The sequence below is a fragment of the Paenibacillus xylanexedens genome, from assembly GCF_017874615.1.
Lineage (GTDB): Bacteria > Bacillota > Bacilli > Paenibacillales > Paenibacillaceae > Paenibacillus > Paenibacillus xylanexedens.
In genome coordinates this window covers 1-115,343 of sequence record NZ_JAGIKV010000004.1, presented here as the reverse complement: position 1 = coordinate 115,343, position 115,343 = coordinate 1, and the positions used below count along the sequence as shown (strand labels likewise).

Below are 115,343 nucleotides of genomic sequence, written 5' to 3'. Positions count from 1 at the left end.
CTGTGTAAGGAAGAATGGGATACATTATATCCGGAATATGGTTTGTCGATACATAAAGGATATGCAACAAAAGTTCATCGGGAGCAAATTATGGCATTGGGGGCAACCCCGATGCATCGGCGCAGTTTTCTGGGCAACCTGCTTGGAGAGCAGCAATCTTTGTTTTAAACACAGGTTTGAAGAAAGGAGGGGGAGAGATTTGAATATCGGTTCCATGATAAAGGGGTTAATGGGAGATAGTAAGCCCGGCAATGCCAAACCGCTTGAATTAAAGGAAGGTCAGGTGGTTCGTGGCTCCGTCGTTAGTGTATCCGATGATGGGGGAGAAGCAGTTCTGCAGATTCAAGGTGTGCAAGTGCGCGCCAAGTTGGAGACTCCACTCCGTCCGGGTGAGACCACGTTGCTTCAAGTACAGCCTCCAGGTGAAAATGGCATAACGGTAATGAAACCTATGTCGGGAACACTCGCAGAGCTGCCACAAGCTTCGCTGAACAACCTGCTTAAGGATGTGGGACTGCCGGATACAAAAGGGAACCGGGAACTGTTACTTGCCATGCAGCGTAGCGGAGTGCCGCTCACGAAGGATAATGTGGCTATGGTCCAGAATATGATGACAGCTAAACCTGCACAGGTCCCTGTGGAAGAATGGGTGCAGGCGACAGGGATTGCTTTTCAGCGTGGCCTTCCGGTTACGGCGGAAACAGTAAAAGGATTACACCAGACGGTGTTTGGCCCCCCTCTGCACCAGTTGTTAAGCGGGTTGGCTGACCAGTTGGAAACGATGCTTACTCAAACAACAGGTAAACCGGTATTGTCTGGAGAACAATCTGCAACGTTGAAACCAGCAGTCGTGGCTGGCGCACCTGTTGTACCGAATGCTTCACAGACGGAAGAAGGATTGGCTGCATCAGGCAATGGTCGTCAGGTGACTGGAACCGGAACGCCTGCTTTGTCAACGCAACAAGGACAAGCGGCATTGGCAGGATCTATATCCATGACGGATGGCGGGGCAGAGGATGCAGGTACTGCGGTGAAAGGAAACGTGCAGACCGGCGGAGGCACAGGAAATGCTGAAGCCGGGGCCAAGGCAGTTGTAAGCAACGTTGAAACGGCTGGCAAAGGAGGGGGTGGGGGTATTCCGTCTGGAACCGGAATACCTGGCGAGAGCCCGCGCGGGGCTGACGCGGGGCAAGCTGGGAGCCGCCCGGGTACACCGGGGGCGGCAGCAGAATCTGTGGCTGGCCGTGCAAGTGCAGGCCAGCCTGAAACAGGCGCGGCCGGGCGGACTGACGGCCGCGCTGAAACGCCTGCTGCTGCGGGGACATCGTCCGCAGCAGGCCAGGCGGCGCCAGCAGCGCCTACGGCAGCGCAGCTGGCGCCCAAGCTGCTGGCGCTGCTGGACGCCCTGCGCAGCGCGTCCACTGCCGCACCGGCACAGCCTGGTGCGGCAGCACAGGCCGCCCCTGCATCGCAGGGCGGCCAGGCGGCTGCGGCTGCCGGAGGCGTGCCGCAGCCGTTGCCAGCCGGCGCTGATGCGCCGCCGGCTGGCGGTAGTGCCACAGCACCTGCGGGAGCTGCGGCAGTGCCCGCGCCTGTCACCCACGAGGGGGACCCGTGGGTGGGGCGCGTGCTGAAGCTGCTCGGTGCGGAGCACGAGCAGCAGGCCGTTCACGGCGCGGCAGTGCAGCCGCGCGTGGGGGATGTGGCGAGTCCGGCAAATGCGGACACGCTGAAGGGCTTGCTGCTTCAGCTTGCCAGCAGCGAAGGTGCACCGGCGGCGCTTAAGGATGCCGCCGGACAGGCGGTGCAATATCTGACAGGTCAGCAGTTATTGCTAACAACAGATCGCAGTGCTACATTTGCACAGATGCACTGGTTTATTCCGATCACTGGACCGGACGGGGAAGAAACGGCGTCTGTTCAGATTCAGTCTCGCAGAGGTCAACGTGGGGAACTGGATGCCTCCAATTGCCGGCTATGGTTTGATCTGGACATGAAAAGTCTTGGGCCCACACTGGTAGATGTCCATGTGGTTAATAACATTGTCAGTCTGCGTGTATTGAATGATCGCGAAGGAATGGGACCGCTCCTGGAGAGTGGACGAGAGGTAATCCATCAGGCATTGGACAAGCTGGGCTATCAACTGCTGACCTTCAAGGCGGAACCGTGGCCTGCGGGCCAGGAGCCGGGCGCGGAACGAAAAACGAGGGCCTCGGACTATAGTCCTGAACGATACAAAGGGGTGGACTTGAAGGTATGAAAGACGAGTCGTCACAACCGGACCTGCTTTCCAAAAAGGCGGTTGCCCTGAAATATGTCCCTGGAGAAAGCGAAGCACCTGTTGTTGTAGCCAAGGGGCGCGGCAAAGTGGCAGAAGCCATTCTGGATAAAGCCAGAGAAAATGGGGTAGCTGTTCAGGAGGATGCAGCACTTGTGGAGGTGCTCTCCAAGTTGGATCTGGATGAACAGATTCCAGCTGAGCTGTATCAACTGGTCGCAGAGGTGCTAACGTATGTCTACCGTGCAGATCGAATGGCCTCAGGACGTGAGGAAAATGAGTCATGGTAGAACGTAGATTGGGTCAGGAGCCAGGATTAAAGCTCACACGACAGCAGAAAGGCCGATTAGGTGAAGAGGCTGCTTGTCAATGGTTGCGAGAGCACGATTATCGGATCATTAGACAGAACTGGCGTTGCCGTAGCGGTGAGATTGACATCATTGCTTCCTGCGAGGGCCTGATTGTCTTTGTGGAAGTAAGAAGCAGAAGTGGAGCCGCTCAGTACGGTACACCTCAGGAATCGGTTGATATGCGTAAAATGCAGCAGGTACGTTCAACCGCATCCGTATATTTGCAAATGACGGGAGAGACGGAACTTCAGATCCGTTTTGATGTAATTGCCGTAATGCTTGATCAAGCAGGAGAGATTGTCTCTGTGAATCATATTGTTAATGCTTTTTAAGCATGATACTCAAAGTTATTACTGTAATGAGTGATACGAAATGTATCTTTATTTAATGTGAGTCGATCAGTTATTTCGAAGTACAAGTTTAATTATGTCTTATCTTTGCATTCGTTTTAGTTTGAAATTAGTTAATATACTAAAGTCGTAGTTCCTATTTATACAGGAGTTGCGGCTTTTTTGATTTAACTATGAAATCACCAAACAGAGGACAGAGCATCAATAATAAAATCATTTTATTTCAGAAATTTATAGATACAAAATGTATCATTTGTAATAAACTAAGAAAGTTGAAATTTAAAGAGAGGTTGGTGGGATTTATGAAAGAGTTTCAGAATACTTCGAACAACACAGTAAAACAAGTATGGGAGTGCCCTCGAATGGAAGTGCTGGATATCAGCGAGACCATGAACGGTGGACAGGGGATTTGGCAATATGTTTGGGACGGAGAATTCTGGAAGCTTGAACTTATGGTCAGTTAATTTAAGAGGCTAAAGAGGAATGTTTGATCAATAAAATAAATGGTGAGGTGTAGTGAGAAGATGCAGACAAGTATCAAATGGATCATTCGACTAAGCACACTATCTTTATGTTTCATTTTGTTTGGAATCATGTATTCCGGAGTTTCTTATGCAGCCGATCCGTCTAACCAGGCAAGTGTATCAGGTAAAGTTATTGATCGTCAGGGATTACCTGTCAAGGACGCTACTGTCAAGTATTGGCTTAATTATCGTGGGGATACGTCAGAGAAAAGCGTGAAGACGGATGGGAATGGACGGTATCGTATTATAGAGTCCGTTGAAGACAATACGGACATTACTTTTGTAATTGAAGCAGAGGGTTATGTGACGTACAGACACTATGGCTCCTACGGATTGTCCGGTGGAGAGCAAATACAGCTTGATTTTCATATTTATGAGCCCATCACGATTGTAGGAACAGTCAAAGATCAGGCAGGCAGACCTGTTCCAGATGCTCGTATAAAAGTAACAAGTGTCTTTGATCGTATAGTGAAAACTGATCAGCAAGGTCGATATGCGGTTACAGGAATTGATTACGCCTATAATCCGAACATTGCAATATGGGTAGATGCCGATGATTATATGTTATATGAACAGGATCGCTTGAGTGTCCGTGAGGGAGGAACCTTGAGAGTGGATGTTGTTTTGGCAGAGGCGGCACACGTGCGGGGAAAAGTTGTAGATGAGTCGGGCAATCCAGTAAGTGGGGCTAAAGTTAATGCTGGAGGTTCGGCAACAACAGACGCTCAAGGCAACTATTTAATAAAGCGCGTACCAACAGGAGCTAGAACGATAACGGGAGAAGCAACAGGATATTTAAAAACGAGCCTGAGCGTTACTCTTGTAAAAGGAGATCATAATACGTTTAATATCGTACTTAAGAAAGATGCAGATATTACACCTCCAGTAACCAAGTACAGATTAGTTCCTATTACAGATACTGTGAACGGGAAAATATACATCAAAGGATTTACATTCAGACTTCAGGCAACAGACGAAGTCAAAGGTTCGGGCGTAAAAACAACGCAATATCGAATCAATGGGGGAGAATGGAAGAACTATGAAGGACCCGTCAAGTTTTATGCCCCTGATGTCAAGGTGGTAGAGTACTATAGTACAGATGTTGCAGGTAACCAGGAGAAGTACAACAAAATGGATTTTGTTAATGGCACATTTGAAGGTAATGGCACGTTTGAAGGGGAGAGTTACGACGATTGATTACTCGTTGATATGATAGGTGAATCAATAACATGAGAATAAAAGACGGTTCTGACTTTATGATCCCTCGTGGTGAATCAAGATTCAGAGTCGTCTTTTCTGTTCGTAATGACCTTAACGGTAATGATCTCTGCCGCCCCTTTGAATCTCGTGATCAGATGGGTGTATAATCAAGAAGGTAAACTGGTATTTTTTTATGTCACAAAGAATTTATATTGAATGTACAAGGCTGCGAATCACTATTGCGGTTGCAAATGATTTTATAAACAGGGAGGTACGGCCGATGAGTAAAGCTACGAAAACAACAAATGAAGTCAGAAATGCGATTCAAAACCGTCGTACGGTGAAAAAATTCAAAAAAGAAGCTGTTCCTACACAGCAGATTATAGAATTGCTGGACACCGCAGTCTGGGCTCCTAACCATAAACTGCGTGAACCTTGGAGATTTTTGTTGTTTACCGGGAATGGACGGAAGAACCTGGCTGAGGCTATTGACGCAGAAATGGGAGAAGACAATAAATTCTCAGCCAATATTATGCAAGTTCCATCCGTTATGCTTGTCGTGCTGGAAGAAGATCCAAGACAGAATATTTGGGACGAAGACTTCGCTGCGGTCAGTGCATTGGTTCAGAACTTTATGCTTGCAGCCTGGAGTGAAGACATTGGAACGTTCTGGGTGACCAAGCCATTCTTGTACGCTCCCAAATTCCGCAAACCGCTGGGAATAGAGGCGGGAGAGAAGATTGTAGGCATGATTTATATGGGATATCCTGATGTTATTCCTTCTGCCAAAGAACGCACACCAGCTAAGGACAAACTCACTCTTTTTGAATAATAAATTATTGTAGACCTTTGCTATGTACGATCCCCTTACGTTTACAGGGAAATCTACGTACAAGTACCTTTCTTCACAGAAGAGAAGGGCTTGTACGTTTTTTGTCATGTTGGTGTATCCGCATTGTAGAATCTGCATAAGGAATCCTTCTCGATTTTCCTTTGATGTCTACAGTTTCATGCCCATTTCACTGCCTTTGGGTAAATCGGCCTGTTCTTCCCTCCATATGCTTCTAAAATAGCTTCAAAATAAATTAAGATCCAATTGACGATACTGGATGGCTTCAGCCACATGAGCTGTCACAATTTCACCTTCATGGTCCAGATCGGCAATTGTCTGTGCCATCTTGATAATTCGATCATGTGCACGCATGCTCAGGTTCAACGTTTGCAGCGTTTGCTCTAACAGTTGCTCTGCCTCTTGGGGGAGATGGATCGTTCGTCGCAAAAGCGTGCCCGAAAGCTGGCTATTCCAACGGACTGAACTTTGGGCATAACGTGTAGCCTGAATTTGATGAGCGTGGATCACTTTTGCCTGCATTTCTTCAGAGGAAGGGGAAGCAGCAGACTTGCGCCACTCGCCTGGTGGAGGAACTTCAACCTGAAGATCAATGCGGTCCAGCAGTGGTCCTGAAATTTTGGCTCGGTACGCGGCAACACGGGCTGGACTACATATGCAGCGTTGCTCCTCCGAATGAGCGGACAAATAACCGCAGGGACAGGGATTCATGGAACATGCAAGCATGAACTGGGCCGGAAAGGTGAATGCAGCGCGAGCCCGACTAATTGTCACTGTGCGATCCTCTAACGGCTGCCTTAATACCTCCAGCACTTGGCGCTGGAATTCAGGTAATTCATCCAGAAACAAAATGCCACGGTGGGCAAGGCTCACTTCACCCGGTTTTGGGATACCACCGCCTCCAATCAGACCAGAGGTTGATATCGTGTGGTGAGGGGAGCGAAAAGGTCTGTCTGCAATCAGGCCTTGAGGCGTTTCTTTCAATTTGCCTGCGGCACTTAATACTTTGGTTACTTCTAACGCTTCATCTTCTGACAAAGGAGGAAGGATGGAAGGCAGACGTTTGATTAACATCGTTTTGCCCGTGCCTGGCGGTCCAACGAGCAATATGTTATGCATGCCTGCTGCAGCAATCATAAGCGCGCGTTTTACATGATGCTGCCCCAGAACATCGCTATAGTCGTCTGCAAATAATGGTGTTTGTCTCGGCTTCCTATCCGCCATCTTATGAGTCTTATCAGTTATAGGAGCAGCGAGGTGTGCATAATTTTTCAACACGACTGGTCCTGCATTCGAATTATTTGGTATTCCCACTGAACTAGCAGGTTGATCTGGGTTTTGAGGAGCAATATCCTGTAAATGACGAATGCCAAACACCTGGATACCTCGAATCAGTGACGCTTCCTCCACGTTATCCAAAGGCAGGAGCACGGAAGTAAAGCCTTGTCGTTTGGCCAAATCCACCATGGATAAAATGCCCGGCACGGACCTGATCGAACCGTCCAACGCCAGTTCGCCAACCACTAGTGTCCGTTCCTGGGGAGGCAGTACAAGCTGGCCGCTTGTCATAAGTAAACCAATAGCAATGGCTAGATCAAAGGAAGATCCTTCCTTGCGTAGATCAGCGGGGGCCAGATTGATTGTGATTCGCTGTAAAGGATACTGATATCCGCAGTTTTTAATCGCTGCACGGACACGTTCAACGGCCTCACGAATGGCTGAATCCGGTAAACCGATGATGGATGTCTGTGGCAGACCATTGGATAAATCGGTTTCCACTTCGATCAGAACACCATCAATTCCGTACAAACACGCACTGTGTAATTTTCCGTACATGACAAAGAAACACCTCACTCGATTCTTGACTCCGCATAACACGGGCCAGTCTACGAATTAAGGTGCTTCCTCAGCTTCTATTAAGCCATTCTATATAAAAGGAATCATGGAGTCAACCTGTCATTATCATTGCTGTAGTCATCTTTCCTGATCCCTGAATTTTATTTCTGGAAGGAAATCATTAAATAGCTTTGGCGAAAATGGTTACGTATAAACTTTCATTATGATTATTAAATTTGACCTGAGAAAGCGTGAATCTGTTCGCTGGACTTATCTATTATTGTTGTTAAATCATGGGGATGAACTGCTGATTATCCATCTGAATTTATATTTTACACAATCTAATTTATCATAATTAAATTGAATAGTAAAATCATTTGTGCTCAATTATTCTGTTTTTTTTCTATTTTGTGATAGTATAGATCTATAGTTCCTGTATTATAAGGAATAGAATGCACAATAGGCAGGTGAGAAAGACATATGCAGACTGACAGTTTGAAGCTGGATAACCAATTATGCTTTGCCATATATGCTTGTTCACGTGAGATTACGAAGATGTACCAGCCTTATCTGGAGGTACTTGGCGTAACGTATTCCCAGTATTTGGTGTTGATGGTTTTGTGGGAACGTGAAGAATGTACGGTTAAGGAGATCGGGGAGGCTCTCTATCTCGATTCGGGAACGTTGACACCACTTCTCAAACGTTTGCAGTCAGCAGGACTTATTAATCGCGAACGCTCAGCTCAGGACGAACGAAAAGTATTAATTACACTAACCGACTCGGGCCGTGAGTTGCGGAACAAGGCATTATCCATACCTGAATCCATTCAGGGAGATGCGTGTTTGAACAGTACAGAGTTTGAAACATTGCTGGGTCAGTTCAAAGGATTGCTGGAGAAAGTTCATGAAACCAACACTAACGCAGCCAAAAAATAAAATGTAGTTTTACATCAAGGAAACCTTAGCTTTTAGCTGGGGTTTTTTCCATATATACCCAAGCATTCACAATATGGGATCATACTCATATCAAAATACTGTCTATTAACCATTAGTTTTTTAAGGAAAGCGTTTTAAAAACGTGTTACAATGAATTGGGCTTGAGTGAAAATAGTCAACATTTGTCTTTTGTTAGTCTACCAACCCGCCTTGTTGCAGTCATGTTGATAGGAGGATTCGAGAATGAATATCCATGAATATCAAGGAAAAGAAGTACTGAAACAGTATGGAGTTACCGTTCCAAACGGAAAGGTTGCTTATACAGTCGATGAAGCGGTCGCGGCCGCTGAGGCATTGGGCAGTCCAGTGACTGTTGTCAAAGCACAGATTCACGCAGGTGGCCGGGGAAAAGCCGGTGGCGTAAAAGTGGCGAAAAGCACGGATGAAGTTCGTGCCTATGCTTCCGAAATTCTGGGCAAAGTACTGGTGACACACCAGACTGGACCTGAAGGCAAAGAAGTGAAGCGTCTTCTGATTGAAGAAGGATGCGATATCCGCAAAGAGTATTATGTGGGTGTTGTTGTGGACCGTGCCACAGGCCGTGTAGTTATGATGGCTTCCGAAGAAGGCGGTACTGAGATTGAAGAAGTAGCTGAAGCTACACCTGAGAAAATTTTCAAAGAAATTATTGACCCAGCTATTGGATTGCAAGTATTCCAGGCGCGTAAATTGGCTTACAGCATCAAGATTCCGAATGAACTGGTGAACAAAGCCGTTAAGTTCATGCTCGCGTTGTACACAGCTTTTGTCGAAAAAGATTGCTCTATTGCCGAGATCAATCCTCTCGTTGTTACCGGAGATGGAAACGTTATCGCGCTAGATGCGAAATTAAACTTTGACTCCAACGCTCTGTTCCGTCACAAAGATATTTTGGAACTGCGTGACCTGGATGAAGAGGATGAAAAAGAAATCGAAGCTTCCAAATACGACCTCAGCTACATAGCACTTGATGGCAACATCGGCTGTATGGTCAATGGTGCGGGACTTGCGATGGCGACGATGGACATTATTAAATACTACGGTGGAGACCCCGCCAACTTCCTTGACGTTGGGGGCGGTGCAACAACAGAGAAGGTGACTGAAGCATTTAAGATCATTTTGTCCGATGCCAAAGTAGCTGGAATCTTTGTTAACATTTTCGGTGGCATCATGCGCTGTGATGTTATCGCCAACGGTGTTGTTGAAGCTGCTAAGCAACTTGGCCTGACCAAACCGCTGGTTGTTCGTCTTGAAGGAACTAACGTGGAGCTTGGCAAACGTATTCTGGGCGAATCTGGCCTGAATATTGTTCCTGCCGATTCCATGGCCGATGGTGCACAGAAAATTGTTGCCCTCGTAAAATAAGTTCATTCCTTAGTACCGGAGCTGTCCGGGAATTGAAAAATAACCGTAAGGATGTGAAGCAACGTGAGTATTTTGATCGATAAAAATACAAAAGTCATTACGCAAGGCATTACGGGTTCAACGGGAATGTTCCACACGAAGGGCGCATTGGACTACGGAACCCAGATGGTAGGCGGAGTTACACCGGGTAAAGGCGGAACTAATGTGGATATCACGTTGGAAGACGGTACAGTAGCTAGTCTGCCGGTGTTCAACACTGTGCAGGAAGCGAAGGAAGCTACAGGCGCAACAGCGAGCGTCATTTACGTTCCTCCTGCATTTGCAGCAGATTCTATTATGGAAGCTGTTGATGCTGAGCTGGACCTCGTAATCTGTATTACAGAAGGTATTCCGGTTCTTGACATGATCAAAGTTGACCGCTTCATGGAGGGTAAAGATACTGTCCTGATCGGACCAAACTGTCCAGGTGTCATTACACCAGGCGAATGTAAAATCGGTATCATGCCTGGTTATATCCATATGGCAGGGCACGTAGGCGTTGTTTCCCGTAGTGGAACACTTACCTATGAAGCCGTTCATCAACTGACGACACGTGGTATTGGACAATCTTCTGCTGTAGGAATCGGGGGAGACCCTGTAAAAGGCTCCGAGTTCATTGATATCCTCAAACGGTTCAATGAAGATCCACAGACTCATGCGGTCATCATGATTGGTGAGATTGGTGGTACAGCTGAAGAGGATGCTGCAGATTGGGTACGTGAAAACATGACCAAACCGGTTGTTGGCTTTATCGGTGGCGTAACAGCGCCTCCAGGCAAACGGATGGGCCATGCTGGCGCTATTATCTCTGGCGGTAAAGGTACAGCCAAAGAGAAAATTGCGAAGCTGGAATCATGTGGAATCAAAGTAGCACCAACTCCTGCTGAGATGGGTTCGACTTTGGTGAGTGTACTTGAGGAACGCGGTATTTTGAATTTGTGCACGACACATTAATTCTTTTTCGTTATAATAGAAGAAACGGTTCTGAAATGATTTATTTCTGGTAGACCGACTATTATGGTTACGGAAAAGGTAAGCAACCTTTTGTCCTTGAACAGGGCGAAGGGTTGCTTTTTTGCGTTTTTTTTACGGGAAAAGAGGGAGGAATTGTCTCTCATCTGCGTAAACGCTTGCATTCCGTGGTCACTTAACACACAATATGAGGGAAGATCTCTTCCCGCTCTGGGAGGTTTATGGTATGGAAGAACGATGGATCTTGTTTGGGTTGCATGAGATGGAGGGCATTGGCAAGAAAACAATCTCGAAACTGATTCTGGGACAACATGAATTACCCGAACTATTGAATTATGGGGAACGCGACTGGGTCGCAGCAGGCTTGCGCAAAGATCAGGCTGCACGTTTGGCTAGCCAATTTACTATCGACTGGATTGAGAGTAAAAGAGAACACGTTTACAATCAGGGGATAGAGGTTATTACTTATCTGGATCAGAATTATCCCATATTAATGAAGGAAACCGTTCAGCCTCCCTGGGTAATGTATGCTCGAGGGGATGTTAGTTTGCTACACAATTCGTCTATTGCCATGGTGGGAACTCGTATGCCGACCGTGTATGGGCGCAAAGTTGGAGAAAAGCTGGCAGAGCAATTATGCAATGCAGGACTGACGATTGTAAGCGGGCTTGCCCGCGGTATTGATAGCGTATGTCATGAGGCAGTACTACGTGCTAAAGGAAAAACGATTGCAGTATTCGGAACAGGGATTGATAATATATACCCACCCGAAAATACAAGTCTCGCTGAGCGAATCGCGGAGACGGGGCTACTTTTGTCAGAATATCCACCAGGTACGCGAGCGCGCCAGGGATTATTTCCAGAACGGAATCGAATCATTGCCGGTCTGACACTGGGAACATTGGTTGTTGAGGCTGACATTCGCAGTGGTTCACTCATTACAGCAGATGCTGCGCTTGAAGCAGGCAGGGATGTATTTGCAGTCCCTGGACCTATTACATCGCCGAAAAGTCGGGGAGCACACAATCTTATCCGTCAAGGGGCCAAATTGGTCACTTGTGCAGCAGATGTATTGGAAGAGTATCGATTGGGCTTGCCAAATGCAGAACAACTTCCTTACAATAGAGGACGTTCGACCGAAACAACCGAGCCTTCCGGGCGAGGGATATTCGCTGAGGTTAAGCTCTCTCCAGATGAACAACGCGTAATTTATCTGTTGGAACAGGGAGAACAATCATTGGATCAACTGGTTGAGCTGCTTGGTTGGGATTTTGGACATTTGCATTCAGTTCTGTTATCTTTAATCATAAAAAAGCAGATTAGCCAATTACCAGGCACTAAATACGCGAGGGTATGACGAAGCTACAACCTACGTAGTGCGTGGAAATATATAATTAGCAGAAGTTATTAACTATGCATAAGCTTACAGAAACAGTTTCATGACAGTTTCATGACTGAGAGGAGGATGAACCTATGGCGGATGCACTCGTAATCGTGGAGTCGCCCTCAAAGGCGAAGACGATAGGCAAATATTTAGGCAGCAAGTTCATCGTAAAAGCTTCGATGGGGCATGTTCGCGATTTGCCAAAGAGTCAGATCGGCGTTGAGGTAGAGAATGATTTTAATCCGAAATATATTACGATCCGCGGCAAAGGTTCAATTTTGAAAGAACTGAAGGATGCACGGAAGAAAGTGAAAAAAGTGTATCTCGCAGCTGACCCGGATCGCGAAGGTGAGGCTATCGCATGGCATTTGGCCCATGCCCTTGAACTGGACGATACGGCAGATTGCCGGGTTGTATTTAATGAGATTACTAAACAGGCGGTCAAAGATGCGTTCAAAACGCCGCGGAAAATCAATATGGATTTGGTTAACGCGCAGCAGGCAAGACGTATTCTGGATCGGCTTGTTGGATATAAAATTAGTCCGTTATTATGGAAGAAAGTGAAAAAAGGTTTGTCTGCAGGCCGGGTTCAGTCCGTGGCTGTTAAAATCATTTTAGATCGTGAAAATGAAATTGATGATTTTGAGCCGGAAGAATACTGGAGCATTACCGCCAAACTGACAGCAGACGGCAATCCGTTTGAAGCCAAGTTTCATAAACTGAACGGGGCCAAAACAGAGCTGGGCAGTGAAGCGGAAGTGCAAGCGATCCTGAAACAGATCGAAGGTGCAGACTTTACGATCAAGGAAGTTAAAGAGAAAGAACGGAGTCGGAACCCTTCCGCCCCGTTTACGACGAGCTCTCTGCAACAGGAAGCGGCGCGTAAATTGAATTTCAGAGCTTCCAAGACGATGTCGGTCGCCCAACAGCTATATGAAGGTGTAGACCTTGGAAAAGAAGGCACAGTAGGTCTCATCACGTATATGCGTACGGACTCCACACGAATTGCGGCATCTGCACAAGAAGAAGCCAAAGAATATATCGTTGGTAAGTATGGTGAGCCATTTGCACCTGAGACTCCACGAAACTATTCCAAAAAAGCAGCTAATGCTCAGGATGCGCATGAAGCGATTCGTCCAACTTCAATTCTGCGTGACCCTGACTCAATCAAGTCATTCATGAGTCGCGATCAGTTCCGGTTGTATAAACTGGTATGGGAACGTTTTGTAGCGAGCCAAATGTCTTCGGCTATTCTGGATACACTCTCTGTAGATATTGCTGCGGGGGACACCATTTTCCGTGCAGCAGGTTCGAAGGTGCGGTTCCAAGGTTTCATGAAGGTATATGTTGAAGGAAACGACGATGGTACTACCGATGAAGATCGTCTGCTGCCTCCGTTGAAAAGTGGAGATGTGCTTGAGAAGCAGGAGATTGAGCCAAAACAGCATTTTACACAACCGCCACCCCGATATACGGAGGCAAGGTTGGTTAAGACGCTTGAGGAATTGGGTATAGGGCGTCCGAGTACATATGCGCCAACACTGGAGACCATTCAGAAGCGCGGATATGTTGCGATAGAGGAAAAGAAATTCATGCCAACGGAGCTTGGTGAACTGGTCATCGAACAGATGGAAGAGTTTTTCCCTGAAATCCTGAATGTAGAGTTTACCGCAAACATGGAAGGTGATCTTGACCATGTGGAGGAAGGTTCCGAGGATTGGGTCAAAGTACTCGCACAATTCTATGAAACGTTTGAGAAACGCCTTGAGTTTGCGGAAGAAGAAATGAAAGAAATCGAGATTGAAGACGAAGTATCGGATGAGATCTGTGAGAAGTGCGGCAAACCGCTGGTTTATAAACTCGGACGTTTTGGCAAGTTTCTTGCGTGCTCTGGCTTCCCTGATTGCCGGAATACCAAACCGATTATCAAGGATATCGGCGTGACTTGTCCGAAGTGTAAGGAAGGTCATGTTGTTGAGCGTCGTAGCAAAAAAGGACGTATTTTCTACGGTTGTGACAAATATCCTGAATGTGATTTTGTCTCATGGGACAGACCTTCAGCCAAACCATGTCCAAGTTGCGGATCGCTAATGATTGAAAAGCGGAACAAAAAGGGAGCACGATTGCAGTGTACTTCATGTGATCATCAGGAGCCGGTGGATGAACCGGATGACGAATCAGCGGATTAATATATACGCGAATCAATTTTAGTGAATTTTGAAATTGTTTTATGGGGGTAAATGATTTTGACATATGAACAACAAGTAACCGTTATTGGTGCCGGGCTGGCAGGAACAGAAGCGGCCTGGCAGATTGCAAGTCGCGGCGTGCGCGTAAAATTATACGAGATGAGACCTGTTGTGAAAACGCCAGCTCATCATACGGATAAATTTGCAGAACTGGTATGTAGCAACTCGCTACGTGCGAATGGATTGACGAATGCGGTGGGTGTGTTAAAAGAAGAAATGAGAATGCTCAATTCTCTTGTATTGTCAGCAGCAGACAAACATGCAGTTCCCGCAGGTGGGGCACTTGCTGTGGACCGGGATGGATTTTCAGGTGAGATTACATCCACGTTGCACCAGCATCCGCTCATCGAAGTGGTGAATGAGGAATTAACTTCTTTGCCGGAAGATGGCATCGTTGTTGTTGCAACGGGGCCACTGACTTCACCTGCATTGTCTGAGCAAATCAAGGCACTTATGGGGGAAGAGTATTTCTACTTCTATGATGCAGCTGCACCGATCATCGAAAAAGATTCAATTGATATGAACAAAGTGTATCTGGCTTCCCGTTATGATAAAGGCGAAGCGGCATATCTGAACTGTCCGATGACAGAAGAAGAGTTTGATGTCTTCTATGAAGCTCTCATTACTGCTGAAGTCGCTCAATTAAAAGAGTTTGAGAAAGAAATCTACTTTGAAGGTTGTATGCCAATCGAAGTGATGATGAAACGCGGAAAACAGACGGCTCTGTTTGGTCCAATGAAACCGGTAGGTCTGGTTAACCCTCATACAGGAGAGTTGCCACATGCGGTTGTTCAGCTTAGACAGGACAATGCAGCTGGAACCCTGTATAACTTGGTGGGCTTCCAGACGCATCTGAAATGGGGAGAACAGAAACGTGTCTTTTCCCTTATTCCTGGACTTGAAAATGCAGAGTTCGTTCGTTATGGCGTAATGCACCGTAATACATTTATTAACTCTCCTAAACTTCTTCTTCCGACGTATCAGTTTAAAGAGCGTCCTAACTTGTTCTTTGCAGGTCAGATGACGGGTGTAGAAGGATATGTGGAATCAGCTGCATCAGGGCTGATTGCCGGCATGAACGCAGCCAAAGCAGCACTTGGGCAGGAACTGGTGGTATTGCCGGTAGAAACAACACTCGGCAGTATGGCTCAGTATATTACAACTGCTGACTTCAAGCACTTCCAACCAATGAACGCAAACTTTGGTTTGTTGCCGAAGCTTGAAACGAAGATTCGTAACAAAAAGGAAAAAAATGAAGCTCTTGCACAGCGTGCACTGGATGGCATTACTAGTTTTGCTGCGGCAGAAGGTCTAACTGTTCCGGAACGCGTATAAATTATTCGTGGGAGGATGCTGATATCATGGATATGTCATTTCATGCTACAACGATCTGTGCTGTTCGTCATAATGGTAAGGCTGCAATCGCAGGAGATGGTCAGGTGACCATGGGCCAAAGTGTTGTGATGAAGAATACAGCCAAGAAGGTGAGACGTTTGTACCGCGGACAGGTTGTTGCTGGCTTTGCTGGTTCTGTGGCGGATGCGATCACCCTGTTTGAGAAATTCGAAGGTAAGCTGGAGGAGCACCATGGTAACTTGCAGCGTGCTGCTGTAGAGCTTGCCAAGGATTGGCGTCAGGATCGGATCTTGCGTAAGCTTGAGGCACTGTTGATTGTGATGGACAAATCAGGGATGCTGCTCATTTCAGGCGGCGGGGAGATTATCGAACCGGATGATGACGTTATTGCTATCGGATCAGGTGGAAACTTTGCCTTATCTGCTGCGCGTGCGTTGAAACGTCATGCAGTAAACCTGGAAGCGAAAGATATTGCGCGTGAATCACTTCAGATTGCCTCGGAGCTATGTGTATATACCAATAATAATATTATTGTAGAAGAGTTATAAGCCAAAGAAATCTCCCGTAGTGGAGCATGATTCTGTAATCTGCTCCAGGACGTCTAGGGGATTCTTTGTCCTTGTTAGGTAAAATAAATTCAACATACTGGTAGGAGGGAAGCAATATGAATACTCAAGCGCTAACACCGAGACAGATTGTTGCAGAGCTTGACAAGTATATTGTAGGTCAAAAGAAAGCTAAAAAATCGGTAGCCGTAGCCCTTCGTAATCGTTATCGGCGTAGCCTTTTGCCTGAGCACACTCAGGACGACATTGTGCCTAAAAATATCTTGATGATTGGACCTACCGGTGTGGGTAAAACGGAAATCGCCCGACGCCTCGCTAAACTGGTAGGTGCGCCATTTGTGAAAGTGGAAGCTACCAAGTTCACTGAAGTAGGTTACGTTGGTCGTGACGTTGAATCGATGGTGCGTGATCTAATTGAGACATCACTGCGGATGGTGAAGCTGGAGCGGACTGAAAAAGTGAAAGACAAAGCTGAAGAAGCTGCCAATGAGCGAATTGTACATATTTTGGCTCCTTCACAGTCTAAGTCCAAGAGTCAGCGTAATCCCTTTGAGATGATCTTTGGTAATAATGGCAACAACGTTCAGGAACAGGATGAGCCAGAACCGGATACTGGGGTTGCCGAACGCCGCCGTAAGATCAAGTTTGATCTGTTGTCCGGCAAGTTGGAGGATGACATCATTGAGATTGATGTCGAAGACACTGCGCCTAACATGATGGACATGTTCGCTGGACAAGGTAATGATCAGATGGGCATGAACATGCAGGAGATGTTTGGCAGCCTCTTACCTCGTCGTACGAAAAAGCGCAAGCTCGCCATCAAAGAAGCTCGCAAAGTGTTGATCCAGGAAGAAGCAGGGAAATTGATTGACATGGATGATGTTACCCAAGAGTCCATTCGCCGGGCGGAACAGACAGGTATCATTTTCATAGATGAAATCGACAAGGTTGCCAGTCAAGGACGCGGTAGTGGTCCTGATGTATCCCGTGAGGGTGTGCAACGTGACATACTGCCTATCGTAGAGGGCTCTACAGTAATGACGAAATATGGCCCTGTCAAAACGGATTATATTCTGTTTATGGCAGCTGGCGCATTCCACGTCGCCAAACCCTCTGATCTGATTCCTGAGCTTCAGGGACGCTTCCCAATTCGTGTGGAACTAAGCAGTCTAACACTGGAGGAGTTTGTATCCATTCTGACTGAACCCCAAAATGCACTGACCAAGCAGTATGTTGATCTGTTGCGGACAGAGAATATTGAGATTGAGTTCTCGGATGAGGCCATTCGCGAGATTGCCAAATTGGCTGAATCCGTCAATCAAAATACAGAAAATATAGGTGCACGTCGATTGCATACGATTCTTGAAAAGCTTTTGGAGGATTTATCCTTTGAGGCACCTGAGCTTACACTGGAACGTATGGTGATCACTCCGGAGTATGTCCGGGAGAAATTAAATGATATTGCGCTTGATCGTGATTTGAGCCAGTATATCCTGTAACATGCGGCTAGCAATGTAGTTGTTAAAATGATGCTAGAAATGAACGGTATGCAAGAGAGTAGAGAACATTTGTGTGATCCACAAAGGCAAGCAATCCTTTAGCGAATCACAAAGGCCCTCTAACTTAACGCATATCGTTTATTTTTGTTTCTATCTAAAGGATTTTGATGTTACAACCGATAAAAGATATGGGGTTGTTATACGGATCGACAAAACCTAGGACTTGTGCCGCATGTATACGGAGTTAAAACCTATCGGAGTGGTAGTTATTCTTCCATTCCATACCCAATGATTCCCATTAAAAGAATTTTCCTTATTCCAAGTCTGGTCATCGGTTTAGTCGACAGATTGGTAAATTTTGCGTAAATGCGCAAAATGATGAATTGTTGAAAAGTTTGAAGTCACTAATTGTTTTCTTAAAATTAAAATATATAGACCCCACTTAATTGTTAAGAAAGTGTTGTGTGGGCAAGACGAGTTTTCTTCATTCTTGAAAGATAACTTGTCAATTGATTAATATACAGCTTTGTATGTATACCTATGATATTGTCCTTAAACCCTTAGTATGACGGCAAAAAATTCTAACATTATCAACGATGAAATATTCGGAAATATACATAATTACGGGCGTTATAAGCTCATGTTGAGACTCGAAATTTTTTTTTTATTTTAAGAATGTTTAAGAACAATCAGGGAGAGTATTAACATACTTTTGTTTTGGGCCCCAACATTTACGAAAAAATTCATAATTTGCAGAAAATACACAAAAAGCCCTGTCTTTCAGAAAAGATAGGGCTTTTTTCTTATTGTAATAAATCCCAAACTCGAAGAAACTTATGTTATACGACAACATCAGAGTTAATTCTACTTAAGTCCTAGAAAACCGTGTAAAGACGAATGTTTTTGTCGAAAAAAACATAAGAATTTTCATGGAAAAAGATTCAATCTTTTTCCATAACTTCTAAAGAGAGGAGGGGGATTGTGAATCTTTTAAACGATATCAGCTTTAAAAGATTGCAAGGTGCACTCGATGCGTCCAATATCAGACAACGAACGATTGCTGACAACATCGCGAACGCCGATACCCCGTATTTCAAGCGCTCGGACGTTTCTTTTGAAGAAATGCTGCAAGGGCAAATGAATGGAGATATGCCTGTTCTTAAGGGTAAAGTAACTGATGCAAGGCATTTTGTCATAGGTCCTTCCTCTTCCGTACCAACGCCAGTAGTTAATATGGACCAGTCAACCTCCATGAATAACAACGAAAACAATGTCGATATAGACAGAGAAATGAGTCTTCTGGCGGAGAATCAGTTGCGTTATAACGCTTATATTCAGCAAGTGAACGAACAAATTAAAATCATGCGTGTTGGCGTGGAAGGGAGATAACCTAAATTGAACATTAGTAATAGTTTTAGTATCAGTAGCTCAGCTCTGACAGCCCAACGGTTGCGGATGGACGTTATATCTTCCAACATTGCCAACGCAGAGACGACGCGCGCGAGCGTATCCAATGGTGAAGCGGTCCCTTACAAACGTAAAATGGTTGTGCTTGAGCCGAATAAAACGTCATTTGGTACGATGCTGCAAAATCAGATGAGAGGTAGCGGTTCAGGAGATGGCGTAAGAGTAACGGAGATTCGCGAGGATCAGTCACCTTTGAAGCCTGTGTATGACCCTTCTCATCCGGATGCCAACGCAGAAGGATATGTATATATGCCTAATGTGGATATTGCGAAAGAAATGGTCGACATGATCTCTGCTTCGCGTTCCTATGAAGCAAACGTAACAGCACTGAATTCAACCAAAGCGATGATCTCCAAAGCTTTGGAGATTGGAAGATAATCTGTTTTGAAATAAAAATACGAAATAAACAAACCAGGGATGAAGGGGAGGGACATTAATGATTCAGAACAACATGTTTAGCACTCAGGGGATACAACCGCTACAGATGAAGAGTGCAACCGAAAGTAAGCCTTCTACACCAGCCGAAACCATTCAGAGCTTCGGTACATACTTACAGAATGCATTAGGGTCCGTCGCAGCACAGGAGGCTCAATCGCATGAAATGTCGAATCAATTTTTGGTCGGCAAAGCGAATGTGGATCAAGTGATGATTGCTTCAGAACAGGCCTTGTTAAGTCTACAACTCACAACTCAAGTCCGAAACAAAGTGGTCGAAGCATACCAGGAAGTTATGCGAACGCAGTTATAAAATAACCTACTTGCGCTTCGATAATAGCGCTGATCATTACAACAAAGCAGCTGCGATGCTGCTCCTGATCGTCAACCTATGAAACGGCCAGGGTTGAGTAAGGACAGACTAAGCAAAGTTTCGGATGGGGTGACAGAGTGAATGAGAGAATCGCCCAGTACAGGGATAAGGCATCCCAGTATTGGAATAGTTTTAGCAAAAAGCAAAAAGTATTATTTATATCCACCTTCCTGTTCCTGATTTTGGCTGCTGTTGTACTCACGATGCAATTGTCCAAAACGGAATATGAAGTTGCTTTTACAGATTTGAATGCAAGTGATTCAGCGGGCGTGATCAGTTATCTCGATTCATCTAGCATTCCATACAAATTAAGTTCAGATGGCAAGACCATATCCGTACCGAGTACAAGTGTTGCAATTGCAAAGGTGAATGTTGGATCTCAAGGGATTATTCAGAATGGTTCATTAGGGTATAAGTCATTCGAGGAGTCATCATCCCCCATCGGGATGACGGATAAAGAGTTTGATGTAAAGTACAACAACGCTATAAACGGAGAAGTTGAACAGTTACTTCAGCGGATGCAAGGGATACAGGATGCTAAAGTACTCGTTAATATGCCGAAAGATAACATTTTTGCTGGTTTGGAAGAACAAGACAAAGCATCAGCATCGGTAGCTCTCCAATTCAAACCGGGTTATCACCCAAATCAGGCAGCGGTAGATGGCTACTTTAACTTGGTTAAGACTGCAATTCCTAATCTGCCTGTTGAGAACATCACAATTACGAACACAGATGAAGCAGAATTGATTCCAACTGCCCGAGGTGGCAGTGGCGGGTTGTCTTCCGAAGTTCAAGAGAACATGGCATTACAGAAAAAGTTTGAAAACGATGTCCGCAATAACGTAAAGCAATTCCTTTCCCAGATTGTAGGCGAAGACAAAGTTAATGTTTTGGTAGCCTCCAAGCTTAATTTTGACAAAGAAACACGTAAGGAAAATCTGGTCACACCTGTTGATGTAGATAATATGAAAGGCATCGAGATCAGTGTGCAGGAGATTCAAAAGAGCTACACTGGCGCAAGCAACCCAACAGGTGGTGTTGCTGGCACAGGACAAGAGGAAGTTCCGGGTTACCCATCATCTGATGCAACCGGTAACTCCACCTCAGAAGAATCATCAAGCACAATAAACTACGATGTTAATCGAATCGCCAAGGATATTATTTCCAGTCCGTATACTGTAAAAGACTTAACCATTAACGTTGCAGTTGAACCACCGAATGGAGAAACAGAATTACAGGGACCGGTTCAGGACGCAATTGAGAACATTTTGGTCAACATTGTTCGTGCTTCACTGGCAGACTCAGGCACTCTAATAAGTGACGCCGATCTGACAAAGAAAGTTTCAGTCATGTCACAAGGATTCCAGACTGCCTCTGCAGACAATACAGGTTTCCAGCTTTCCTCAACGATGATGTGGGGTGGAGGCGCACTCATAGCGGCATTGATCGCAGCGGTAGTTATTTTGTTAGTACGCCGTCGCCGCAAACAAAACGAAGTCGAAGAAGAAGAGATTCCTCTTCCAATAGCAACAGAGTTCCCGTCCATTACGCTGGACAGTGTAACGAACGAAAGTCAGGTGCGCAAACAATTGGAGAGTTTGGCCAAGAAAAAGCCAGACGAATTCGTCAATCTGCTGCGTACATGGCTGGCTGACGAATAGAGGTGAACGCATTGGCGAAGGCAAGCAGTCAAGGTTTGACTGGAAGACAAAAAGCAGCAATATTGTTGATTACATTAGGTCCGGAAGTATCGGCTCAGATCTTCAAACATCTGCGTGATGAGGAGATTGAGCAACTTACGTTGGAGATTGCCAACGTTCGCAAGGTTGACTCTTCCGAAAAGGACATGATCATGGCCGAGTTTCACCAGATCTGTCTGGCGCAGGAATATATCTCTCAAGGCGGTATCAATTATGCGAGAGAAATCCTGGAGAAAGCTCTGGGTTCTTCGAAAGCACTTGAAGTCATTAACCGTTTGACAGCTACGCTGCAAGTCAGACCGTTTGACTTTGCACGCAAAGCGGATCCAAATCAAATCTTGAACTTTATTCAGAATGAAAGTCCGCAAACGATCGCGCTGGTTCTGTCTTATCTTCAGTTCGAACAGGCTGCGGCGATTCTGTCATCCTTGCCCCAAGAGAAACAGGCAGATGTCGCTCGCCGGGTGGCAATTATGGATAGTACTTCGCCAGAAGTTATCTCTCAAGTGGAACGGGTACTGGAACAGAAGTTATCTTCTACCGTAACGCAGGATTACACTAATGCGGGTGGTATCGAATCGATCGTTCAGATTCTGAACGGAGTCGATCGGGGTACAGAACGTACTATTTTGGACTCGCTCGAGATTCAGGATCCAGAGCTTGCAGAGGAAATCAAAAAACGCATGTTTGTATTCGAAGATATCGTCAATGTGGATGATCGTTCGATTCAGCGTATTATCCGGGATATCGACAACGCAGATTTGCAGCTGGCACTCAAAGTGGCAAGCGAAGAGGTTCGGGATGCTGTGTTCCGGAACATGTCGAAGCGGATGTCCGAAACATTCAAAGAAGAGATGGAGTTCATGGGGCCTGTGCGATTGCGTGATGTTGAGGAAGCTCAGACACGTATCGTAGGAACGATACGCAGATTGGAAGAAGCCGGTGAGATCATTATCGCACGCGGTGGAGGAGATGATATCATTGTCTAATTTGATTAAGTCTTTCCAGTATGTACCGGTTGATGACCGTAAAAGACTTGAGAATCATCATCATTATGGTGGTGCCGAAGAGTCTGAAACGGAATTAAATGGTGTGAGTGCTGAAGGTTCTGAAGTTGAAACGCTTCAAGCACGCGTGGACGAAGAAACACAACGTCTCACCGCAGAGATGCTGGAAGATGCCAAGGAGTTTGCAGAAAAGCAAGTACGTGAAGCTTCGGAAGAAGCAGAGCGCATGCTTCAAGAAGCCCGTGAACAGATCGATAGCTGGTGGCAGGAACAACGACAACAGGATGAACATCTGACCGAAGCACTTCGTTCACAAGGTTTCCAACAGGGTTTTGAAGAAGGCAAAGTACAAGCTGAACTGGATCTCCAGGTACAGATCGAAAAGATGATGATTGAAGCCCAGGAAGTGCTCAAGGAAGCTTATGTAGCTAAAGATCAGATCATTCAGGAAGCCGAACCGTTTCTCGTGGAGCTCGCTTGCGGGATCGCTGAGAAAGTCATTGATAAGCAACTTACCATTGAACCCGATCATACATTGGAACTGATTCGTCAGAGTTTGGCACGTAAACGGGAGCAGGGTTTAATTACACTTTGTGTGGCTCCTGATCAGTTTACATTTGTACAGGCAGCTCGTGAAGAATTATCTCTGTCCATTGACTCTCAGGCAGAATTGCAGATTTTGCCTGATTCAACGGTCAAAGATAAGGGATGTGTCATTCGTTCATCGTTCGGAAGTGTAGATGCGAGAATTGATACACAGCTTGCTGAGATTAAAAAAGAACTGGTCCGCATAGCACTTGAGGATGAGGAGCGAAGAAATCAACATGAAGGTTCTTAGTTCACAGCGATATATGGAACATTTGCGCCAATTCGATCCTGTTCGTATTAACGGCAAAGTTACTCAGGTCATTGGTCTTATGGTGGAGTCAGAAGGGCCAGATGCTAGTATCGGTGACGTATGTTATATCTATCCTGGGAAATCGGCCAAGCCTCTTCAGGCCGAAGTTGTTGGGTTTCGAGATAACAAAGTGCTGCTTATGCCACTGGGTGAACTTCAATCCATCGGTCCTGGTTGTGATGTAGTAGGTACGGGTAAACCACTCGGTGTTCAGGTAGGCTCCGAATTGCTCGGTAAAGTATTGGACGGACTTGGACAACCGCTGGACGGTTCCCTCCTTCCATCCAGAATGCCGATGTACTCTACCTCCAATACCCCGGTTAATCCAATGGATCGTCCGCGTGTACTTGAAACGATGGGTGTTGGTGTAAGAGCAATCGACGGATTGCTGACCGTAGGTAAGGGACAGCGTGTAGGTATTTTTGCCGGTTCTGGTGTTGGTAAGAGTACATTGATGGGCATGATTGCTCGCAATACAGCAGCAGATGTCAATGTCATCGCGCTTGTGGGTGAACGTGGACGTGAGGTTCGCGACTTTATCGAACGGGATCTGGGTCCAGAAGGATTGGAACGTTCCGTAGTCATTGTTGCAACTTCAGATCAGCCTGCCCTGATTCGGATTAAGGGAGCGGTTATCGCAACCACTATTGCAGAGTATTTCCGAGATCGTGGAATGAACGTGATGCTCATGATGGATTCGGTAACCCGATATGCGATGGCACAAAGGGAAGTTGGTCTGGCCGTGGGTGAACCTCCGGCAATGAGAGGATATACGCCATCGGTATTTGCAAGTTTGCCCAAACTGCTTGAACGGGCGGGTACAGGACCTACCGGTTCGATTACAGCCTTTTACACCGTTCTGGTCGATGGGGATGACATGAATGAACCGATCGCGGATGCGGTAAGGGGTATTCTGGATGGGCACATTGTGTTAAATCGATCCATTGCAAATAAAGGTCATTTTCCAGCGATTGATGTGTTAGCCAGCATAAGTCGTGTTATGAAGGATATTGCTCCGGAAGAGCAGTTGGAAGCCGTTAATAATATGAAACGTTTGATGGCTGTGTACAAAGAATCGGAAGATTTGATCAATATTGGGGCTTACCAGCGGGGATCAAATGCAGCCATAGATGAATCGATAGACCAGATTGATAGTATATGGAACTTTACCAAGCAGAAAGTCGACGAGAAAGTCACTTTAAGTGAAGTACAGGAACGTTTGATTCTTGAATTTGCAAGGAGATGAATGGGTAAACGATGAAATTTCGATATCATTTCCAGAAAGTTGTTGACCTGAAGAGTAATGAAAAAACACAGGCAGAGTGGATGTTATCCACAGCGATCGGTAAACTTCAGACGGAGGAAGAACATCTGATACAACTTCTGAACGACAGAAGTAATCTGATCGGCATTATCCAATCTGCTACGGAAAATACAGCGTCTGTAAACAGTCTGCAGGAGATGCAGCGTTATGTACATCACCTTGACGAGTGCATTTCACGCAAAAACAGTGATGTTAAACATGCTCAGGTCAATGTGCAGCGGAATCAGACATTTCTAAACGGTAAGATGGTTGACGAAAAAGTATGGCTTGGAGCGAGAGACAAGGCCAAAATCAATTTTCAGCAGGAGATGCTCCTCCGGGAACAGAACGATCTGGACGAGATGGCTACTGTACGCTTCGCTGCCAAAGCCGGACGCGCGAATTGATGTGAGCCGGACGCGAAGTTGTCTCGTGAAGGAGGAATGAACGATGGCTGTTAAAGATGATAGCGACATGGAAAAAGAATCGGGAGGCGGTTGGGAAAAATTTCTCATGATTTCAATCCCGATTGTATTCACCGTAGTACTGCTAGGCGTACTACTTACGCTATTTAATGTAGATATTCGTAATAATTTGTTTGAGTTCGCCAACAAGATACCGGTAGTCAAGGAATGGGTACCTGATCCTGTACTGGATCCGGAGAAGGAGAAGCTGGAGAAGAGTGAGCAGCAGGTTGAAAGTGCTGAAGCCACAATCGAAAAGCTGAAATCCCAAGTAACTGCCAAAGAAACAGAGCTCAAGGCAGCACAGGAAGCGACAACAACCGAAGCAAAGAAGTCTACTGACCTTCAGAAGAAGTTGGATGATGCGGAAAAAGCGGCTGAAACGGCTACAGCAGCAACGCCGGAGACGGAATCTGATTATCAGAAACAAATCAAAGATTTGGCTAAAATGTATGCTGACATGAGCCCAAGCAAAGCTGCACCGATTTTGCAAAATATGACGAATGAGGAAATGGTATTGTTGTTGAATGCCATGCAGTCATCTGCTCGGACCAAGGTGCTTGAAAAGATGGACCCGAAAACAGCAGCCGATGTCACTATGATGATGAAGGATGCCAAACCGTCCGGGGATCTGGCACTGGATGCGCTGCAATCCAGATTGAAGAAAGAAACCGCAGCAACTTCAACTGCATCCACAACCACAAGCAAAAACCTGGATAAAAACCAGCTTAGTCAAACATTTGCTTCGATGTCTGCTTCAAGTGGTGCCAAGCTATTATTGGAAACATACAAGTTAAGTCCTGACAAAACATTGACCATCCTGAATTCAGTAGATGATGCAACACGCTCTCAATTGCTTGAGAACATGTCTTCAGAGGACTCGGTTGAAACTGCAAAAATTTTGAACAGATTAATGGGTAACAAGTAGAGCTGATTACACTGTATAACCGAGAGGAGGTGAAAATAAATGTCGATTGTATATCAAATGGCATCCACAGCATCTGCGAAAGCAACGGGAACAGGTCAGACAACCGGAGCACAATCGAAAGGCTCAGCTACAGGTGCTAGTGGTGAATTTCTCCAAACTCTTGCACAATCGCTATCTGGAGGAAACACAGAAGGTGAAAGTTCAAGCGCTACTGGAAGTTTAACTGCCATTCCGTTGGTGTTTTCCTTTGCTACAAGTGAAGAAGGAGAAGCGGCATCAATCACGGCTGTACTGAATTCGTTGTTCACGGACTTGGATGTGCTTGACGAAGCTTTGGAAAATGACCCAGCTCTACTTGCAGGTTTGCAAACTCTGATTCAACAGATGTATACACAATTAAGTAATCCTTCAGGTGCTAATGCAGAAGGTTCCGACGAGTCTTCGAACGGAGCGGAAAGTGTAAAATCAGTACCCGCAATTGAACTGTCGCAGCATCCGGCAGCCGTACGTTTTGTTCTGCAAGATATGCTTACACAATTAGTAGCTGGAATGAATGATCCTGAGAGTACCGTTGCGAAGAACGCTCCGGAATTCAAACATTTGCTACAATCTCTGCAGAGTCAGCTTCAAGAGGCTGGAGTAGATACTACGAGTAACAAAAGATGGACTGAACTGAAATCCATACTGGATACGTTGACAGCAGTTAAGGATCAGACTGCACAGGTCGCTCCAAATACTTCGCTTCAAACATCCAAACAGGATTCGGTCGTACCACAAGTTCTTGTTGCGGCAGTGGCGAATTCTGGAACCCAGGTGAAAGCTGAGGCTGAGACAACATCTACTTCAAATGCAGGTGGAGAAGTTGAACACTCAACCATCATTACTGCAGGAGAGCTGTCCTTGCGTTCATCAGGTATAACAGCAGGAAAACCGGCTGAACCTGTAATGCAAACATCACAGTTTGCCAAGGAAATGACACAGTTTGTTGTTAACAAGCTGGATATTGTCCAGCAAAAAGGATTTTCCGAGGCGACCATCTCACTTCGGCCTGAGCATCTAGGTAAATTGGATGTTCAAATTACCTTGCAGAACGGGCAGTTGGTTGCACGGTTTATGACTGAGCATACGATGGCCAAAGACATACTTGAACAACAAATGACGCAGCTGCGTTCTTCACTTCAAGCCCAGGGGATTCAGGTGGAACGACTTGAGGTTACTCAGAACAGTTCAATCGGATCACAGATGTATCAGGACGGAGGCCGTCAGCCAGGAAGTAACTCTCAACAACAACGCCGTTCGCGTGAGCGTGAGGAACAATCGGATGATGCTATAGCTACAGCAGGGATTCAAGAAGAATTGCGTAACTGGCGTAGCGAGCAAGTCGAAGGAAACGAATTACAGAGAGATACGTTTAGTGCTGAGGCTTAAACAGAAATGAGGTGAGTAAATGGCTAATGAAAATGTTTCAATGAATAATACCTGGCCGAACTATTCGGCAGCCAATAAAGCAACCACAAGTGCTGCAACAAAAGAATTGGGCAAAGATCAGTTTCTAAAAATCCTGATTACCCAGCTGCAAAATCAAGACCCGATGCAGCCAATGGAGGATAAGGAATTTATCGCTCAAATGGCACAGTTCAGCTCAGTGGAACAACTGGTCAATATTTCTACGCAGCTTAAAACATTGAACCAGTCCCTTGGTGCTGTATCCGGTATGATTGGCATGGAGGTAAGTTGGCTTTCTTCTAATAAAGATGATAACGGAACTCTTCGTAAGGGTATTGTAGATTCCATCATTGTAAGAGATAGCGTTCAATACGCAAAAGTGGGCAACGACGAGATTAAGCTGGATGAGATCATTCAGGTGAATTATCCAAAACAGGCAGAAGAGGGTCAAACTCCGGTACAGAACGTTCAGGATGTAACCCCTGAAACGAACGAGAGCCAGGAAGTTGAATCATCCGCTGAAACGGGTGATACGGAAGATAGCGGGAAAACGATATGAGTGATCGCATAACGGTTGGACAATTATACGCAGGCCCGATTACACCGAATATGCTTCAAAGACCCAAAACGGGAGAAGCTTCGGCTATACCCGAAAAACCTTTTGCAAAATTGCTGGAAGATAATCTTCTGAAATTGAGCAATCATGCTGCCAAACGATTGGAACAGCGTGGTATTGAACTCAAAACCGAGCAAATGGAACAGATTGGTTCTGCTTTGGACAAAGCTGCTGCCAAAGGAGCCAAAGAGTCATTGATTTTAATGCAGGATATGGCTTTTATCGTCAATGTCAAAAATCGTACTGTGGTTACCGCTATGGATAGTGAAAGCATGAAGAATAATGTGTTCACTCAGATTGATAGTGCCGTAATCATTTCTTGACCGGCTGGCCCTTCTCGGGAGCCGGAATGCCGCTGACCGACTGATGCGGTAACCAAATGAAGACTGGGAGGATTTTTAAAAATGTTGAAATCAATGTACTCAGGCGTTTCCGGGATGCGGGGTTTCCAAACAAAACTCGACGTAATTGGTAACAATATTGCGAACGTAAACACGGTTGGCTTCAAAGGCAGTCGGGTTATGTTCAAAGATATTATGAGCCAAACAACGGCAGGGGTAACTGCCCCAACTGATGCTCCATCTGGTGGTGTGAATGCAAAGCAAATCGGTTTGGGTGTATCTGTGGGATCTATAGATACACTGCATCTCGCAGGAAGCCCAATGACTACAAACAATCCGACAGACTTACGTATTAACGGAGATGGCTTTTTTCTTGTCTCCTTGGGTGGAGATCAGGAAATTCCTTACTTGACACGTGCAGGGGATTTCCATGTTGATGCTGCTCGAAATCTTGTAACTTCAGATGGTTTGTTCGTCTTAAGTAGTGAGGGAGAGCCCATTACAATTGGGGATGATGTTGTTTCATTCACAATCGGACAGAACGGTATGATTAATCAGACAATGGCTGATGGAACAATCGAAGGCGATACTCAAATTGGAATAGGGAAGGTAGTTAACCCTGAAGGATTGGAAAAAATAGGGGGTAACCTATACCGTATGACAGCTAACGCAAATCCTGACGGTACTCTTGATCCTTTAACTGCGAACAGTGCTGAGGACGGAACAGGAGCAATCATTGCTGGACAGCTCGAGATGTCTAACGTGGATCTGACAGGAGAGTTTACTGAGATGATCGTAGCTCAACGTGGATTCCAGGCAAACTCCCGGATCATTACAACGTCGGATGAAATACTTCAGGAAGTTGTTAACCTGAAACGTTAATAGCTGATTAATGAATTTTTAAAACGTGGGGGAGCTTGCTCCTCCCACTCTGATTAAGGGGGCTTAGCATGATTTCGGTTACGCGGTTAAATGGTTCTCCCATGTGGTTAAATGCGCTGATGGTTGAAATTGTGGAAGAGACGCCGGATACGTATATTACTCTGGTAACTGGAAAGAGACTGATTGTGCTTGAAAAAGCCGCTGACGTTATTTCCAAGATTAAAGATTACAACCGTGAAATCGGGGTTCAGGCAGCCACTATTAAAGTGCAGCAAACGGAGGAATCCTGATGAAAAAAATGATGCCCTGGCTTGCAACAATGTTGCTGGCGATAACACTCATTGTGGTGGTTGTGTTTGTATTTATGCAAGGACAGAACGGGAATAAGGACGACACACATACGGCGGCAGCTTCAGAAGCCAAGAAGATGACTGCGGATGAGATTGTAGAGGTTTCCTCTGAACTTGGAGAAATTAAAACCAATTTAGCTGATACGGATCATGTTGTAGTTGTCAGCTTCTCGTTCAAGTTGACTGACAAAACTGCAAAAGAAGATTTTGAGAAAATTAAAGAAATTGTGGTAAAACCAATCATTATTCAGACGCTTGCAGATACGAAGTCTGAGGAATTGGCTACAGCGAAGGGCCGGATATTATTTAACGAGAAATTGACCGGTCTTATTAATGAAGCTTTACCAGAAGGTAATCTAAGTAGTACGAGCTTTTCATCCATTGTTATAGCAACGATGTAAATGAACAGAACATGCTGTAGACCTGTAAGGGGGTGAGAACATGGTGGATGTATTATCACAAAATGAGATTGACGCCCTATTAGCAGCCCTTTCTTCTGGTGAAATGGACGCAGAAGAATTGAAGAAGGAAGAAACTCAGAAGAAAATCAGATCGTACGATTTTAAGCGGGCAGTGCGTTTTTCCAAAGACCATATTAGAAGCTTGACTCGTATTCACGAAAACTTTGCACGCTTTCTCACCACTTATTTTTCAGCCCAACTGCGGACGTTCGTTCAAATCAATGTCGTTCAGGTCGAACAGTTGCCTTATGATGAGTTTATCCGTTCTATTCCTAAGATGACGATATTGAACATTTTTGAAGCGGAGCCACTACAGGGGCGAATGGTGATGGAAGTCCATCCAAACGTGGGATATGCGATGTTGGATCGCCTGCTTGGTGGAACCGGGAGTGCTCCAACAAAGATTGCATCGATGACGGAGATTGAAACGACCATCATGGAACGAATATTCAGCCGTGCATTTGAAAGTTTGCAAGAAGCATGGAAGACCGTGTTGGATATTACCCCAAGGATGGAAGCGCTCGAGACCAATCCGCAATTTATGCAGATTGTATCTCCCAATGAGACCATTGCTCTGATCTCGCTCAGTACCAAAATTGGTGACACGACAGGCATGATCAATCTATGTATACCGCATGTCGTTCTTGAACCTATTATGTCACGGTTGTCAACTCATCAGTGGTTTGTTTCGGAGAAGAAAACGAGAGCTCCGGAGGAGTATGATGCTCTAAAAGAGCGTGTGAACAAAGCCAAGTTACCAATCGTTGCGGAATTGGGAGAATCAAGAATTTCAATTGCAGAATTTCTGGGTCTGTCCGTTGGTGATGTCATTACGTTGAACAAACCAGTTGATGAGGGACTTTCCATTAAAGTGGGTGACAAACTGAAATACATGGGCAGTCCGGGGACAATCAAAGACCGTGTGGCTGTGCAAATAGACAAGATTGTCACCGAAGGAGTTGAAGAATTTGACGAGTAAGGATTATTTATCCCAAGAAGAAATCGATGCTTTGCTCAGGCAATCGGAATCGATAAACAGCTCGGAACCCGCTGAAAAGACGGTTGATGATTTTTTGACCGAGCTGGAGCAGGATGCCTTGGGGGAGATTGGTAACATCACATTTGGTAGCGCGGCAACAGCCTTATCCACGCTATTAGGCCTCAAAGTAGATATTACAACACCTAAAGTTTCTATCATTAGTCGAACGCAGTTTGAAGAAGCTTTTCCTAAGCCGCATGTTGCTGTTCATGTGAATTATGTGGATGGATTCGAAGGTATTAACTCGCTTGTTATCAAGAAGAGAGATGCTCAAGTCATCGCTGATTTGATGCTGGGTGGCGAAGGAAATCCGGTCGATGAAGAACTGAATGAAATCCATATTAGTGCGGTACAGGAAGCGATGAACCAGATGATGGGTTCCTCTGCAACCTCAATGTCCACGATTTTTAATCGTTTTGTGAATATTTCCCCTCCGGGAATCGATATTCTCAATCTGGAGAGTGGAGAGGGTGTAAGTAATCTTCCAGCAGATGAGACCCTTATCCAAGTTTCATTTCGTTTGTTAATCGGGGATCTGATCGATTCCAATCTGATGCAGTTGCTTCCAGTACATTTTGCTAAAAGCATGGTAGACATGCTGATTGGAGGCGCTCAGGAGTCAACTGCCAGCGCACCAGTGGCATCAACACCTGAACCTGCGCCAGCAGCTGTACCGGCAACGCCACCACCGGTTGCGGAGCAGCCGCCCGTTCAGCACCAACAGGCTCCACAGGCTCCACAACAGCCTGCCCAGGACTATAACGGATATGGACAGACCCCGATGGGTATGCCTCAAGGAATGCCGCCACAGCAGCCGTATGGCATGCCACCGCAGCAACCTTATGGTGCACCTCAACATTACGGTGGAATGCCAAATAGGAATGTTAACGTACAACCAGTTCAATTCGCCAATTTGCAAAATGGGGCGTATGGTCAGGTAGACGAAAACAATTTGAATTTATTGATGGACATTCCCCTTAAGGTCACCGTAGAATTAGGAAGGACCCAGAAGCAAATTAAAGATATTTTGGAACTGTCACAGGGTTCGATTGTCGAACTGGATAAGTTAGCCGGGGAACCTGTCGATATTTTGGTGAATAACAAACTGATCGCCAAGGGAGAAGTTGTCGTTATTGACGAAAACTTTGGTGTTCGTGTTATAGATATCGTTAGCCAATGGGACCGAATTCAGAAATTACAATAAGCACAATTTAGGGAGGACTTGAATCAAGATGGCAAACCGAATTTTAGTCGTAGACGACGCAGCATTTATGAGAATGATGATCCGGGACATTTTGTCCAAAAATGGATATGAGGTTGTTGGTGAGGCACAGGATGGCTCACAAGCAATTGAGAAATTTAAAGAGCTTCGTCCGGATCTAATCACAATGGATATTACGATGCCTGAGATGGACGGCATTGCAGCTTTGAAAGAAATCAAGAAGATTGATGCTAACGCTAAAGTAATTATGTGCTCCGCGATGGGTCAACAAGCGATGGTAATCGACGCTATTCAAGCAGGTGCCAAAGACTTTATCGTTAAACCGTTCCAATCTGACCGGGTTATCGAAGCGATCAGCAAGACACTGGGCGTTTAAGAGACATGATGATGGCTCAGGGTGATTTTCCAGAAGCAGCTGACGCAGGAGCCAATTATTATTTACAGCTTGTATGGGTGATTGTTGTCCTGGCCGTCATCCTGGTCCTTATTGTTTATCTGATCCGGTTCTTAAACAAACGGAATCAGCAAATGTTCCGGCATGGCACAATTCGTACCCTGGGCGGGATTGGACTGGGGCAAAACAAGTCGCTGCAAATTATTGAAATTGGTGGAAGTGTATATCTGCTTGGTGTAGGTGAAGACATTCAGTTGGTAGATAAGGTTTCAGATCTGGAAGAGGCGCAAAGAATCATTGATTCCTTCGAAAGAGATGCTGCTGCACAACATGGGAATCTCTCACCTCTCATTGCCAAGCTCACCAAACGTTTCCGTAGAGAAGAACCGCCGCGGGAAATGGAACTGGAGGACACAACTTCTTTTCACGAAATGTTTGAATCCAAACTTCGGCAGATGCCTAACCGTAAAGAGAAGATGGAGAAGCTCCTGGATAAAGACAATACTACAGATCGGTCGAGGGATTCATGAAGAAAAAGATTTGGTTAGCGTGTTGTTTGCTAGGACTTATCAGTCTAGCTTCTGTTACAGTTGCCTTTGCCGAGCCCATTCCGAATATTGATATTCAAATCGGAAACGGTGATGGAGGAACACCAAGCACGAGTTCACTGTCCATCATTCTGTTAATTACGGTGCTTAGTATTGCTCCAGCAATGCTTGTACTGATGACCAGTTTTACTCGGATTGTGATTGTGCTCGGTTTTATACGTACATCTTTGGGTACACAACAAATGCCACCCAATCAGGTGCTGGTCGGTTTGGCGCTATTTCTGACACTTTTCATTATGTCGCCGACGTTGTCTTCCATAAATCAGGTAGCGCTTCAGCCCTATCTCCAGGGAGAGCTTACGCAAACCGAGGCACTTGAAAAAGCAGCGGATCCCATGAAGAAATTTATGTTTAGTCACACCAGAGAAAAAGATCTGTTGCTGTTTATGAAATACAATCAGACTGAACAACCAAAGACCTACCAGGATATTCCAATCACTGTAATGGTACCGGCATATGTAATCAGTGAGTTGAAGACAGCATTCCAGATGGGATTTATGATTTTTATTCCGTTTCTGGTTATAGACATTGTTGTCGCGAGTACACTCATGGCAATGGGGATGATGATGCTTCCGCCGGTCATGATCTCATTACCTTTCAAAATACTGCTCTTTGTCCTTGTGGACGGGTGGTACCTGGTAGTCAAGTCACTGTTGCTAAGTTTTAATACTTGACCCGGAAAGTTAAAGGAGGACGGTCATGACTTCGGAATTTATTATCGGTCTGGCCGGGAAAGCGGTATACACGTCATTGCTGGCCAGTGCACCCATGCTCATACTAGCTCTGGTTGTAGGACTTGCAATCAGTATTTTTCAAGCGACAACTCAAATTCAGGAACAAACATTAGCTTTTGTGCCCAAGATTGTTGCCGTACTTCTGTCAGTACTTTTGTTTGGACCTTGGATCTTGAATATATTGGTCGATTTCACGTTTAACATTCTCGATAATCTATACAGATACATAGGGTAGGCTTTAGCAGATGGAGACATTGTTGCAAAGTTTCCCTGTCGCTCTGCTTATGTTTTGTCGAATCACATCATTTTTTGTAACTGCGCCGGTTTTTTCGGCTCGAAATGTGCCAACTTCAGTTAAAATTGGAATCTCTGCATTTGTCACATTGTCTGTCTATCTGATCTACGGAATAGACCAGACCGTACCCACCGATCTGAGCTATGTTTTATTGATCATCAGAGAGATTCTAATTGGCCTGCTTTTAGGTTTTGTGGCTTATCTGTTGATGACGGCTGTTCAGACTGCTGGGACCTTTATCGATCTACAGATCGGTTTTGGTATGGCCAATGTATACGATCCAATGACAGGTGCTTCAGCGCCACTTACGGGTAACTTGAAGTATGCATTTGCTATGCTTCTGTTTCTGACGATGAATGGTCACCATTATTTGCTGGATGCGATAGTTTACAGTTACCGGTGGGTACCATTATCTAATGTGTTTTTCCTACGGTTGGCAGATGGAAGTATTGCTGAATTTTTGATTCAGACCTTAGGTCAATCATTTATGCTGGCTTTTCAGATGTCGGCTCCGATTGTAGTTGCGTTGTTTTTGACGGATGTTGGATTGGGTTTTTTGGCCAAAACTGCTCCTCAATTTAATGTATTTGCAGTAGGGTTGCCGCTTAAGTTACTCGTTGGTCTTGCTATTTTGCTTTTGCTGGTTCCCAGTTTCTCCTTTGTATTTAGTCAATTGTTCGAAGCGATATTCAGATCGATGGAAAAATTGCTTGGAACCATTGGACAAAGGCCCGGCTGAGTGAAACGGAGGAAAAGACACGGATGAAACTTCAACTCGACCTCCAGTTGTTTTCAGGGGAGAAGACGGAGAAAGCTACCCCGAAAAAGAGACAGGATACACGAAAAAAAGGACAGGTTGTCAAAAGTGCTGAACTATCTGGCGCATCCATTCTCCTGTTCGTGTTTTTAATCATGATGGTATTCAGCAACTTCTATAAAGAACGTATAGTTCGTCTGTTTACAGATATCTTCATCAATCGATTGAGTATGGAAATCACCGGAGAGAATGTGATGGCGCTTATGATGCGCTATGGCATTGAAGTTTTGTTGTTGATCGCTCCCGTTTTGCTGGGTGCGGTACTGGTTGCTTTGATCGTTAACTACATGCAAGTTGGTTTTCTTCTTGTAGGGGAAGGTTTGAAGCCAAAACTTGAGAAACTGGACCCGATTAAAGGTTTCAAAAATATCTTCTCTCTCCGCTCATTGGTGGAATTTGCTAAATCCATTTTGAAAATGTCGATTATCGGTTATCTCGTTTACAGTACAATTAAGGGCTACCAGTCAGATATTGCTTCACTTTCTCATTTTTCATTGGATGCTATTTTACATTTCGCTGCGTCGATCACTTTAAGTCTTGGTATCAAGATTGCAGCGGCATTGATGATACTTGCGATATTTGATTACATGTATCAGAAGTATGATCATGAGAAGAAGATTCGTATGTCCAAGCAAGACATCAAAGACGAGTACAAGAAAATGGAAGGTGATCCGCTGATCAAAGGTAAAATCCGGGAACGCCAGCGTCGTATGGCTATGCAGCGCATGATGCAGGAAGTGCCGAATGCGGATGTGATCATCACGAACCCGACCCACTTTGCGGTTGCGCTAAAGTATGAAGGTTCCGAGATGGAAGCACCGCAGATTATTGCCAAAGGTCAGGATTATGTCGCCTTGCGTATTAAGGAAATAGCAAAAGAGAACGGTGTTATTACGATGGAAAACAAGCCATTAGCACGGGCATTGTTCCAGAGAGCCGAGATTGGTGACGCTATACCGGCCGATTTGTTTCAAGCGGTAGCTGAAGTGCTGGCTTATGTATATAAACTAAAGGGCAGAACGAAATAAAAGGGGATCGGAGGCCGTACATTCATTGAAGATTAAAGATATAGCTGTCCTTGCGGGTATCATTGGCATTGTGTTGATGATGATTCTTCCGATCCCGACCTGGCTGTTGGACTTGTTGCTGGTCGTCAATATTTCAATTGCACTGATGATACTCCTTGTTGCAATGAACAGCAAAGAAGCGTTACAGTTTTCTATTTTTCCAGCTTTGCTGTTGATCACTACACTATTCCGACTGGCACTGAACATTTCGACAACCAAGCTAATCCTTGGTGATGGGGATGCCGGAGCCGTAGTTGCTACCTTTGGTAGCTGGATTGCTGGAGGGCAAATTGCGATTGGATTTATCGTGTTTTTGATCCTCGTTGTCGTTCAGTTTATCGTTATTACGAAGGGGTCTGAGCGCGTAGCTGAAGTTGCTGCCCGATTCACCCTCGATGCGATGCCTGGTAAACAAATGAGTATTGATGCGGATCTGAATGCGGGTCTGATCAACGAGCAACAAGCTCGTGAGCGTCGTTCCAAAATTGAACGTGAAGCCGATTTCTATGGAGCGATGGATGGAGCAAGTAAATTCGTAAAAGGTGACGCAATTGCAAGTATTATCATCCTCCTGATCAATCTCATTGGTGGATTTATAATCGGTATGACTGTGCATGGGATGGCTTTTGCAGATGCAATGGCAACGTACTCTGTACTGACTATCGGAGATGGATTGGTAAGCCAAATCCCTGCTCTGCTTATTTCCACAGCAGCAGGACTTATTGTCACCAGAGCGTCATCCGAAGGAAACTTGGCAGATGATATTACGGGGCAACTGTTTACATATCCAATACTAATTTATATCGTAGCTTTCGTTATTGCCATGCTCGGTTTCTTCACACCAATTCATGTTATTACTACGCTTCCGTTGGCAGGTGTGTTGGCATATGCTGCGTGGCGTATGCAGAATAATCTGAATTTGAAACAAGTAGCGGAAGAACAGTTGGAAGAAGAACAGCAGATTGAAGAGGTTAGAAGTCCTGAAAGTGTAATTAACCTGCTTCAGGTGGACCCTATTGAGTTTGAATTTGGTTATGGTTTAATCCCGCTTGCTGATAATCAGCAGGGTGGGGACTTATTGGATCGGATCATTATGATTCGGAGGCAGTGTGCTCTTGAACTGGGGTTGGTCGTTCCGGTCATACGGATTCGAGATAATATCCAGCTCAGACCCAATGAGTATGTTATCAAAATCAAGGGTAATGTGGTAGGTGGCGGAGAACTGTTGTTGAATCATTACCTTGCCATGAGTCCTGGCTATGATGAGGAGTCTGTGACAGGTATTGAAACGACAGAGCCTGCTTTTGGACTTCCGGCACTATGGATTGATGAAGTAACCAAAGACAGAGCCGAACTTGCAGGATATACGGTCGTTGATCCGCCTTCCGTTGTGGCTACACATCTGACGGAACTGATTAAGAAACATGCGCATGAGTTACTTGGAAGACAAGAGACAAAAGCACTTGTGGATAATCTCAGAGAGAACTATTCTGCCCTTGTGGATGAACTGATCCCTTCTCTACTTTCCATTGGTGATGTACAGAAAGTGCTTGCCAAGTTATTGCGTGAGAAAATATCTATTCGTGATATGGTTACCATCTTCGAGACACTGGCTGACTATGGTACGTATACGAAAGATCCTGATGTGCTGACTGAATACGTCAGACAATCCCTCTCACGTCAGATTACTCAGCAGTTCTCACAGAAAGGTGAGACACTTCGAGTGATCACGGTTGGACCTGGTCTTGAGAAGAAAATTGCTGAAAGTGTGCAACAATCGGATCAAGGCAGTTATCTTGCGCTAGACCCTGTATCTACACAAAGTGTATATCAGAAGCTCAGTGAACAAGTGAACCGTTTGATTCAATCAGGTCAACAACCTGTTGTATTAACTTCTCCAACCATTCGCATGTATCTGCGTCAGGTGATTGAACGTACAATGCAGGACATTCCTGTGCTTTCCTACAGCGAGTTGGAGCCGAATGTTGAAATTCAAAGTATCGGGGTGGTGAACTTATGAGAGTAAAACAATACGTTGTTGAGACCATGCCCGAAGCTATGCTTCAAATTCGCAAAGACCTGGGAAGTGATGCCGTTATTCTGTCCACCAAAGAAATTAAGGTGGGCGGTGTAATGGGAATGTTTCGCAAAAAACGGATCGAAGTTGTAGCTGCAGTGGATAAGGAAGAAAACAAGCAAACAACAAAGCCAGTACAAAATCAATTCACACCTGTACCTCGTGCATTTGTACCTGAGGCTTATCGGCAAACAGCTCGTTCGTTTGTTGCGGCTTCTGATGAGTCGGTGGCAACGAATACAGCTGATCAAAGTGTACAGGACCAATCTGCGGCTGCACCGTCTGTGTTTGAATCGCGTAATATCGGTTCAAACATAGACAGCGGCTCAGGTTCTTCAAGCACGGATCATAAACCGCGACCGCAAGGGGCGGATTTTTCGGGTTCAACAACTAGTCCGAAGCCAACAGGTTCAGACCTGCAGCAGGATAAGTTGATGACTGAATTGCAGGATCTTAAACAGATGGTGACCAGGCTTTCAAAGCAAGGTACTTCTGCAGACCCTGTGCCAGAGGAACTGCAACCGATCCGAGAACGTTTGACAGAACAAGATGTTTGGCCTGAAGTATGGGAATCCTGGTTTGATTCAATTCAAGCAAAATGGTCTGAGAATGGATTAAAAGAACAGGATGTAGAGCAAATAGTGAAGCTTGAGGTTATGCACTTTTTGGAGCAACGTATTGAAGAAGGCATTCTTCCTACCACGCGAATCGTCTATGTAGCTGGACCAACCGGTGTAGGGAAAACTACGACAATTGCAAAATTGGCTGCTGAACAAATGTTCAAAAAACAGCGTAAAGTTGGATTCATTACATCAGATACGTATCGGATCTCGGCAGTAGAACAGCTTAGAACGTATGCATCTATACTGAATGTTCCACTTGAGGTGGTGCAATCGCCCGGTGATACACAACGTGCCATTTCTCGATTAGAGAATTGTGATTTGATCTTTATGGATACAGCGGGTAGAAACTACAGAAATGAATTACTTGTTTCAGAACTGCAAAGTTTGCTTGCTCCTGTAGAGAATAGCGAAACCTTTCTGGTCATGAGTATGACTTCCAAAAGTGCTGATATGGTGCAGATCACGGAACATTTCAGTAAATATGGTCTGGATAAGGTGATTTTCACCAAAATGGATGAGACTGGGAGTTGCGGGCCGCTATTTAACTTGTTACACCGTTTTCCACTCAAGCTCGCATATGTGGCAAATGGACAAAATGTTCCGGACGATTTGTTGAAACCAGATGCAGATTCGTTGTCTAAACAGTTGCTGGGAGAATGGTCACAATGAAGGATCAAGCAGCTGCACTTCGAAGTATGGTCTCCGCGCCATTGGAATTGGAAGGCATTGAGCGAGATATTCGATCCTCGAAAATCATTACTGTGGCCAGTGGTAAGGGAGGTGTTGGTAAATCCAATTTCACACTGAACTTTGCCTTGGCGTTGCAGGCTTTGGGGCAAAAGGTACTTGTATTTGATGCTGATATTGGAATGGCTAATATTGATGTTCTTATGGGTACGTCTTCTTCCTATAATCTTTACCACCTGTTATACCGACAAAAATCCATAAGGGAAATCATACAACTGGGTGCCAGTGGCTTGCCTTACATTGCTGGAGGATCGGGCATGAGAGAGTTGTTTTCATTGTCTGATCGTGATCTGGAGTTCTTTGCCAGTCAAGTCGAGGATATTGCCCAGGAAATGGATTATGTCATCTTTGACACTGGGGCAGGACTTTCCAGAGAGAATATGAAGTTCATCGGTGCTGCCGATGAATGCCTGATTATAACTACACCTGAACCGACTTCAATAACCGATGCTTATGCTTTAGTCAAAGTTATGCACGGCCAGGAAAATGCTACGCCCTTTCGAATGATCGTTAACCGGGTGGAAGACGAACGAGAAGCGGAACGGGTGGCAGAAAAAATAGCTGGAGTGGCGAGGCGGTTTTTGCAGACGGATATTCCGCTGCTTGGGTATATTTCAGAAGACGCCCAGGTAGTCAAGGCGGTTAAAAGGCAAATGCCCTATAGTCTGGCTTATCCCAATGCCAAAGCCTCTAAAGATATAGAGAAACTTGCTCTTCGTTATCTGGCTGTACCTGCAACTCCGGGATCCGGAACCTTGACAGGAATCAGGGGATTTATGAATAAGTGGCTTAAACGGACAACATGATTTCTGAATAAAGGAAACAGGGGTGACACAACATGGCGGCGTATCAAGTATTGGTTGTCGATGATTCCGCTTTTATGCGTAAGATTGTTACGGATTTGATCCAAGCGGATCCGGAATTCAAGGTTACGGCAACGGCATCAAACGGTAGAGAAGCAATTCAAAAATCACTAGAATTGAAACCCGATATTATTACAATGGACGTTGAGATGCCCGAAATGAATGGGTTGGATGCATTAAAATCAATTATGAAGGAATCTTTCGTTCCTGTGATTATGCTCTCTGGTATCAATGAACAAGGCATGAAAGAAACCATTATGGCGCTTGAAGCTGGGGCATTTGACTTCATTCGCAAACCATCTATTTCACATGACCAGGATATTGCTCAAGTTGGTAAAGCCTTGGTTGAGCGCATGCGAGCTGCGATGAATGAGATCAAAAGAAAAGCTGATCGTGAGTTATCCATGAAAAATAGAGACATGTTGCGAGGTGCAGTTGTTCCCCCAACTCAGCCAGTGCAGAAAGAACTGCCGGCTAGGGATCGAGCGGAGCCGGTGAAAAAAACGATCGAACCTGTCGAGACGAGTCAACGCTCTCTTCGAGAACGGACTGAAGCCTTTCAGGCCAAAGCAAAGAAACCAATTGAACCATTGTCACCTTCAAAACCAGGTCGCGTAGAGAATAAACCGGAGCCTTTGCCAAAGGCTGAGCGTAATTCGGGGACGAAGGCAGAAAAAGCAGTGAGGTCAGCTAATCCAGTACAGACTCCAAAGGAAGTTCGACTACCTAATGCGGCTAGAGTGGCAGCTGATCAAATAGCGGCAACTTCTGCCTCTGCAAAAGCCAAGGATGTAATCAAGCCTAATCCTGTTCCCAAAGGTGGAGGGGGGCTGGAAGGACCATTCAACAAACTTGTGGCAATAGGTTGTTCTACGGGTGGACCGAGGGCTCTCAAGACATTGCTCGAGCAGTTGCCTGCTGATTTGCCTGCACCGGTCATTATTGTGCAGCATATGCCACCCAATTTCACACGTTCTCTGGCTCAACGATTGAATACATTCAGTCCACTGCATGTGGTTGAAGCTGAAGAGGGCATGGTTCTGAAAAAAGGAACCGCCTATATAGCACCCGGCGGATTCCATGTGAAAGTTAACAAAACAGCAGACGGGAAATTTATCGTGAAGCTGACTGAAGATCAACCAGTGAATGGGCATAGACCTTCAGTGGATACGATGTTTGAGTCACTTCTGCCGTTTACATCTTTACAAAGGCATCTTGTTTTGCTAACGGGAATGGGAAGTGATGGAGCACGTATGATGAAGAGATTATACGAAGCTGGAGTTACATCAACCTTTGCCGAGAATGAAGAAACATGTGTTGTATATGGCATGCCGCGTTCTGCTGTAGAGCTGCAATGCGTTCGTCATCTTCTGCCATTGCAGGAGATTGCTTCTAAACTTGTTCAAGCAGTGAAATAACGGAGTGTAACTCACGGAGGAGGTGCCTCACAATGGACATGAACCAATATTTATCCATGTTTATTGATGAGTCTAATGATCATCTGCAATCGCTTAACGAAAACATGCTTCAACTTGAAGGCAATCCGGAAGACCTGGGTATAGTTCAGGTTATATTCCGCTCTGCTCATACCTTGAAGGGTATGGCAGCAACTATGGGCTTTGAAGATTTGGCATCACTGACACATAAAATGGAAAATGTGTTGGATCTGGTTCGTAATGAGAAGTTGAAAATGCAGGATTACATTTTTGATACCATGTTCAAGAGTCTGGACGCTTTGGAAACCATGGTTCAGGATATTACCGAAGGTGGACAAGGTAAAGCAGATGTGTCGTCAATCGTAGCTTCACTTCAAGCCATTGAAAATGGTGAAATGACAAACGGAATTGGACCTGCTACAGAAACAAATAAGCCGACTAACGCTTCAATCTCTTCGGCTGTGGAGCTGGATGAATTCCAATATTCAGTGCTGGATCAGTCGATCGCCGAAGGTCATCGTGTGTTCTACGTGGATGTGCTTGTTAGCGAGCATAGCCAGTTAAAAGGTGTACGGGCTTATATGGTCTTTGATATGCTGGAACGTTCAGGTGAAGTCGTTAAGGCTTACCCATCCGTTCAGGATATTGAGCAGGAGAAGTTTGAGCGCAGTTTCTCGTTGTATTACATAACAACTAAAGAAGCGCACGAACTGGAAGAAGGCATCATGAGTATCTCTGAAATTGAAAGTGCGAAGCTCATTCAACTGGATCAGGAGACTCTTCAGCAGATGGCCAATCAGGTAGCAGCTACAGTTGAAGCGCCACCCGCACCAACAGCTGTAGCTGAGGTTGCTTCGCCGGATAAAAATTCTGTACCCAAAGAAGAAACCGCAACGGCACCAGCTAAAACAGCTGCACCGAAGCAAGCTGCTGCTCCTTCACGTACCATTCGTGTGGATATTGAACGTCTCGACGTATTGATGAACCTGTTCAGTGAATTGTTGATTGACCGTTCACGTCTGGAGCAACTGGCCAGTGAAACAGGCAACAATGATTTATCCGATACAGTAGCTCATTTAAGTCGAGTTAGCACAGATTTGCAAAATATTGTACTGAAATTGCGGATGGTTCCGGTAGATACCGTATTTAATCGATTCCCGCGCATGATCCGTGATCTGGCTAAGACACTTGATAAAAAAATCGATCTGGTGATTACAGGTGCTGAGACGGAACTGGATCGTACCGTAATTGATGAGATTGGTGATCCGCTTGTGCATTTACTGCGTAACGCGGTTGACCATGGTGTGGAATCCATTACAGAGCGTGTAGCTGCAGGTAAACCAGAGATGGGTACAGTAAACCTGCGTGCCTTCCACAGTGGAAATCACGTATTTATAGAGATTGAAGATGATGGTAAAGGTATCTATCGCGACAAGCTTTTGAAAACCGCGATCAAACGTGGTGTTGTAACCGAAGAACAAGGTGCCAAGATGAGTGACGATGAAGTGAATCAACTGTTGTTCGCACCTGGTTTTAGTACTGCTGATATTATCTCGGATATCTCTGGCCGGGGCGTTGGCTTGGATGTAGTAAAATCGAAGATCACTTCGCTTGGCGGTAATGTAACGATTCATTCAACTCCAGGCAAAGGCACGAACTTCTCTGTTCAGCTTCCGTTGACACTATCCATTATTGCTGCAATGCTTGTACGACTTGGTTCAGAGAAATACGCTGTTCCGTTATCCTCCATTGTAGAGACGGCCATTGTACAACGTGAGCAAGTTCGTAATATTCATGGCAATAAAATGATCACGTTCCGTGAGTCACTGATTCCGTACTTGTCCTTGAGCGAAGTATTCTCCGTACCGGATTTCAATGACGCTGATGAGCAAGAAACAGAAATTGTCGTGATTCGCAAAGGCGACCGTCTTGCAGCTGTAGCTGTTGAAGAATTTATTGGACAAAGTGAGATTGTTCTCAAATCAATGGGAACCTATCTTCCTGCTATTGAAGGAATCTCTGGAGCAACCATTCTCGGAGATGGACAAGTAGCCCTGATTCTTGATCCTAATGCATTTATTAAATAAGCATAGAGCTAAGTCTTACATTTAATAGGGAGGTTTTTTACATGGAAGAAGAGTTGAAAGTCATCGTCTTTAAATTGGGTTCCGAAGAGTATGGTATTGAGGTAGACAAGGTTCAGACGATTGAGCGCATGATGCCAATTACCCGTGTTCCCAAGACACTTTCCTTTGTAAAAGGAGTTATTAATCTACGCGGTGTTGTCATTCCGGTCATTGATCTACGCGGTCGTTTCTCCCTTCCGGAAACGGAATACACGGATCAGACTCGTATTGTTATCGTAGGTGTAGACGACATGCAAGTTGGCTTTATCGTAGATTCTGCTAATGATGTTATTGATATCAAAAGTAGTGCGATTGATAGCCCGCCAGAAGTGGTTGGTGGCGTCAAAGCGAGATACCTGCGAGGTGTTGCTAAATTGGAGGATTCACGCTTGTTGATTATGCTCAACCTAAACGAAGTATTAAATAAAAGCGAGATTGTACAGCTGGAAAGTGTTGAGGGCTAGTACCGTGGAGATGTTCAACCGATTTGAGGTATTCCAGATGGATGTGCTCAAAGAGGTCGGTAACATTGGAGCAGGCAACGCCGCAACGGCGTTGTCTCAACTCCTCAACAGACCGATTGATATGGGTGTACCTACAGTACAAATGCTCCCTTTTGAAGAAGTTGCCGAAAAAGTGGGCGGAGATGAACGCATCGTGGTTACCGTGTTTCTTCGTGTAGAAGGTGAAGCACCGGGAAATCTTTTCTTTATGATGACACCAGAGGCTGCTAAAATGTTGTTGAATAGACTTGCCGGGTTTGATCTGAAAGAAGGACTCGCTTTTACCGATATGGAACAATCAGCGCTTTCCGAGATTGGAAATATTTTGGCTGGATCCTATCTTTCTTCTTTGGCAGATTTCACGAAGTTGTCTATGTATCCAACTGTTCCTGGACTTGCCATCGACATGGCAGGTGCCATTCTAAGTTATGGCTTGCTGCAATTTGGCGAGATGGGGGACGCTGCATTGTTGATTGACACATCTTTCTTCGAAGGTGAAGATCAAGTTGAGGGTCAGTTTTTCCTCATTCCAGATCCATCATCCTTTGCAAAGATATTTGAATCGCTAGGGGTGCCACTGAGCCATGATTGAGGACAAAAGCGTCGTTAAAGTCGGTATGGCGGATTTAAACATCGCTCATCTTCCTGGTGTAATCCGGACGACTGGCTTGGGTTCGTGTGTGGGATTAACAATGTATGATCCACATTTGAAGCTGGCTGGAATGGCGCATGTCATGCTTCCTACTTCAGAGATCGCCCGTGAAGGGAAACTGAACACTGCGAAATATGCGGATACGGCGTTGCCTGAGCTTTTGGAAAAGATGATAAAACTGGGCGCTTCTCACTCACGTATTGTGTCTAAAATGGCCGGAGGCTCTCAGATGTTTGCCTTTGCTGGCGCTGGAGATACAATGCGCATTGGACCAAGGAATGCAGATTCTTGTCGAGAGTGGCTTCAAAAACTCAATATCCCTCTTCTAGCAGAAGATACGGGTGGGAATTATGGACGAACGATTGAGATGGATTGTGAAACTGGACTTTTGACTATTCGAAGCGTACAAATGGGTGTAAAGGAACTATAAGACTATGATAGGAAACTACCGCATTAATCTTGGAGCAGGCATCGTTGGATTTATTCTTACTTTTTTTGTAGCATACAGCAGCAATGTGCTGATGACCAGTTTAATTCGCGGATTGATCGGATTCGTAGCCTGGTTTGTCCTTGCATATGGTTTACGCTGGGGATTGGGATTGCTGCTGAACCCTCAGATCGAGGGAAATGGGTATGGTTATGATTCACCAAGTGCTCAAGATCAAAGAGGTTCACAGGTGGACATTAAAATCGAAGACGATGGACAAGAGCTGAATAATTTGCTCAAGAGTGGACAGAACGCTTCATCTGGGGACGATCTTCCGCCATCTGAGACGAAAGCTCCAACGGGATTCGCCCCTTTGGATCCGCCTAAACTTGTCCGGACCAAGGATCCGGAGGAATTGGCGCAGGCCGTTCGTCACCTGACAGACAAATAAGGAGGGTGAAAGCAATTGAACGAGCGTAAAGCTTCACATTTGAACCATTCTGATCTGTGGGAAAAGTGGAAAGAACATGGAGATCTTGAAGCCAAGAAAACTTTGATTGAAAAGTATCTTCATATTGTAAATTATGTATCCGGTCGACTGGCTGTTGGTTTACCCAAAAATGTTCCCAAGGATGACTTGGAGAGCAATGGCGTTATGGGGTTGATTGATGCATTGGAGAAGTTCGACTATGAACGTGGTCTGCAATTTGAAACTTATGCATCATGGAGGGTCCGCGGAGCCATTCTTGACGGACTGCGTCAAGGTGATTGGGTTCCGCGTTCTGTGCGGGAGAAGGCCAAGCGAATTGAAGACGCCTACCAACAGCTGGAACAAAGTTATCTCAGGTCTGTTAGTGATGAGGAAATGAGCGAGTACTTGGACGTATCCACTAAAGATTTTCAACATATGCTTCAGGAAGTGGCAGTCATGTCACTTTGCTCGCTGGAGGACCCAATTCGTGAGGAAGAGTCTGAGACTCGTCTGTCTCTGATGGTGGATGAGAAAGCCAAAAATCCGGATTATAAAGTGAATGAGTTTTATTTAAAGGAAGCTTTGGTGCAAGGGCTTGACAAGTTGACGGTAAAAGAGAGAACAGTTGTTTCACTCTTGTATTACGAAGATCTTTCTCTTAGTGAAATTGCTGAGGTTATGTCTCTTTCTCCGTCTCGTATATCCCAGTTACATTCCAAGGCAATATTACGATTACGCGGCACGTTGGATAAACAGAAAGATTTGTTGATGCGTAAAGATTAATAGAGAGAAGTAATATCATTGGAGTTTGGGGAGTGGAAAGTCTAAAAGGGGGAAGAACTGGAGTGACACAGCGGACTGCTTTGGAACAATGTTTAAACATTGTTTTATCGGACGACAAATGCACAGCCTACCTTGAATTTTCCAAAGAGGAAGAAGGCTTTGCCTGCACGATTGATGAACTTGAACAATTTGTGGCGAACAAGGGCATCAAACAAGGTGTATCGCGAGAGGCATTATTACTTTTTGTGAGCAACCCTGAAACCTATTTAAAAGATAAATACAAGATTGCCGAAGGTATCGCTCCTATTCAGGGAACAGATGGATTCATCAAGATCCTGGTAGGGATGGACGATACGAACGAACGACGACCGCTGGAATCGGAAGATGGAACTGTCGATTACAAAGAAGTGACCCGGCTAAACAATGTTCGTAGTGGTCAGATCATTGCGGAGCGAATTGCTCCTGGCGAGGGCATACCAGGCAGGGCAGTAACGGGTGAGGAAATTCCTTATCGTCCCGGAAAAGAAGTTCGATTTAAAGTCGGGAAAAACGTTGTGATTAACCCGGATGGTTCTGCGATGTATGCTGCACTGGATGGGCTGGTTACCAAAACGGACGGTAACAAACTGAATGTGTTTCCGGTCTATGAAGTCAATGGTGATGTTGACTACAATAACGGTAATATCGACTTTGTAGGCACAGTTGTCATACGAGGCAATGTACTTACAGGATTTAAAGTAAAAGCAGCAGGTGACATTCGTGTCGTCGGAGGTGTCGAAGGAGCTGAACTGGAAGCAGGCGGCTCAATCGAAATTACCGGTGGTATTATTGGTTATAACAAAGGACTGGTACAAGCGGGCCATAATGTTAAATGTAGCTTTATTCAAGAAGGCAACGTGGATGCCGGTGAAGATGTGCTGGTTTCTCAAAGTATTATGCATTCCAATATTCGTGCTGGCCATGGTGTCATCTGTGCAGGAACCAAAGGTCTTATCGTTGGTGGCTCGATTCAGGCAGGTCAGAACGTCTCAGCGCGTGTTGTGGGCAACAGCATGTCCACGGTCACTTCCATTGAAGTTGGTGTGCTGCCAAAGCTGCGTAACGAACTGAATGATTTGCGTAAGGAAGCCAGAGAACAGATGGACTCCTTGGACAAAACAAAGAAGGCTTTGACATTGTTAGACCAGTTAGCTGCCGCTGGACAACTAAGTCCAGATAAGATGTCGATGCGGATCAAGCTGAATGCTACGCAGAAATCTGCTCTTCGTATAAGTGAAGAAACGAAAATGCGTATCTTTGAAATTGAAAAGGCACTTGAAGATACAAGTAAGGCTCGTGTTGATATTCTGAAGATGATTTATGGAGGCTCTAAAATAGTTATCGGCAGATACACGAAATTTCTTAAAGATCCAGTGAGTCGAATTTCATTTTATTATCATGATGGCGATATTACGATGGCTCCATACGTTTAAGTACAGCATTCAGGCACAGGAAGAAATCCATTCGAAACCGTGAGGTGAGCGTATGAGTTTCAAAGCAGTGGAGTTGCAGATTGCGGTACCACGAACAAGCGAAGCGGGACGTTATCAAAGTGAAGCCCAGCAGCGACCGATTACGGATCAGAATCTTTTGGCAGAGCAAACGTCGAAAGAAGCAAATGAAGCAAGGCAACGAAGTGAAGCAATGGACGAAACTTCACAGACTTCGGTGCGTGATGGTCATACCCATGATGGGAATCAGCAGAGTGGTTCCGATGGACAGGAGACTGCTCAGGCTCAAGAAACTGTCAAACCTGCAGAGCACCCGTACAAAGGAAAACACATAGATCTGTCTTTATAATAGATGGTTGTTATGGATATGCAGTCTTGCGCACCGATGGTTGAATCAGAAGGAGAGAACCCAATTTGTCACCATGGATCATTATTGTCATATTAGGGGCCTGCGCCATTGCCTACGCTTATATTATGCCTCGTAAAAACAAGGCGCAAGAGCCCGGGCATCAACTGGTGCAGGAGATGGAATCTACGCTTGAACACTACATGACCGAGATCGAAAATGATAATGATGCTCTTATTCAACGTGTGGCTGAAATGAAGGGAGAAGCGACAGCAGCAGATCAACGTATGCAATTGCAACTTCAGGAATTACAGCAGCGGTTGGATCAGCTGGAACAGAGCAAAAAGAACGAACCTGTCGCATCACCTGTTCCACATTCCGGTGATGTATCCGTACAATCTTCCGAAGGTTTGCAAGCACAAGCGCTCGTGAAAAGTGTACAAGCAGAGGCGGCCCAGCAGGCGTTAGAAGCAGACCTACAGACCAGTGAAGTCGAATCTTTGCCTGGGCGTGAATCGATTAAAGATCGATATGCAGAACTCTTTAATCTACATGCTGAAGGTAAGTCGATGGATGCCATATCCAAGCAGACAGGCATTCAGCGTGGTGAGGTACAGTTAATACTGCAACTGGCAGAACGGGAGGAAAGCTAAGTCATGGACAAGCGATCCTTATGGATTGGTCTGGGGAGTGGTATGATTATTGGTGCAGTTTTGCTTCAACTGGCCACAGTAGGACAAAATGCATTATCTGATAGTAACCTTGACCCTGAGCAGACCGCCAATATGACGAAAGAACAGCTGGAAACAGTCGCAAAAAGCTTGGATATGAAGTTGGTAGGTTCAGAAGAGGAATTATACACAGAAGCAGAGTGGGTAGCAAAGAAAAAGCAGGAAAGCAGTGAGTTGCAAGGGGAAACAGCAACACCGCCTGAATCAGTAACCTCTACGGAAACACCTGCAGAGCCTGAGAAGCCACAAGAGCCTTCTACAAGTGAAGTTGAAGGGCAGAAAGAGATAACTGAGCCGAAAACAACAGAACCTGTAACGCCGAGCAATCCGAAAGGTGCAACAGTATCATTCAAAGTACGTTCAGGCAATAGTCTGGCGATCGTTGCAGCAAACCTAAAAACCGCGGGAATCGTAGATGATGCTCAAGCATTCATAAAGGCTGGCAAGGCTGAGCGAATCAATACCAAAATCCAAGTGGGTACCTATGCGCTTGAAAAAGGCGAAAGTTTCAAATCCATTATCGCAAAAATCACGAAAGAACCGTCAAACTGAGCATGCTCGGACTGGACGGTTTTTGCGTATTAAACGGTACATTTTCAAAGCTTGATAATAATTAGCGCCTGAGTTACATATCAAGTTTAAAATGATTCGATACTAGCAAAAACGAAAAGTAGATTTTAGCTTCAAAGACTGTTGCATCGGACAGTCAGTTATGCTATATTAGATAACGGTGTTAAAACACACGCATGTGCTAATTTTGTTGAGGGTGCTTTCCTTATGGAGAGTCTTGGCGAAAAATGATGCCGGCGGAGGACACAATAAAAACCATATTAGGAGGTGTGTGAAGATGGCAGTAATCTCCATGAAGCAGCTTCTCGAAGCTGGGGTACACTTCGGTCACCAAACTCGTCGTTGGAACCCAAAAATGGATCGTTATATCTTCACTGAAAGAAACGGAATTTACATCATCGATTTGCAAAAAACGGTGAAAAAAGTCGAAGAGGCTTACAATTTCGTTAAAGGAATCGCAGGAGAGAATGGTAAAATTCTTTTCGTGGGCACTAAGAAACAAGCTCAAGATTCTGTTAAAGAAGAAGCTGAACGTGCTGGTCAATTCTACATTAACCAACGCTGGCTCGGCGGTACCCTGACTAACTTCCAAACTATTCAAAAACGTATTGATCGTTTGAAACAGTTGGAAGCATGGGAAGAAGACGGTACATTCGCTGTATTGCCTAAAAAAGAAGTAATCTTGCTTCGCAAAGAAAAAGATCGTCTGGAGAAATTCTTGGGCGGTATTAAAAATATGAAAGGCCTGCCAAGCGCCCTGTTCATCATCGATCCACGCAAAGAGCGTATCGCTGTTGCAGAAGCTCGCAAATTGGGTATCCCAATTGTAGGTATCGTTGATACTAACTGCGATCCGGATGAGATCGATTATGTTATCCCAGGTAATGACGACGCGATCCGCGCTGTTAAATTGCTGACAGGTAAAATGGCTGATGCTGTAATCGAAGCTAACCAAGGCGAAGAAACTTCCGCTTAATAGATTCGAACATATGTTATAAACTAAATTAAAAGGGTGGTTGGCAGGTGGATAACCTCTCACTGCCCTTTTTTTAGAGTGTACGTACAATACTTAATGTTGGAGGGAATTTATAATGGCAGTTAATGCGAGTGCAGTAAAAGAACTTCGCGAAAGAACGGGCGCTGGTATGCTCGATTGCAAAAAAGCACTGGAAGAAGCAAACGGTGATGTAACAAAAGCGGCTGAATTGTTGCGTGAGAAAGGTCTTTCTGCAGCAGCAAGCAAAGCAGGCCGTGCAGCAACTGAAGGCGTTGTAGAATCTTACATCCACGCTGGTGGACGCATTGGTGTCTTGGTTGAAGTTAACTGTGAAACTGACTTCGTTGGTAAAACGGATCAATTTAAGGATTTCGTTAAAGATGTAGCTATGCAAATCGCTGCAGCTAATCCTAAATTCGTTAAACGCGAAGAAGTTCCTACAGATGAGCTGGAAAAAGAAAAAGAAATCCTGAAAGCTCAAGCTCTTAACGAAGGCAAACCAGAGAAAATCATTGAAAAAATGGTTGAAGGCCGTATCGGTAAATACTACGAAGAGTACTGCCTTATGGAACAAACTTTCGTTAAAGATCCAGACAAAACGATCTCCCAATTGCTGAACGAAAAAATCAGCCAAATTGGTGAAAACATCTCCATCCGTCGTTTCGTTCGTTATGAACTGGGTGAAGGTCTTGAGAAAAAAGTAGACAACTTCGTAGAAGAAGTAATGTCCCAAGTAAACAAATAAGACGGTTTCTATAAACCGGCGAGCAGAATTGATTTTCGAAGATATAAGAATGATAAAACTTCGAAGCGTAGACTCCCTTATATCTCAGGAAAACAGTGGCCTTACCGGTTAAACGTTTTTCCTAAAAGAGCGGAACACAACTGTGTTCCTTTCTTTTTAAGCAGGAGGCCATGCGCGAGAAGTTTTGTTGGTTGAACACCAAGCGTGTTCGATTCAAAGTGGAGGGTGAATAATTGGAACAGCCAGTATTTAAACGTGTTGTCTTAAAGGTCAGCGGAGAGTCTCTTTCCGGTCAAAACGGCTACGGTATTGATGCAGCTACGATCTCGTCGATTGCCCAACAGGTAAAAGAGGTTGTTGCACTTGGTGTACAGGTTGCTATTGTATGTGGCGGCGGAAACATCTGGCGTGGAATTGCCGGTAGCGAAAACGGCATCGATCGTGCAACTGCCGATTATATGGGTATGCTGGCGACAGTAATGAACTCGCTGGCACTGCAGGATGCTTTGGAACAGATTGAAGTGCCTACGCGTGTACAGACATCTATTGCAATGCAACAGATTGCAGAGCCTTATATTCGTCGTAGAGCTATTCGCCATCTGGAGAAAGGCCGGGTCGTTATTTTTGCAGCAGGTACAGGTAACCCGTTCTTTTCCACGGATACAACAGCAGCACTGCGCGCAGCGGAGATTGAAGCAGAAGTTATCTTGATGGCCAAAAATAAAGTTGATGGTGTATACTCAGCAGATCCGTTTAAGGACAGTACAGCTGTGAAATTTGATCAGTTGACTTACATGGATATTCTTAACAAAGACCTTGGTGTAATGGATTCAACGGCATCCTCGCTTTGTAAGGACAACAACATCCCGTTGATCGTATTTGCCATTACGGAACAAGGTAACATCAAACGTGTTGTTCTGGGCGAACGTATCGGAACAATCGTTAAAGGGAGTGTAGATTAATGCCACAAGCGGTTAAACAACATGCCGAAGAGCGTATGGAAAAAGCAATTCAAGCATTGCGTCGTGACCTGGCTACTTTGCGTGCAGGCCGCGCAACTCCAGCTCTTCTGGACCGAATTCAGGTAGAGTATTATGGGGCAATGACGCCATTGAATCAACTCGCTAATATTAGTACTCCGGATTCTCGTACACTGATGATTCAGCCTTGGGACAAATCCTCCATGGGTGACATCGAGCGTGCCATCATGAAATCAGATCTGGGTCTTACTCCAGCCAATGATGGTAGCATGATCCGTTTGTCTATTCCGGCATTGACGGAAGAACGTAGAGCGGAACTTGTTAAGCTGACGAAGAAGTTCGGTGAAGAAGGTAAAGTAGCGATTCGTAACATTCGCCGTGATGCGAATGATGACATTAAGAAAATGGAAAAGTCAGATATTTCCGAGGATGAATCGCGGAGACATCAAGATGATATCCAAAAATCGACCGACAAGTTTATTGCTGAAGTCGATAAGGTACTCGCTGCCAAAGAAAAAGAAATCATGGAAGTGTAAGACAAGCGCAGCCCCTCCAATACGGTGGGGTTTTGTCTCTTTTTCCAAGCTTCAGATAAAGAAACTTCAGGGATTTTGGAGGAACAGGAATGATCAAACGGGTTCGGTCGTGGTGGAATGGGGCTGACAAGCAGGAAACGCTGACTATATCCGAGGACAATATCCCGCAGCACGTCGCCATCATCATGGACGGCAATGGACGATGGGCCAAACGTTTGGGACTCCCGCGTATAGCCGGGCACCAAAATGGCATGAAGGCGGTCAAACGTGCGACCATCGCGGCGGATGAACTGGGCATCAAATATCTGACGATGTACGCTTTTTCGACAGAAAACTGGACGCGTCCAAAAGAAGAAGTGGATTTTCTGATGCGACTTCCGCAAGAATTTCTAGCCATAGAGCTGGATGAACTTATAGAAAAAAATGTGCGCATTCGCATGATGGGTCAAGAGGAACATTTACCTTCTCATACCATTAATGCCTTGCGGGAAGCCATTCGTCTTACGGAACATAATACAGGTCTCGTTTTGAATTTTGCAATGAACTATGGAAGTCGTCGTGAAATGACGGACTGTGTTAAACAGATCGCTCTGCAGGTGAAATCGGGGGAACTATCGGCAGAGGACATAACACCTGAACTCATTGATAGACATATGCTAACGGTTGACATGCCCGATCCGGATCTGCTGATCCGGACGAGCGGAGAGTTGAGATTAAGCAACTTTATGCTTTGGCAGCTTGCATATAGTGAATTATGGTTTACGGATATATACTGGCCCGAATTTGGCAAAAAGCATTTGCTTGAAGCAGTAGCCGAATATCAGCGCAGAACAAGGCGTTACGGCGGTTTGAAATAGATGGAGGATGAAGCCGTTGAAACAGCGATTAACGACAGGAATCATAGCAGGTGTGTTGTTTTTAGGTTTTTGCATGCTGGGCGGACCCTGGTACCATGGTTTGGTATTGCTTATGGCTCTCATCGGTTATTATGAATTTGTTAAAATGACCGGGGTGATGCCTTTTTCAGGTGTGGCCCTGATTGGATATGCTGGTGTGTTTGCCATTGTGTTTCCTTGGGAAATGCTTTGGGAGGCAAGACCGCTATCCTTATTTCAGGTCATCTGGATAGTAATGCTTGTACTGATGACAGCTTCGGTTGTCACCAAAAATAAGGTTCCCGTGAATACAGTGGCCATGCTTTTCCTCGGCGTGTTGTATATAGGGGTCGGTTTCTATTACATTGCAGAATCCAGACATCTGCATCATGGGTTGTTCTGGACGTTCCTGTTGCTGGGCTCCATATGGGCCAGTGATGCAGGAGCTTATTTTGTAGGGAAACTCATTGGTAAAAACAAACTTTGGCCTTCCATCAGTCCAAATAAAACCGTGGAGGGTGCACTGGGTGGCATCGTAATTGCAATTGTTACTTCTGTTATTTTTGCATTAGTATCAGATGGTTTACTTTCCTGGCAGAGAGCGATTGTGATCGGAATTGCCTGTGCAGTTGTAGGTCAGATGGGTGACTTGATCCAGTCTGCATACAAACGTGTATATAACATCAAGGATTCAGGCAGTCTTCTCCCAGGGCATGGAGGCATTCTTGATCGGTGCGACAGCTGGATTGTTGTTTTTCCATTCGTACATATATTAATGCTACTGCCCTACTAAAGAAGAACATGAGTCTGAGATAACAGCATTGTTCGCCGTAGGCATTGGATAATTAAAGATGAGGTGCAGCATGAAAAAAATTGCGATTCTCGGGTCAACCGGTTCCATTGGAACCCAGACACTGGATGTAGTTGACATGCATCCAGAACTCTTTCAAGTGGAGGGACTGGCTGCCGGAAGCAATACAGACCTGCTGATCGAACAGACCAAACGTTACCGACCGAAGAAAGTATCGGTGGGGTCCAAAGAATTGGCGGAGAAGGTAGCTCCACATTTGCCTGCAGGAACGCAACTGTTTTATGGCAACGAAGGACTCGTAGAAGTTGCGGCAGGAACCGATGCGCATACGGTTGTTACAGCGGTGGTGGGCAGTGTTGGATTGGAGTCAACGCTTGCTGCCATAGATGCAGGCAAACAGATCGGACTGGCCAACAAGGAGACATTGGTTACAGCGGGTCATATCGTCACGACAAGAGCGGCTGCAAAAGGAGTCTCTTTATTGCCCGTTGATAGTGAGCACTCTGCAATATTCCAATGCTTGAATGGTGAAAACAGAGAACGCGTGGCAGGCATCACGCTCACCGCTTCAGGTGGATCATTCCGTGATCTTACCCGTGAACAGTTGAAGAGTGTGACTATAGAGGATGCCCTTAAACATCCAAATTGGTCAATGGGGTCCAAAATTACGATAGACTCGGCAACGATGGTTAACAAGGGTCTGGAGGTCATTGAAGCACACTGGTTATTTGGTCTTCGATATGATCAGATTAATGTATTGCTTCACCCAGAGAGTGTTATTCATTCCTATGTGGAATTTGATGACACCAGCGTCATCGCACAACTGGGGAATCCGGATATGCGAGTTCCCATTCAATATGCACTGACTTACCCTGACCGCTTGCCATCACCGGCACAGCGTCTGTCTCTTGCTCAAGCTGGGAAATTACATTTCCGTGAGATGGATATGGAACGGTTCCCATGTTTAAGAATGGCGTATGAGTGTGGTAAAATGGGAGGAACCGCAACAACGGCGTTTAATGCAGCCAACGAGGTTGCTGTAGCCCGTTTCTTGCGTAAAGAGATTTCATTCCTTAAAATAGAAGATATTATTGCTTCTGTGCTGGAAGCACACCACAATGTGGACGAGCCTGATCTACAGGAGATCGCGCGTTGTGATCAGGAGAGCCGTAAGCTTGCGGCCAGTCTGTAATCTCTTTTTTCATAACAAATTGGAAGAAGTGATTCTCTTGTGCAGTATCAGAGAATAATGATAATCTAGAGGGACAGACTGCGGTATGTGCCGTGAAGGAGGATGGATAGGGATTGGAAACCATACAAGTGGTATTTCTAACGGTGCTCATGTTCTTTGTCATCGTGACGGTTCATGAATGGGGGCATTATTATTTTGCCAAACGCGCCGGTATTCTTGTACGGGAGTTTGCGATCGGTTTTGGTCCCAAATTGTTCTCATATAAAAGAAACGAGACCCAGTTTACATTGCGTTTGTTGCCTTTTGGTGGATATGCACGAATGGCAGGGGAAGATCCGGAACTGGTAGAGATCCAGGAAGGACAGACCATCGCGGTAAGATCAGCGGATGACCAGGTGAAGATGATCTATCTGGACCAGCTGGATAACCGTAAAAATGTAATACGTGGTGAAGTCATCTCCATTGATATGGAGAGAGCGCTGAAGCTTCAACTCGATGTAGATGGAGAGATTCAGGAGTATCGTATTCATCCTCAAGCAATGTTGGTAAGTCGTGGTAAACAAACGCAGATTGCACCGAAAGATCGTCAATTCGGCAGCAAAACTGTTGGACAGCGTGCATTGGCTATTTTTGCGGGCCCACTCATGAACTTTATCTTGGCCTTTGTGCTGTTTGCTGTATATGCGCAGATGGCAGGAGTTCCAGTGGAAAACCCGAAAAATCTTCAAATTGGTGAAGTGCTTGAAGGTGGGGCAGCCGATCAGGCGAACCTGCAAAAGGGCGATATTATCGAAACCATCAATGGTACTGCTATTGGTACGGATTCACAAAAAATGGTGTCGATGATTGCCGATTCCAAAGATAAGCCGATGGAATGGACGCTGCGCCGGGGTTCGGATACGTTTAATATAACGATTACTCCACGTGCTGTAGAAGGACAAGAGGGCGGTAAAGTGGGAATCGTACCTACGTTACCAACCCGATCTGTTGGATTTGTAGAGACATTTAAAGTCTCAGGCGTGGCCATGGTTGATACAACCAAAATAATATTTGAAGGTTTTAAACATCTGATCAATCAATTCAACATGGATGATATTGGTGGTCCAGTTCGTACATTTGAAGTGACAGGGCAAATTGCTAAACAAGGGATTGAGCAGTTAACGAGATGGGCAGCGATTTTGAGTCTATACCTTGGGATTTTCAACCTGCTACCAATACCTGCACTGGACGGCAGCCGTCTGGTATTTTTGGGAATTGAAGCGCTGCGCGGCAGACCTGTTGATCCCAATCGCGAAGGCATGGTGCATTTCATCGGATTTGCGATGTTGTTTGTGTTGATGCTGGCAGTAACTTACAATGATATATTACGTTTAATTAACGGATAATTACGGTTGGACTACGCTCTGGACATTCAGAGATAGTCGTTATGGGAGGACGCTGGAGTCTTATGTCAAAGGAAAATGATAAACAGTTCGTGACTGAAATCACACCACAGGGTGAGGATTTCTCACGCTGGTACATTGATGTTATCAAAAAAGCTGATCTCATGGACTATGCACCCGTACGCGGTTGTATTGTGTTCAAACCAGACGGATTTGAAATCTGGGAACATATTAAGGATGAGTTGGATCGTCGTTTCCGGGAAACGGGTCATCGCAACGCATACTTCCCGATGTTCATTCCTGAGAGCTTCTTTCAAAAGGAAAAAGAGCACGTGGAAGGTTTTAACCCTGAATTACCATGGGTAACGGAAGCTGGCGGAGAGAAGCTGGAAGAACGTCTGGCAATCCGTCCTACATCCGAAACGATTATTGGTCACATGTATTCCAAGTGGATTCAGTCTTATCGGGATCTTCCGGTACTGATCAACCAGTGGGCTAACGTAGTTCGTTGGGAAAAAAGAACGTTGCCTTTCCTTCGCACAAGTGAGTTCCTGTGGCAGGAAGGGCATACAGCGCATGAGACGGAAGAAGAAGCACGTGAAGAAACGATGAAAATGCTTGAGATTTATCGCGAAGTGGTTGAGGAATACTTGGCTATTCCTGTAATTGTGGGTCAGAAAACCAAGTCCGAGAAATTTGCGGGTGCGGTGGATACGTACTCGATTGAAGCCATGATGAAGGATGGACGTGCAGTACAAGCAGGTACATCTCACTATATGGGGACGAACTTTGCAAAAGCATTTGAAATCCAGTATCTTAGCCGTAATAATGTGCTCGAGCTGGCTTACACTACTTCATGGGGAGTAAGCACACGTTTGATCGGTGCATTAATTATGGTTCACGGAGATGACCGTGGTCTCGTACTTCCTCCTAAAGTCGCACCAACGCAAGTGGTCATGATTCCAATTGGACCTCCGAAAACGCGTGATGCTGTTGTTGGGCGTGCAGATGAGTTGTTCACTGAGTTGAAAAAAGCTGGAGTTCGTGTGAAAATGGATGATCGCAGCGATGTTCGCCCAGGTTGGAAATTCAATGAATACGAGATGCGCGGTGTTCCGATTCGTCTGGAGATTGGTCCACGTGATATGGAAAATGGCGTTTGTGTACTCGTATCACGGATCACAGGTGAGAAGAAAGTGGTAGAACAAGCGAACCTGGTAGAAGAGATCCAGGCTATGCTGACACAGATCCAGGTAGATATGTTAGAGCGTGCTCGCACATTTATGTCGGATAACTTCTACTCCGTGGATACACTCGATGAGATGAAAGAACTGATGGAAAATAAACGCGGGTTTACACTGGCCGGATGGTGCGGTTCAGAAGCTTGCGAAGATAAAGTAAGAGAAGTTACAGGTGCAACAAGCCGGAACATTCCGTTCCAGCCTGCGGAAGAAAAGCATACGTGCCTGGCTTGTGGTGAACAAGCAGAACACACGGTTGTGTTTGCAAGAGCATACTAAGTCAGGATAACCTGACGAAAAGCATTTATTCACCGTTTAAGTAATGAATGGAGAGCTTCTGTCGGATAAAATGAGTCGGTGCGAGTTCGGATCGGTGACATTTTTGAATGCAGGGGCTTTTCATGCTTTAAGGGGGTACAAGGAGGAACACGATGAGCGGATTCGAGGAGAAAAGAAAACGGTTTGAGTTGTTGATGAAACAGACAGAGCTTCCGGCTGGTCTGTTAGAGCCCTATTTTTTGGATGGATGGATTGAACAAGTAGAGACCAATCGTAGTAATCGGGAATGGAATATTCTGATTGCAAAGGATACGTTGGTACCCGCTCCAATCTATCGCACATTTTGCCTGCATATTCAAGAGAAAATGAATCATATCGCCAAAATTTCATTTGGCTTCAAATATACGGACCAAGTACAAAATGGTGATATCGTCAGTGAATATTGGAATCTGTTTCTGGAGTGGGTTACCCGTGAAATTCCATCTGTAAATGGTTGGATGAACCGGACAACCTTTGAATGTGAAGAGGATCTTCTTCAACTGACAATGAGTGATGCAACGTCGATGGAATTGGCTCGTAAGAAACAGATTGATCAAGCTATTACAAAATTCTATGAAAAATACTTTCATCTACCTCTTCGCATCAAGATGCAAGTGGGTGAAGTGGGAAGTAATAAAGAGGCCATGGAACAGTTCCAGGCCCAAAAACGTGTAGAAGAACTTGAGGTCATCGAGAAGATGATGAGTGAAGTGGACACAGAAATCCCGGTGGATGAGGAGCAGGGTGATCTGCGTTTACAAATGGGTTATGACATCAAGGAGCCAGCAGTACCCATGCAGGAAATCCAGGATGAAGAGAAAAAGGTCACGCTTCAAGGTTCGGTGTTTGGACTGGATCGTAAAGAATTGCGAAACGGAAATACGTTGTTTACCTTCTACCTGACCGACTTCACGGACTCCATGCAAATGAAGATGTTTGCCAAAACAAAAGAGGATGTAAAAATTCTCAGTTTGTTGGCTAATGGTAAATGGGTGAAAGTGCGTGGTCGTGTAGAATATGACCGGTTTATGCAAATTCCTGAACTGGCTATGATTCCTTCGGACCTAATTGAAGTCAAAGCACCGCCGTCTCGTAAAGATAATGCACCAGAGAAGCGGGTGGAGTTCCATTTGCACTCTACGATGAGTACGATGGATGCTGTAACTTCAATCGACAAATACGTGAAAATGGCAGCAGAGTGGGGACATAAGGCAATTGCAGTCACTGATCATGGTGGGGTGCAGGTATATCCCGAGGCTTCCAAGGCTGCTAAGAAAAACGGGATTAAAATGATCTACGGCCTCGAGGCCAATGTCGTGAATGACTCTGTTGCCGTTGTAATGGCTCCTCAGCCATTGGATCTCCAAACAGCAACATACATCGTATTTGATATCGAGACCACAGGTTTGTCGGTAACACAGAACAAAATCATTGAGATTGCAGCAGTGAAGATGCAAGATGGTAAAGAAATCGACCGGTTTGCAACGTTTGTGAATCCGCATGAACGCATTCCCTACAACATTCAGCAGTTGACCAATATTAATGATGACATGGTAAAAGACGCACCTGAGCTGGAGCCTGTCATCCGTGAGTTTGTGCAGTTTGCTGGTGATGGTGTGCTTGTTGCGCATAATGCACGTTTTGATATGGGCTTTATCCAGGCTTCCCTGAAGCAAATTGGAATGCCAGAGCTTCCTAACCCTGTCCTTGACACGTTGGAACTGGCGCGATTGTTATTTCCAAAAAATAAGAACCACCGTCTGAATACGATGGCAGATAAATATAAGGTTGGACTTGAAAGTCATCACCGTGCCATTGATGATACGATTGCACTCGCGGGTATACTGATCGGATTATTAAATGATGCTGCTCAGATGAAAGGTTTAACGAGGCTTGATCGCTTGAACGATTATGTAGGTGTCGACTTGTCGAATACAAGACCTTTCCATTGTGGAATCTATGCATTGAATGATGTCGGTAAGAAAAATCTATACAAGCTGGTATCTCTCTCTCATACGGAACATTTCAAGCGGGTACCGTGCATTCCCAAATCAAAACTGATTAATTTGCGTGAAGGCCTTGTTATTATATCGGGCTGTGAAAAAGGTGAGTTTTTCGAAGCGGTGCTTAACAAATCGCTCGAAGAAGCGGAAGAGATCGCTGAGTTCTATGACATACTGGAGATTCAACCACTTACCATGTATATGCATTTGGTGGATAAAGGGTTGGTGGCTACACCCGAAGAAATCAAAACAGCGATCCGTAAAGTCATTGATATAGGCGCAAAATTTAATAAACCAGTCATAGCCACAGGTAACGTGCACTATTTGGAACCGCGTGACAAGTTATATCGGGATATCACCATTCACGGAATTACAGGTTTTAGTCCACTCAAAGATCAACGTAAACCGGATGCACATTTCAGAACGACAGAGGAAATGCTGGAAGAGTTCCAGTTCCTGGGCCAAGATAAAGCTTACGAAGTCGTTGTTACAAATACGGTAGAGTTATCTGACCGCTTTGAGGAAATTAAGTTATTCCCGGACAAACTGTTTACTCCAATTCTGGAAGGTGCGGACGAAGAAATCCGTAATACCTGCTATGACACTGCCAAGTCTATCTATGGCGAGGAATTACCAGAAGTAATCGTTGCACGACTAGAGAAAGAGCTCATTCCAATTATTAAATACGGTTTTTCTGCCAACTATCTGATCTCGGAACGCTTGGTTAAAAAATCGAATCAGGATGGTTACCTCGTAGGTTCGCGGGGATCGGTTGGCTCCTCTGTTGTTGCTACATTCCTGGGTATATCCGAGGTTAATCCACTACCTGCTCATTATATTTGTGTGAATTCAGAATGCAAACACAGCGAGTGGTTCCTGGACGGCAGTGTTCGGAGTGGATTTGACCTTCCAGAGAAAGAGTGTCCGGATTGTGGTGGCACACTTAAAGGAGAAGGCCAGGATATTCCGTTTGAGACCTTCCTTGGATTTAAAGGAGATAAAGTTCCCGATATTGACTTGAACTTCTCTGGTGATTATCAGCCTCATGCTCATAACTATACGAAAGTACTATTTAGTGAGAAGAGTGTTTTCCGTGCGGGGACCATCGGTACGGTGGCTGAGAAAACAGCATTTGGTTTTGCCAAGAAGTACGAGGAACATCATCAGAAGAAATGGCGTGGAGCTGAATTGAATCGTTTGGCCTCTGGTTGTACTGGGGTGAAACGGAGTACTGGTCAGCATCCCGGTGGTATTGTCGTAGTACCTGATTATATCGAGGTCGAAGACGTTACACCCGTTCAGTTTCCGGCTGACGACGTTAATGCGGAGTGGAAAACGACACACTTTGATTATCATGCTTTTGAAGAAAACTTGCTGAAACTTGATATTCTGGGGCACGATGATCCAACTATGATGCGGATGTTGCAGGATTTGACAGGGGTCGATCCAACGACCATTCCGATGAATGATCCGAAAGTCATGAGCATGTTTAACTCAACCGAAGCTCTGGGTGTTACACCGGAACAGATTAGGTCGCCAGTCGCGACGTTTGGCGTGCCGGAGATGGGAACGAAGTTTGTACGTCAGATGCTTGTTGAATCCCAGCCGACGTCTTTTGCCGATTTACTGCAGATTTCCGGATTGTCCCATGGTACTGGGGTATGGCTTGGAAACGCTCAGGATCTGATTAAGAACGGAACGTGTAACATTAAGACGGTAATTGGTTGTCGGGATGATATCATGTTATTTCTGATCTATAAAACGGGAATGGACGCAAGTCTGGCATTTAAGATTACCGAGAGTGTTCGTAAGGGACGGGGCCTACCACAGGAATGGATTGACGAGATGAAGAATTGTAAAGTGCCTCAATGGTACATTGATTCGTGTCTCAAAATCCAGTACATGTTCCCGAAGGCTCACGCGGCCGCTTATGTTATTTCGGCAGTACGTACGGCGTTCTTCAAGCTGTATCATCCGATTGAATATTACGCAACTTACTTTACTGTTCGAGCTGATGAGATTGATATCGAACTGATGTGTCAGGGATATGACGCGATCTATCGCAAAATTACGGAAATTGAGCAATTAGGTTTCCAGGCACCTCCAAAAGAGAAAAACATGTTACCTGTCCTGGAAATGGGTCTGGAAATGGCAGCACGCGGATTCTCGCTGAAATCCATTGACTTATACCGTTCGGAAGCGACAAAGTTCATCGTTGACGGAAAAACATTAATCCCTCCATTTTCAGCTTTGGCAGGAATCGGGGATAATGCAGCTCGCAATATCGCTGCGGCAAGAGATCATGGTGAATTCCTGTCGGTGGAAGATTTCCAGCAGAAGTCGAAAGCAAGTAAGACCATTGTTGAACTCCTGTCGAATATGGGATGTTTCCGTGGCTTGCCAGAGAGCAATCAGCTTTCCCTTTTCTAGGATTGAATTTGGATCTAACCTTAGTGATTGTTGGGGAAACGTAATTTTTCCTTCATTAGTAAGTAAACTGCCTGAAGCATCGCTTACTTGTCACTATTACCAGACTATGTTATAATTTTTGAAGTGAACGAGATAGTACGAATTTCTAAAGAGTGGGGAAACCCACTCTTTAGTCTTTGGTATACAAGAATCTTGGGTATTGAATAATCTGCCAGTGCTTTTTTGCTGGTGTAACCTAAGTTGGAGGTTATTGGTTTTGAGCACAACGAACATTAAATCTACCGTGGAAGAAATGATCCAACCCTACTTGAACGAACAAGGCTTCGAGCTGGTTGACATCGAATACGTCAAAGAAGGCAGCAACTGGTTTTTACGGGTGTATGTCGACAAAGAGGGTGGCATCGACATCGACGATTGTGTCTTGATCAGCGAAAAGCTGAGCGCCAAGCTGGATGAGAACGATCCGATTCCAACCATCTATTTCCTTGAAGTGTCTTCTCCCGGTGCGGAGCGTCCACTGAAAAAACCTGAGGACGTTACCAAAGCTGTAGGCAAAAATGTTTTTGTTACAACCTACGAGCCGGTGAACGGATTGAAGGAATTTGAAGGCAAGCTGCTTTCCTTTGATGACGAGGAACTCGTGATCGAAGCAGGCAAAAAACAGCATGCCATTTCTTATGATAAGGTTGCCAGTGCGCGCCTAGCTATTTTGTTTTAAGTGCCTTGTTCACTTTATTAATGAAAAAGACACATCTCACGATAACGGCAAGGTGCTCATTAGTTCAGAGCCTTTCGCCGTTTTACGTATGAGATGCCATGTTTGAAAGGGGGATCAACATTCATGAGTACGGATTTTATTGAAGCAATGAATGAATTGGAACGGGAAAAAGGGATCAGCAAGGATGTGCTGTTTGAAGCGATCGAGGCTGCACTAATTTCCAGCTACAAGCGGAATTTCAACACGGCCCAGAATGTGCGTGTTGACATGAACCGTAATACGGGAGTTATTCGGGTGTATGCCCGTAAATTGATCGTGGAAGAAGTCCTGGATTCACGTACCGAAATTTCATTGCCTGCTGCACGAGAAATCAACCCACACTTCCAGCTGGAAGATATTGCGGAGATTGAAGTTACGCCGCGTGATTTCGGACGTATCGCGGCACAAACTGCCAAACAGGTAGTGACCCAGCGGATTCGTGAAGCCGAACGCGGCCTGATCTACAACGCTTTCGTAGATAAGGAAGAAGATATCGTTACGGGAGTAGTGCAGCGTCAGGATTTGCGCAATATCTACATCGATCTGGGCAAAATCGAAGCGGCTTTACCGCTTACCGAATTGATGCCGAACGAGAAGTTTGTTCATGGTGACCGTATTAAGGCATATATCACCAAGGTCGAGAATACGACGAAAGGGCCGCAAATCATTTTGTCCCGTACCCATCCGGGCCTCTTGAAACGTCTCTTTGAACTGGAAGTGCCTGAGATCTTTGACGGTGTAGTTGAAATTCGCTCCGTCGCTCGCGAAGCAGGGTTCCGCTCCAAGATTGCCGTTCACTCCCGCAACGAGGAAGTTGATCCAGTTGGATCTTGTGTAGGTCCTAGGGGAATGCGCGTGCAGACCATTGTGGGTGAGCTGCGCGGTGAAAAAATCGACATCGTTCGTTTCTCCGATCAGGTAGACGAATATGTTGCTAATGCACTGAGTCCTTCCAAAGTATTGGAAGTTCATGTATTTGAGGAAGAAAAGATGGCTCGGGTTATCGTTCCGGACTATCAACTGTCCCTCGCAATTGGTATCAAAGGCCAAAATGCCAGATTGGCAGCCAAATTAACCGGCTGGAAAATCGACATTAAGAGCGAGAGCCAGGCGGAACAGGAATTCGGCAGAGAAAAAGATTCTTCTTCTGAAATGCATCAGGATTCCGTCTCCGTCGACTAAAGTAAAGTACGGGGGGCGCTGACGTATGAAACCAAAAAAAGTGCCGCTGCGCAAATGTGTGGCATGCCAGGAAATGATGCCCAAAAAGCAGCTGATTCGCATTGTTAAAACGCCAGAGGATGAAGTGCTGATCGATTTGACTGGCAAAAAATCCGGACGTGGTGCCTATTTATGCGGCAAAGAGTCCTGTTTTAAGCTCGCACTCAAAAACCGGGCTTTGGATCGGGCGTTAAAAGGCAAAGTCTCACCTGAAATTTACGAGCAATTAGCAGCTGACTTCATCGCGGTTGAGGATGAAGTCATAGCAGCACAGGAGCGTGAACATGACTAATATTAAAACGCTGTCTTATTTGGGACTCTCTATGCGTGCAGGTAAACTTGTAACAGGTGAAGAAATTGTACTTAAAGCGATCCGTTCTTCCGAAGCTAAAATGGTTATTGTTGCGGGTGACGCCTCAGCCAATACACAAAAGAAATTTCGCGATAAATGCGGAACTTATAAGGTTCCTCTGTTGATCGGATTTGACCGGGATAGTCTGGGTTCAAGTATCGGTAAAGACACGCGTGTTGTTCTTGCAGTAACGGATCGAGGGTTTGCAAAAATGATCTCCAAGCAAGTCGGTATAATGTCGGAGGTGGAGTATATTGAGTAAACAGGAAAACAAGGATAAATTGCGGGTTTATGAATATGCGAAGTCCCTTAATATGAGTAGTAAAGAAATTATAACCATTCTTAAAAAGCTGGAAATTCCCGTAAACAATCATATGAGTGTCATGGAGAATGGTTCAGTCGGTAAGGTGGAACAATTTTTTAAAGATATAAAATCCACTGCTGCTTCCAAACAAGGCAACGATGCAAAACCAGTTGCAACTTCGGCAGTACGCAGTGACAAACCAGTGGACAGCAACAAGCCGGCCGGCGGAGTGAACACGCCGATTAGCAGCAACCCATCCGGTAGTCCCGTACAAACAAAAATACAACAGGAAAAGCAGGTAGGTATGAACAATAGACCAAATTCCAACAATAACAATGGCACTCAAAGACCCAGCGGCCAAGACAGTCGCAACAGAACGAACTCTTCCCAAGGCTCAAGCCAAGGGGGACAATCAAGTAACCGTCCAAAACCAACTCAAAGTGGGCAAAGCAGTACTGCATCCCGTCCGCAAGGTACGGGACAACGTCCAAACAGCAGTGGTGGCGGTCAAGCAAGACCTTCAGGACCTAACACTGGTGGAAACACCGGTACTGGCGGCAACCGTAGTGGTGGCCAAGGTCAGAGCCAAGGACAAGGCCAACGTAGAAGCGGCCCAGGTGGTACTACTGGCAGCAACAACAATAGTGGAAACCGTTCGAACAGCGGTGGCGGTGGACGTCGTTATGATGACAACCGTGGCGGCAACTTCCGTGGTAACCGTGGTGGCAAGAACAACCGCAACAGAAATCAACAACAGTACCAACAACGTGAGAAAATTGATAACACACCTAAGAAAATCATCGTTCGTGGTGATATGACCGTTGGTGAAACAGCGAAGCTGCTCCATAAGGATGCTTCCGAAGTTATCAAAAAGCTCATCGCTATGGGTGTTATGGCAACAATCAACCAAGAGCTTGATATCGAAACGATCCTTCTGCTTTCAGGTGAATTCGGTGTTGAGGTTGAAGTGAAGATTGTGCTTGAAGATGACCGTTTCGAAACACTGGAAGAGAATGATGATGCTGCTGACTTGCAGGCTCGTCCACCAGTAGTTACGATCATGGGTCACGTTGACCATGGTAAAACAACTTTGCTGGATGCGATTCGTTCCACGAATGTATCCGATGGCGAAGCTGGCGGAATCACGCAACATATCGGTGCATATCAAGTTGAAATTAACAACAAAAAGATCACGTTCCTGGATACTCCAGGTCACGAAGCATTTACAGCGATGCGTGCACGGGGCGCACAGGTTACGGATATGACGATTATTGTCGTGGCTGCGGATGATGGTGTTATGCCACAAACGATTGAGGCGATTAACCACGCCAAAGCTGCCGGGCTTCCAATTATCGTTGCTGTCAACAAAATTGACAAGCCGGGCGCTGATCCGGATAAAGTGAAACAAGAATTAACCAGCTATGAACTCGTTCCGGAAGAGTGGGGCGGAGATACCATCTTTGTTAACGTGTCAGCGAAACAAAGAATGGGTCTGGAAGGTCTGCTTGAAATGATTCTGCTCGTTGCAGAAGTGAACGAATACAAAGCGAACCCGGACAAACGTGCCCGTGGTACAGTGATTGAAGCCGAGCTGGATAAAGGACGTGGCCCAGTTGCACGTATCCTCGTACAGCACGGTACATTGAAAGTCGGCGATGCTTTCGTTGCAGGTAACTGCTTCGGTCGTGTTCGTGCGATGGTCAATGACAAAGGTCGCAAATTGAAAGAAGCTGGACCTTCAACACCTGTAGAAATCACAGGTCTGACTGAAGTTCCAGGTGCGGGAGATCCATTCATGGTGTTTGAAGATGAGCGCAAAGCGCGTTCCATCGCTGACAAACGTTCGATCACGCAACGTGAATCCGATCTGGGTACGCATACTCGCGTAACGTTGGACGATCTGTTCCAGCACATCAAAGATGGCGAGATCAAAGATCTGAACGTAATCATCAAAGGTGATGTACAAGGTTCGGTTGAAGCATTGAAAGGTTCCCTTGCGAAGATCGAAGTTGAAGGTGTACGCGTGAAAATCATTCATAGCGGCGCTGGTGCAATCACAGAATCCGACATCATTTTAGCTGCAGCATCCAATGCTATCGTGATCGGTTTCAACGTTCGTCCTGATAACCAGGCGAAATCAACTGCAGATCAAGAGCAAGTTGACATTCGTCTGCATCGCGTGATCTACAGTGTTATCGAAGAAATTGAACAAGCGATGAAAGGTATGCTTGATCCGATCTACAAAGAAAAAGTTATCGGTCATGCTGAAGTTCGGAGCACGTTCTCTATCAGTAAAGTGGGTACCATCGCTGGTTGTATGGTTACCTCGGGTAAAATTACGCGTTCTGCGGAAGCACGCCTGATTCGTGATGGCATTGTCCTTTACGAAGGTAAGCTGGATTCCCTGAAACGTTATAAAGATGATGCCAAAGAAGTAGCACAAGGTTACGAGTGCGGTATCACACTTGATAAATATAATGATCTCAAAGAAGGCGACGTTATCGAAGCTTTCATTATGGAGACAGTACAACGATAAGCAAGGAAGCATGAGGTGAACAACAATGGCTAAGATTCGTACAGGTAGAGTGGGCGAGCAGATCAAGAAAGAAATAAGTCTGCTCATCCAGTCTGAACTGAAAGATCCACGTATCGGCTTTATTACGGTAACGGGAGTCGAAGTGACAGGAGACTTGTCGCAAGCCAAAGTTTATCTGAGTGTCTTCGGTGAACAGGAACAAAAAGATAACACGCTCAAAGCTCTGGCAAAAGCAAATGGATTTTTGCGTTCCGAGCTGGGCAAACGTATCCGGTTCCGGCATGTTCCCGAGTTGATATTTAAGATTGACGAATCCATCGCTTATGGCAGCCGAATTGAGAAGCTGCTTGGCGATATTGGTTCCGACAAGAACGAATCCCAGTAACAGAATAGAGGAGACGGCAATGCACACTTATGAACAGGCGCTCCAGGCCGGAAAGCAATTTCTGCTGGAGCATGATGATTACCTGGTCGTGTCGCATGTACAGCCGGACGGTGACGCAGTCAGCTCGACGGTAACGGTGGGCTGGCTGCTGTCATGTCTGGGTAAGACATTCACGATGATTAATGAAGGTGAAATCCCCGGGCGCATGCAATTTTTGTGGGAAGCAGGCAACATTGTGAACATGACCGAACAACCACCGCAGCGAAAATATAAAGCTGTTATCTGTGTGGATTGTGCAGACTTTGCCAGAGTAGGTTTGACACGCCATTATTTCGAAGATGATGCTGTTATCTTGAATATTGATCATCACCCTACAAATGACGGTTATGGTACAGTCAACATCATTAAGTCTGATGCTGCTGCAACGGCTGAAATCTTGTTCGATTTTCTTAACCTGTTCCAAGTAACATGGGATAAAGATGTTGCGACGGCAGTTTATACAGGATTGCTTACCGATACAGGTGGCTTTCGCTATGCCAACACCAGCCCAAATGTAATGACAACGGCCTCCAGACTGCTTGAACATGGCGTGGATGGACCCTATCTCGCCCAGACCTTGTTGGAGCAGGTGACTCTTCCGCAAGTTCGGATTTTGAATCAGGCACTATCAAGCCTGCAGATGACAGATGATGGAAAGATAGCCTGGGTTGTTATTACACCAGATGATATGGTGGCTTGTGGAGCAGCTAATGAAGATCTTGAAGGGGTAGTGAACTATCCGCGCAACATTCAGGGCGTGGAAGTTGGTATCTTTTTCAAAGTCATCAACGAGAATGCAGTCAAAGTTTCTTTGCGTTCAGCTGGTAAGATTGATGTTGCTGCACTAGCACAGACCTTTGGCGGAGGCGGGCATGTGCTCGCAGCCGGATGTCGTCTGGAAGGCAGACTTGATGATATTGTCGCAAAAGTACTGAAGCAGGTGAATTCACAATGGTAAAGCCATTTGAAGGTGTACTTCCGGTATATAAACCGGCGGGATTTACTTCTCATGATGTTGTAGCCAAAATGCGTCGCATTCTCAAAATGAAGCGCATTGGGCATACGGGCACACTTGATCCACAAGTTACAGGCGTACTGCCACTCTGTCTTGGACGGGCGACACGTGTGGTGGAGTACATGCAGGAGCTTCCGAAGGAATATCTGGCTACGCTCAGATTGGGACTGTCTACTGACACAGAGGATATGACAGGGGAAGTCATTGAGCGGGCTGAAACGACTGTGGAAGTAACACAGGAACAGGTTCAACAGGTGCTTGAGCAGTTTCTGGGCACGATCTCACAGGTACCACCCATGTATTCTGCGGTAAAGGTAGACGGCAAACGTCTTTATGAGCTTGCTCGTGAAGGTAAGACGGTAGAGCGTAAGAGCCGTGAGGTCACAATCTATGAGCTCGAACTTACAGGGATTGAGACTCAGGGTGAGACCACCGATATATCCTTCCGGGCCTTATGTTCAAAAGGTACTTATATTCGGACATTGTGTGTAGACATTGGCCGGCAACTCGGATATCCATCGACCATGGTTCAACTGGAGCGTACGATATCGGCAGGTATCTCTGCAGATCGTTGTCTTCGTATTGAAGAAGTGGAACAACTTATGGCTGACGGGACTTTGGCGGAGGCGCTGATTCCTGTTGACGAGGCTATTGCTTCAATTCCGGCTCACAAGGTTGGAGAAGAACAGGCCAAAGGAGCACTGCAAGGTCAGAAACTGTCTGCACGTCTTCTGGAACCGCCTGTGGAGCAACCTGGTTTGCTGCGGTTGTATGCTCAGGATGGTACGTTTCTGGGGATATTTGAACGGGATGAACTAAAACCAACGGTGAGGGCAGTTAAAGTCTTTTTGCCGGAATAAGAGGTTTCGGGCTTGGAGTTGTGGTGATGCTCAAGCTTGGCCTATCTAGTGAAATGCAGGTGAATGATTGTGAAAACCGTAATGCTAACCTATCCGCAGACGTTACATTCGACTGAGCTGAGCACACTGCCCCAAGTGCTTGCGATTGGTCAATTCGACGGACTGCATCTCGGACATGCAAGTGTCATTTTATCAGCTGTCCGCATTGCGCGGGAAACGGGCATGCAGGCAGCGGTCATGACCTTTCATCCACATCCGAAGGAAGTTATGCGCAAAGGGGATTACGAGGGTTATTTAACTCCCTTGAGAGATAAAGAAGACATCTTGGCAGGAATGGGCGTTGATGTACTCTATGTGGTGGAGTTCAATGAAGATTTCTCACGGTTGACGCCGCAACAATTCGTACACGACTTGTTGATTCCTCTTCAGACACGAACAGCGGTGGTGGGTTTTGACTTCCGTTTTGGTCACAAGGGTGCAGGGGATGAACAAATTCTTCGTACTTTGGGAGAAGGAGAGATGACGGTGGAAACCGTTCCTCCTTTTTTGTTAAATGGTGAAAAAGTGAGCAGTTCTCTCATTCGTGGCCTATTGAAGCGTGGGGAGATGGATGAGGCCAGTCAGTGGCTTGGCCGACCTTACAGCATCAGAGGAACCGTCATTCACGGGGAGAAGCGTGGACGAACGATTGGATTTCCTACAGCCAACCTTGAACTCACGGATCATTACGTTACCCCGTCGAAGGGTGTTTACGCTGTTCGTGTGCAGTATGGCGAACAGGAACTGCCTGGCGTAATGAATCTCGGTGTGAAACCTACGTTTCACGAAAGCGGGATGAAACCTACGTTTGAAGTGCACCTGCTTGATTTTGATGGACACTTATATGACCAGGAACTAAAGGTTGAGCTCGTTCACTATATTCGTGCAGAACGAAAGTTTGACTCCATTGATGCATTAATTAGCCAGATTCGTGAAGATGCATTAACTGCCAGCCGCCTGTTATCTTAAAGGTTCAGTATTAAATGAATGTTTACATTTACTTTAACTAGGCAATTATGATATACTGTACTACGTTGTCGATTGAGACAACATTAACCTTGGCTTGGTTGCTTGCTCTCACCGGCGGTGACGAGGCTAATGGCGATTATATTGAAGGAGGTGAACAGGATGGCATTGACTCAAGAACGTAAACAACAACTGATCGACGAGCACAAAACTCACGAGTCCGATACAGGATCTCCAGAGGTGCAAGTTGCTATCCTTACGGAAAACATCACAAGTTTGACAGACCACTTGCGTACGCATAAGAAAGACCACCACTCACGTCGTGGACTTTTGAAAATGGTAGGTCAACGTCGTAAGCTTTTGGCTTACGTGAAAAACAAAGATGTTAAACGTTACAGCGCACTGATCGAAAAACTCGGATTGCGTCGTTAATTATCGTACATGTTTTCAAAATCAACCTGGCTGTTATCCGTCATTCTTTTGTCTAAAAGGACAAGCGGAACTTACAGCCGGGTTGTTTTGTAGATGAACATGTTGCCATATATTTGTAGATGGGGCTCCGTGAGGAGCTTTTGTTGTGCAGGTTAGCATGTTGAAAGATCCATACATAGCTAATGAATGCAGGACAAGCAGGAAATACTGTGAATATGCAGAATCCATTGAATTAGGAACGAATAAAAGGAGGGGTTTCATGGAACAGCGTGTTGAAATGCAGCTTGGTGGAAGAAAGCTTACGCTTGAGACCGGGCGTTTGGCCAAGCAGGCTAATGCTGCCGTTAAGGTAACATACGGGGATACCGTGGTATTGTGTACCGTGACAGCATCAAGTGAGCCGAAAGATCTGGACTTTTTCCCATTAACGGTGAACTATGAAGAAAGATTGTACGCCGTAGGTAAAATCCCGGGTGGATTTATTAAACGTGAAGGCAGACCAAGTGAGAAAGCGATTCTTTCGAGCCGTCTGACGGACCGTCCGATTCGTCCTTTGTTCCCTGAAGGCTTCCGTAATGATGTACAAGTTCTGAATATCGTTATGAGTGTGGATCAGGATTGCGAACCGCAAATCGCTGCAATGATTGGTACATCAGCAGCATTGAGCATTTCGGATGTTCCATTCAGCGGACCGATTGGTGGCGTGAAAGTGGGACGTATTGATGGCGAGTTCATCATTAACCCAACGATTGCACAGCTTGAAGTCAGTGATATTGAACTGGTCGTTGCAGGAACCAAAAATGCCATTATGATGGTTGAGGCCGAAGCAAACGAAGTGCCGGAAGAAGTGATGCTCGAAGCAATCATGTTTGGACATGATGAGATCCAAAATATTATTGCTGTAATCGAACAACTTGTGCAAGTTGCTGGAAAAGAAAAAATGGCTGTTAAGTTGCGTACCGTTAATGCTGAAGTTAACAGCAGTGTGCGTGAATTCGCCAGCGCTCGTCTGGTCGAAGCGGTTAAAATCGCCGAGAAGCATTCTCGTCAAGATGCAATCGATGTAGTGAATGACGAAACCGTTGCTCACTTTGAAGAGAAATATATTGAAAGTCCGGAATTGCTCAAAGACGTGAAGGAAGTTCTGCACGATATCGTCAAAGAAGAAGTGCGTCGTCTGATCACGCATGATAAAGTTCGTCCGGATGGACGTGGACTTGCTGAAATTCGCCCAATTGAATGTGATACATCTCTGCTGCCACGTGCACATGGTACAGGACTGTTTACGCGCGGTCAAACGCAAGCACTTAGCGTTTGTACACTTGGTGCACTGGGTGATGTTCAGATTTTGGACGGAATCAGTCTTGAAGAAACGAAACGATTCATGCATCACTATAACTTCCCACCATTCAGCGTAGGTGAAGCGCGTCCATTGCGTGCTCCAGGTCGTCGCGAAATCGGACATGGTGCTCTGGGTGAGCGTGCTCTTTCCAAAGTGATCCCTTCCGAAACGGATTTCCCGTACACGATTCGTTTGGTATCTGAAGTTCTGGAATCCAACGGCTCATCATCTCAGGCAAGTATCTGTGCCAGCACTTTAGCTATGATGGATGCAGGTGTTCCAATCAAAGCTCCGGTTGCGGGTGTGGCTATGGGTCTGATCAAAGATGGTGATCATGTATCCATTCTGAGTGATATTCAGGGTATGGAAGATCACCTGGGTGACATGGACTTCAAGGTAGCAGGAACACCTGAAGGTGTAACCGCGATTCAAATGGACATTAAAATTGATGGTATTAATCGTCAAATTTTGTCTGATGCATTGGCGCAAGCCAAAGAAGGTCGTATGCACATTTTGGGCAAAATGAACGAAATTTTGAAAACTCCACGTGAGCAGTTATCACAATATGCGCCTAAAATTACAACGATGCATATCAATCCGGACAAAATCCGTGACGTGATCGGTGCAGGTGGTAAAATTATCAATAAAATCATCGAAGAAACCGGTGTTAAAATTGATATCGAACAGGATGGACGTGTCTTTATCGCTTCTTCTAACCAGGAGATGAATGATAAAGCCAAAGCGATCATCGAAGGTATTGTGCGCGAAGTATTGGTCGGCGAGATTTATGTCGGCAAAGTAAAACGCGTAGAGAAATTCGGTGCATTCGTTGAAGTACTTCCGAACAAAGAAGGTCTGGTACACATCTCGCAACTGTCAACTGAACGTGTTGCCAAAGTGGAAGATGTTGTAGCTATCGGTGATTCCATTACGGTAAAAGTAACGGAAATTGACCCACAAGGTCGAATCAACTTGTCCCGTAAAGCAGTTTTGACTGCTGAAGCTCCGGCTCAATCCTAGGATACCGAAGCGACAGGTTATAAATGGATAGATTGAATGAAGAGACAGAATGTGAATTTCTGGCTCTTTTTTTAACGTTTAAATATAATAAGCATGAATGGAACCATGGCTTTTTATTCATATTTTTGCCCTTGTCCTCATATGATGGGGACAAAGACGGCGGGAGGATGGAGCTGTGGGAAACCAATCCAAAAAGCTGGCGGCTGTTCTGGCGGGTGTGACTGCGGTCATATTGATCGGACAAGTTGGCAGTGTACGTACATACATTACGGAGATCCGTGATGGGCCAGGTACGCAAAATGCTTTTGACATGTTTAAGGAGGCAACTGGAGAAGATGCGCTGTTGTCTGCGATTCGGGATAAAGCGGCTGAAACGAAAATTGCTCCGGTAAATGCCAGAGTGGATCGGGTATGGAAAGCGATTCCTGGTTATAATGGCATGGAGATTGATGTGGAAGCGACATACCGTAAGGCGCTGAGTGGAACGTTGAATACCAAAATAGCGTATGTCTACCGTCAGATTGAGCCGGAGATCCAGCTTAAGGATTTGGGTGCACATCCGATCTATCGGGGGAATGCAAACAAACCGATGGTTTCTTTTATGATTAATGTGGCCTGGGGGAACGAATACATTAAACCGATGCTGGATACGCTCGATGCCGAGAAAGTGAAGGCTACTTTTTTTCTGGATGGAAGTTGGTTAAGCAAAAATGTTGAACTGGCCAAAGAAATTCAGAAACGTGGGCATGAGATGTCCAACCATGCATATTCTCACCCTAATATGAGTCGATTGAGCGCAGAACGGGCCAAGCTGGAAATTAGCAAAACCCAGGATCTGCTCCATAAAACATTGGGCGTAGAGAATCGTTGGTTTGCTCCGCCTTCCGGTGACTTTAATCAGAAGACCGTTGACATTGCTTCATCCATGGGACTGCAAACCGTGTTATGGACAGTAGATACTGTGGATTGGCGTAAGCCAAGCCCGGATGCCGTTGTTGCCAAAATTGCTAAAAATACCGAGGCTGGGACGTTAATACTAATGCACCCTACAGCTGCTTCTTCGGGAGCTTTAAAGGGCATGATTCAATCCATACGGGCCAAAGGTTTGGTGCTTGGAACAGTAACTGAGACGCTGTCTTCGGAACGTGTAAATACGTCTGCGGTTGAGTGAACGTTGTTTTTTTGTTAATATCAAACAGTTGGAACCAAATGTCGATTTCAATTTCAAGGTTGAGATCAAGGCAATTATAGAGATGTAGGAGGGCCAACCATGAAAAAAATTCAGCTGGGCAATGGCCTCAGAGTTGTCATGGAACAGATACCGACCTGCCGTTCTGTGTCTTTCGGAATATGGGTCAAGACAGGTTCGCGCAATGAGCAACCTGCAAGTAACGGAGTATCACATTTTATTGAACACATGTTATTCAAGGGAACCGATCGTTATGATGCCAAGGCGATTGCGGAGCAGTTCGATGCGATTGGCGGTAACGTGAACGCATTCACTTCCAAAGAATACACGTGTTATTATGCTAAAGTATTGGATGAACATTTGCCGATTGCGGTTGATGTATTGTCTGATATGTTTTTCCGATCCAAAATGGATGATGGTGAATTGATCAAGGAGAAAAACGTCATTCTGGAAGAAATCTCGATGTATGAAGATACGCCGGATGATATGGTTCATGATCTGATGGCCTTGGCCGCCTATGGTGAGCATCCTCTCGCATACCCAATCCTGGGTACAGAAGAACGTCTCAAAGCGATGGATTCCAGTCATCTGCGTGCATATATGAAGGAGCACTACACGATTGAGAATACAGTCATTATTATCGCGGGTAATATTGATGACAGTGTAATCGATCTGATGGAGAAGCATTTTGGTGCTTTTGATGTAAATGGAGTAACGGAAGCAGTCACGATGCCAGCTTTCCAAAGCGGACAGCTCTTTCACAAAAAGAAAACGGAACAGAATCATATCTGTATTTCGTTCCCGGGCTGTAAAATCGGAGATCCGCTGCAATTCGCTATGGTTGTTCTGAATAACGCCATTGGTGGAGGCATGAGCTCCAGACTGTTCCAGGAAATTCGTGAGAAACGGGGTCTTGCGTACTCCGTGTATTCCTATCATAGCTCTCATGCGGACAGCGGACTTTTCACGATATACGCGGGTACAGCACCGAAACAGACCAAAGAAGTGCTCGATCTGACCAAAGAAGTTCTGGGCGACCTGGCTGTAAACGGCTTGTCCGAAGATGAACTTCGTAAAGGAAAAGAACAGCTGAAAGGTAGCTTGATTCTGAGCCTGGAAAGCACAGGCAGTCGCATGAATCGTCTGGGTAAAAACGAGCTCATGCTGGGCAGACACCATACGCTGGATGAGATGATCACCAAAATTGAGCAAGTTACCATGGACGATATTAACGCGGTACTTGATCTGATGTTTGCTGAACCTTTTGCACTTGCTATGGTTGGCGCTTCAGATAAGACGATCGCTGGATTGAGAAGGGATGATTTTGTTGCATTACGTTCAAATACAGAGACTGCCGGGCAATGAAGATATTAAACTGCCTCAAAAAATGTCGGAGCTGGCATCTGGCTTTGATGTAGTAGCTGCACTTCAGGAAGATGTTGTATTGCAGCCGGGTCAGCGTACACTGATTCCTACCGGACTTGCGATGGCAATGCCAGCTGGATTGGAAGCACAGATCCGTCCTCGGAGCGGACTGGCTTTCAAACATGGTATTACTTGCCTCAACACACCGGGGACCATTGATGCGGATTATCGCGGAGAAGTTAAAGTGCTGTTGATTAATCTGGGTCAGGAACCGTTCACGATTGTACGGGGAGAGCGCATCGCACAGATCGTCTTCCAGACCGTGCCTACGGTTGAATTGACGGAAGTGAATGAACTTTCGGAAACAGTACGTGGCGAAGGTGGATTCGGTCATACCGGGAAATAAGCAGCGTAAATATACCCATTCTTTAGAGTCGTCCCTGACAGGGGCGGCTCTTTTTTACATTCGAGAAACAGACGGTGGAATGCAATTATTGTTTTCACCCCCCTGTGGGCCCCTGCATACGATAAGGCATACATGTGGTGAAAGGAGTGACGTCCCGATGCTGACCGGAGTCCGGATTGTAGTCCTGGGCGGAGATGCGCGGCAGCTTGAAGTCATTCAAAAGTGCGCTGAGCTGGATGCAACGGTAAGTGTGGTGGGTTTCGATAAAATAGAACGTTCCATTCCAGGGATCGAGCACCAGGAACTGGAGGACGAAGTGTTTGCTTCCGCAGATGTGCTCGTACTGCCTGTTGTCGGTTGCGATGAGCAGGGAAAAGTAAGTACTTCATTTAGTGACACACCGATCTATCTGAAAAAGGAACATATTGCAGCATTACCAGAGCATTGTATTGTGTTCACAGGTATGGCAAAGCCGTTCTTGCGCGAACTTTGTCTTGAAAATGGGCTGCGACTTGTTGAAGTACTTGATCGTGATGATATTGCACTTTATAACTCTATTCCAACAGCTGAGGGAGCCATCGCCATAGCTATTCGGGAGACGGACTTCACAATCCATGGTTCGGAATGCATTGTGCTTGGCATTGGTCGAACAGGATTCACAATGGCCAAAACACTGCAGGGACTTGGAGCAAATGTACGGGTGGGAATCAGGCGGGAAGAGGATGCTGCCCGCGCTACAATAATGGGCTGGAAGCCTTTCATGACAACGGATTTGGCCGCTCAGACCGGGGAAGTTGACTTGCTTTTTAATACGATACCGACTATGATAATCACAGCACAAATCCTGTCCAGAATGCCGCAAAAGGCTGTCATTATCGACCTCGCATCCGCTCCTGGCGGCTGTGATTTCAGGTATGCCGACAAACGCGGTATCAAAGCGCTACTTGCGCCTGGCCTCCCCGGCATTGTTGCTCCCAAAACGGCTGGCGGCATTATTGCCGACGCGTTGATCCGTTTGCTTTTGGAAGAACAGAACGCACGGGAGGTTAAATCATGAACTGGCAGGGAAAAACGGTAGGTTATGCAATTACGGGTTCTCATTGTACGTTTGAAGAGGTTATGCCGGTAATTAGCCGCTTCGTAGCTGAAGGTGCCAACGTCATTCCGATTATTTCGAATTCGGTTCTGACGACGGATACACGCTTTGGTACGGCGCAAAATTGGCAAAAACAGTTGAAAGATATAACAGGTAATGATATCATTTCTACAATTGTTGAAGCGGAGCCATTAGGGCCTTCCAAGCTGCTTGATGTGCTGGTTATTGCTCCATGCACAGGGAATACAACAAGCAAGCTGGCTAATGCGATGACCGACAGTCCAGTGCTAATGGCAGCCAAAGCGCAGATGCGCAATCAGCGTCCGCTTGTGCTCGCGATTTCCACGAATGACGGTCTGGGCTTGAATGCTGCGAATATCGCCAAATTGCTCGTGGCCAAATACTTGTATTTTGTGCCATTTGGGCAAGACGATCCAGTGAAAAAACCAAACTCGTTAGTCGCCAAAATGGAATTGATTCCAGAGGCTTGCTGGAGTGCTCTTGAGGGCAAACAGTTGCAGCCGATGATTGTGGAGCGTTCTTCACAGGCTTGATGGAACAATGATTTGGTGACAACGTTTATGCGCTTGGAGAAATGAAGAAGGGTTCGAGAGACAAAGAAAATCATGGGGGACGAAATGCTGGATTGAACAGCTACTATGTCCACGTTCCTGTCTATAAGGCATTCCTGCTTGCGGGCAGTACAGGTTAAGCAAGCGGGAGAGGTCTATTGTGAATGTATGCATCATGACCTCGTTAACAACCGCGACCTTTGATTTGCGATTGTCCCAGACAATTACAGAAAATAAGGAGCGGCATGGAATGCCGTATAAAATGCTGAAATTATCGCATCAGAACGCTCCCTAGAGTGATCCATTTGTTGATTTGACCCGTGTCCAGTCTTCTTGCGTACACAAATGGAGGAATAAAGATGCGTATCATGGTACAGAAATTCGGAGGCACGTCTCTCTCCACTGTTCAGGCGAGAGAGCATGTGCTCCGTCATGTTAAACGTGAACTTGAAGCAGGATTGAGTCTGGTCATCGTTGTGTCTGCGATGGGGCGCCGCGGCGAGCCATATGCGACTGATACGTTGCTGGATTGGGCTGCACAGAACGGAAACGCACTATCCGCACGCGAAAAGGATTTACTGCTGTGCTGTGGTGAAATCATATCGGCGACAACGTTGAGCAGTTTACTCGAACATGAAGGCATTCCAACTACAGTGCTGACCGGTGCACAAGCAGGTTTTGTGACGGACGACAATTTCGGGAATGCCCGGATATTGGATGTCCGTCCTGTTCGTGTGTTGGAGCAGCTTCAGCTTGGCCGTGTCGTTGTTGTAACCGGATTCCAGGGGCAGACAGAGAACGGAGACTTCACGACATTGGGTCGTGGGGGAAGCGATACGTCTGCTACAGCTCTCGGTGCAGCATTACGTGCTGAAATGGTGGATATCTACACAGATGTGAACGGGATACTCACCGCTGATCCGCGAATTGTTGAGGATGCACGTCCACTGACTGTTGTGAGTTATGCAGAGATCTGTAACATGGCCCACCACGGGGCCAAGGTAATCCATCCACGTGCGGTTGAGATTGCGATGCAATCCCAGATTCCAGTGCGGGTAAGATCTACTTTTGCAGACACGGAGGGAACGCTGGTTACGCATCCGGAAGGATTCCAGGATGTGCAGACAGGCATTGTTGACCGTTATGTAACAGGCATCGCCTACGTGAGCAATGTAACGCAAATTACGGTGGATGTGCCTGGTGGTGGTGCAGATCGATTGCAACTAAAAGTGTTCAAAACCATGGCTGAGAATTCAATCAGCGTTGATTTTATTAATGTTACCCCCTCGGGTGTTGTCTATACGGTTTTTGATAGTGATTCCGAGAAAGCCATACAGGTATTGCAGGAGATAGGTCTCAAGCCACAAAGCCTGTCCGGTTGTGCCAAAGTTTCCGTCATTGGCGGAGGTATTAATGGTGTACCTGGAATCATGGCTCGAATCGTGGAGTCCTTGACACTGGCAGACATTCAGATCCTGCAATCGGCAGATTCGAATACAACGATCTGGGTACTCGTAAAAAAAGAAGATATGGTTCAGGCCCTGAGGGCACTTCACGCCTCATTCGAACTTCATTTGTAAATAACTGAAGTTAGAGGAGCCAAACCTGTTTTGAAGGAGGAATCGAATTGGACTTTGGAAGATTGATTACAGCAATGGTCACTCCGTTCAATGAACAAGGAGAGATTCATTGGGAGGAAACGGCACGTCTAATCGACTATCTGATTGTAGATCAAAAGTCGGAGACGCTTGTGGTTTCTGGAACAACAGGGGAGTCTCCAACACTTAGTGATACTGAGAAAGTTCAATTATTCGAATTTGCAGTGAAACATGCGGCCGGTCGGTGCCAAATTATAGCCGGAACGGGAAGCAATAACACGGCACATTCCATCCATTTGACACAGGAAGCTGAACGTGCCGGAGTGGATGGCATATTGTTGGTTGTTCCGTATTACAACAAACCTAGCCAAGAAGGTTTGTTCAAACATTTTGAAGCGATTGCAGGCTCCACCAAGCTGCCAATTATGCTCTACAACGTACCTGGGCGTACAGTAACCAGCCTGTCAGCAGCGACAACGCTTCGTCTTGCACAGATTCCTAACATCGTCGCTACGAAGGAATGTGCGTCTATGGAACAGGTTACGCTGATTGCAGCAAGTGCTCCAGAACATTTCAGAGTCTATTCCGGTGATGATGCTTCAGGCTTACCAGCGATTGCAGTTGGCGCACATGGAATTGTCAGTGTGGCCAGTCATGTTGTAGGGGCAGAGATGAAGAAAATGATTGATTTGTTCTATGGTGGATCACCTCTTCAGGCTGCTCAGATTCATCAGCAGCTGTTCCCAGTGTTTAAAGGCCTATTTGAGTGTCCACAGCCTCTACCGAACCCGGTAGCGGTGAAATATGCGCTGACATTGCGTGGTTTGAACGTTGGCTCCGTACGATTGCCCCTTATTCCTCCAACGGAAGAGGAGCAGGATTATATCAAAGGTCTGCTTAATTTGTAATCATTTTGGTTGTATATGGAACTATTTTATTAATCATGGGAATATCCTTCAGATCAGCAAAAGAACCGCGCCTCTTCGTAGAGGTTGCGGTTCTTTTTTTAACAAGTAATATGAGGTTTCTTTTCCACTGCTAAGGGGAAACCTACAGGTTAACGAGAGAGTGACTTGTTTTTTTTGTTTTTAATCATGTATAATGATGTCAAGTGACTGGGTGCGGTATTTTTTTGAAATTGAAAGCGACATCGCTTCGTGGTGTAGCTTTGCGGTGAAAAAGGAAGGAACGGCTAAGAGGAAATTTCAAATCCAACTTGTTGGTAAAGGGGAATAACTTCGAAGAACTTCTTCCAAATATCGTGAATAAAGGTGTTCTTTTGCATTCATCCCGATAGGTGGGTATGTGATGTGTGGACTACTTTTCTTAACTTACAATAAATAATAAGGTACGACGTCCAACTACCATAGGAGGTTTAGATTCATTTGTCTAAGAAAAATAATAACGATAAACTGATGATTTTTGCTTTGGGCGGCGTAGGCGAGATTGGTAAAAATATGTACGTCATCCAATACGCCAACGACATTGTAGTCGTAGATGCTGGTCTTAAATTCCCGGAAGAAGATATGCTTGGTATTGATATTGTCATCCCTGACATTTCTTACCTGACTGAGAACCGTGACAAAGTAAGAGGAATCATCCTTACTCACGGACATGAGGATCACATTGGTGGTCTGCCATATGTTCTCAAACATCTGAATGTTCCTGTATACGGAACAAGACTTACGCTTGGACTTGTAGAAAACAAGTTGAAAGAAGCGAATTTGCTGGGTGAAACAAAACGTATTCTGATTGATGCTGATTCCGAGATCCAACTTGGATCTGTTCTGAAAGCATCGTTCTTCGCTACTAACCATAGTATTCCGGATTCTGTTGGTGTATGTGTCGAAACACCGGAAGGTGCAGTTGTTCACACGGGTGACTTCAAATTCGACCATACTCCAGTCAATGGTCAATATGCAGATCTTCAGCGTATGGCACAGATCGGAACAAATGGCGTGTTAGCGCTGTTGTCCGACAGTACGAACGCTGAGAAACCTGGATTCACACCATCGGAGAAAAATGTGGGTATCGTGCTGGAAGATATCTTCCGTAAAGCAAGTCAACGTGTTGTTGTAGCGACATTTGCTTCCAACGTACACCGTATCCAACAGGTGATCAATGCAGCAGAAGTGACTGGACGTAAAGTTGCAGTTATCGGACGCAGCATGGTGAACGTGGTTGGTATTGCTTCAGAACTGGGTTATCTTGAGATTCCGGATGGCATGATCATTGAACCTGAAGAAGTAGGCAAGATGGCAGCTGATCGTGTCGTGATTCTCTGCACAGGAAGTCAAGGAGAGCCAATGTCAGCACTGACACGTATGGCTCGTTCCACACACCGTAAAGTGGACATCCTGCCAGGTGACACCGTCATTATCGCAGCAACTCCGGTTCCAGGTAATGAAAAATATGTAGGCCGTACGATTGATGAACTGTTCCGTCTGGGCGCTAACGTGCATTACAGCGGTGCTAACAGTGGTGTCCACGTATCTGGTCACGGTAGCCAGGAAGAGCTGAAACTGATGCTCAACCTGATGAAACCGAAATTCTTCTTGCCAATTCACGGTGAATTCCGTATGCAGCGTCGCCACGCGGTTCTTGCTGAATCTGTAGGGGTAGAACCTGAGAACATTTTCATCACGGATATCGGTGAAGTGATTGAAATTCAAGGTGGAGCAGCACGTAGAGCAGGTAAAGTTACTGCAGGTAATGTGTTGATCGATGGCTTGGGTGTAGGCGATGTGGGTAACATTGTACTTCGTGACCGCAAATTGTTGTCACAAGATGGTATCCTTGTTGTTGTGGTAACACTGAGCAAACAGGATGGAAAAATTGTTTCCGGCCCTGACATCATCTCTCGCGGATTTGTGTATGTACGTGAATCGGAAGGACTACTGGATGAGGCCAACCGGATCGTTAGCAGCACATTGCAGAAGTTGATGAGTGAGAACGTTAACGAGTGGGCTTCACTCAAAACGAATGTTAAAGATGCACTGGGACGCTTCCTGTATGAGCAAACTCGTCGTAGACCGATGATTTTGCCAATCATTATGGAAGTTTAAAATAAGCTAAACAAAAACATATATTCAGGCACACAGTCGCCCCTTCTCTACGAGTAATATTGGACGGTTCCTCGTAGAGAAGGGGCTTTTTTTGCGTTTTCAGGAAGATCTGCAATAGGTTCAATATGTGAAGCAATTTGATATATCGGGTATAAGGCGGTTGGAAAAATCCCCATACTAAGGAAATACATTAAATGTTTCTGGAGAAGGGGATTATTGAAATGAATGAACGTATGAATGGCAAGCAGGCATCAAAATCCAATCAACCGGAAGTTGAAGCTCCGGAGATTCCGATTCAGGAGGAGAAGGCCATCTCTCCCGTGACAGAGACTATTCAGCAATTTGGGCAGACACAGTCGCCTGCAGGTGAATCGAATATTTTCTGTATGACCATTATTGGACAGGTCGAAGGGCATTTGATTTTGCCGCCACAAAATAAAACAACAAAGTATGAGCATATCATTCCACAGCTGGTGGCCGCAGAACAAAATCAGCGTATTGAAGGTATTCTGATCATTTTGAACACGGTAGGTGGAGATGTAGAGGCGGGTCTGGCCATTGCAGAGATGATTGCTTCTCTGAGCAAACCTACGGTTACTGTGGTCATTGGAGGCGGGCATAGCATTGGAGTACCGATTGCTGTAGCTTCAACATATTCCCTGATTGCCGGAAGTGCAACGATGACGATCCATCCGATTCGGATGAACGGCCTTGTCATTGGTGTACCTCAAACGTTTGAGTATATGGAGAAAATGCAGGAAAGGGTTGTTCGGTTCGTGACTTCTCATTCGAATATCTCTGAAGAGATGTTCAAAGAACTGATGTTTAAGACTGGTGAGTTGAATCGGGATATTGGTACAGCTGTAGGAAGCGCAGATGCAGTGAAACATGGATTAATGGATGCAGTGGGCGGGATTGGACAGGCTATTGCTCAGTTAAATCAGCTCATAGGAGACAAGAGACAGACCCTGCAGGCGGGAGGTTATACCCAATGACATTATACACCGTGATGCCCCCGGAACAACTCTGGTCGGGAATGTGGAAAGAGGGCGAAGATACAAAGGAGATCAAGATGAATGGTTTATTGATGCAGGTGAGACCTGTTAATGACAATGAAGCTGTTATTGTACGTTTGTTGGATTGTCCACTTGAAGCCTATCTCAATCCTGCTAATATGCCCGGTTCGACCATTCCGATTTCAGGTAACTTGGGATCAGCATAACGCGACGAATTCAGACAAATTGAGCAGAAAAAGAACATATGTACGGAATATATTTGTATGGTATAATATTCTTCTGGGGGTGACCTGATTTTGGCCAGAAGAAAAAAGAGGAAAAAAAAGGGCGCTGGCTTTAGCGGCGTTTTAAAATATGAAATTTACGGGATTGTGCTTATTACCCTTGCTGTCATAGCATTATCGGGTGAAGCCACCGTTGGACGTTCGCTTTCCAAGATGTTCGGACTGATGCTTGGTAAGTTTTATTTTGCGATTCCACTTGTTGGTATTTATTATGGTCTCATGGTGATGATTCACCGGAAATGGCCGAGTGGCTGGACCACACGCAAAACAGGACTGGTACTGCTGGTCTTTGCCTTAACCCTGATGAGCACCGTCTCTGCAATGCACCAGAAGCTCATTCCGGTAGGTGCGCTTGAGCCTGGTGCTGTGATTACACAGGTACATAATGATATGCAAACCGAGTTGCTAACCCCCGCTACGCCAGGTGAGAGGGACTCCATGCTTAACAAGGACATCAGCGGTGGTTATCTTGGAGCTGGACAATTTGTTCTTTTCCTGTGGCTGTTTGGCAGCCTTGGGGCAAGGCTTATCATGATCGTGATGTTTGTCATCAGTTTTATGCTGATTACGAATCTCTCTTATGTAGATCTGATTCGAATATTCAGAACCAAGGTCTGGGATGCCGGAAGTACAATGTACAAGAAGTTGGAGTCCAGAACTGCTGCGCGCTCTGCTTCAGTTGCTGATGACAGGAAAAAGGCGAATGCTCGTAAAGTGGTACCTGTTCCTGTTGAAGATGACGAAGACGAGTATGAGGATGAATTAGAGGAACAGCATCTGCCAAAACGAAAATCGCCCATATTCTTCCAACTTTTCGGAAAATGGGGATCTAAACGGGAACAGGCGACATCAGGACGTGAAATGGATGAGGTCGATTCGGCAGAAACAGAACAGATTGTGTACCGCGCCGAACAAGATCACAATCTAGAGGCGTGGCAGGATGCAACCGAAGACGTAACTAACAAATCAGCTTCATCACGTGTTCCTGTTCAGGCTAAACCTAACTCAGCGCCGATCATTCGAGACTTTTTTGAGCATGTCAGAACAGAAGAGGCAAGCATTGAAGATGATCTGGACGATGCTTATCCTTTCCCGGATAATCTGGTCGATCCAAACGTAGTACAACAGGGCGAGCATACCATTAAAATAACGGATGAACTGGTAGAGACAGAGTGGTCTGCATCCGATGCGGGTACAAACGGGATGAATGCTGTGGATGAGATTCAGAGTGGAGAAGAAGTACCTAATGATGCAATGCAGGGTACAGATACTCCAACTCCTGAAGGGCAGGACACACAACCGGTGAAACCACCACCGCCACCTCCTAAGCCGTACAAGCTGCCATCATTCCGTCTACTTGCCAAGCCAAACAATGGGGGCAAGGCGGGTGACCAGAAGGATTATATGCAGACAGCACGTAAGCTGGAAGCCACACTGGAAAGCTTCGGTGTTCGTGCCAAAGTACTTGAAGTGGTTCGGGGTCCTGCAGTTACAAGATATGAAATTCAACCTGACATTGGCGTCAAGGTCAGCAGAATTGTCAGCCTAACGGATGATATCGCGTTGGCTCTGGCGGCAAAAGATATTCGGATGGAAGCACCGATTCCCGGAAAGTCTGCTATTGGTATCGAAGTACCTAATGGTGAAGTATCGGTTGTAACGATGCGTGAAGTAATGGAGACAGCAACGTTCCAGGATGCAGAATCCAAAGTGACCATTGCATTTGGCCGAGATATCTCGGGACAGACGATTATTGGTAACTTGGCTCGTATGCCCCATTTGCTGGTTGCGGGTGCTACAGGTTCCGGTAAGTCGGTGTGTATTAACGGAATTATTACCAGCATATTGTACAAAGCCAAGCCGGATGAAGTGAAGTTCCTGATGGTCGATCCCAAGATGGTTGAGTTGAACGTATATAACGGGATTCCCCATTTGCTGGCACCGGTAGTAACTGATCCTAAGAGAGCGTCACTTGCTCTCAAAAAGATTGTGGTTGAGATGGAGAAACGATATGAACTGTTCTCCAAATCAGGCACTCGTAACGTTGAAGGTTACAATAATCTGATGAAAGATAATCCTGCGGCTGTTCTGCCTTATATTGTTGTCATTGTGGATGAGCTTGCAGATCTCATGATGGTTGCAGCCGGAGATGTTGAAGATGCGATTGCGCGGCTTGCCCAGATGGCTCGTGCAGCCGGTATCCATCTGATTATTGCTACACAGCGGCCTTCTGTGGATGTTATTACTGGCGTAATCAAAGCCAACATACCTTCTCGTATCGCCTTCGGTGTATCCTCACAGGTGGATTCTCGAACCATTCTGGATATGGGTGGGGCCGAGAAATTGTTGGGTCGCGGAGACATGTTATTCATGCCAATGGGCGCATCGAAACCGGTTCGTGTACAAGGTGCTTTTATGAGTGATGAAGAAGTGGAAAGTATTGTGAATTATGTACGTGGTCAAGGTGAAGCACAGTATGATGAGTCCCTTGTACCTGAGGTGGACGACTCTATCCAGGCTGAAGATGAAGTACAGGACGAGTTATACGAAAAGGCAGTACAGATTATTCTGGAGGCCAAACAAGCGTCTGTTTCTCTGCTACAACGTCGAATGCGAGTAGGATACACCCGTGCCGCACGTTTGATTGACTCCATGGAATCCCGGGGCGTGATTGGTCCTTACGAGGGTAGCAAACCACGGGAAGTTTTGGTCTCGCTTGAAGAGTACCAACAAAACAAAATAAGCTCGTAGCTTGTAATGCACATGAATATTCAGGCGATTCGAGCCCTCAACCTTAATGGTTGGGGGCTTTTTTCATACAATTTGACTGAAGTTTTACCATGATGTCCAATGATCGGATGATTTAGTGCATAGGAAGCAAGCAGGCTTGTCATAATAACCTTAGCGATTCTGTTAATCCCACAAGAGAAAGGTAGAGCACAGTCGATGCGAAAAATGAACATATGGCTTTTCACTGCTATTTTGCTGATGTCCGCATTGGGAATCCGCTATTTGCTTCCTGAGAATGCAGCAACCGAAAGTTCGAATCAAAGCGCACCACAAGTTGAAGAGAAAGCCTTGCCTACTTTCAGCAGCAACGCTGTGAAATATGGAAGTTACGGTCAGGATGTGTATGAGCTTCAAGGCCGGCTCAAGTATTTGGGATTTTACAATGGTAAAATCGATAGCAATTTTGGCAACAGCACGCTGAAATCCGTCAAATGGTTTCAATCCGAATTTGGTATGAAGGCCGATGGTGTCGTTGGAGCTGAAACCAAACTGAAATTGTATAATGCTTCAACCAAATGGTCGCCAACGGAAACGCCATTGCACAAGGAAAAACCTTCAGGTGGAAGTGATAGTAGTAACAATACGGCAGATAAAGAGCAAGATAATATGGGATCTGCCAATGCACTCGGTCTCTCGGAGAATGAACTCAAAATTATGGCTAACGCAGTATATGGTGAGGCCCGAGGGGAACCGTTTGAAGGTCAAGTCGCAGTAGCGGCAGTAATTATGAATCGCGTGAAATCACCAAGCTTTCCAAATACGCCTTCTGGCGTGATCTTTCAGCCAGGTGCATTTACGGCTGTAGCAGACGGACAGATCTATCTGGAACCGAACGCACAAGCCAAAAAGGCAGTTGAGCAGGCCCTGAATGGATGGGATCCGTCCGGTGGATGTCTCTATTATTTTAACCCGAAAACAGCAACATCCAAATGGATCTGGACCCGCCCACAAGTGAAAACAATCGGACAGCATATCTTTTGTATGTGATGATGTTGGAAGCAACCAGAAGGCGTGACTTCGGTTGCTTCTTGCCTTTTGCATGGGTTAAAATGGTTGTTACGTTTAGCTTAATACGATTGCATGATAAATGACGCCGTAAAGGGGTTTTGACATTTGAATACATCAGGATTCGAACGAGGTAACAAGAGAGAGTTTCGTATACATGTGCTTCCGACTAAACGTTTCAAAACGTTCGCTATATCGCTATATGCAGGAGTTCCTTTACGGGAAGATACAGTAACCAAAGTAGCACTGACACCTTTTGTTCTGCGACGTGGCACGGAGTCCTATCCGGAAACAAAGCAATTTCGTGAGCAATTGGAGCATCTGTATGGAGCAGGTTTTGGTTTTGACGTCTATAAACGCGGGGATTACCAGATTGTACAATTCCGAATGGATACCATTAATGATTCCTTTGTTGGAGGGGATGAGCAGCTACTGGATCGTTCATTTGCCTTCCTTGGAGAGGTTCTTACACGACCTGCACAGGAGAATGGACATTTCAGGACGTCTTATGTACAAGCAGAGCGAGAGACTGTTCGTAAAAAGCTGGAGTCCATCGTGAATGATAAAATGCGCTATGCCGCTGAACGCAGTATTGAGGAAATGTGCAAGAACGAGCCGTACCGTCTTCACCCACTGGGTGAGCGAAAGGATCTGCCCGGGATTGAGCCTGACACACTGAGTGCGTCTTATCAGGAGTGGCTGCAGCAGGCGAGTATGGATCTATACGTGGTAGGAGATACGACACTGGAGGAGGTCGAGAACCTTGTTCAGCGTCATTTCAATGTAGATCGAACGTTCTCCTCTGATTACCAGACACAGGCAGCGGTTCGAGGAGATAAGGAAGTGGAGACCGTTGTTGAGCGACTGAATGTGAGTCAGGGAAAACTCAATATGGGACTCCGTACATCTATCACTTATGGAGATCCTCAGTATGCCGCAGCATTAATGTACAACGGGATTCTCGGTGGTTATCCTCATTCCAAACTGTTTGTAAATGTTCGTGAAAAAGAAAGTCTGGCGTATTACGCGTCATCGCGATATGACGGACATAAGGGCATTGCAACGATTCAATCCGGGATTGAAATCCCTAATTATGAGAAGGCTGTCACCATCATCAAGCAGCAGCTGGAAGAAATGAAAAGCGGTACAATCAGTGACCTGGAAATGTCTCAGACCAAAGCAATGATCCGTAACCTGCTTAATGAAATGCAGGATTCTGCTTTTGAGATGATCGCTTATGACTTCAATCGACAGTTGTCTGGCAAAGAAAGAACGGCTGAAGAGCTGTTGGCTCAGGTAGAACATATTAGCAAGGAAGATGTGCGTGAGGCGGCAGAACAATTCCGTCTGGATACGATTTATTTCTTGCGGGATGAGAAGGAGGAATAATCGGTGGAGAGCATTCGGTATGAGCATTTGCAGGAGACACTATATTACGAAGTAATGGATAACGGACTGCATGTCTATATTTTGCCTAAACCGGGATTCCAGAAAACGTATGCTACGTTTGCAACCAAGTATGGATCGGTGGATAACCATTTTCAGGTTGAAGGGCAGGAAGAAGTGAAGGTTCCGGATGGGATTGCCCATTTTCTGGAGCATAAAATGTTTGAAGAACCAACAGGCGATATTTTTGCCACGTTTGCATCTCATGGTGCTTCAGCTAACGCCTTTACGAGCTTTGATCAGACGGTTTATTTGTTTTCAGCGACCGAATATGTGAATGAAAATATACAAACATTAGTCGACTTTGTGCAAAATCCTTACTTCACGGATCAAAATGTGGAAAAGGAAAAAGGCATTATTGGACAGGAAATTGACATGTATGCTGATAATCCGGACTGGCGTGTTTATTTTGGATTGATCGAAGCCATGTATCAAAAACATCCGGTGCATATCGATATTGCAGGAACGGTGGAATCCATCCGTACGATTACCAAAGAGATGTTGTATGAGTGTTATAACACCTTCTATCACCCGAGTAATATGCTCTTGTTTGTGGTGGGTGGTGTAGATCCACAAGAAGTCATTGATATGGTTCGATCGAACCAGGAGCAGAAGGATTATAAGCCACAGGGGAGTATTCAACGTTTCTTCGAGCCGGAGCCTGAGCAGGTAGGAGAAGCCAGACGGGAAGCGAAACTGGCTGTGTCACTGCCCAAATGTCTGTTTGGATTCAAGGAGACGGACGTTGGACTTACCGGAGAACAATTGTTACGGCGAGATATGACAACGCAGCTGATGATGGATCTTTTGTTTGGCTCAAGCACACGATTATTTCAGAAGCTCTACGATGAAGATCTGATCTCGGACAGCTTTGGACATGAGTATAACAGTTCGCCGCAATACGCGTTTTCAGCCATTGGTGGTGATACAAAAGACCCGGATCAACTGCTCGCGCGTATACGTGAAGAAGTGGATGCCATTGTAGAGAAAGGGTTCGAATCCACGGATTTTGAACGTGCACGCAAAAAGAAAATAGGCGGATATTTGCGTATGCTCAATTCTCCGGAGAACATTGCGCATGAATTTACACGTCAGCAATTCCGTGGCGGTGATTTTTTCAATATGCTGCCGCTCTATGAATCGATTACACTGGAAGATGTAAATCTCAGACTGAGAGAGCATATTCGGTGGGATCATCTGGCTGTATCGCTAGTCGTGAGTCCTTGATATGGAGAGGGGAACGGGACAATTGAAGGCAATCGGGGAAATGACTGTACTGGTAACTGGCGCAAGCGGTGGCATCGGAGCGGCTATCGCAGAACGCTTTGCCAGAGTGGGAATGAATGTTGTTATACACTATATGAAATCGCATGAAGCAGCGAATGAAGCCGCCAGACGGTGCATGGAACAGGGCAGTGGAAAAATCATGACCGTGTCTGCGGATCTTCGCAGCCGGGAACAGATTGAGCGCATGCGTGAGAAGCTGGAGTCGCACAATCTCATGCCAGATATCCTTGTGAACAACGCAGGAATCTCGCATTATGGGATGTTGTCTGATGTTACAGAGGAGATCTGGGATGAAGTGATGGCGATTAACCTCAAAGGCACGTTTATGTGTACACAGGAAATGATGCCTCACATGATCTCCCAAAGGTATGGCCGAATCATTAATGTATCGTCGATCTGGGGACTGTCTGGTGCTTCTTGTGAGGTGCTGTATTCCACAACCAAGGGTGGAGTGAATGCATTCACCAAAGCGCTTGCGAAAGAACTCGCGCCTTCCGGAGTAACCGTAAATGCCGTTGCTCCTGGTGCCGTTCAGACATCCATGCTGAGCCATCTGGATCAGAGTGAACTGAAGATGCTGGAAGAGGAAATTCCGGCAGGAAGACTTGCTCAACCTGATGAAATCTCATCATTGGTTTATTTTCTGGCCCTCCCTGAATCGGGTTATATCAATGGGCAGATCATCAGTCCAAATGGCGGTTGGTTAACGTAAAAAAGCAAGAAAACTTGACTGGCTGTGAACGAACCAGGTGAAGGTTGCTGAGAAGCAGTCGTCTTCCGGATTATTTTCAAAATGCTCGTATATAAAATGCCTCGAAAGCACATATTACAACTGTTGATTTTAAATCTCATGCGTCATCTAAGGAGGATTTATCATGTCAACAGAAAAAACAGTGCTCTCCAGTTTTGACACATGGAAGAAGTTCCTGGGTGACCGCGTACTGCAAGCAGAGAAGATGGGGATGAGTGAAGAAACCATCAACAAACTTGCGTATGAAATCGGCGACTTCCTTGATGAGAAAGTCGATCCGGCGAACCATTCCAACCGGGCATTGAAAGAGTTATGGGATGTCGGCGATGCTGATGAGCGTCGTACGATTGCGTGCCTGATGGTCAAATTGGCCAAACAAAACGCATAAGATTACAGATGAAGAGCTCCCGCAAGGGGGCTTTTCTCTAATGATTACAAACGGATTACAGAGCTGTTCTTGTAATTCATTTTCATTTTATATATCATTAACGTGACCCATTTTTAGAAGATGTCTCAGATTGTTGTCCAGTGGACACGTTCTGTTGCTGTCGAATAATGGGGAATAATGCATTACGGGGTGTTGAAATGGAATCTAAACAATGGTACATGGAATATAAAATACATAAGAACAGACCCGGTTTGTTAGGCGATATTGCCTCTATGCTGGGGATGCTTGAAGTGAATATATTGACCATTAACGGTGTTGAAGGCAAAACTCGAGGCATGCTGCTTGAATCGGATGATGATGAAAAAATCCGTTTGCTTGGTGAAATGCTTGGCAAAGTAAACAGCATCACCGTATCGGCTTTGCGGCAACCTAAATTGGTGGATATTTTGGCCGTGCGTCATGGCAGATACATTGACCGTGACTCGGATGATCGCAAGACATTTCGTTTTACACGAGATGAACTTGGGTTACTTGTGGACTTTTTGGGTGAAGTATTTAAGAGGGAAGGCAATCAGGTCATCGGTTTGCGCGGAATGCCTCGTGTTGGCAAAACGGAGTCCATTATTGCGGGCAGCGTATGTGCAATGAAGCGATGGACGTTTGTTTCCTCCACACTTCTTCGTCAGACGATTAGGAGTCAAATGTCCGAAGACGAATTGAACCCGAACAATGTCTTCATCATTGACGGAATTGTAAGTACGATTCGTTCCAGTGAGCGGCATTACAATTTGTTGCAGGATATTATGTCCATGCCTAGTACCAAAGTTATCGAACATCCGGATATTTTTGTGCAGGAATCCGAATATGACTTTAATGATTTTGATATTATTATTGAATTGCGTAACATTCCCAATGAAGAGATTATTTATGATACGTTTACGGCTAGCTACACCGACGAATTGTAAGGCACCGTGCGGAATCATGGAATAGATTAGCAACAACTCAATAGATAAACATAAGGAGGAGATGGCATGTCTGAACTGGGTCAGCAGTTAAGAGAGGCCCGGCTGCAAAAAGGGATGAGTCTTGACGATGTACAGGAAATGACAAAAATTCGCAAGAGGTATCTGGAGGCCATAGAAGCAGGAGACTATAAAGTGCTGCCGGGCAGCTTCTATGTGCGTGCTTTCATTAAAACCTATGCGGAGACCGTGGGACTGAACCCTGATGAGCTGCTGGAGGGACACAAAAAAGACGTACCCGAAGAAGAGACGGAAGCAACGATGGAACCGGTTATTCAGAAGCGTTCCAGCCGTCCGGTTGAGCGCAGTAATCGGTGGATGTCTGTCGCGCTGATGTGGACATTCCCTGTTTTGATCGTAGTACTGTTATATGTATACGTGGTGTATAACAATGGTGATGAGTCAGATAATCCGGGGCTTGATTCAGTCAAAATTACAGACAGTCAACAACAGCCTGAGGACAAACCGGATCAACCTGCCGACAACGGACAGGCATCTAATCCGCCAGCAACAGATTCAGGTACTGACGGTACTGGTGAGGGCGACGCTGGTGGTAACGGTGGCGGTACAGACACGGAAGGACAGACGGACGGTCAAACTGATGGCCAAACGGACGGACAGACGGATGAAACTGAGAAAGAACCAACTGACAATTCACCGTCTAATGTGAGTGTTGCAGAAGATGGGAAATCAGGAAATATTACGAACTTCAAAGTTAACGGTAGTGCAGGGCAACCTGTAACGGTTACAATCAAGGCCACAGGTCATAGCTGGCTGGAAGTGTACAAAGGCGAGAACTCCAGTGGAGAGAAGTTGGAGTATGGTAACACAGCCGAAGGTGACAGCTATACCTTTGAGTTGGATAGTGCAGGCATGTATATTAAGTCTGGTTACGCTGCAGCGACCACGATTGAGGTTGGCGGGCAAGTTGTAACGGATGGCAAGGCGACCAATCGGATCCGTTTGAAACTTGGTGAAGACAGTAGTACTACTTCTTCCACAGGTGTTGAAAATGGATCAACGGATGCTACAGGAGGTACCACTGGTAGCGAATAACCGGGTCAGCTGCAGGAGACAATAATCGTGTCTTAACTTGCAGTTAACTTTTGGTGAAGTGAGGTGGATGGCTGTGACAGCCAGCTGGATCGTAACAGGTTTAGGGATCATTGTCAGCCTCCTGGGTTATTACCTGACTCCAAGTGCTTGGGGCTACGGAATATTGGGTTTTGGACTTGCACATGTACTTTTGGGTGTGCTCGATATGTTCAGACAGCCCAGCCGCAGCCGCTATTAGGTTGGAAGCTGGACCAGCAAGCATTTTTGGCAACCACTTGAAGTGGAAGCCAAAAATGCTTTTTTCTTTGTGTGAAACAGCTTGAAATTAGACTTTTGCTTAAGGTATCCTCTATAATGTTACAGAACATACGATTAACTGAAAGGGTGACTGGTTTGAGTTCAGAAAATTCATTTGATATCGTGTCCAAAATGGACTTGCAAGAACTGACAAATGCCGTTACACAAACCGAGAAGGAAATTGGCACTCGTTATGACTTCAAGGGCAGCAAGAGCAGCCTGAAACTGGATAAGGATGCGTTAACGATCGTATCTGATGATGAGACCAAACTCAAGGCTGTCATTGACGTGCTGCAATCCAAAATGGCGAAGCGTGGTCTACCATTGAAAAACATTGATTACGCAAAGGTAGAGCCAGCGTCTTCTGGTACAGTCCGTCAGCGTTTGAATTTTAAACAGGGGATTGATCAGGACATCGCCAAGAAAATCAATATCCTGATTCGGGACTCCAAGATGAAAGTGAAGAGTCAGATTCAGGGAGACCAGCTTCGGGTAACTGGTAAGAGTAAAAATGATTTGCAAGCTGTCATGCAGCTGCTAAATGGTGCTAACCTACCTCTGGATTTGCAATATACAAATTTCAAGTAATATGGCCTTTTTGTAGCAAAAGTGTTTTTTGACACGGTATTGGGCGTATATTATACTAAGTGTGCATTGCTGGCAGTCAAGCATCAAGTCCAGTCCTCATCGTTTGCTGACTTTGTGAAAAGCAGTACATCTTCTGGAAGTCACCGGAACGTTTAAAGCGGTTTTGCTTTTGAGCGGTTGACTTTATTTTTTGCGTTTCTACATAGTGGGATCATGTTAATATGGATTGACATTGAAACTGTACATTTCATGTTCCGGATGATGATAACGGGATTATGATGATTGTTTGGAGTAATGGAGGATATGAGGGAGGGCGTCTTGTGAATTTACCCAACCGGATTACGCTTGCACGAATTTGCTTAATCCCTTTTTTGATGGTGTTCCTGCTCGTGGATTTTCCATTTTATCCAGAGCCGTTGCAGCTTGGAAGCTTGTCGCTTCCGTATAATCAACTGATTGCTGCTGTTATTTTTATCATCGCCGCAAGCACAGATGGAATTGACGGATACCTTGCGCGGAAAAATAACATGGTTACCAATCTGGGGAAACTGCTCGATCCACTCGCAGACAAGTTGCTGGTTACTGCAGTTTTGATCTCGCTTGTGGAGATGGGCAAGCTGGATTCCTGGATTGCAGTTGTTATTATTAGTCGTGAATTCGCAGTTACCGGCTTGCGTCAAATTGCATTGCTGGATGGTTCGGTTGTTGCCGCCAGTGCTTGGGGCAAGCTGAAGACTGTAGTGCAGATTGTGGCGATTGTGCTGTTGCTGTTGAACAATTTCCCGTTTTCATACACGGGTATTCACGTCGATATTATCGCGGTATGGGCAGCAGCGCTTATTACCATCTGGTCGGGTATCGATTACTTTATTAAAAACAAAAATTTGCTTCATTTAACAAAAGTATAATGGTTTGTTCTTAAATAGGTAATCATGAAGGAAGCATTGGGTCAGGGGCAATAGGAAATTATCCTATTGCCCTTTGATCACTCACCACGTGTACAGGAGGATGCTCAATGAAGGCAGAAATCATTGCAGTTGGCACAGAGCTACTGCTTGGACAAATCGTCAATACCAATGCCAGATATCTATCCCGTGAATTGGCTGCGATGGGGATCGATGTATATTTCCAAACGGTGGTTGGGGATAACCTGAACCGACTTAGTGAAGCTATTCGCATTGCGCAGGGCCGTGCAGACGTTATTTTATTTTCCGGTGGCATCGGACCTACCCAAGATGATCTGACCAAGGATGCGCTCGCAGCTGTTCTTAACCGAAAACTGCATACAGATCGAATGGCTATGGACAAAATTGAGAGCTTTTTCAGAGATCGTAATGTGGACATGACAGAGAATAACCGACGTCAGGCGATCGTTATTGATGGCGGAACACCTCTGGCTAACGAAACAGGCCTTGCGGCAGGAAATGCGATTTCTGACAATGACAAATATTATGTTGTGATGCCTGGACCACCTAAAGAGCTGATTCCAATGTTTGAACAGGAAGTCAAACCTTGGCTGTTCCAGCATGTACTCACAGAAGAGATGCCGATCTATTCCCGAATGCTCAAATTCGCAGGTATTGGTGAATCTGCTCTGGAAGATCGGCTACTGGATCTGATTGATGCGCAGACAGACCCTACGATTGCTCCTTACGCGAGCGAAGGCGAAGTTACGGTACGTGTCTCCACGAAGGCTGCGAGTGAGGGAGAGGCGAAGCTGAAGCTGGATGCGATGGAGATTCAGATTCGGGAACGTTTGACAGAACATCTCTACGCGAACGAGGATGTGCCTATAGAGTACACGATTGTAACCATGATGTCTGACATGGGGCTGACGCTCAGCGCTGCTGAGAGCTGTACAGGGGGGCTTGTTATGCAAAGTCTGACCTCTGTACCCGGAAGTGCGTCAATGCTCAAAGGTGGAATTGTTTGTTACTCCAATGAAATTAAAGAAAAGCTGCTGAATGTGCCTCATGATTATCTGGAAGGTGAAGATGCACCTGGGGCGGTAAGTCCAGAGGTTGCAAAAGTGCTTGCTGAACAGATCCGCATGATTGGCGATGCTGATTTTGGCTTGGCTGTTACCGGTGTAGCTGGACCGGGATATTCGGAGCGCAAGCCACCCGGACTTGTCTTCATCGCTCTTGCTGAACGTGGAAAAGAGACGGAAATTCATGAGTTGCGTATTAATGGTAATCGCGAGACTGTTCGCATTCGTTCAGCCAAAGCGATTCTCTATCGCTTATGGCAAAAACTTGTGGCGATGGATTGATTAGTTAATAGCTTCGATTGCATTTACAGTTCCAAGCAAGTATAATTAAGGAAGACGGAAGAACCGTAGAATTAGGCTTTACAGCCTTGTTTACGGTTCTTTTTTCTGTTTAATGGAAAGTTTCTTTGAGGAAGAGGCGCCTCGGCCTTTACAAAAAAAACGAATGTATGTTCGAAAAAAAGCTTGGCAAACGTGTTAAAACAAGGTATCATTATCTTATAAACAGTAAAGGGTGTGAGCTTATTGTCAGACCGTCGTGCCGCGCTTGATATGGCGCTCCGTCAAATAGAGAAGCAATTTGGTAAAGGATCCATCATGAAACTGGGTGAGTCCACTCATATGAATGTGGAAATTATTCCCAGCGGTTCCTTGGCTTTGGATATTGCATTAGGAACAGGCGGCTTGCCTAAAGGCCGTATTGTTGAAATATATGGACCCGAATCCTCTGGTAAAACAACCGTAGCATTGCATGCTATCGCTGAAGTACAAAGAGCGGGTGGACAAGCTGCATTTATCGATGCCGAGCATGCTCTTGACCCACAATACGCAAGCAAACTTGGTGTTAATATTGATGAATTGCTTCTGTCTCAGCCAGATACGGGTGAGCAAGGGCTGGAAATTGCAGAAGCTCTTGTACGCAGTGGTGCAGTAGATATCGTCGTTATTGACTCTGTAGCCGCATTGGTTCCAAAAGCAGAGATTGAAGGCGAAATGGGTGATTCACACGTTGGTTTGCAAGCGCGTTTGATGTCTCAGGCGCTGCGTAAACTGTCTGGTGCAATCAGCAAATCCAAAACAATCGCAATCTTCATTAACCAGCTTCGTGAGAAAGTCGGCGTTATGTTTGGTAACCCGGAAACAACACCTGGTGGTCGTGCTCTGAAGTTTTATTCTACAGTACGTCTGGATGTGCGTCGTATTGAGAGTATCAAATCAGGCAATGACATGATTGGTAACCGTACTCGTATTAAAGTTGTGAAAAACAAAGTGGCACCTCCGTTTAAACAAGCGGAAGTGGATATCATGTATGGCGAGGGTATTTCGAGAGAAGGCAGTATCATTGACATTGGTACAGACCTGGACATCGTTAATAAAAGTGGTGCATGGTACTCCTACGAAGGCGAGCGTTTAGGACAAGGCCGTGAGAACGCAAAGCAGTTCATGAAAGAGCATAAAGATATTGCTGACATCATTGAACAAAAAATTCGTGTAGCCAGTAACTTGGTTACTGCAGTTCCTGCGCCAACGAGTGAAGAGCAACAAAAAGAAGCAGCAGAAGAACAAGAATTGTTTGAAATCAACGAGTAATCTCTCAAAACCTCCCTTGTAGGGAGGACCCTGAGGGTGTTCCCCACTGGACTCCGTAAACTTATCTGATTGAGCTTGGATCAATCTGGATAATGGATTGTAGTGGGAGTACTCGTGCTGTCTAACAGCCCCTGTCCCAATGGACAGGGGCTGTTAGCACGCTAACTGTGGAGTAAAGGCCGGGCAGAGTTCCCGGTCTTTTGTATTATTGGTGTTCTTTGTCTTATGTGAAGGTGTGTTTGGCGTAGTCAGAATGAAAATGTTATGAAAGGGGAGACCAGAATGGATCAACATGACGAGGATTTATATGAAGAAGCAGAACAGGATGGCCTATCCCAATTTCCGGACAACGAAGAACTTATTATTACACGTGTAGAACGAACGAAGAGCAGGCAAGCTCGTTATCGAATCACTTTTGGCATCCACTCCATTACGGTTCTTGAAGATGTGATGATTAAATACAGGATGACTCAAGGCAATACGTTTATGAAGCAGGATTTGGAAGATATCATTCTAGCTGACGAGCGACAGCGGACGTATGCACAGTCTCTGCGCTTTTTGGAGCATAAACCGCGCACACGCCATGAATTAAGTCAGAAACTTCGTCAGAAGGAGTTTGCTGCAACTTTGATTGAAGAGGCGCTGGATCGGCTTGAGCGGGAGAACCTGGTGGATGACGATCTATTTGCGAAGGAATGGACAAGACAGCGTATGGAGGGCAAGCGGAAGGGAAAACTGTGGATAAGGCAAGAGCTGCGTCAAAAGGGCATTGCCAATGATCTCATTGTTGAGGCACTAGAAGGGATCAGTACAGATGCGGAATTTGAGACTGCCTTGAGTGCCGGACGCAAAAAATGGAATCAGGTCAAAGGGGACGTCAAAGAGAAGAAAAATAAAACGCTTCCCTTCCTAATGAGACGTGGTTTTTCAATGGATATGGTGCGCCGGGTCGTGAATTGTTTAATTGAAGAAGATGAGGCTGGGGACCCTGAAGATGACGAAGCGTTGTTATGGGATTAGCAGACTAGAGTCTCTATACTGCATTCTCTTGACAATTTCTTTCGTCAAATACTAAAATGGACATGAGTCTGTAAGAAATGGACAACCCTTTTTCCTTCCAAAAAAGCGGTTTCGGTTTCTTAAGATTTATACCATTCTTAATTATGGGTTCGCTGGAAACAGTGAATAGTACGTGGAAACATGTACATGTGAAATGAAAATCGGCGGGGGATCGCCGTGAGTATTCGTTATTCCCAAACAAATGTAAGGTTTGAAAACTGCAAATTGACCCAAGGAATGCCTTGGAGGAACCAACGAGGAGGTGAACAGTATGGAAATTGCAATCACGATCGCTCTCGTTGCAGCCGCGCTATTCATTGGGTTCGGAGTAGGATATTTTATTCGCAAATCTCTTGCAGAGGCTAAAATCTCTAGTGCGGAACAAGCTGCCGTACAAATCGTGGAGAACGCGAAGAAAGAGGCAGAAGCACTGAAGAAAGAAACGGTGCTGGAAGCGAAGGATGAAATCCATCGCATTCGCGCTGAAGCTGAAAAAGACACTCGTGAACGTCGGAATGAAATTCAACGACAAGAAAGACGATTGTTGCAAAAAGAAGAGTCGCTGGATAAAAAATTGGAATCACTCGAACGTAAAGAAGAGCAAGTGGCTAACAAAGAGAAACGAATTGATGAGACTCAGCAGCAGATCGAAATGATTTACAAAAACCAGGTGACAGAGTTGGAACGTATATCCAACCTCACCATGGAAGACGCACGCAGTATCATACTGTCCAACGTAGAACAGGAAGTTCGTCATGAGACGGCTCAAATGATCAAGGACATTGAACAACAAGCGAAGGAAGAAGCGGACAAAAAGTCCCGCGAGATTATTACACTCGCCATCCAACGTTGTGCGGCTGACCACGTAGCGGAAACAACGGTATCTGTTGTTACCCTGCCAAATGAAGAAATGAAAGGCCGGATTATCGGTCGTGAAGGACGTAACATCCGTGCGCTTGAAACCCTTACAGGGATTGACCTCATTATCGATGATACGCCAGAAGCTGTTATTCTGTCGGGCTTTGACCCGATTCGCCGTGAGATCGCCCGTACTGCCCTGGAGAAACTGGTGGCTGATGGACGTATTCACCCGGCACGGATTGAAGAGATGGTTGAGAAATCCCGCAAAGAAGTGGATGAGCGCATCCGTGAATACGGTGAGCAAGCTACCTTTGAAGTGGGCGTGCATGGTCTGCATCCGGATCTGATCAAAATTTTGGGCCGGTTGAAGTTCCGTACAAGTTACGGTCAAAACGTCTTGAAACATTCCATGGAAGTCGCTTATCTGGCTGGACTGATGGCTGGCGAACTCGGAGAAGACGTAACTCTGGCAAGACGTGCAGGTCTATTGCATGACATAGGTAAAGCGCTGGATCACGAAGTGGAAGGATCACACGTCGAAATTGGCGTGGAACTGGCGAAGAAATACAAAGAACATCCGGTTGTAATCAACAGTATCGCGTCCCATCACGGAGATTGCGAAGCGACTTCGGTCATTGCCATGTTGGTTGGCGCAGCAGATGCGCTCTCCGCAGCAAGACCAGGCGCACGCCGCGAAACGCTGGAAACGTATATCAAACGACTGGAGAAGCTGGAAGAAATTTCAGAATCCTTCGAAGGTGTCGAGAAATCGTACGCCATTCAGGCCGGACGCGAAGTTCGCGTTATGGTACAGCCTGAGAAGATCGATGATGCTGAAGCATTCCGCTTAGCCCGTGACATCACGAAGATGATTGAGAATGAACTCGACTATCCGGGTCACATCAAAGTCACCGTCATCCGGGAAACCCGTGCGGTTGAATACGCAAAATAGAGCATTACGGAAAAGTGGCCGCAGTAGTGGGCCACTTTTCCTGTTGATAGCCTGTTAAAAGGCAACTACACATCATGGAGCATGAGATAGAGTCCTGCAAAGGTTCAACATTTGAAGTAAGAGGACTTTGCAGGAATTGAGGAGGCAGTAATCAATGAAAGTTTTGTTTATTGGTGACATTGTAGGCAACGTGGGACGTAAGGCATTAAAGGAAAATTTACCGTACCTGAAATCGAAGTATAAGCCACATGTGGTGATTGTGAATGGTGAAAATGCGGCAGCAGGTCGCGGCATTACCGGTGCAATCGCAAATGAGTTTTTCAACTGGGGTGTACATGGTATTACACTTGGTAATCATACTTGGGACAATAAGGATATTTTTGATTTTATAGATGATGAGCCCCGCATGATTCGTCCAGCGAACTTTCCACCAGGCACACCAGGACGAGGGTACACGGTTGTCAAAGGCGAAGGGAAAGAGCTGGCGATTGTTAATCTTCAAGGAAGAACGTTCCTGCCTGCTCTGGATTGTCCATTCCGTGTAGCTGATGAAATTGTAGATGAGCTGCGCCAAGACCATAAATGTATTTTAGTTGATATGCATGCTGAAGCAACGTCAGAAAAGATTGCTATGGGATGGCATCTGGATGGACGTGCGTCTCTTGTTGTAGGTACACATACGCATGTACAGAGTAATGATGATCGGATTTTGCCTGGAGGAACAGCTTACTTGACGGATGCAGGCATGGTAGGGCCTCGTGACGGCATTTTGGGTATGGAGCGTGAGGCCGTGCTGCGTAAGTTCTACACCCAGCTACCTGTACGTTTCGTTGTAGATGATGGCAAATGGCACTTCCACGGTGTTTTTGTTGAAATTGATGAAGCCACAGGTGCGGCAACACGCATCGAAAAAATTCGTCTGACGGAGGACGAGTGGCGCATGGAATAGGGGTATTGTCCCAATTTGCAGGGAAACCCGTCTAAAAAGAAGGAATTTTTTTGCCTCCCGCGAATAACATCTAGTAAGTGGAAACAAACTTTCAACATTCCCAGGGAGGTACTTACCATGGATGTATTAAAAGTTTCAGCAAAGTCCAATCCTAATTCTGTAGCCGGCGCTCTTGCAGGGGTTCTTCGTGAACGTGGAAATGCTGAACTGCAGGCAATTGGAGCGGGAGCACTGAACCAAGCCATTAAAGCGGTAGCGATAGCCCGGGGATTTGTAGCACCAAGCGGAGTTGACCTGATTTGTATTCCAGCTTTTACAGACATTGTGATCGACGGCGAGGACCGAACGGCCATTAAGCTGATTGTGGAGCCCAGATAATACATGCAGTATGCATTGAACCTGTTTACGATGATGTAGACAGGTTTTTTTGCGTTTTGCAACAAAATATAGTGGGAGGGTTAACAATGTCCATGTCGGATTGGCGTGTAGCTGATTTTCACTGTGATGCACTGAGCAAGATATTGATGCAGCCTGCTCTTTCATTCGAAGATGCTCCAGAACTGGATGTGAATTTGCAACGTTTGAAAGAGGGGAATGTAGGGTTGCAGGCATTCGCCATTTATTTACCCGAAGTGCTTGGCAGAGGCAAGTTTGAACATGTGATGGGGCAGTTGGAAATTTATCGTAGACGTGTGGAGAGAAGTCAGGAGCGGCCTGGCGGCACACAGACGTTGTTATGGCGTGAACAGGTGGCTCAGGTAGGGCAAACAGAGGGTCCGTGGGGATTAATCACACTGGAGGGTGTGGATGGCCTGGAGGGCAACCTGTTCTATCTGGAGTTATGTTATCAGATGGGCGTTCGAATCATTGGACTAACGTGGAATTATGCCAATTGGGCGGCTGACGGAGTAATGGAGAAGCGTGGAGCAGGTCTGACCGAGAAGGGGAAAGAACTGGTGTGCCAGTGTAATGAAATCGGAATGCTGTTAGATGTGTCACATCTGACGGAGAAAGGGTTTTGGGAACTGGCTGACTTGAGTAAACGTCCTTTTATCGCCTCCCATTCCAACAGTTATAGCGTATGTCCCCATGTGCGTAATCTGAAAGATGATCAGATTCAGGCCATCATTGCCCGGGGAGGGCGGATCGGGCTGACGTTTGTCCCTTGGTTTGTTAAACAGGAGGGTGAAGTACGTATAGAAGACCTGCTGCTTCATATCGAGCAGATCTGTTCTCTGGGCGGGCAGCATCACCTGATGATGGGGTCTGATTTTGATGGGATTTCAACGTATATTCAGAGACTTGAACATTCAGGACATTACCCGAGACTGACGGAAATCCTGCTCAAGCATTATGATGAACATCTGGTTCGTGGCTGGTTGTGGGGGAATGCGATGAGTTATCTGAGGGAACACTTGCCAGAGAGCAATCCGAAGATGCAGATGAAGGGGAATTCCATGAAATAGTGAACTGGTGTGTGCGTTGAATGGGTTGAATTGACACTTGTTTTCCAAATAAAGGAGGGGAATGATGGTGAAATAAGTGTATTTCATGAATTTTCACCAGTTCGTTTTCATTTCACTCCAAAAAGGGGTATAATACCATTGGATTGTTAAGAGCCTGAGTACAGGCCATAGATAAACAAGGAGTGAAATTTACAATGAGTAAAACAGTACCTGTGGGCGTATCTGCCCGTCACATTCATGTATCCCAAGAGCACGTTGAAATTTTGTTTGGCAAAGGTTATGAACTGACTGAATTTAAACCTCTGTCCCAGCCTGGCCAATACGCTGCTAACGAAACTGTAGCGGTAATTGGTTCGAAAGGACAGTTTGATAAAGTGCGTATCCTTGGACCTGTTCGTCCTGAAACGCAACTGGAGATCTCCATGACAGATTCATTTGCGATTGGTGTTAAAGCACCTGTACGTGAATCTGGAAGCATTGAAGGTACACCAGGAATCACAATTAAAGGTCCTGCTGGCGAAGTAACGATTGATAAAGGTGTTATCGTTGCTGCTCGTCACATTCACTTCCATACTTCTGATGCTGCTAAATGGGGTATCGAGGACAAACAAATGCTGAAAGTTCGCCTCGGCGGAGATCGCGGTCTTGTACTGGAAAATGTACTGGCTCGTGTATCCGATTCTTTCGCACTGGACATGCATATTGATACAGATGAAGCTAACGCTGCTGGCGCTCGTAATGGCGACACTGCTGAAATCATCGATTAATTACATGTAATAGCTTCAGCCGCCAATTAGGGCGGTCTGAATAACATATAAACCTGAGCACAGCCAACAGGGGCCGGTTAATTCCCGCCCTGTTGGCAAGGCTCAGGTTTTTGTATTTTCTGAGTGTTCTTCTGAGCATGGCATGTTTCGGATTAGACGAAGGGACATGCGCTTTGGATGTGGAACTACAGCCCAATTCATGCTATAATTTGCTGTAATGCTCTTTTAATGTTCCAAGCAAGAAATTCACCTGGAACAGGGATGAATGAACGATTTTTTATTAATAGAGGCTGTAAGGAGTGACCGAAGGAAATGGCTAAAGACTCAAAAAAGGATTACTCCCAATATTTTGATTTCTCCGATGCCAAAGTAATTTCGCAAGATGAATTCAGCAAAAAGATAAGAATCCGGGGCCGTGAGATTAACATCAAATCGGAACCCAATCATCGTCAGGAGAAACAGCGGGGCAAGGAAGACGTCCAGGTGCTTTACGAAAATGCCGTTCCCGATGAACTGAAAAACATAGGGAAAGGCAAACACTATATTGTATATACGTATGGATGTCAGATGAACGAGCATGACTCGGAGACCATCAAAGGCCTGCTTGAGTCTATGGGATATCAGGCTACACAGGATCGCAAAGAAGCTGATATTATTCTGCTCAATACGTGTGCCATACGAGAAAATGCGGAAGATAAAGTATTTGGTGAGCTTGGTCACCTGAAAACGCTAAAACTTGAACGTCCGGAATTGTTACTTGGCGTATGCGGGTGTATGTCCCAAGAAGAAGGCGTCGTCAACCGAATCATGCAGAAGCATGGATTTGTGGATATGATCTTTGGTACACATAACGTGCATCGACTGCCACATCTAATCCAGGAAGCGTTGTTCAGCAAAGAAATGGTTGTTGAGGTATGGTCCAAGGAAGGCGACATCATTGAGAACCTGCCGAAGAAACGTGAGGGTATGCGCGGCTGGGTGAATATTATGTATGGCTGTGACAAGTTCTGTACATATTGCATCGTTCCGTTTACGCGGGGCAAAGAACGCAGCCGTCGTCCAGAAGATGTCATTGCTGAAGTTAGGGATTTGGCACGACAAGGCTTTAAGGAGATCACGCTACTTGGTCAAAATGTGAATGCGTACGGTAAGGATTTCACGGACCTGAACTACAGCTTTGGTGACTTGATGGACGCCATTCGCCAAATTGATATTCCGCGAGTACGGTTTACAACCAGTCACCCACGTGACTTCGATGATCACTTGATTGAAGTGCTGGCCAAGGGCGGAAATCTGGTTGAGCACATTCATCTTCCGGTGCAATCTGGCAGTTCGGAAGTACTCAAACGTATGAGCCGCAAGTATAACCGGGAACACTATCTGAAACTGGCTGACAAAATTAAAAAGGCCATCCCGGATGTTGTGTTGACAACGGATATTATTGTTGGTTTTCCAGGGGAAACGGAAGAACAGTTTGAAGATACACTTTCCCTTGTCCGTGAAGTAGGGTATGATTTTGCCTATACCTTTATTTATTCCCCACGTGAAGGTACACCGGCTGCGGTGATGGAAGACAACGTACCGATGGAAGTGAAGAAGGAACGTTTGAAGCGCTTGAACGAAACGATCAACGAATACAGCCACCGAAGCAATGAAGAGCAACGCGGCAAAATCGTTGAAGTGCTTGTTGAAGGCGAGAGCAAACGGAATTCCGAAGTTCTGGCAGGACGTACGCGCAGCAATAAGCTGGTGCATTTTGAAGGACCTAAAGATTTGATCGGTACATTCGTACAAGTGGAAATCACCGATCCGATGACTTTTTATATTCGGGGCAACCTGCTCTCCGAGCCGGTAGCTGCCAATCAGTAATAGTAATACACAAACCAATAAGATGAATATTTTTTGCAATTAGCGGGTTACGGCCGAGCGTAGCGAAGGTGACGGAATCGATTCTGTAGAAGCGAAGCGTTCGCCTTTGTCTCCGAATTTTAAACCTTTGAAAAATATAATCAAGAAAATTCGGAGACAACAGCGATCAAAAGAACGATCCGACACCGTAGCGGTCACTGAGCAGTCAACTGAGCTTAATGCAACGGCGAGTATTCATCTTATATCATCTCATAGAATGGAGCGATTTCAGTGGCGCAGGAAGAAGTGCAGTACAACCATTATGGAATGCCAACCTACGATACGCGCAATCTGGTCATACGCGACGACATTATGGGAAAAGCCAAAGAATTGGCTGATATGCTCGGAACGAGTGAGGAAGTTAGACAGTTTCAACAGGCTGAAACCAAAATTCGGGATCATGAGCGCATCCAGCAGTTGATTGCAACGATCAAGAAAAAACAAAAAGAGATTGTTGCTTTTGAAAGCTTCAAAAATGTGGAGATGGTCAGCAAAATTGAACAGGAAATTGACGATTTGCAAAGCGAACTGGACAGTATTCCATTGGTTACGGAATTCCAGCAGAGCCAGAGCGATATCAACTACTTGCTTCAGCTTGTGATCTCCGTGATCCGGGAAACGGTTTCCGAAAAAGTGAACGTGGAGGCTGGAACGGATTCACCTCCGACCAGTTGCGGCTAAATGACGGAAGGGTGCGGACGCTGTCCGCGCCTTTTTTGACATTACATAACCGTGAACGTGGAGTGGCTATCGCCAAGTACTCGGAATATAATTCCAAGCAAAGCTCCACGCTGTGGGGTTATTTTGTGTGGCGAAGCTGATTTTTAATGATAGAAGCACATGACATCAAGAGAGCTTGATACGTACAGTGAATAAAGGAGAAATGAATAATGAGTATTTTGGACAAAATGGTGGAAGACGGAGACGGACGATTCTGGGGATTTCTCGGCTGTCGTTATATTAAAGGAGACGGCAAAGAAGTACAGATCGCGTTGACAGCAGGCGAACATCATACCAACTCCATGGGGATTATTCATGGGGGTGTATTGACTTCGATGATGGATCAGGCAATGGGGATGGTTGCAACAGCAGCAATGGAAGTAGACGGCTGTGTGACAACGAATCTGAACGTACATTTTCTTGCACCAATGAAACAAGGGGAATTAACGGTGACAGCTACGGTAATGCATCAAGCAGGACGCAGTGTTACGACTCAATCGGAGGTTCGTGATGCATCGGGCACATTGGGATGTATGGCTACGGCAACATTCCGCATAGCACGCCCTAGAACGTAACGCATGAATCCTGCGGTTGACAAAAGATATTATTATGTCATAATGAAATTATCAAAATGAAAATAGTCGGTGGTGCCCATGAGCGAAAACTACGAACACTTCAATGCAGAGAGCGACGAACAAGCAGCACGTGCTTATAGTTCCCAAAAATATCGTACCCCCGATGGTGTTCCTGCGGATATCGTTATGTTCACCTTAACCAAGCGGGAGCGCAAGACGGTGACGAAGACACTTCCCATTCGGGAACTGAAAGTGATGCTGATCAAGCGCAAAGGCTGGCCTTTTGCAGGCAGATGGGCATTACCCGGTGGATTTTGTCAGGAGAATGAATCCATCTACGGTGCAGCTAAGCGTGAGTTGATGGAAGAGACAGGTGTAGACGGTGGACATCTGGAATACTTGAATGTATACAGTCAGCCAGGTCGTGACCCGAGGGGCTGGATTATCTCACACGCATTTTTCGCGCTTGTAGAAGAATGGATGCTGGATCAACGCCAAGCGGCAGATGATGCTGAGGATGTTGGGTTGTTCACGATTCAGGAGGCGCTGCAAGAACTGGAACTGGCCTTTGATCACAGAACAATCATCGAAGATGCTTATCGGCGTATTCAACAACAGATGCTGGAAACGACGATTGCCCGTCAGTTCCTGCCACGTGATTTTACATTAAGTGAATTATATCAGGTTATTCAAAGTGTTGTACCGGATTTTGAAGAACCAAACTTCATTCGCAAGATTACGTCTACCCGCAGCCGTAAAGGCATTGTGGAAGAAGTAAGAGATGAAGAGGGGAACCTGGTGAGTTCTAACCAGTACTCGCAGCGTCCGGCGCAGCTATATCGTTTTACAGAACTCGTACCACGCCTTTCCATCTATACGTGATAAGGTGTAGATGTGTCAATCTGATTGAATCAGGATCAACCATTTCTGGGCTAAGGGAGTGTTGACGATGAAAGCACTGATTGTCATTGATTTTACGAAGGATTTTGTGACAGGTTCTTTGCCAGTAGGTCAGCCGGCAGTAGAAATCGACGAGACGATTGCAGCTGTAACCGAGGCCTATTGTATGAACAAACATGAGGTAATCATGGCTGTGGATCTACACGAAGAAAATGATCCGTATCACCCGGAGACTGTACTTTTCCCACCTCATAACATCAGAAATACGGAGGGAAGACAGTTATATGGTCGTCTTGCCCAAGTGATGGAAGAACGGAAAACAGATATACAGTGGATGGATAAGACGAGATATAGTGCATTCTGTGGGACCGATCTGGAACTCAGACTGCGTGCACGTGGTATTACGGATATTGCACTGATTGGGGTATGTACGGATATTTGCATATTGCATACCGCAGTGGACGCTTACAATAAAGGTTTTCATATTACGGTATATGAAGATGCCGTTGCCAGCTTCAATCCGGCAGGGCATGAGTGGGCACTTGGACATTTTCGTTCCAGCCTCGGTGCTTCGGTGGTTAAGGCGAGCGAGACAGTCTTGGCTTAATTTACTCCATAGTCATGTTTGGTTGACCTCATGTTAGGAACCGGATGAATGTGGTGAATGGTGTTTAGAGTCTATTACGGGAGACTTGTTTGTTTAATACGGATGAACAGAATCATGAAGAATAAGTCTCCATATGTTAACCCGTGTCCACAGATGAAATCTGGGGTCACGAGCGGAAGTCAGAGAGGATGAGACAAATGCAGACAACTAGCCTGGCTTTACATACGGATAAATATCAGATCAATATGATGTACGCCCATTGGGTGAATGGTACTCACAAGCGGAAGGCGGTATTTGAAGCCTATTTCCGTAAGCTTCCTTTTGGCAACGGATATGCGGTATTTGCCGGATTGGAACGGATTGTGAACTATATCAGCCAGCTTCGGTTTACGATGGACGACATCAAATTTTTATCCAAACAAGAGGAAAATTACGATCCGGTCTTTCTGGAAGAGTTGCTCCAGTTTTCATTTCAGGGGACGATTCATTCCATGAAGGAGGGGGCAATTGTTTTCCCTGACGAACCGCTCATTCGGGTAGAAGGCTCCATTATGGAGACACAATTGGTGGAGACGGCGATACTTAACTTCATGAATTATCAGACGTTGATTGCAACCAAGGCTTCGCGGATCAAACAGGTAGCACAACAGGATATTTTGCTCGAATTCGGCACACGGCGTGCACAGGAAGCGGATGCTGCCATCTGGGGCGCACGTGCCTCGTATGTAGCAGGCTTCGATGCAACGTCTAATATGCTGGCCGGAGAGCGCTTCGGAATCCCAACAGCAGGTACACATGCCCATTCCTGGGTACAGAGCTTTATGAGCGAACAGGAGGCGTTTGACGTGTATGCCAAAGTATTGCCAGATCAGGTTACGCTGCTGGTAGATACCTTTGATACATTGAACAGTGGGGTACCTCACGCTATCAACACAGCCAAAAAGTTGGAGAGCCAAGGCAAGAAGATGAATGCGATTCGTCTGGACAGTGGTGACCTTGCGTACTTGTCGATTCAGGCACGTCAGATGTTGGATGAGGCTGGGCTGGATTATGTGAAAATTGTAGCATCCAATGATTTGGATGAAAATACGATTTTCAACCTGAAGGCTCAGGGAGCGCGGATTGATACATGGGGTGTTGGTACACAGTTGATTACGGCTTCTGACCAACCATCTTTGGGTGGAGTATATAAATTGGTGGAGCGTGAAGTGGACGGTGCCATGCTGCCTACTATCAAAATATCTGCCAATCCTGAAAAAGTGTCCACTCCAGGTAAAAAGGAAGTGTTCCGGATCATTGATCCGAAACATGGCAAAGCGATTGCAGATTATATCTGCTATCCAGATGAAGAGCAGCCGCTACAGGGCGGACCGCTCAAGCTGTTCAACCCGCTACACCCTTACCTGAAAAAGACGGTTACCCGCTACGAAGCGGTCAATATGCTGGAGCCAATCTTTGTGAATGGACGTAAAGTATATGAACTGCCTAATCTGGATGAGATTCGGGCGTACCACCGGGAACAGATGAACCTCTTCTGGCCTGAATACCAACGGAAGCTCAACCCGGAGATCTACCGTGTGAACATCAGCCCTGCGGCATGGAATATGAAGCAGAAGCTCATTGCGGAACATGTGAAATCCACAGAGGAATGATCTACACATAAGAATTACTGAGAGGCATAACCAGTGAGGGATACTGGCTTATGCCTTTTTAATATGATCCCGATGAGATGGACCAGTGATGTAAGAAATCTCATGGACAGACTGCCAAGGTAACAGGCTATACTTACTGGAAATGGTCATGCGCAATTCAAGAAGTTGTAGGGGAAAAGTAGTAATTATTTCTCGGGAAAGCGCAGGAGCCGCCAAATTCTGCATCGCATTGTTTCAATCCCACAGCTGTAGGGGATGAAAGTAAGAGGAGGTGCAGACATGAGATGGATATTAGGACTGGTCTGGATCGCTTTTATTGCTTATGCATTGTTGTTGGCACCGGGGCAGTCACCTGGAAGTGATCCGATATTCAAAGAACTGATTACAATGCAAAGCAAAGAACCTTGGTTACTTACTGTATTTTCGTGGTTAGGTATTTTCCCGGCAGTGTATGCTTGTATGCTGTTAAGAACATCTGTGAAAGAACGAGGCCGTGTCCCGGCTTGGCCGTTTGTCATACTTTCTTTCGGACTGGGTGCTTTTGCCCTGCTTCCTTATTATGCATGGTCATCGTCCGCAAATAGAGCTTCGGGTTACGTAAGCTTACATTTTGGTCGTCAGCGGGAGTCGGGAATTGGACGGGTAGCAGCCCACAAGCTGACGCATGTAGTCCTTCTGCTGTTGACGCTGGGGACAGCTTTCTATGCCGTGACGCAGGGTCATCCGGATGTATATATGGAAGCATTCAATCAATCTGCCTTTGTACATATCATGACGATTGATTTTGTACTGCTGACCTTACTTTCCATGATTGCGATATACAGGGATACTGAAGTGAGTCGACGTTCAGCAGCTTGGACCGCGGCAGGCATCATCCCTATTGTGGGTCCACTAATCTATCTGTTGACGCTCAGGAGAGACAGAGCTTGATCATCAACATCTGAAGAATCCAGAAGTAAAAGGTAGCCGTTAAGCCTGAATGCGAACAATTCATGTGCTTAATGGAAAAATATATAAAATTCAAAAAAGGAGTGGCTATCGGTGAAAAACCATTTTAACGCATATGTTGTCCGTAAAGAAGAACAGGGCGGAGTGAAAGCTGCTATAGAGCAATTGAAGAAGGAAGATCTGCCAAATGGAGATGTAACGGTACAGGTGCAGTATTCCAGTGTCAATTATAAAGACGGACTCGCTACCCTTGAGAAAGGCGGTGTCGTTCGTGAGTACCCGATGGTACCGGGGATCGATATGGCCGGAACGGTAGAAGAGTCGGTCAGTGGACGTTTTGCACCAGGAGATCGGGTGATAAGTACAGGATTTGAACCTGGCGTATCCCATTACGGAGGGTACAGCGAGTATGCTCGTCTGCGCAGTGAATGGCTGGTGCCTCTGCCACCAGGTCTCAATGAGAAAGAAGCCATGGCAATTGGAACTGCAGGTTTTACGGCTGCACTTTCGGTAGATGCGCTGTTACAGGCTGGAGTGACACCGGAGATGGGCAAGATTCTGGTTACGGGTGCAACGGGTGGTGTTGGCAGTATGGCAGTTGCCATTCTGGCGAAACTTGGTTTTGAAGTAACAGCCAGCACAGGCAAGAAGGATCAGGAGGAGTCATTGCTCCGAAACTTGGGCGCCTCAGAGGTTATTACTCGTGAAGAAGCTGATGCTCCAGCTAAAGGAGCCATGGGGAAACAGCTATGGGCGGGAGTTGTTGATCCAACAGGAGGACCGGCTCTTGCGGAGCGATTGAAACAGATTCAATACGGAGGTGCGGTAGCGGTATCCGGGTTAACTGGAGGCACAGCTTTTGAATCCACGGTACTTCCGTTTATTTTGCGTGGCATCCAGCTTGTTGGTATAGACTCTGTATATTGTCCGATGGAACGTCGGGAACGATTGTGGAAACTGCTCGGCGGAGAATGGAAACCAGAGCGCGCGCTGGAACTGGGAATCCGGGAGATCTCTCTAGATCAATTGCCTCTTACGCTGGAGACGATACTCCAAGGTGGTGCAGTGGGTCGTACGGTGGTCAATACAATATCAGATCTGCCATCCGCATAAGATTCTAAGTCCTTAGACATGCTAATTCTACCTGATTGGGTCACAGCACACGTGGCTGGAAAGGAAGGATTGGCATGTGGTTTGCTAGAAAAGGGCGAAGTCTGGTTGGAAAAACAATGAAGTCGGTACTTGTAAGTGGTGTGTTGATCACGAGTGTCTGGTCCCTGGTGGCTTGTTCGGCATCATCCATTGAGCAGGAGCGGAAGGTCTACACCCGCGAAGCGACAGATGAAGGAAATGTGCGGGCACAGAGTCAAGGACACGGATTAAACGGTGAATTGGTGAGTGAGATCAGTAAGAGTTTTGAAGCAAAAGGCATTCAACTTATGAATAACATGTCTGCCGTTGACGACCATGGCGGGATCTCTTATATGTATTTGTTGAATGGAAGTGGCAGACACATCGTGAAAGTCCATATTTTCAGTGATGCGACAACCCGGGCGGCCAGCATGAAAGAAATGTATAGTGAGAATCGTGATGAGGCTGTCTTGGAGAATGCGCTTGGCCGAACAACGATTCGCAGCAAAGGGTACGTCTCACTCGTTTATACAGCTTCCGGTGGGGAAAAGGACAAGTATGAACAGGATGTTATGCAGGTGTTCCAACATGTGTTGGGGCAACTAAGGTAAGAGAAGATGGGAGCACAGAAAACTATTCAATCCTTACCGTACAGCTGAAAATAAACCCGAAAAACCCGTCTGATCTTTAAAGTGTACCCTTTGTAAAGGACATTTTGAAAAAAAACTAGGCAACTTGTTGAAGCTGCTGTCTGTATTTTACAGGCGGCAGCTTTTTCAAATT

The 115,343-nt window shown here is 45.7% G+C and carries 112 protein-coding genes (1 of these 112 running past the window's edge); 111 read left to right on the top strand and 1 reads right to left on the bottom strand.

Annotated elements, in window-relative coordinates; genetic code table 11:
- From J2Z28_RS06620 to J2Z28_RS06590, 7 genes are all read left to right on the top strand, one after another.
- A protein-coding gene (locus J2Z28_RS06620; protein ID WP_244988144.1) for a ribonuclease HII crosses the window boundary here: on the top strand, positions 1-168 show its 3' end. It extends 534 nt beyond the left edge of the window; 168 of the gene's 702 nt are visible here — the last part of the coding sequence; the start codon falls outside the window, past its left edge; it ends in the stop codon at positions 166-168.
- A 31-nt stretch (positions 169-199) separates the two neighbouring features.
- Positions 200-2,260, top strand: a complete 2,061-nt coding sequence (locus J2Z28_RS06615) for a DNA ligase (protein ID WP_211081662.1) — start codon at positions 200-202, stop codon at positions 2,258-2,260.
- Positions 2,257-2,568: an EscU/YscU/HrcU family type III secretion system export apparatus switch protein gene (locus tag J2Z28_RS06610; RefSeq protein WP_036609395.1), complete on the top strand. Its 312-nt coding sequence runs from the start codon at positions 2,257-2,259 to the stop codon at positions 2,566-2,568. The genes J2Z28_RS06615 and J2Z28_RS06610 overlap by 4 nt, the downstream gene beginning before the upstream one ends.
- Positions 2,562-2,960: a YraN family protein gene (locus tag J2Z28_RS06605; RefSeq protein ID WP_100529387.1), complete on the top strand. Its 399-nt coding sequence runs from the start codon at positions 2,562-2,564 to the stop codon at positions 2,958-2,960. Before J2Z28_RS06610 ends, J2Z28_RS06605 begins: the two co-directional genes overlap by 7 nt.
- A gap of 191 nt (positions 2,961-3,151) precedes the next feature.
- Positions 3,152-3,442 carry a paeninodin family lasso peptide gene (locus tag J2Z28_RS31635; protein WP_342357478.1) on the top strand — a complete coding sequence of 97 codons (291 nt, stop codon included), beginning with the start codon at positions 3,152-3,154 and terminating at the stop codon, positions 3,440-3,442.
- Between the two features lie 60 nt (positions 3,443-3,502).
- Positions 3,503-4,699 carry a carboxypeptidase-like regulatory domain-containing protein gene (locus tag J2Z28_RS06595; protein ID WP_211081661.1) on the top strand — a complete coding sequence of 399 codons (1,197 nt, stop codon included), beginning with the start codon at positions 3,503-3,505 and terminating at the stop codon, positions 4,697-4,699.
- A 283-nt stretch (positions 4,700-4,982) separates the two neighbouring features.
- Positions 4,983-5,534: a nitroreductase family protein gene (locus J2Z28_RS06590; protein ID WP_211081660.1), complete on the top strand. Its 552-nt coding sequence runs from the start codon at positions 4,983-4,985 to the stop codon at positions 5,532-5,534.
- 243 nt (positions 5,535-5,777) lie between these two features.
- Here J2Z28_RS06590 and J2Z28_RS06585 read toward each other — a convergent pair whose 3' ends face one another.
- Positions 5,778-7,388: a YifB family Mg chelatase-like AAA ATPase gene (locus J2Z28_RS06585; RefSeq protein WP_211081659.1), complete on the bottom strand. Its 1,611-nt coding sequence runs from the start codon at positions 7,386-7,388 to the stop codon at positions 5,778-5,780.
- 480 nt (positions 7,389-7,868) lie between these two features.
- Here J2Z28_RS06585 and J2Z28_RS06580 point away from each other — a divergent pair, with 480 nt between their 5' ends.
- The 104 genes from J2Z28_RS06580 (at position 7,869) to J2Z28_RS06065 (ending at position 115,171) form a co-directional block, all read left to right on the top strand.
- A complete protein-coding gene (locus J2Z28_RS06580) occupies positions 7,869-8,324 on the top strand; it encodes a MarR family winged helix-turn-helix transcriptional regulator (RefSeq protein ID WP_036609387.1) in 456 nt (151 codons plus the stop codon).
- 243 nt (positions 8,325-8,567) lie between these two features.
- Entirely contained in the window at positions 8,568-9,728 is a 1,161-nt protein-coding gene (sucC, locus tag J2Z28_RS06575) for an ADP-forming succinate--CoA ligase subunit beta (protein ID WP_036609384.1), read from the top strand.
- Positions 9,729-9,791: 63 nt separating this feature from the next.
- Positions 9,792-10,721, top strand: coding sequence for a succinate--CoA ligase subunit alpha (gene sucD, locus J2Z28_RS06570; RefSeq protein ID WP_074094556.1), 930 nt, complete (start codon positions 9,792-9,794; stop codon positions 10,719-10,721).
- Positions 10,722-10,965: 244 nt separating this feature from the next.
- On the top strand, positions 10,966-12,096 hold the full coding sequence (dprA, locus tag J2Z28_RS06565; RefSeq protein WP_211081658.1) for a DNA-processing protein DprA: 1,131 nt from the start codon (positions 10,966-10,968) through the stop codon (positions 12,094-12,096).
- A 116-nt stretch (positions 12,097-12,212) separates the two neighbouring features.
- Positions 12,213-14,312 (top strand): type I DNA topoisomerase, encoded by a 2,100-nt coding sequence (topA, locus tag J2Z28_RS06560; protein WP_211081657.1) that lies wholly within the window; start codon positions 12,213-12,215, stop codon positions 14,310-14,312.
- Between the two features lie 51 nt (positions 14,313-14,363).
- Positions 14,364-15,707: an FADH(2)-oxidizing methylenetetrahydrofolate--tRNA-(uracil(54)-C(5))-methyltransferase TrmFO gene (gene trmFO, locus J2Z28_RS06555; RefSeq protein WP_415841541.1), complete on the top strand. Its 1,344-nt coding sequence runs from the start codon at positions 14,364-14,366 to the stop codon at positions 15,705-15,707.
- 26 nt (positions 15,708-15,733) lie between these two features.
- Positions 15,734-16,276, top strand: a complete 543-nt coding sequence (hslV, locus tag J2Z28_RS06550) for an ATP-dependent protease subunit HslV (RefSeq protein ID WP_017689194.1) — start codon at positions 15,734-15,736, stop codon at positions 16,274-16,276.
- A 116-nt stretch (positions 16,277-16,392) separates the two neighbouring features.
- Positions 16,393-17,793: an ATP-dependent protease ATPase subunit HslU gene (hslU, locus tag J2Z28_RS06545; RefSeq protein ID WP_047842474.1), complete on the top strand. Its 1,401-nt coding sequence runs from the start codon at positions 16,393-16,395 to the stop codon at positions 17,791-17,793.
- A 981-nt stretch (positions 17,794-18,774) separates the two neighbouring features.
- Positions 18,775-19,182 (top strand): flagellar basal body rod protein FlgB, encoded by a 408-nt coding sequence (gene flgB, locus J2Z28_RS06540; RefSeq protein WP_036670359.1) that lies wholly within the window; start codon positions 18,775-18,777, stop codon positions 19,180-19,182.
- A gap of 6 nt (positions 19,183-19,188) precedes the next feature.
- The gene (flgC, locus tag J2Z28_RS06535; protein WP_211081655.1) at positions 19,189-19,638 is read left to right on the top strand and encodes a flagellar basal body rod protein FlgC; all 450 of its coding nucleotides are present in this window, start codon (positions 19,189-19,191) and stop codon (positions 19,636-19,638) included.
- 58 nt (positions 19,639-19,696) lie between these two features.
- Positions 19,697-20,008 carry a flagellar hook-basal body complex protein FliE gene (fliE, locus tag J2Z28_RS06530; RefSeq protein WP_017689190.1) on the top strand — a complete coding sequence of 104 codons (312 nt, stop codon included), beginning with the start codon at positions 19,697-19,699 and terminating at the stop codon, positions 20,006-20,008.
- 137 nt (positions 20,009-20,145) lie between these two features.
- A complete protein-coding gene (fliF, locus tag J2Z28_RS06525) occupies positions 20,146-21,729 on the top strand; it encodes a flagellar basal-body MS-ring/collar protein FliF (protein WP_076249820.1) in 1,584 nt (527 codons plus the stop codon).
- Between the two features lie 11 nt (positions 21,730-21,740).
- Positions 21,741-22,757, top strand: a complete 1,017-nt coding sequence (gene fliG, locus J2Z28_RS06520) for a flagellar motor switch protein FliG (protein WP_211081654.1) — start codon at positions 21,741-21,743, stop codon at positions 22,755-22,757.
- The gene (locus J2Z28_RS06515; RefSeq protein ID WP_211081653.1) at positions 22,750-23,613 is read left to right on the top strand and encodes a FliH/SctL family protein; all 864 of its coding nucleotides are present in this window, start codon (positions 22,750-22,752) and stop codon (positions 23,611-23,613) included. Before fliG ends, J2Z28_RS06515 begins: the two co-directional genes overlap by 8 nt.
- On the top strand, positions 23,600-24,919 hold the full coding sequence (fliI, locus tag J2Z28_RS06510; protein WP_036609365.1) for a flagellar protein export ATPase FliI: 1,320 nt from the start codon (positions 23,600-23,602) through the stop codon (positions 24,917-24,919). The genes J2Z28_RS06515 and fliI overlap by 14 nt, the downstream gene beginning before the upstream one ends.
- Before the next feature lie 11 nt (positions 24,920-24,930).
- A complete protein-coding gene (gene fliJ / locus J2Z28_RS06505; RefSeq protein ID WP_211081652.1) occupies positions 24,931-25,383 on the top strand; it encodes a flagellar export protein FliJ in 453 nt (150 codons plus the stop codon).
- A 43-nt stretch (positions 25,384-25,426) separates the two neighbouring features.
- Positions 25,427-26,368 (top strand): MotE family protein, encoded by a 942-nt coding sequence (locus J2Z28_RS06500; RefSeq protein ID WP_211081651.1) that lies wholly within the window; start codon positions 25,427-25,429, stop codon positions 26,366-26,368.
- A gap of 39 nt (positions 26,369-26,407) precedes the next feature.
- Positions 26,408-27,796: a flagellar hook-length control protein FliK gene (locus tag J2Z28_RS06495; RefSeq protein WP_211081650.1), complete on the top strand. Its 1,389-nt coding sequence runs from the start codon at positions 26,408-26,410 to the stop codon at positions 27,794-27,796.
- A gap of 19 nt (positions 27,797-27,815) precedes the next feature.
- A complete protein-coding gene (locus tag J2Z28_RS06490) occupies positions 27,816-28,373 on the top strand; it encodes a flagellar hook capping FlgD N-terminal domain-containing protein (protein WP_211081649.1) in 558 nt (185 codons plus the stop codon).
- Positions 28,370-28,753 (top strand): TIGR02530 family flagellar biosynthesis protein, encoded by a 384-nt coding sequence (locus tag J2Z28_RS06485; protein ID WP_211081648.1) that lies wholly within the window; start codon positions 28,370-28,372, stop codon positions 28,751-28,753. Before J2Z28_RS06490 ends, J2Z28_RS06485 begins: the two co-directional genes overlap by 4 nt.
- Positions 28,754-28,834: 81 nt before the next feature.
- Positions 28,835-29,653 (top strand): flagellar basal body rod protein FlgG, encoded by an 819-nt coding sequence (gene flgG / locus J2Z28_RS06480; RefSeq protein ID WP_036609361.1) that lies wholly within the window; start codon positions 28,835-28,837, stop codon positions 29,651-29,653.
- A 68-nt stretch (positions 29,654-29,721) separates the two neighbouring features.
- Positions 29,722-29,943, top strand: coding sequence for a flagellar FlbD family protein (locus J2Z28_RS06475; protein WP_017689179.1), 222 nt, complete (start codon positions 29,722-29,724; stop codon positions 29,941-29,943).
- On the top strand, positions 29,943-30,404 hold the full coding sequence (locus J2Z28_RS06470; protein WP_211081647.1) for a flagellar basal body-associated FliL family protein: 462 nt from the start codon (positions 29,943-29,945) through the stop codon (positions 30,402-30,404). Before J2Z28_RS06475 ends, J2Z28_RS06470 begins: the two co-directional genes overlap by 1 nt.
- Positions 30,405-30,444: 40 nt before the next feature.
- The gene (fliM, locus tag J2Z28_RS06465) at positions 30,445-31,443 is read left to right on the top strand and encodes a flagellar motor switch protein FliM (protein WP_017689177.1); all 999 of its coding nucleotides are present in this window, start codon (positions 30,445-30,447) and stop codon (positions 31,441-31,443) included.
- Positions 31,433-32,707, top strand: coding sequence for a flagellar motor switch phosphatase FliY (fliY, locus tag J2Z28_RS06460; RefSeq protein ID WP_211081646.1), 1,275 nt, complete (start codon positions 31,433-31,435; stop codon positions 32,705-32,707). Before fliM ends, fliY begins: the two co-directional genes overlap by 11 nt.
- A 28-nt stretch (positions 32,708-32,735) precedes the next feature.
- Positions 32,736-33,101, top strand: coding sequence for a response regulator (locus J2Z28_RS06455; protein ID WP_017689175.1), 366 nt, complete (start codon positions 32,736-32,738; stop codon positions 33,099-33,101).
- A gap of 11 nt (positions 33,102-33,112) precedes the next feature.
- Entirely contained in the window at positions 33,113-33,649 is a 537-nt protein-coding gene (locus J2Z28_RS06450; RefSeq protein WP_211081811.1) for a flagellar biosynthetic protein FliO, read from the top strand.
- The gene (gene fliP / locus J2Z28_RS06445) at positions 33,646-34,401 is read left to right on the top strand and encodes a flagellar type III secretion system pore protein FliP (protein ID WP_036609355.1); all 756 of its coding nucleotides are present in this window, start codon (positions 33,646-33,648) and stop codon (positions 34,399-34,401) included. Before J2Z28_RS06450 ends, fliP begins: the two co-directional genes overlap by 4 nt.
- Before the next feature lie 25 nt (positions 34,402-34,426).
- A complete protein-coding gene (gene fliQ / locus J2Z28_RS06440) occupies positions 34,427-34,696 on the top strand; it encodes a flagellar biosynthesis protein FliQ (protein WP_017689172.1) in 270 nt (89 codons plus the stop codon).
- 10 nt (positions 34,697-34,706) lie between these two features.
- Positions 34,707-35,495, top strand: coding sequence for a flagellar biosynthetic protein FliR (fliR, locus tag J2Z28_RS06435; RefSeq protein ID WP_017689171.1), 789 nt, complete (start codon positions 34,707-34,709; stop codon positions 35,493-35,495).
- A gap of 23 nt (positions 35,496-35,518) precedes the next feature.
- Positions 35,519-36,601, top strand: a complete 1,083-nt coding sequence (flhB, locus tag J2Z28_RS06430; RefSeq protein ID WP_211081645.1) for a flagellar biosynthesis protein FlhB — start codon at positions 35,519-35,521, stop codon at positions 36,599-36,601.
- A gap of 25 nt (positions 36,602-36,626) precedes the next feature.
- Positions 36,627-38,660 (top strand): flagellar biosynthesis protein FlhA, encoded by a 2,034-nt coding sequence (flhA, locus tag J2Z28_RS06425; protein ID WP_047842487.1) that lies wholly within the window; start codon positions 36,627-36,629, stop codon positions 38,658-38,660.
- Positions 38,657-40,009, top strand: coding sequence for a flagellar biosynthesis GTPase FlhF (flhF, locus tag J2Z28_RS06420; protein ID WP_211081644.1), 1,353 nt, complete (start codon positions 38,657-38,659; stop codon positions 40,007-40,009). The genes flhA and flhF overlap by 4 nt, the downstream gene beginning before the upstream one ends.
- Positions 40,006-40,893, top strand: coding sequence for a MinD/ParA family protein (locus tag J2Z28_RS06415; RefSeq protein WP_211081643.1), 888 nt, complete (start codon positions 40,006-40,008; stop codon positions 40,891-40,893). The genes flhF and J2Z28_RS06415 overlap by 4 nt, the downstream gene beginning before the upstream one ends.
- Before the next feature lie 32 nt (positions 40,894-40,925).
- The gene (locus tag J2Z28_RS06410) at positions 40,926-42,368 is read left to right on the top strand and encodes a protein-glutamate methylesterase/protein-glutamine glutaminase (RefSeq protein WP_211081642.1); all 1,443 of its coding nucleotides are present in this window, start codon (positions 40,926-40,928) and stop codon (positions 42,366-42,368) included.
- A gap of 32 nt (positions 42,369-42,400) precedes the next feature.
- Entirely contained in the window at positions 42,401-44,473 is a 2,073-nt protein-coding gene (locus tag J2Z28_RS06405; protein WP_211081641.1) for a chemotaxis protein CheA, read from the top strand.
- A 41-nt stretch (positions 44,474-44,514) separates the two neighbouring features.
- Complete coding sequence (locus J2Z28_RS06400) at positions 44,515-44,976, top strand: chemotaxis protein CheW (RefSeq protein ID WP_036609340.1); 462 nt, start codon at positions 44,515-44,517, stop codon at positions 44,974-44,976.
- A gap of 10 nt (positions 44,977-44,986) precedes the next feature.
- Positions 44,987-45,607 carry a chemotaxis protein CheC gene (locus J2Z28_RS06395; RefSeq protein WP_211081810.1) on the top strand — a complete coding sequence of 207 codons (621 nt, stop codon included), beginning with the start codon at positions 44,987-44,989 and terminating at the stop codon, positions 45,605-45,607.
- Positions 45,600-46,097: a chemotaxis protein CheD gene (locus J2Z28_RS06390; RefSeq protein WP_017689162.1), complete on the top strand. Its 498-nt coding sequence runs from the start codon at positions 45,600-45,602 to the stop codon at positions 46,095-46,097. The genes J2Z28_RS06395 and J2Z28_RS06390 overlap by 8 nt, the downstream gene beginning before the upstream one ends.
- A gap of 4 nt (positions 46,098-46,101) precedes the next feature.
- On the top strand, positions 46,102-46,545 hold the full coding sequence (locus tag J2Z28_RS06385; RefSeq protein ID WP_211081640.1) for a hypothetical protein: 444 nt from the start codon (positions 46,102-46,104) through the stop codon (positions 46,543-46,545).
- Between the two features lie 15 nt (positions 46,546-46,560).
- The gene (locus J2Z28_RS06380; protein ID WP_017689160.1) at positions 46,561-47,349 is read left to right on the top strand and encodes a FliA/WhiG family RNA polymerase sigma factor; all 789 of its coding nucleotides are present in this window, start codon (positions 46,561-46,563) and stop codon (positions 47,347-47,349) included.
- A gap of 62 nt (positions 47,350-47,411) precedes the next feature.
- Positions 47,412-48,821, top strand: coding sequence for a flagellar assembly protein A (locus tag J2Z28_RS06375; RefSeq protein ID WP_211081639.1), 1,410 nt, complete (start codon positions 47,412-47,414; stop codon positions 48,819-48,821).
- A 52-nt stretch (positions 48,822-48,873) separates the two neighbouring features.
- Complete coding sequence (locus tag J2Z28_RS06370) at positions 48,874-49,188, top strand: hypothetical protein (protein WP_211081638.1); 315 nt, start codon at positions 48,874-48,876, stop codon at positions 49,186-49,188.
- 65 nt (positions 49,189-49,253) lie between these two features.
- Positions 49,254-49,838, top strand: coding sequence for a hypothetical protein (locus J2Z28_RS06365; RefSeq protein WP_211081637.1), 585 nt, complete (start codon positions 49,254-49,256; stop codon positions 49,836-49,838).
- 3 nt (positions 49,839-49,841) lie between these two features.
- A complete protein-coding gene (locus tag J2Z28_RS06360) occupies positions 49,842-50,468 on the top strand; it encodes an endolytic transglycosylase MltG (protein ID WP_211081636.1) in 627 nt (208 codons plus the stop codon).
- A gap of 295 nt (positions 50,469-50,763) precedes the next feature.
- Positions 50,764-51,462, top strand: a complete 699-nt coding sequence (rpsB, locus tag J2Z28_RS06355; RefSeq protein WP_017689155.1) for a 30S ribosomal protein S2 — start codon at positions 50,764-50,766, stop codon at positions 51,460-51,462.
- Between the two features lie 115 nt (positions 51,463-51,577).
- A complete protein-coding gene (gene tsf, locus J2Z28_RS06350; protein WP_017689154.1) occupies positions 51,578-52,228 on the top strand; it encodes a translation elongation factor Ts in 651 nt (216 codons plus the stop codon).
- Positions 52,229-52,461: 233 nt separating this feature from the next.
- Complete coding sequence (gene pyrH, locus J2Z28_RS06345; RefSeq protein ID WP_211081635.1) at positions 52,462-53,190, top strand: UMP kinase; 729 nt, start codon at positions 52,462-52,464, stop codon at positions 53,188-53,190.
- Positions 53,190-53,744 (top strand): ribosome recycling factor, encoded by a 555-nt coding sequence (gene frr, locus J2Z28_RS06340; RefSeq protein WP_017689152.1) that lies wholly within the window; start codon positions 53,190-53,192, stop codon positions 53,742-53,744. Before pyrH ends, frr begins: the two co-directional genes overlap by 1 nt.
- Before the next feature lie 89 nt (positions 53,745-53,833).
- Positions 53,834-54,601, top strand: coding sequence for an undecaprenyl pyrophosphate synthase (locus J2Z28_RS06335; RefSeq protein WP_017689151.1), 768 nt, complete (start codon positions 53,834-53,836; stop codon positions 54,599-54,601).
- Positions 54,602-54,617: 16 nt separating this feature from the next.
- On the top strand, positions 54,618-55,412 hold the full coding sequence (locus tag J2Z28_RS06330) for a phosphatidate cytidylyltransferase (protein WP_211081634.1): 795 nt from the start codon (positions 54,618-54,620) through the stop codon (positions 55,410-55,412).
- Between the two features lie 70 nt (positions 55,413-55,482).
- Positions 55,483-56,622: a 1-deoxy-D-xylulose-5-phosphate reductoisomerase gene (locus J2Z28_RS06325; RefSeq protein WP_211081633.1), complete on the top strand. Its 1,140-nt coding sequence runs from the start codon at positions 55,483-55,485 to the stop codon at positions 56,620-56,622.
- Positions 56,623-56,735: 113 nt separating this feature from the next.
- Positions 56,736-58,007: an RIP metalloprotease RseP gene (rseP, locus tag J2Z28_RS06320; RefSeq protein ID WP_211081632.1), complete on the top strand. Its 1,272-nt coding sequence runs from the start codon at positions 56,736-56,738 to the stop codon at positions 58,005-58,007.
- 62 nt (positions 58,008-58,069) lie between these two features.
- Positions 58,070-59,524 carry a proline--tRNA ligase gene (gene proS, locus J2Z28_RS06315; RefSeq protein ID WP_091031854.1) on the top strand — a complete coding sequence of 485 codons (1,455 nt, stop codon included), beginning with the start codon at positions 58,070-58,072 and terminating at the stop codon, positions 59,522-59,524.
- Positions 59,525-59,676: 152 nt separating this feature from the next.
- The gene (locus J2Z28_RS06310; RefSeq protein WP_211081631.1) at positions 59,677-63,996 is read left to right on the top strand and encodes a PolC-type DNA polymerase III; all 4,320 of its coding nucleotides are present in this window, start codon (positions 59,677-59,679) and stop codon (positions 63,994-63,996) included.
- 256 nt (positions 63,997-64,252) lie between these two features.
- Positions 64,253-64,714 carry a ribosome maturation factor RimP gene (gene rimP, locus J2Z28_RS06305; RefSeq protein ID WP_047842499.1) on the top strand — a complete coding sequence of 154 codons (462 nt, stop codon included), beginning with the start codon at positions 64,253-64,255 and terminating at the stop codon, positions 64,712-64,714.
- 123 nt (positions 64,715-64,837) lie between these two features.
- On the top strand, positions 64,838-65,935 hold the full coding sequence (gene nusA / locus J2Z28_RS06300) for a transcription termination factor NusA (protein ID WP_036609309.1): 1,098 nt from the start codon (positions 64,838-64,840) through the stop codon (positions 65,933-65,935).
- A 25-nt stretch (positions 65,936-65,960) separates the two neighbouring features.
- Positions 65,961-66,266, top strand: a complete 306-nt coding sequence (gene rnpM, locus J2Z28_RS06295; RefSeq protein ID WP_211081630.1) for an RNase P modulator RnpM — start codon at positions 65,961-65,963, stop codon at positions 66,264-66,266.
- Complete coding sequence (locus tag J2Z28_RS06290) at positions 66,259-66,588, top strand: L7Ae/L30e/S12e/Gadd45 family ribosomal protein (protein WP_017689142.1); 330 nt, start codon at positions 66,259-66,261, stop codon at positions 66,586-66,588. Before rnpM ends, J2Z28_RS06290 begins: the two co-directional genes overlap by 8 nt.
- Positions 66,581-69,166 carry a translation initiation factor IF-2 gene (gene infB, locus J2Z28_RS06285; RefSeq protein ID WP_211081629.1) on the top strand — a complete coding sequence of 862 codons (2,586 nt, stop codon included), beginning with the start codon at positions 66,581-66,583 and terminating at the stop codon, positions 69,164-69,166. Before J2Z28_RS06290 ends, infB begins: the two co-directional genes overlap by 8 nt.
- Positions 69,167-69,191: 25 nt before the next feature.
- Positions 69,192-69,551: a 30S ribosome-binding factor RbfA gene (gene rbfA / locus J2Z28_RS06280; protein ID WP_017689140.1), complete on the top strand. Its 360-nt coding sequence runs from the start codon at positions 69,192-69,194 to the stop codon at positions 69,549-69,551.
- A gap of 19 nt (positions 69,552-69,570) precedes the next feature.
- Positions 69,571-70,548, top strand: coding sequence for a DHH family phosphoesterase (locus J2Z28_RS06275; protein WP_074094582.1), 978 nt, complete (start codon positions 69,571-69,573; stop codon positions 70,546-70,548).
- Entirely contained in the window at positions 70,542-71,465 is a 924-nt protein-coding gene (gene truB, locus J2Z28_RS06270) for a tRNA pseudouridine(55) synthase TruB (RefSeq protein ID WP_076318528.1), read from the top strand. Before J2Z28_RS06275 ends, truB begins: the two co-directional genes overlap by 7 nt.
- Before the next feature lie 69 nt (positions 71,466-71,534).
- Positions 71,535-72,473, top strand: a complete 939-nt coding sequence (locus J2Z28_RS06265) for a bifunctional riboflavin kinase/FAD synthetase (protein ID WP_415841502.1) — start codon at positions 71,535-71,537, stop codon at positions 72,471-72,473.
- Between the two features lie 159 nt (positions 72,474-72,632).
- Complete coding sequence (gene rpsO, locus J2Z28_RS06260; protein ID WP_017689136.1) at positions 72,633-72,902, top strand: 30S ribosomal protein S15; 270 nt, start codon at positions 72,633-72,635, stop codon at positions 72,900-72,902.
- Positions 72,903-73,161: 259 nt separating this feature from the next.
- Positions 73,162-75,264, top strand: a complete 2,103-nt coding sequence (gene pnp, locus J2Z28_RS06255; protein WP_211081628.1) for a polyribonucleotide nucleotidyltransferase — start codon at positions 73,162-73,164, stop codon at positions 75,262-75,264.
- Between the two features lie 175 nt (positions 75,265-75,439).
- Positions 75,440-76,435 (top strand): polysaccharide deacetylase family protein, encoded by a 996-nt coding sequence (locus tag J2Z28_RS06250; protein ID WP_211081627.1) that lies wholly within the window; start codon positions 75,440-75,442, stop codon positions 76,433-76,435.
- A gap of 99 nt (positions 76,436-76,534) precedes the next feature.
- Positions 76,535-77,818, top strand: coding sequence for a M16 family metallopeptidase (locus J2Z28_RS06245; RefSeq protein ID WP_211081626.1), 1,284 nt, complete (start codon positions 76,535-76,537; stop codon positions 77,816-77,818).
- Entirely contained in the window at positions 77,778-78,224 is a 447-nt protein-coding gene (dut, locus tag J2Z28_RS06240) for a dUTP diphosphatase (RefSeq protein ID WP_211081625.1), read from the top strand. The genes J2Z28_RS06245 and dut overlap by 41 nt, the downstream gene beginning before the upstream one ends.
- Before the next feature lie 157 nt (positions 78,225-78,381).
- Entirely contained in the window at positions 78,382-79,281 is a 900-nt protein-coding gene (dpsA, locus tag J2Z28_RS06235) for a dipicolinate synthase subunit DpsA (protein WP_017689131.1), read from the top strand.
- Positions 79,278-79,874 (top strand): dipicolinate synthase subunit B, encoded by a 597-nt coding sequence (locus tag J2Z28_RS06230; RefSeq protein ID WP_062833836.1) that lies wholly within the window; start codon positions 79,278-79,280, stop codon positions 79,872-79,874. Before dpsA ends, J2Z28_RS06230 begins: the two co-directional genes overlap by 4 nt.
- A gap of 377 nt (positions 79,875-80,251) precedes the next feature.
- Complete coding sequence (gene dapG / locus J2Z28_RS06225; protein ID WP_036670402.1) at positions 80,252-81,472, top strand: aspartate kinase; 1,221 nt, start codon at positions 80,252-80,254, stop codon at positions 81,470-81,472.
- 47 nt (positions 81,473-81,519) lie between these two features.
- Positions 81,520-82,398: a 4-hydroxy-tetrahydrodipicolinate synthase gene (dapA, locus tag J2Z28_RS06220; protein ID WP_211081624.1), complete on the top strand. Its 879-nt coding sequence runs from the start codon at positions 81,520-81,522 to the stop codon at positions 82,396-82,398.
- A 477-nt stretch (positions 82,399-82,875) separates the two neighbouring features.
- Positions 82,876-84,555, top strand: a complete 1,680-nt coding sequence (locus tag J2Z28_RS06215; RefSeq protein WP_076208870.1) for a ribonuclease J — start codon at positions 82,876-82,878, stop codon at positions 84,553-84,555.
- 221 nt (positions 84,556-84,776) lie between these two features.
- A complete protein-coding gene (locus J2Z28_RS06210; protein ID WP_244988143.1) occupies positions 84,777-85,550 on the top strand; it encodes a ClpP family protease in 774 nt (257 codons plus the stop codon).
- The gene (locus J2Z28_RS06205; protein ID WP_211081623.1) at positions 85,547-85,777 is read left to right on the top strand and encodes a YlzJ-like family protein; all 231 of its coding nucleotides are present in this window, start codon (positions 85,547-85,549) and stop codon (positions 85,775-85,777) included. The genes J2Z28_RS06210 and J2Z28_RS06205 overlap by 4 nt, the downstream gene beginning before the upstream one ends.
- A 90-nt stretch (positions 85,778-85,867) precedes the next feature.
- Complete coding sequence (locus J2Z28_RS06200) at positions 85,868-88,606, top strand: FtsK/SpoIIIE family DNA translocase (RefSeq protein ID WP_211081622.1); 2,739 nt, start codon at positions 85,868-85,870, stop codon at positions 88,604-88,606.
- 195 nt (positions 88,607-88,801) lie between these two features.
- Positions 88,802-89,632 (top strand): spore cortex-lytic enzyme, encoded by an 831-nt coding sequence (gene sleB / locus J2Z28_RS06195; protein ID WP_211081621.1) that lies wholly within the window; start codon positions 88,802-88,804, stop codon positions 89,630-89,632.
- Positions 89,633-89,758: 126 nt separating this feature from the next.
- Positions 89,759-91,039, top strand: coding sequence for an EF-P 5-aminopentanol modification-associated protein YfmF (gene yfmF, locus J2Z28_RS06190; protein WP_211081620.1), 1,281 nt, complete (start codon positions 89,759-89,761; stop codon positions 91,037-91,039).
- 3 nt (positions 91,040-91,042) lie between these two features.
- The gene (gene yfmH / locus J2Z28_RS06185) at positions 91,043-92,323 is read left to right on the top strand and encodes an EF-P 5-aminopentanol modification-associated protein YfmH (protein ID WP_211081619.1); all 1,281 of its coding nucleotides are present in this window, start codon (positions 91,043-91,045) and stop codon (positions 92,321-92,323) included.
- Between the two features lies 1 nt (position 92,324).
- On the top strand, positions 92,325-93,095 hold the full coding sequence (ymfI, locus tag J2Z28_RS06180; RefSeq protein ID WP_036609272.1) for an elongation factor P 5-aminopentanone reductase: 771 nt from the start codon (positions 92,325-92,327) through the stop codon (positions 93,093-93,095).
- A gap of 163 nt (positions 93,096-93,258) precedes the next feature.
- On the top strand, positions 93,259-93,522 hold the full coding sequence (locus J2Z28_RS06175; RefSeq protein ID WP_017689119.1) for a DUF3243 domain-containing protein: 264 nt from the start codon (positions 93,259-93,261) through the stop codon (positions 93,520-93,522).
- 197 nt (positions 93,523-93,719) lie between these two features.
- A complete protein-coding gene (locus tag J2Z28_RS06170; protein ID WP_036609270.1) occupies positions 93,720-94,487 on the top strand; it encodes a DUF3388 domain-containing protein in 768 nt (255 codons plus the stop codon).
- A gap of 66 nt (positions 94,488-94,553) precedes the next feature.
- Positions 94,554-95,600: a helix-turn-helix domain-containing protein gene (locus J2Z28_RS06165; RefSeq protein ID WP_211081618.1), complete on the top strand. Its 1,047-nt coding sequence runs from the start codon at positions 94,554-94,556 to the stop codon at positions 95,598-95,600.
- A 73-nt stretch (positions 95,601-95,673) separates the two neighbouring features.
- The gene (locus tag J2Z28_RS06160) at positions 95,674-95,838 is read left to right on the top strand and encodes a hypothetical protein (protein ID WP_211081617.1); all 165 of its coding nucleotides are present in this window, start codon (positions 95,674-95,676) and stop codon (positions 95,836-95,838) included.
- 155 nt (positions 95,839-95,993) lie between these two features.
- Positions 95,994-96,485: a YajQ family cyclic di-GMP-binding protein gene (locus tag J2Z28_RS06155; RefSeq protein ID WP_017689115.1), complete on the top strand. Its 492-nt coding sequence runs from the start codon at positions 95,994-95,996 to the stop codon at positions 96,483-96,485.
- A gap of 320 nt (positions 96,486-96,805) precedes the next feature.
- Positions 96,806-97,393 carry a CDP-diacylglycerol--glycerol-3-phosphate 3-phosphatidyltransferase gene (pgsA, locus tag J2Z28_RS06150; protein ID WP_211081616.1) on the top strand — a complete coding sequence of 196 codons (588 nt, stop codon included), beginning with the start codon at positions 96,806-96,808 and terminating at the stop codon, positions 97,391-97,393.
- Positions 97,394-97,500: 107 nt separating this feature from the next.
- Positions 97,501-98,757, top strand: a complete 1,257-nt coding sequence (locus J2Z28_RS06145; protein ID WP_017689113.1) for a competence/damage-inducible protein A — start codon at positions 97,501-97,503, stop codon at positions 98,755-98,757.
- A gap of 243 nt (positions 98,758-99,000) precedes the next feature.
- Complete coding sequence (recA, locus tag J2Z28_RS06140) at positions 99,001-100,065, top strand: recombinase RecA (protein ID WP_017689112.1); 1,065 nt, start codon at positions 99,001-99,003, stop codon at positions 100,063-100,065.
- A gap of 282 nt (positions 100,066-100,347) precedes the next feature.
- Positions 100,348-101,085, top strand: a complete 738-nt coding sequence (locus tag J2Z28_RS06135; RefSeq protein ID WP_211081615.1) for a regulatory protein RecX — start codon at positions 100,348-100,350, stop codon at positions 101,083-101,085.
- Positions 101,086-101,395: 310 nt separating this feature from the next.
- On the top strand, positions 101,396-102,937 hold the full coding sequence (gene rny / locus J2Z28_RS06130; RefSeq protein ID WP_036670418.1) for a ribonuclease Y: 1,542 nt from the start codon (positions 101,396-101,398) through the stop codon (positions 102,935-102,937).
- Positions 102,938-103,091: 154 nt separating this feature from the next.
- Positions 103,092-103,886, top strand: a complete 795-nt coding sequence (locus tag J2Z28_RS06125) for a TIGR00282 family metallophosphoesterase (RefSeq protein ID WP_036609256.1) — start codon at positions 103,092-103,094, stop codon at positions 103,884-103,886.
- Between the two features lie 117 nt (positions 103,887-104,003).
- Positions 104,004-104,264 (top strand): stage V sporulation protein S, encoded by a 261-nt coding sequence (locus tag J2Z28_RS06120; RefSeq protein WP_007430104.1) that lies wholly within the window; start codon positions 104,004-104,006, stop codon positions 104,262-104,264.
- A gap of 86 nt (positions 104,265-104,350) precedes the next feature.
- On the top strand, positions 104,351-105,352 hold the full coding sequence (locus J2Z28_RS06115) for a dipeptidase (RefSeq protein WP_415841503.1): 1,002 nt from the start codon (positions 104,351-104,353) through the stop codon (positions 105,350-105,352).
- A gap of 194 nt (positions 105,353-105,546) precedes the next feature.
- Positions 105,547-106,119, top strand: a complete 573-nt coding sequence (gene pduL, locus J2Z28_RS06110; protein WP_017689107.1) for a phosphate propanoyltransferase — start codon at positions 105,547-105,549, stop codon at positions 106,117-106,119.
- Between the two features lie 312 nt (positions 106,120-106,431).
- The gene (gene miaB, locus J2Z28_RS06105) at positions 106,432-107,988 is read left to right on the top strand and encodes a tRNA (N6-isopentenyl adenosine(37)-C2)-methylthiotransferase MiaB (protein ID WP_211081614.1); all 1,557 of its coding nucleotides are present in this window, start codon (positions 106,432-106,434) and stop codon (positions 107,986-107,988) included.
- Positions 107,989-108,294: 306 nt separating this feature from the next.
- Positions 108,295-108,708, top strand: coding sequence for a YlbF/YmcA family competence regulator (locus J2Z28_RS06100; RefSeq protein ID WP_244988156.1), 414 nt, complete (start codon positions 108,295-108,297; stop codon positions 108,706-108,708).
- Positions 108,709-108,917: 209 nt separating this feature from the next.
- Positions 108,918-109,322 (top strand): PaaI family thioesterase, encoded by a 405-nt coding sequence (locus J2Z28_RS06095; protein ID WP_211081613.1) that lies wholly within the window; start codon positions 108,918-108,920, stop codon positions 109,320-109,322.
- A gap of 78 nt (positions 109,323-109,400) precedes the next feature.
- Complete coding sequence (locus J2Z28_RS06090) at positions 109,401-110,204, top strand: NUDIX hydrolase (RefSeq protein WP_036609248.1); 804 nt, start codon at positions 109,401-109,403, stop codon at positions 110,202-110,204.
- A gap of 67 nt (positions 110,205-110,271) precedes the next feature.
- Positions 110,272-110,829, top strand: coding sequence for a cysteine hydrolase family protein (locus tag J2Z28_RS06085; protein ID WP_211081612.1), 558 nt, complete (start codon positions 110,272-110,274; stop codon positions 110,827-110,829).
- A gap of 197 nt (positions 110,830-111,026) precedes the next feature.
- The gene (locus tag J2Z28_RS06080; RefSeq protein WP_211081611.1) at positions 111,027-112,481 is read left to right on the top strand and encodes a nicotinate phosphoribosyltransferase; all 1,455 of its coding nucleotides are present in this window, start codon (positions 111,027-111,029) and stop codon (positions 112,479-112,481) included.
- 279 nt (positions 112,482-112,760) lie between these two features.
- Positions 112,761-113,411 carry a hypothetical protein gene (locus J2Z28_RS06075; RefSeq protein ID WP_211081610.1) on the top strand — a complete coding sequence of 217 codons (651 nt, stop codon included), beginning with the start codon at positions 112,761-112,763 and terminating at the stop codon, positions 113,409-113,411.
- Positions 113,412-113,522: 111 nt separating this feature from the next.
- Positions 113,523-114,542 carry an oxidoreductase gene (locus J2Z28_RS06070; protein ID WP_211081609.1) on the top strand — a complete coding sequence of 340 codons (1,020 nt, stop codon included), beginning with the start codon at positions 113,523-113,525 and terminating at the stop codon, positions 114,540-114,542.
- Positions 114,543-114,616: 74 nt separating this feature from the next.
- Positions 114,617-115,171, top strand: a complete 555-nt coding sequence (locus J2Z28_RS06065) for a hypothetical protein (RefSeq protein ID WP_211081608.1) — start codon at positions 114,617-114,619, stop codon at positions 115,169-115,171.
- Positions 115,172-115,343 lie beyond the last annotated feature (172 nt).

Bases quoted from the DNA above. Each gene is read 5' to 3' on its own strand.
- J2Z28_RS06610 (WP_036609395.1), top strand. From the start codon at position 2,257: ATGAAAGACGAGTCGTCACAACCGGACCTGCTTTCCAAAAAGGCGGTT.
- J2Z28_RS06605 (WP_100529387.1), top strand. From the start codon at position 2,562: ATGGTAGAACGTAGATTGGGTCAGGAGCCAGGATTAAAGCTCACACGA.
- J2Z28_RS31635 (WP_342357478.1), top strand. From the start codon at position 3,152: ATGAAATCACCAAACAGAGGACAGAGCATCAATAATAAAATCATTTTA.
- J2Z28_RS06595 (WP_211081661.1), top strand. From the start codon at position 3,503: ATGCAGACAAGTATCAAATGGATCATTCGACTAAGCACACTATCTTTA.
- J2Z28_RS06590 (WP_211081660.1), top strand. From the start codon at position 4,983: ATGAGTAAAGCTACGAAAACAACAAATGAAGTCAGAAATGCGATTCAA.
- J2Z28_RS06585 (WP_211081659.1), bottom strand. From the start codon at position 7,388: ATGTACGGAAAATTACACAGTGCGTGTTTGTACGGAATTGATGGTGTT.
- J2Z28_RS06580 (WP_036609387.1), top strand. From the start codon at position 7,869: ATGCAGACTGACAGTTTGAAGCTGGATAACCAATTATGCTTTGCCATA.
- sucC (WP_036609384.1), top strand. From the start codon at position 8,568: ATGAATATCCATGAATATCAAGGAAAAGAAGTACTGAAACAGTATGGA.
- dprA (WP_211081658.1), top strand. From the start codon at position 10,966: ATGGAAGAACGATGGATCTTGTTTGGGTTGCATGAGATGGAGGGCATT.
- topA (WP_211081657.1), top strand. From the start codon at position 12,213: ATGGCGGATGCACTCGTAATCGTGGAGTCGCCCTCAAAGGCGAAGACG.
- trmFO (WP_415841541.1), top strand. From the start codon at position 14,364: ATGATTTTGACATATGAACAACAAGTAACCGTTATTGGTGCCGGGCTG.
- hslV (WP_017689194.1), top strand. From the start codon at position 15,734: ATGGATATGTCATTTCATGCTACAACGATCTGTGCTGTTCGTCATAAT.
- hslU (WP_047842474.1), top strand. From the start codon at position 16,393: ATGAATACTCAAGCGCTAACACCGAGACAGATTGTTGCAGAGCTTGAC.
- fliE (WP_017689190.1), top strand. From the start codon at position 19,697: ATGATTCAGAACAACATGTTTAGCACTCAGGGGATACAACCGCTACAG.
- fliI (WP_036609365.1), top strand. From the start codon at position 23,600: ATGAAGGTTCTTAGTTCACAGCGATATATGGAACATTTGCGCCAATTC.
- fliJ (WP_211081652.1), top strand. From the start codon at position 24,931: ATGAAATTTCGATATCATTTCCAGAAAGTTGTTGACCTGAAGAGTAAT.
- J2Z28_RS06500 (WP_211081651.1), top strand. From the start codon at position 25,427: ATGGCTGTTAAAGATGATAGCGACATGGAAAAAGAATCGGGAGGCGGT.
- J2Z28_RS06495 (WP_211081650.1), top strand. From the start codon at position 26,408: ATGTCGATTGTATATCAAATGGCATCCACAGCATCTGCGAAAGCAACG.
- J2Z28_RS06490 (WP_211081649.1), top strand. From the start codon at position 27,816: ATGGCTAATGAAAATGTTTCAATGAATAATACCTGGCCGAACTATTCG.
- J2Z28_RS06485 (WP_211081648.1), top strand. From the start codon at position 28,370: ATGAGTGATCGCATAACGGTTGGACAATTATACGCAGGCCCGATTACA.
- flgG (WP_036609361.1), top strand. From the start codon at position 28,835: ATGTTGAAATCAATGTACTCAGGCGTTTCCGGGATGCGGGGTTTCCAA.
- J2Z28_RS06475 (WP_017689179.1), top strand. From the start codon at position 29,722: ATGATTTCGGTTACGCGGTTAAATGGTTCTCCCATGTGGTTAAATGCG.
- J2Z28_RS06470 (WP_211081647.1), top strand. From the start codon at position 29,943: ATGAAAAAAATGATGCCCTGGCTTGCAACAATGTTGCTGGCGATAACA.
- fliM (WP_017689177.1), top strand. From the start codon at position 30,445: ATGGTGGATGTATTATCACAAAATGAGATTGACGCCCTATTAGCAGCC.
- J2Z28_RS06455 (WP_017689175.1), top strand. From the start codon at position 32,736: ATGGCAAACCGAATTTTAGTCGTAGACGACGCAGCATTTATGAGAATG.
- J2Z28_RS06450 (WP_211081811.1), top strand. From the start codon at position 33,113: ATGGCTCAGGGTGATTTTCCAGAAGCAGCTGACGCAGGAGCCAATTAT.
- fliP (WP_036609355.1), top strand. From the start codon at position 33,646: ATGAAGAAAAAGATTTGGTTAGCGTGTTGTTTGCTAGGACTTATCAGT.
- fliQ (WP_017689172.1), top strand. From the start codon at position 34,427: ATGACTTCGGAATTTATTATCGGTCTGGCCGGGAAAGCGGTATACACG.
- fliR (WP_017689171.1), top strand. From the start codon at position 34,707: ATGGAGACATTGTTGCAAAGTTTCCCTGTCGCTCTGCTTATGTTTTGT.
- flhB (WP_211081645.1), top strand. From the start codon at position 35,519: ATGAAACTTCAACTCGACCTCCAGTTGTTTTCAGGGGAGAAGACGGAG.
- flhF (WP_211081644.1), top strand. From the start codon at position 38,657: ATGAGAGTAAAACAATACGTTGTTGAGACCATGCCCGAAGCTATGCTT.
- J2Z28_RS06415 (WP_211081643.1), top strand. From the start codon at position 40,006: ATGAAGGATCAAGCAGCTGCACTTCGAAGTATGGTCTCCGCGCCATTG.
- J2Z28_RS06410 (WP_211081642.1), top strand. From the start codon at position 40,926: ATGGCGGCGTATCAAGTATTGGTTGTCGATGATTCCGCTTTTATGCGT.
- J2Z28_RS06405 (WP_211081641.1), top strand. From the start codon at position 42,401: ATGGACATGAACCAATATTTATCCATGTTTATTGATGAGTCTAATGAT.
- J2Z28_RS06400 (WP_036609340.1), top strand. From the start codon at position 44,515: ATGGAAGAAGAGTTGAAAGTCATCGTCTTTAAATTGGGTTCCGAAGAG.
- J2Z28_RS06395 (WP_211081810.1), top strand. From the start codon at position 44,987: ATGTTCAACCGATTTGAGGTATTCCAGATGGATGTGCTCAAAGAGGTC.
- J2Z28_RS06390 (WP_017689162.1), top strand. From the start codon at position 45,600: ATGATTGAGGACAAAAGCGTCGTTAAAGTCGGTATGGCGGATTTAAAC.
- J2Z28_RS06385 (WP_211081640.1), top strand. From the start codon at position 46,102: ATGATAGGAAACTACCGCATTAATCTTGGAGCAGGCATCGTTGGATTT.
- J2Z28_RS06370 (WP_211081638.1), top strand. From the start codon at position 48,874: ATGAGTTTCAAAGCAGTGGAGTTGCAGATTGCGGTACCACGAACAAGC.
- J2Z28_RS06360 (WP_211081636.1), top strand. From the start codon at position 49,842: ATGGACAAGCGATCCTTATGGATTGGTCTGGGGAGTGGTATGATTATT.
- rpsB (WP_017689155.1), top strand. From the start codon at position 50,764: ATGGCAGTAATCTCCATGAAGCAGCTTCTCGAAGCTGGGGTACACTTC.
- tsf (WP_017689154.1), top strand. From the start codon at position 51,578: ATGGCAGTTAATGCGAGTGCAGTAAAAGAACTTCGCGAAAGAACGGGC.
- frr (WP_017689152.1), top strand. From the start codon at position 53,190: ATGCCACAAGCGGTTAAACAACATGCCGAAGAGCGTATGGAAAAAGCA.
- J2Z28_RS06335 (WP_017689151.1), top strand. From the start codon at position 53,834: ATGATCAAACGGGTTCGGTCGTGGTGGAATGGGGCTGACAAGCAGGAA.
- J2Z28_RS06325 (WP_211081633.1), top strand. From the start codon at position 55,483: ATGAAAAAAATTGCGATTCTCGGGTCAACCGGTTCCATTGGAACCCAG.
- proS (WP_091031854.1), top strand. From the start codon at position 58,070: ATGTCAAAGGAAAATGATAAACAGTTCGTGACTGAAATCACACCACAG.
- J2Z28_RS06310 (WP_211081631.1), top strand. From the start codon at position 59,677: ATGAGCGGATTCGAGGAGAAAAGAAAACGGTTTGAGTTGTTGATGAAA.
- nusA (WP_036609309.1), top strand. From the start codon at position 64,838: ATGAGTACGGATTTTATTGAAGCAATGAATGAATTGGAACGGGAAAAA.
- rnpM (WP_211081630.1), top strand. From the start codon at position 65,961: ATGAAACCAAAAAAAGTGCCGCTGCGCAAATGTGTGGCATGCCAGGAA.
- J2Z28_RS06290 (WP_017689142.1), top strand. From the start codon at position 66,259: ATGACTAATATTAAAACGCTGTCTTATTTGGGACTCTCTATGCGTGCA.
- rbfA (WP_017689140.1), top strand. From the start codon at position 69,192: ATGGCTAAGATTCGTACAGGTAGAGTGGGCGAGCAGATCAAGAAAGAA.
- J2Z28_RS06275 (WP_074094582.1), top strand. From the start codon at position 69,571: ATGCACACTTATGAACAGGCGCTCCAGGCCGGAAAGCAATTTCTGCTG.
- truB (WP_076318528.1), top strand. From the start codon at position 70,542: ATGGTAAAGCCATTTGAAGGTGTACTTCCGGTATATAAACCGGCGGGA.
- rpsO (WP_017689136.1), top strand. From the start codon at position 72,633: ATGGCATTGACTCAAGAACGTAAACAACAACTGATCGACGAGCACAAA.
- pnp (WP_211081628.1), top strand. From the start codon at position 73,162: ATGGAACAGCGTGTTGAAATGCAGCTTGGTGGAAGAAAGCTTACGCTT.
- J2Z28_RS06245 (WP_211081626.1), top strand. From the start codon at position 76,535: ATGAAAAAAATTCAGCTGGGCAATGGCCTCAGAGTTGTCATGGAACAG.
- dpsA (WP_017689131.1), top strand. From the start codon at position 78,382: ATGCTGACCGGAGTCCGGATTGTAGTCCTGGGCGGAGATGCGCGGCAG.
- J2Z28_RS06230 (WP_062833836.1), top strand. From the start codon at position 79,278: ATGAACTGGCAGGGAAAAACGGTAGGTTATGCAATTACGGGTTCTCAT.
- dapG (WP_036670402.1), top strand. From the start codon at position 80,252: ATGCGTATCATGGTACAGAAATTCGGAGGCACGTCTCTCTCCACTGTT.
- J2Z28_RS06210 (WP_244988143.1), top strand. From the start codon at position 84,777: ATGAATGAACGTATGAATGGCAAGCAGGCATCAAAATCCAATCAACCG.
- J2Z28_RS06205 (WP_211081623.1), top strand. From the start codon at position 85,547: ATGACATTATACACCGTGATGCCCCCGGAACAACTCTGGTCGGGAATG.
- sleB (WP_211081621.1), top strand. From the start codon at position 88,802: ATGCGAAAAATGAACATATGGCTTTTCACTGCTATTTTGCTGATGTCC.
- ymfI (WP_036609272.1), top strand. From the start codon at position 92,325: ATGGAGAGGGGAACGGGACAATTGAAGGCAATCGGGGAAATGACTGTA.
- J2Z28_RS06175 (WP_017689119.1), top strand. From the start codon at position 93,259: ATGTCAACAGAAAAAACAGTGCTCTCCAGTTTTGACACATGGAAGAAG.
- J2Z28_RS06170 (WP_036609270.1), top strand. From the start codon at position 93,720: ATGGAATCTAAACAATGGTACATGGAATATAAAATACATAAGAACAGA.
- J2Z28_RS06165 (WP_211081618.1), top strand. From the start codon at position 94,554: ATGTCTGAACTGGGTCAGCAGTTAAGAGAGGCCCGGCTGCAAAAAGGG.
- J2Z28_RS06145 (WP_017689113.1), top strand. From the start codon at position 97,501: ATGAAGGCAGAAATCATTGCAGTTGGCACAGAGCTACTGCTTGGACAA.
- J2Z28_RS06135 (WP_211081615.1), top strand. From the start codon at position 100,348: ATGGATCAACATGACGAGGATTTATATGAAGAAGCAGAACAGGATGGC.
- rny (WP_036670418.1), top strand. From the start codon at position 101,396: ATGGAAATTGCAATCACGATCGCTCTCGTTGCAGCCGCGCTATTCATT.
- J2Z28_RS06125 (WP_036609256.1), top strand. From the start codon at position 103,092: ATGAAAGTTTTGTTTATTGGTGACATTGTAGGCAACGTGGGACGTAAG.
- J2Z28_RS06120 (WP_007430104.1), top strand. From the start codon at position 104,004: ATGGATGTATTAAAAGTTTCAGCAAAGTCCAATCCTAATTCTGTAGCC.
- J2Z28_RS06115 (WP_415841503.1), top strand. From the start codon at position 104,351: ATGTCCATGTCGGATTGGCGTGTAGCTGATTTTCACTGTGATGCACTG.
- pduL (WP_017689107.1), top strand. From the start codon at position 105,547: ATGAGTAAAACAGTACCTGTGGGCGTATCTGCCCGTCACATTCATGTA.
- miaB (WP_211081614.1), top strand. From the start codon at position 106,432: ATGGCTAAAGACTCAAAAAAGGATTACTCCCAATATTTTGATTTCTCC.
- J2Z28_RS06100 (WP_244988156.1), top strand. From the start codon at position 108,295: ATGCCAACCTACGATACGCGCAATCTGGTCATACGCGACGACATTATG.
- J2Z28_RS06095 (WP_211081613.1), top strand. From the start codon at position 108,918: ATGAGTATTTTGGACAAAATGGTGGAAGACGGAGACGGACGATTCTGG.
- J2Z28_RS06090 (WP_036609248.1), top strand. From the start codon at position 109,401: ATGAGCGAAAACTACGAACACTTCAATGCAGAGAGCGACGAACAAGCA.
- J2Z28_RS06085 (WP_211081612.1), top strand. From the start codon at position 110,272: ATGAAAGCACTGATTGTCATTGATTTTACGAAGGATTTTGTGACAGGT.
- J2Z28_RS06080 (WP_211081611.1), top strand. From the start codon at position 111,027: ATGCAGACAACTAGCCTGGCTTTACATACGGATAAATATCAGATCAAT.
- J2Z28_RS06075 (WP_211081610.1), top strand. From the start codon at position 112,761: ATGAGATGGATATTAGGACTGGTCTGGATCGCTTTTATTGCTTATGCA.
- J2Z28_RS06065 (WP_211081608.1), top strand. From the start codon at position 114,617: ATGTGGTTTGCTAGAAAAGGGCGAAGTCTGGTTGGAAAAACAATGAAG.